This is a genomic window from Burkholderia sp. ABCPW 14, assembly GCF_001523835.1.
Classification (GTDB): domain Bacteria; phylum Pseudomonadota; class Gammaproteobacteria; order Burkholderiales; family Burkholderiaceae; genus Burkholderia; species Burkholderia mayonis.
The window spans coordinates 1-94,410 of record NZ_LOVS01000117.1 but is presented as its reverse complement, the minus strand read 5'-3'; the positions used below and the strand labels follow the sequence as shown (position 1 = coordinate 94,410).

Annotated in this window: 74 protein-coding genes and 3 pseudogenes; 29 read left to right on the top strand and 48 right to left on the bottom strand. The window is 67.6% G+C overall.

Annotated features, from left to right (window positions below; translation table 11 throughout):
• Window positions 1–247: transposase (locus WS62_RS18895; RefSeq protein ID WP_197422866.1), on the top strand; the 247-nt coding region annotated here is incomplete at its 5' end.
• A gap of 145 nt (window positions 248–392) precedes the next feature.
• Here the strand turns inward: WS62_RS18895 and WS62_RS18890 are convergent.
• From WS62_RS18890 to WS62_RS18845, 10 genes are all read right to left on the bottom strand, one after another.
• Complete coding sequence (locus WS62_RS18890) at window positions 393–1,331, bottom strand: helix-turn-helix domain-containing protein (RefSeq protein ID WP_066573832.1); 939 nt, start codon at window positions 1,329–1,331, stop codon at window positions 393–395.
• Window positions 1,332–1,418: 87 nt separating this feature from the next.
• Complete coding sequence (locus WS62_RS18885) at window positions 1,419–2,039, bottom strand: DUF3156 family protein (protein WP_066573822.1); 621 nt, start codon at window positions 2,037–2,039, stop codon at window positions 1,419–1,421.
• Window positions 2,036–3,526, bottom strand: a complete 1,491-nt coding sequence (locus WS62_RS18880) for an APC family permease (protein WP_066573811.1) — start codon at window positions 3,524–3,526, stop codon at window positions 2,036–2,038. The genes WS62_RS18885 and WS62_RS18880 overlap by 4 nt, the downstream gene beginning before the upstream one ends.
• A gap of 135 nt (window positions 3,527–3,661) precedes the next feature.
• Window positions 3,662–5,008 carry an aspartate aminotransferase family protein gene (locus WS62_RS18875; protein ID WP_066573809.1) on the bottom strand — a complete coding sequence of 449 codons (1,347 nt, stop codon included), beginning with the start codon at window positions 5,006–5,008 and terminating at the stop codon, window positions 3,662–3,664.
• A gap of 35 nt (window positions 5,009–5,043) precedes the next feature.
• Window positions 5,044–6,546 carry an aldehyde dehydrogenase family protein gene (locus tag WS62_RS18870; protein WP_066573804.1) on the bottom strand — a complete coding sequence of 501 codons (1,503 nt, stop codon included), beginning with the start codon at window positions 6,544–6,546 and terminating at the stop codon, window positions 5,044–5,046.
• Window positions 6,547–6,687: 141 nt separating this feature from the next.
• Window positions 6,688–7,506 carry a response regulator transcription factor gene (locus WS62_RS18865; protein WP_197422868.1) on the bottom strand — a complete coding sequence of 273 codons (819 nt, stop codon included), beginning with the start codon at window positions 7,504–7,506 and terminating at the stop codon, window positions 6,688–6,690.
• 399 nt (window positions 7,507–7,905) lie between these two features.
• Window positions 7,906–8,739, bottom strand: a complete 834-nt coding sequence (locus WS62_RS18860; RefSeq protein WP_066573801.1) for an SDR family oxidoreductase — start codon at window positions 8,737–8,739, stop codon at window positions 7,906–7,908.
• A complete protein-coding gene (locus WS62_RS18855; RefSeq protein ID WP_066573798.1) occupies window positions 8,736–9,623 on the bottom strand; it encodes a molybdenum cofactor biosynthesis F family protein in 888 nt (295 codons plus the stop codon). Before WS62_RS18855 ends, WS62_RS18860 begins: the two co-directional genes overlap by 4 nt.
• A gap of 265 nt (window positions 9,624–9,888) precedes the next feature.
• The gene (locus WS62_RS18850; protein WP_066573858.1) at window positions 9,889–10,836 is read right to left on the bottom strand and encodes an aldo/keto reductase; all 948 of its coding nucleotides are present in this window, start codon (window positions 10,834–10,836) and stop codon (window positions 9,889–9,891) included.
• A 385-nt stretch (window positions 10,837–11,221) separates the two neighbouring features.
• Complete coding sequence (locus WS62_RS18845) at window positions 11,222–11,899, bottom strand: DsbA family protein (RefSeq protein ID WP_066573795.1); 678 nt, start codon at window positions 11,897–11,899, stop codon at window positions 11,222–11,224.
• Between the two features lie 103 nt (window positions 11,900–12,002).
• Between WS62_RS18845 and WS62_RS18840 the strand changes: the two genes are divergently transcribed.
• Window positions 12,003–12,902, top strand: a complete 900-nt coding sequence (locus WS62_RS18840; protein WP_066573792.1) for a LysR family transcriptional regulator — start codon at window positions 12,003–12,005, stop codon at window positions 12,900–12,902.
• 178 nt (window positions 12,903–13,080) lie between these two features.
• Here the strand turns inward: WS62_RS18840 and fliD are convergent, their stop codons facing one another.
• The 4 genes and pseudogenes from fliD to WS62_RS18820 all read right to left on the bottom strand — a co-directional run bounded on the left by fliD (window position 13,081) and on the right by WS62_RS18820 (window position 18,287).
• Window positions 13,081–14,622 carry a flagellar filament capping protein FliD gene (gene fliD, locus WS62_RS18835; RefSeq protein WP_066573790.1) on the bottom strand — a complete coding sequence of 514 codons (1,542 nt, stop codon included), beginning with the start codon at window positions 14,620–14,622 and terminating at the stop codon, window positions 13,081–13,083.
• Window positions 14,623–14,874: 252 nt separating this feature from the next.
• A pseudogene (locus WS62_RS18830) lies at window positions 14,875–16,119 on the bottom strand (Zn-dependent hydrolase).
• On the bottom strand, window positions 16,109–16,978 hold the full coding sequence (locus tag WS62_RS34145; protein WP_082721081.1) for an L-2-amino-thiazoline-4-carboxylic acid hydrolase: 870 nt from the start codon (window positions 16,976–16,978) through the stop codon (window positions 16,109–16,111). Before WS62_RS34145 ends, WS62_RS18830 begins: the two are co-directional and overlap by 11 nt.
• A gap of 22 nt (window positions 16,979–17,000) precedes the next feature.
• On the bottom strand, window positions 17,001–18,287 hold the full coding sequence (locus WS62_RS18820) for a branched-chain amino acid ABC transporter substrate-binding protein (protein WP_066573788.1): 1,287 nt from the start codon (window positions 18,285–18,287) through the stop codon (window positions 17,001–17,003).
• 200 nt (window positions 18,288–18,487) lie between these two features.
• Here WS62_RS18820 and WS62_RS18815 point away from each other — a divergent pair, with 200 nt between their 5' ends.
• Together WS62_RS18815 and WS62_RS38285 are read left to right on the top strand one after the other, a co-directional pair.
• Window positions 18,488–19,396 (top strand): LysR substrate-binding domain-containing protein, encoded by a 909-nt coding sequence (locus WS62_RS18815; RefSeq protein WP_066573779.1) that lies wholly within the window; start codon window positions 18,488–18,490, stop codon window positions 19,394–19,396.
• A 317-nt stretch (window positions 19,397–19,713) separates the two neighbouring features.
• Complete coding sequence (locus WS62_RS38285) at window positions 19,714–19,848, top strand: HHHH-motif protein (protein WP_231748345.1); 135 nt, start codon at window positions 19,714–19,716, stop codon at window positions 19,846–19,848.
• A gap of 109 nt (window positions 19,849–19,957) precedes the next feature.
• On the opposite strand, the gene WS62_RS18810 is transcribed toward WS62_RS38285, so the two are convergent.
• The 4 genes and pseudogenes from WS62_RS18810 to WS62_RS36630 form a co-directional block, all read right to left on the bottom strand.
• Window positions 19,958–22,225 carry a helicase C-terminal domain-containing protein gene (locus WS62_RS18810; protein ID WP_066573777.1) on the bottom strand — a complete coding sequence of 756 codons (2,268 nt, stop codon included), beginning with the start codon at window positions 22,223–22,225 and terminating at the stop codon, window positions 19,958–19,960.
• Window positions 22,222–23,931 (bottom strand): VRR-NUC domain-containing protein, encoded by a 1,710-nt coding sequence (locus tag WS62_RS18805; protein WP_066573770.1) that lies wholly within the window; start codon window positions 23,929–23,931, stop codon window positions 22,222–22,224. The genes WS62_RS18810 and WS62_RS18805 overlap by 4 nt, the downstream gene beginning before the upstream one ends.
• A 555-nt stretch (window positions 23,932–24,486) precedes the next feature.
• A pseudogene (locus tag WS62_RS38280) lies at window positions 24,487–24,811 on the bottom strand (hypothetical protein).
• Window positions 24,808–25,050: a hypothetical protein gene (locus tag WS62_RS36630; RefSeq protein ID WP_156441044.1), complete on the bottom strand. Its 243-nt coding sequence runs from the start codon at window positions 25,048–25,050 to the stop codon at window positions 24,808–24,810. Before WS62_RS36630 ends, WS62_RS38280 begins: the two are co-directional and overlap by 4 nt.
• A 53-nt stretch (window positions 25,051–25,103) precedes the next feature.
• Here WS62_RS36630 and rbsK point away from each other — a divergent pair, with 53 nt between their 5' ends.
• Window positions 25,104–26,084 carry a ribokinase gene (gene rbsK, locus WS62_RS18795; RefSeq protein WP_066573768.1) on the top strand — a complete coding sequence of 327 codons (981 nt, stop codon included), beginning with the start codon at window positions 25,104–25,106 and terminating at the stop codon, window positions 26,082–26,084.
• Here rbsK and WS62_RS18790 read toward each other — a convergent pair.
• Window positions 26,074–27,045 carry a nucleoside hydrolase gene (locus tag WS62_RS18790; RefSeq protein ID WP_066573849.1) on the bottom strand — a complete coding sequence of 324 codons (972 nt, stop codon included), beginning with the start codon at window positions 27,043–27,045 and terminating at the stop codon, window positions 26,074–26,076. The genes rbsK and WS62_RS18790 overlap by 11 nt on opposite strands.
• Window positions 27,046–27,378: 333 nt before the next feature.
• Between WS62_RS18790 and WS62_RS36625 the strand changes: the two genes are divergently transcribed.
• Complete coding sequence (locus WS62_RS36625; RefSeq protein ID WP_066573766.1) at window positions 27,379–27,690, top strand: hypothetical protein; 312 nt, start codon at window positions 27,379–27,381, stop codon at window positions 27,688–27,690.
• Window positions 27,691–27,702: 12 nt separating this feature from the next.
• Here WS62_RS36625 and WS62_RS18780 read toward each other — a convergent pair whose 3' ends face one another.
• Together WS62_RS18780 and WS62_RS18775 are read right to left on the bottom strand one after the other, a co-directional pair.
• Window positions 27,703–29,049, bottom strand: coding sequence for an LLM class flavin-dependent oxidoreductase (locus WS62_RS18780; RefSeq protein ID WP_066573761.1), 1,347 nt, complete (start codon window positions 29,047–29,049; stop codon window positions 27,703–27,705).
• 108 nt (window positions 29,050–29,157) lie between these two features.
• Window positions 29,158–29,502: a DUF3088 domain-containing protein gene (locus tag WS62_RS18775; protein WP_066573759.1), complete on the bottom strand. Its 345-nt coding sequence runs from the start codon at window positions 29,500–29,502 to the stop codon at window positions 29,158–29,160.
• A gap of 483 nt (window positions 29,503–29,985) precedes the next feature.
• Here WS62_RS18775 and WS62_RS18770 point away from each other — a divergent pair, with 483 nt between their 5' ends.
• The 3 genes from WS62_RS18770 to WS62_RS18760 all read left to right on the top strand — a co-directional run bounded on the left by WS62_RS18770 (window position 29,986) and on the right by WS62_RS18760 (window position 33,113).
• Window positions 29,986–30,870, top strand: coding sequence for a metal-dependent hydrolase (locus tag WS62_RS18770; RefSeq protein ID WP_066573756.1), 885 nt, complete (start codon window positions 29,986–29,988; stop codon window positions 30,868–30,870).
• A 120-nt stretch (window positions 30,871–30,990) separates the two neighbouring features.
• A complete protein-coding gene (locus tag WS62_RS18765; RefSeq protein WP_066573846.1) occupies window positions 30,991–31,488 on the top strand; it encodes a DUF6632 domain-containing protein in 498 nt (165 codons plus the stop codon).
• Between the two features lie 311 nt (window positions 31,489–31,799).
• Window positions 31,800–33,113, top strand: coding sequence for an acyl-CoA dehydrogenase family protein (locus WS62_RS18760; RefSeq protein WP_066573753.1), 1,314 nt, complete (start codon window positions 31,800–31,802; stop codon window positions 33,111–33,113).
• Between the two features lie 369 nt (window positions 33,114–33,482).
• On the opposite strand, the gene WS62_RS18755 is transcribed toward WS62_RS18760, so the two are convergent.
• Window positions 33,483–33,773 (bottom strand): H-NS histone family protein, encoded by a 291-nt coding sequence (locus tag WS62_RS18755; RefSeq protein WP_197422865.1) that lies wholly within the window; start codon window positions 33,771–33,773, stop codon window positions 33,483–33,485.
• A gap of 149 nt (window positions 33,774–33,922) precedes the next feature.
• Between WS62_RS18755 and WS62_RS18750 the strand changes: the two genes are divergently transcribed.
• The gene (locus tag WS62_RS18750; RefSeq protein WP_066483931.1) at window positions 33,923–34,165 is read left to right on the top strand and encodes a helix-turn-helix domain-containing protein; all 243 of its coding nucleotides are present in this window, start codon (window positions 33,923–33,925) and stop codon (window positions 34,163–34,165) included.
• A gap of 502 nt (window positions 34,166–34,667) precedes the next feature.
• Here the strand turns inward: WS62_RS18750 and WS62_RS18740 are convergent.
• The 7 genes from WS62_RS18740 to WS62_RS18705 all read right to left on the bottom strand — a co-directional run bounded on the left by WS62_RS18740 (window position 34,668) and on the right by WS62_RS18705 (window position 42,979).
• On the bottom strand, window positions 34,668–36,053 hold the full coding sequence (locus WS62_RS18740; RefSeq protein ID WP_066573739.1) for an amino acid permease: 1,386 nt from the start codon (window positions 36,051–36,053) through the stop codon (window positions 34,668–34,670).
• A gap of 903 nt (window positions 36,054–36,956) precedes the next feature.
• Entirely contained in the window at window positions 36,957–37,817 is an 861-nt protein-coding gene (locus WS62_RS18730) for a CmcJ/NvfI family oxidoreductase (protein WP_066573735.1), read from the bottom strand.
• A gap of 15 nt (window positions 37,818–37,832) precedes the next feature.
• Window positions 37,833–38,594 (bottom strand): SDR family NAD(P)-dependent oxidoreductase, encoded by a 762-nt coding sequence (locus WS62_RS18725; RefSeq protein ID WP_066573727.1) that lies wholly within the window; start codon window positions 38,592–38,594, stop codon window positions 37,833–37,835.
• A gap of 336 nt (window positions 38,595–38,930) precedes the next feature.
• On the bottom strand, window positions 38,931–39,281 hold the full coding sequence (locus WS62_RS36620) for a hypothetical protein (protein WP_156441042.1): 351 nt from the start codon (window positions 39,279–39,281) through the stop codon (window positions 38,931–38,933).
• Window positions 39,282–39,341: 60 nt separating this feature from the next.
• On the bottom strand, window positions 39,342–40,550 hold the full coding sequence (locus tag WS62_RS18715) for an MFS transporter (RefSeq protein ID WP_066573720.1): 1,209 nt from the start codon (window positions 40,548–40,550) through the stop codon (window positions 39,342–39,344).
• 113 nt (window positions 40,551–40,663) lie between these two features.
• A complete protein-coding gene (locus tag WS62_RS18710) occupies window positions 40,664–41,686 on the bottom strand; it encodes a VTT domain-containing protein (RefSeq protein ID WP_066573839.1) in 1,023 nt (340 codons plus the stop codon).
• 252 nt (window positions 41,687–41,938) lie between these two features.
• Window positions 41,939–42,979 (bottom strand): zinc-dependent alcohol dehydrogenase family protein, encoded by a 1,041-nt coding sequence (locus tag WS62_RS18705; RefSeq protein WP_066573719.1) that lies wholly within the window; start codon window positions 42,977–42,979, stop codon window positions 41,939–41,941.
• Window positions 42,980–43,230: 251 nt separating this feature from the next.
• Here WS62_RS18705 and WS62_RS18700 point away from each other — a divergent pair, with 251 nt between their 5' ends.
• From WS62_RS18700 to WS62_RS18690, 3 genes are all read left to right on the top strand, one after another.
• The gene (locus WS62_RS18700; RefSeq protein WP_066573717.1) at window positions 43,231–44,070 is read left to right on the top strand and encodes a universal stress protein; all 840 of its coding nucleotides are present in this window, start codon (window positions 43,231–43,233) and stop codon (window positions 44,068–44,070) included.
• A 168-nt stretch (window positions 44,071–44,238) separates the two neighbouring features.
• Complete coding sequence (locus WS62_RS18695) at window positions 44,239–44,733, top strand: universal stress protein (protein WP_066573715.1); 495 nt, start codon at window positions 44,239–44,241, stop codon at window positions 44,731–44,733.
• Window positions 44,733–45,569, top strand: coding sequence for a universal stress protein (locus WS62_RS18690; protein ID WP_066573712.1), 837 nt, complete (start codon window positions 44,733–44,735; stop codon window positions 45,567–45,569). Before WS62_RS18695 ends, WS62_RS18690 begins: the two co-directional genes overlap by 1 nt.
• Before the next feature lie 265 nt (window positions 45,570–45,834).
• Here the strand turns inward: WS62_RS18690 and WS62_RS18685 are convergent, their stop codons facing one another.
• Entirely contained in the window at window positions 45,835–46,293 is a 459-nt protein-coding gene (locus WS62_RS18685) for a universal stress protein (protein ID WP_066573709.1), read from the bottom strand.
• 581 nt (window positions 46,294–46,874) lie between these two features.
• Here WS62_RS18685 and WS62_RS18680 point away from each other — a divergent pair.
• Window positions 46,875–47,522 (top strand): response regulator, encoded by a 648-nt coding sequence (locus WS62_RS18680; protein ID WP_066483942.1) that lies wholly within the window; start codon window positions 46,875–46,877, stop codon window positions 47,520–47,522.
• A 73-nt stretch (window positions 47,523–47,595) separates the two neighbouring features.
• Here the strand turns inward: WS62_RS18680 and WS62_RS18675 are convergent, their stop codons facing one another.
• Entirely contained in the window at window positions 47,596–47,832 is a 237-nt protein-coding gene (locus WS62_RS18675; protein ID WP_066573706.1) for a UDP-glucose 4-epimerase, read from the bottom strand.
• Between the two features lie 60 nt (window positions 47,833–47,892).
• Complete coding sequence (locus tag WS62_RS18670) at window positions 47,893–48,183, bottom strand: DUF1488 domain-containing protein (protein WP_066483943.1); 291 nt, start codon at window positions 48,181–48,183, stop codon at window positions 47,893–47,895.
• 222 nt (window positions 48,184–48,405) lie between these two features.
• Between WS62_RS18670 and WS62_RS18665 the strand changes: the two genes are divergently transcribed.
• Entirely contained in the window at window positions 48,406–48,870 is a 465-nt protein-coding gene (locus tag WS62_RS18665; RefSeq protein WP_066573703.1) for a hypothetical protein, read from the top strand.
• Between the two features lie 182 nt (window positions 48,871–49,052).
• Here WS62_RS18665 and WS62_RS18660 read toward each other — a convergent pair whose 3' ends face one another.
• Window positions 49,053–49,241, bottom strand: coding sequence for a DUF2964 family protein (locus WS62_RS18660; protein WP_066573700.1), 189 nt, complete (start codon window positions 49,239–49,241; stop codon window positions 49,053–49,055).
• 351 nt (window positions 49,242–49,592) lie between these two features.
• On the opposite strand from WS62_RS18660, the gene WS62_RS18650 reads away from it, so the two are divergent.
• From WS62_RS18650 to WS62_RS18640, 3 genes are all read left to right on the top strand, one after another.
• A complete protein-coding gene (locus WS62_RS18650) occupies window positions 49,593–50,342 on the top strand; it encodes a helix-turn-helix domain-containing protein (RefSeq protein ID WP_066573697.1) in 750 nt (249 codons plus the stop codon).
• Window positions 50,343–51,054: 712 nt separating this feature from the next.
• Window positions 51,055–52,221 (top strand): FAD-dependent monooxygenase, encoded by a 1,167-nt coding sequence (locus tag WS62_RS18645; protein ID WP_066573690.1) that lies wholly within the window; start codon window positions 51,055–51,057, stop codon window positions 52,219–52,221.
• A gap of 486 nt (window positions 52,222–52,707) precedes the next feature.
• Complete coding sequence (locus WS62_RS18640; protein ID WP_066573837.1) at window positions 52,708–53,031, top strand: DUF4148 domain-containing protein; 324 nt, start codon at window positions 52,708–52,710, stop codon at window positions 53,029–53,031.
• A 271-nt stretch (window positions 53,032–53,302) separates the two neighbouring features.
• On the opposite strand, the gene WS62_RS18635 is transcribed toward WS62_RS18640, so the two are convergent.
• Both WS62_RS18635 and WS62_RS38830 read right to left on the bottom strand, forming a co-directional pair.
• Window positions 53,303–55,237 (bottom strand): collagenase, encoded by a 1,935-nt coding sequence (locus WS62_RS18635; RefSeq protein ID WP_066573688.1) that lies wholly within the window; start codon window positions 55,235–55,237, stop codon window positions 53,303–53,305.
• 399 nt (window positions 55,238–55,636) lie between these two features.
• The gene (locus tag WS62_RS38830) at window positions 55,637–56,191 is read right to left on the bottom strand and encodes an acetyltransferase (RefSeq protein WP_082721078.1); all 555 of its coding nucleotides are present in this window, start codon (window positions 56,189–56,191) and stop codon (window positions 55,637–55,639) included.
• 567 nt (window positions 56,192–56,758) lie between these two features.
• Here WS62_RS38830 and WS62_RS18620 point away from each other — a divergent pair.
• On the top strand, window positions 56,759–62,869 hold the full coding sequence (locus WS62_RS18620; protein WP_066573683.1) for an MG2 domain-containing protein: 6,111 nt from the start codon (window positions 56,759–56,761) through the stop codon (window positions 62,867–62,869).
• Window positions 62,870–62,876: 7 nt separating this feature from the next.
• Window positions 62,877–65,228: a penicillin-binding protein 1C gene (pbpC, locus tag WS62_RS18615; protein ID WP_231748343.1), complete on the top strand. Its 2,352-nt coding sequence runs from the start codon at window positions 62,877–62,879 to the stop codon at window positions 65,226–65,228.
• A 226-nt stretch (window positions 65,229–65,454) separates the two neighbouring features.
• Here the strand turns inward: pbpC and WS62_RS18610 are convergent, their stop codons facing one another.
• The 11 genes from WS62_RS18610 to WS62_RS18560 form a co-directional block, all read right to left on the bottom strand.
• Entirely contained in the window at window positions 65,455–65,841 is a 387-nt protein-coding gene (locus WS62_RS18610) for a PAAR-like domain-containing protein (protein WP_066573680.1), read from the bottom strand.
• Window positions 65,842–65,853: 12 nt separating this feature from the next.
• Window positions 65,854–66,513 (bottom strand): DUF3540 domain-containing protein, encoded by a 660-nt coding sequence (locus WS62_RS18605; RefSeq protein WP_066573678.1) that lies wholly within the window; start codon window positions 66,511–66,513, stop codon window positions 65,854–65,856.
• Between the two features lie 180 nt (window positions 66,514–66,693).
• Complete coding sequence (locus WS62_RS18600; RefSeq protein ID WP_066573675.1) at window positions 66,694–67,776, bottom strand: pentapeptide repeat-containing protein; 1,083 nt, start codon at window positions 67,774–67,776, stop codon at window positions 66,694–66,696.
• On the bottom strand, window positions 67,773–70,250 hold the full coding sequence (locus WS62_RS18595; protein WP_066573673.1) for a DUF2169 domain-containing protein: 2,478 nt from the start codon (window positions 70,248–70,250) through the stop codon (window positions 67,773–67,775). Before WS62_RS18595 ends, WS62_RS18600 begins: the two co-directional genes overlap by 4 nt.
• A gap of 30 nt (window positions 70,251–70,280) precedes the next feature.
• A complete protein-coding gene (locus WS62_RS18590; protein WP_066573664.1) occupies window positions 70,281–72,602 on the bottom strand; it encodes a type VI secretion system Vgr family protein in 2,322 nt (773 codons plus the stop codon).
• Window positions 72,603–72,673: 71 nt separating this feature from the next.
• Window positions 72,674–73,717 carry an ImpA family type VI secretion system protein gene (locus WS62_RS18585; RefSeq protein WP_442855091.1) on the bottom strand — a complete coding sequence of 348 codons (1,044 nt, stop codon included), beginning with the start codon at window positions 73,715–73,717 and terminating at the stop codon, window positions 72,674–72,676.
• Window positions 73,718–73,792: 75 nt separating this feature from the next.
• Entirely contained in the window at window positions 73,793–74,872 is a 1,080-nt protein-coding gene (gene tssG / locus WS62_RS18580) for a type VI secretion system baseplate subunit TssG (RefSeq protein ID WP_066573652.1), read from the bottom strand.
• On the bottom strand, window positions 74,872–76,761 hold the full coding sequence (tssF, locus tag WS62_RS18575) for a type VI secretion system baseplate subunit TssF (protein WP_066573649.1): 1,890 nt from the start codon (window positions 76,759–76,761) through the stop codon (window positions 74,872–74,874). Before tssF ends, tssG begins: the two co-directional genes overlap by 1 nt.
• Before the next feature lie 28 nt (window positions 76,762–76,789).
• Window positions 76,790–77,365 (bottom strand): type VI secretion system baseplate subunit TssE, encoded by a 576-nt coding sequence (gene tssE, locus WS62_RS18570; RefSeq protein WP_066573835.1) that lies wholly within the window; start codon window positions 77,363–77,365, stop codon window positions 76,790–76,792.
• Window positions 77,358–78,284, bottom strand: coding sequence for a type VI secretion system accessory protein TagJ (locus WS62_RS18565; protein ID WP_066573646.1), 927 nt, complete (start codon window positions 78,282–78,284; stop codon window positions 77,358–77,360). The genes tssE and WS62_RS18565 overlap by 8 nt, the downstream gene beginning before the upstream one ends.
• A complete protein-coding gene (locus tag WS62_RS18560) occupies window positions 78,281–78,991 on the bottom strand; it encodes a TagK domain-containing protein (protein ID WP_066573644.1) in 711 nt (236 codons plus the stop codon). The genes WS62_RS18565 and WS62_RS18560 overlap by 4 nt, the downstream gene beginning before the upstream one ends.
• Before the next feature lie 520 nt (window positions 78,992–79,511).
• On the opposite strand from WS62_RS18560, the gene tssH reads away from it, so the two are divergent.
• From tssH to tssM, 8 genes are all read left to right on the top strand, one after another.
• Window positions 79,512–82,250, top strand: a complete 2,739-nt coding sequence (tssH, locus tag WS62_RS18555; RefSeq protein ID WP_066573642.1) for a type VI secretion system ATPase TssH — start codon at window positions 79,512–79,514, stop codon at window positions 82,248–82,250.
• A gap of 35 nt (window positions 82,251–82,285) precedes the next feature.
• Complete coding sequence (tssB, locus tag WS62_RS18550; protein ID WP_066573639.1) at window positions 82,286–82,840, top strand: type VI secretion system contractile sheath small subunit; 555 nt, start codon at window positions 82,286–82,288, stop codon at window positions 82,838–82,840.
• A 33-nt stretch (window positions 82,841–82,873) separates the two neighbouring features.
• A complete protein-coding gene (gene tssC / locus WS62_RS18545) occupies window positions 82,874–84,367 on the top strand; it encodes a type VI secretion system contractile sheath large subunit (protein WP_066573637.1) in 1,494 nt (497 codons plus the stop codon).
• 103 nt (window positions 84,368–84,470) lie between these two features.
• Window positions 84,471–84,956 carry an Hcp family type VI secretion system effector gene (locus tag WS62_RS18540; RefSeq protein ID WP_066483964.1) on the top strand — a complete coding sequence of 162 codons (486 nt, stop codon included), beginning with the start codon at window positions 84,471–84,473 and terminating at the stop codon, window positions 84,954–84,956.
• Between the two features lie 89 nt (window positions 84,957–85,045).
• Window positions 85,046–85,549, top strand: coding sequence for a type VI secretion system lipoprotein TssJ (tssJ, locus tag WS62_RS18535; RefSeq protein WP_066573635.1), 504 nt, complete (start codon window positions 85,046–85,048; stop codon window positions 85,547–85,549).
• A 21-nt stretch (window positions 85,550–85,570) separates the two neighbouring features.
• Complete coding sequence (gene tssK / locus WS62_RS18530; protein ID WP_066573633.1) at window positions 85,571–86,917, top strand: type VI secretion system baseplate subunit TssK; 1,347 nt, start codon at window positions 85,571–85,573, stop codon at window positions 86,915–86,917.
• A gap of 87 nt (window positions 86,918–87,004) precedes the next feature.
• On the top strand, window positions 87,005–88,270 hold the full coding sequence (tssL, locus tag WS62_RS18525) for a type VI secretion system protein TssL, long form (RefSeq protein ID WP_066573629.1): 1,266 nt from the start codon (window positions 87,005–87,007) through the stop codon (window positions 88,268–88,270).
• Window positions 88,271–88,299: 29 nt separating this feature from the next.
• The gene (gene tssM / locus WS62_RS18520) at window positions 88,300–92,451 is read left to right on the top strand and encodes a type VI secretion system membrane subunit TssM (protein WP_066573627.1); all 4,152 of its coding nucleotides are present in this window, start codon (window positions 88,300–88,302) and stop codon (window positions 92,449–92,451) included.
• Window positions 92,452–92,508: 57 nt separating this feature from the next.
• Here the strand turns inward: tssM and WS62_RS18515 are convergent.
• Both WS62_RS18515 and WS62_RS18510 read right to left on the bottom strand, forming a co-directional pair.
• A pseudogene (locus tag WS62_RS18515) lies at window positions 92,509–92,787 on the bottom strand (hypothetical protein); the annotation flags it as partial.
• 242 nt (window positions 92,788–93,029) lie between these two features.
• Complete coding sequence (locus WS62_RS18510) at window positions 93,030–93,854, bottom strand: aldo/keto reductase (RefSeq protein ID WP_082721077.1); 825 nt, start codon at window positions 93,852–93,854, stop codon at window positions 93,030–93,032.
• Window positions 93,855–93,928: 74 nt separating this feature from the next.
• Between WS62_RS18510 and WS62_RS18505 the strand changes: the two genes are divergently transcribed.
• Window positions 93,929–94,410, top strand: a 482-nt coding sequence (locus tag WS62_RS18505) for a helix-turn-helix domain-containing protein (RefSeq protein ID WP_197422864.1), incomplete at its 3' end; no start/stop codon positions are given.

Below are 94,410 nucleotides of genomic sequence, written 5' to 3'. Positions count from 1 at the left end.
AAAGGCTTGGGGGCAATGGATCGAGCAAGCCCGGCAAAGCGGGATTGCCGCGCTGCAACTGTTTGCCCAGCGCTTGCAGGGTTACTGGCACGGCATCCTGGCCCGCTGCCGCCATCCGCTCAATACCAGCGTCGTCGAAGGCATCAACAACACCATCAAGGTCATCAAGCGTCGCGCTTACGGGGAACGCGACGAGGAATATTTCTTCCTCAAAATCCGCGCCGCGTTCCCCGGAATTCCTCGATGAACCAAATCTTCGCCCTGTATCCCAAATTGGCAAATGCGTCAGCGACGCACGGAACAGGCATGGAACGGCGAATACGCATATCGCCGCTTCGCGCGCATGAAGCACGCGGTGCATGTGATGCGCGCGGCGCGCGCGATGCGGATGCTCAGGACAAGCGCCGCGTCTGCGACGGCAGTTCGCCGAACAGATCGCGATACTCGCGCGCGAAATAGCCGAGATGCGTGAAGCCCCACCGCGCCGCGGCCTCGCCGACGCACAGCGCGTCGGCGGACGTCGTGCGCAGCAGGCGGCGCACCGCGTTCAGGCGGATCGTGCGCAAGTACGTGACGGGCGTCACGTCGGCGACACGCTGGAAGCTCGTCTGCAGCGTGCGTCGGCTACAGCGCAGCGCGCGGCACAGCTCGAGCACCGTCACGGGCTCTTCGGGCCGCGCCCAAAGATAGCGCTCGCAGCGCCTGACGATGTCGCTGTACGTCGCATGCGTGATGTCGCGCCGTGCTTCGCCCACCGCGCCCGCGAGCGCGTCGAGGAACACGCCGAGCATCGCGTCGCGGAACATCTTGCGGGTCGCGCCGTATTCGAGCCACGCCGGGTTTTGCTGCGCATCGTCGATATACGACGACAGGCGCGCGCCGAGCGCCGCGCCCTGCTCGTCCGCCAGGCGGATCACGTGCCGCGGCGAGCGGCTCTCGCGCGTCCCGAACTCGGCTTCGCACAGCTCGTCGATCATGTCCGGCGCGGCGCTGATGCCGACGAGCCGCATCCCCTCGGGCGTATGGAATTCGAAATCCTCGCCGGGACGCAGCGCGAGGAGCGCGTAGCCGTCGACGTGCTGCCGCTGGAACGTCCCCGAGAGCGGCGCGAGCACCGGCACCGCGAGCGACGTGCGTCCCTCCGGCGACATGCCCGTCTGCGCGACGCGGCGGTTCGTCGTTTCGCGGAAGAAGTGGAAATCGTCGTACAAAACCTGCGTGACCGTGCCCTTGAAGCGGCCGGGCGTCATCTGCCGGTAGACCTGGCGCCAGCCGGCGATGGCGAGTCCGTGATCGTGGACGTCTTCGAGCGAACGCGACTGGAACAACATGGATGCCTCCAGAGAATTCCGATGCGGCGTGACGAACCGTGCCTGCATGCGCCTGCGCGGCGTGCCCGTCCGCCCGGCGGGCCGGCATCAATCGCCCGGCATGCGCGCAAGCGCGGCTTCGAAGCCCGCGAACGCCGCACGCAGCGCATCGCGCTGCGCGCCGGCGAGACGCACGTAGCGCCGGAACGACGGCATCCGGCCGACCACTTCGCTGCCGCCGAACGGCACGATGCGCAGCATCCAGCGCGGGCCGTCCGCGACGATCTCACAGTATGTCAGATCGAGCGCCGCGAGCGGCGCGCCGAGCGCGGGTGTCGCCAGCAGCGTCGCGACGTGCGCGGCGAAATGCGCGTCGGCGCCGCACGCGACCGTCGCCTCGACCGGCCCGCGACGCACCCAGCCGCTCGTGGCGATCGACGCCGAGCCGTTCGCATCGGGTCCGGCAAGCGTCCGCTCCAACTGCACACTGACCGTATGCAGCAGAAATTGCCGGTCGACGCGCTCGGCCGCGCGCAGCGCGATGCCGTCGCTCAACATCATTCGCGCGGCGTCGCCGTCGTCCGGCATCGCGAGTGCCGCATCCAGATCCGCGGCCACGCGCACGAGCGTCGCGCCGCGCCGATAACCGGGCGCCGGGCCCGGCGCGAGCCAGCGCCGCCATCCGGCCGCGGACGCGACGCCGGCGATCGCCGTCGTCCGCCCGCTCATCGGACGTACTCGTTGCGCAACACTTCCTCGACGGGCACCGGCTTGAACGGATGCTTGCGCTGCACGACGAGCGTCCAGAACAACGCATAGAGCGCGGTGAGCCCGAGCATCGTGCCGAACGGCACGTAGATGTCGCGGCTGGTCATCCCCGGCGGCGCGATGTACCAGATCGCGAGCACGATGCCGACGCTCGACACGATCTGCGGCAGCGGAAACCACGGCGACCGGTACGGCCGCGGCAGGTCCGGGCGGCGAATCCGCAGCATCACGACCGACAGCGTGACGAGCAGATACGCGGTGCCCCATGCGCAGGTCGCGGCGAGCACGAGGTGCATGATACTGTCGAGATCGCCGTGGATGATCCACGCGTGCGCGATCGGCACGGCGGCCGCCGCGACGATGCCGACGACGGGCGTCCTGAAGCGCGGATGCAGGTAGGCGAAGCACTTCGGCAGCGCGCCGTCGACCGCCATCCCGTACAGGATGCGCGGCAGGCCCGCCATCAGCGTGTTGATCGTCGCCGCGCCGGCGAACAGGAACGCGACGCCGAACCACATGCGTCCGAACGGGCCGAGCACCTGCAGCGCGAATGCGGGAATCGCGCCCGGCGTGTCGAGCAGATGCGTGAGGCCGTCCGGCGTCACCGCGACGTTCGGCACCTGGCGCTTGATCGCCGCGCCGTAGAGGAACATGCAGATTGCGACGCCGGCGAGCCCGAGCGCCATCGCGCGCGGAATCGTCTTGCCGGGCGTCTTCATCTCGGGCGCGAGCGGCGTGACGAACTCGCAGCCGACGAACATGAACATCGCCATCCCGACGAGCGAGAGCACGGCCGGCACGGACGCGCCGACCTCCGAGCGCCCGAACCAGCCGTCGAGATGAACGGCGGGCGCGGCCGCGAGCCCGAGCACGCCGAAGATCATCAGCGACAGCCACATGCCGATCGTCAGCACGATCTCGAGCCTGCTGAACACCTTGATGCCGATGATGTTGGTGATCGCGAACGTCGTGACGAGGCCGACGCCGACGAGCCACGCGCTGTTGTGCCGCTCGAACGCGGCGTTCAGCGACTCGAAGTTGACGAGCGCCATGATGCCGCTCAGGATCGTTTCCGCCGTGCCGGCGAACACGTGGACGAGGAAGTACGCGGAAATCGTGCCGGTGATCGCCCAGAAACGGCCGAGCCCGCACGACAGGTAGTCGTAGACCGAGCCGGCCGTCGGCAGCATCGCCGCCGCTTCGGAGAACGTCGTCGCCTGCGCCTGCATCATCACGAACGCGATGATCATCGCGACCGCGAACGCCCAGCCGCCCATCCCGAAACCGGACGTCGCGGTCAGGATCACCGGGCTCGCCATGATGAGACCGACGGCGCTCGCGAGCGCCGTCGGGAAACCCACCGCGCCCGCCGCCAGCGCGGGCTTCCCGCCCGGCCCGCCGGACGCCGCCCGGGCCTCCGCATTCGAATAACCTGACAAATCCGACATCCTCGTCTCCTGATTGATGCGTCGATATCGAGAAAATACGGAGGCCAAAATTCTCACATGTAGCGCAAATTGGCAAAACGGCCGGGGCCGCGCGATCGCGGCCCCGGCCGTCAGGCGTCCGTAATCGGCGCGCGATCAGCCGCCGGCGAACGGCGTCTTCTCGAAGCCGGCCTCGAGGCCCGCGACGATCCTGTCGATCTGCTCGCGCTGGATCACGAGCGGCGGCGACAGGATGATCTTCGTGCCGACCGGCCGCACGAGCACGCCATTCTCGCGCGCGACCTCGGCGACCGCATTCGCGTAGCCCGACATCGGATCGATCGGCGTGCGCGTCGCCTTGTCGGCGACGAGGTCGAGCGCGACCATCAACCCCTTGCCGCGCACCTCGCCGACCGCATCGAAGCGCTCGACGAACGGCCGCAGCGCTTCGAGCAGATGCGCGCCCTGCTTCGCGGCGTTCGCGGGCAAGTCCTCGCGCCGCACGATGTCGAGGCTCGCGAGCGCCGCCGCGCATGCGAGCGGGTGTCCCGAGTACGTGTAGCCGTGCATGATCGCGCCGCTGAAATCCGCGTTCGCCGCGAACGCCTCCTCGATCCGTGCATTCACCGCGGTCGCGCCGAGCGGCACGTAGCCGGACGAGATGCCCTTCGCGAGACACATGATGTCGGGCTTCACGCCCCAGCCGCGGCTGCCGAACAGGCTGCCGCTGCGCCCGAAGCCCGTCACGACTTCGTCGGCGATCAGCAGCACGCCGTAGCGGTCGCAGATTTCGCGCACGAGCGGCCAGTAGTTCGCAGGCGGCACGATCACGCCGCCCGCGCCCTGGATCGGCTCGGCGATGAACGCGGCGACCGTGTCCGGGCTCTGGAACAGGATCTCGCGCTCGAGCAGCTCCGCGCAAATGCGGCCGAGCGCTTCGGGGTCCTGCGTGAACGGATTGCGATAGATCCACGGCGTCTCGACGTGGAAGCATCCGGGCAGATTCGGTTCGTAATTGCGCCGGAACACCGTGTTGCCGTTCACCGACGCGCTGCCGAAATGCGTGCCGTGATAGCCCTGCTTCAGCGAAATGAACTTCGTGCGGTCCGCCTGCCCGCGCACCTTCCAGTACTGGCGCGCAATCTTGAGCGCGGTCTCGACCGAATCCGAGCCGCCCGAGCTGTACAGCACGCGGCGCATCCCTTCGGGCTCCATCATGTCGATCAGCAGCTTCGACAGCTCCTCGGCGCGCGGATGCGTGACGCCGTCGAACAGCTGGAAGTACTCGAGCTCGTCGAGCTGGCGCACGATCGCCTGCTTGACCTCGGCGCGGTTGTGGCCGACGTTGACGTTCCACAGGCCCGCGACGCCGTCGACGAGCTGGCGCCCGCGCTCGTCGTACACGTAGCAGCCCTCCCCGCGCACGATGCGGATCGGCTCGCGGCGCTTCATGTCGTTCGGGTGCAGCATCGGATGCCAGAAACGGGAATCGTTGTAGCTCATTGCATTGCTCCAAAAAAAACGAACAGCCCGCGCGTTCAGTGCGCGATGCAGACGGATTTGGTTTCGGTGAAGCCTTCGATCGCGTATTGGCCGAACTCGCGGCCGATGCCCGATTGCTTGTAGCCGCCGAACGGCATCGACGGATCGAGCGGAACGTGGCAATTGACCCAGACCGTGCCCGCCTCGATCTGCGGCACGAGATCCATCACGGCCTTCAGATCGTTGCTCCACAGGCTCGCGGCCAACCCGTACGGCGACGCGTTCGCGAGCCGCACCGCTTCGGCCGGATCGTCGAACGGCAGCACGACGACGACCGGGCCGAACACCTCGTCGCGAACGATCGCGCTGTCGTGCGTCGCGTCGGCGATCACGGCCGGGCGCACGAAGTAGCCGGGCAGGTCGTTGGCCGGCATGCCGCCCGCAAGGAACGTGAGGCCGTCGCGGCGCGCCCGCTCGACGTGCTCGACGACCTTGTCGCGATGGTGCGCGGACACGAGCGGGTTGATCTGCGCGGCCGGATCGAGGCCCGGACCGAGCCGCATCGACGCGGCGACGCCGGCCAGGCCGTCCGCGAGCCGGCGGAATTTGCTGCGGTGCACGTAGATGCGCGACGCGGCCGCGCACACCTGCCCCTGATTGAAGAACGCGCCCGCCGCGACGCCTTCGAGCGCTTGCGCGACGTCGACGTCCTCGAGCATCACGACCGGATTCTTGCCGCCCAGCTCGAGCGAGAAGCGTGTCATGTTCTGCACGGCGGCCGCACCGACGAGCTTGCCCGTCGCGGTCGAGCCGGTGAACGAGATCTTGCGGATCGACGGATGGCTCGCGAGCGCGGCGCCGCATTCGCGCCCGCCCGTCACGACATTGAACACGCCCGCCGGCACGCCGGCTTCGAGCGCGAGCTCGGCGAGCCTCAACGCCGTGAGCGGCGTCTCGGGCGACGGCTTCAGCACGACCGTGCAACCCGCCGCAAGCGCCGGCACGAGCTTCCAGACCGCGATCATCAGCGGAAAATTCCACGGCACGATTGCGGCGACAACGCCGACCGGCTCCTTGCGCGTGTACGCGGTATAGCGTGCGCCGGGCGGAAATGGAATCGACACGTCGAGCGTCTGCCCGGTGATCTTCGTCGCCCAGCCCGCCATGTAGCGAACGTACTCGATCGTCGCGCCGACCTCGACGCCGCGCGACACGAGGATCGACTTGCCCTGGTTCAGCGTCTCGAGCTGCGCGAGCGCCTCCGCATTCGCTTCGAGCACGTCGGCGAGCTTCAGCAGGATGCGCTCGCGATCGGCGGGCCGCAGCCCGCTCCACGCGCGCGTGTCGAACGCGCGCTTCGCGCTCGCGACGGCGGCGTCGACGTCGTGCGCATCGGCGTCGGGCACGCGCGCGAGCCGCTCGCCCGTCGCCGGATCGAACACGTCGAGCCGGCGCGGCGAATGAGCGGCGCGCATCGCGCCGTCAATGAAGATTCCGAATTCGCGCTCGGTGAATGCGCGCACCGTGTCGGTCACGGTGACGATGTCCGTCTGTGTCATGGGCGTCTCGCGATGGTGGTTTGACGTCCGCGCGAAACGACGGCGCGGACGGTTGCGCACCACTGTAGCGACGCCGTTTCGCGGCCGGTTAGCGCAAATTGGCAGGTTGAAGGGAGGTGATGCGGGGGCAAACAGACGAAATCATGCGCGGTCCACGCCATCGAACCGCCCGCACCGGTCGCCCGCCGGGTCAAAAAACAGCGCGCCGACGAGTTCGGTCCGGTTCGACACGCCGAGCTTGCGGAACATCCGCAGCAGGTGCGTCTTGACGGTCGGCTGGCCGAGGGAAAGATCGCGCGCGATCTCCTTGTTCGACCGTCCGTCGCGCACGAGCCGCGCGATCTGCTCCTCGCGATGCGTGAGCCGCGCGTCGCAAGCAATCCGGCGAATCCCCCGCACCGTGCGCAACGGCGGCAGCAGCGCGACCTCGACGACCGGCTGGACTGCGCGCAGCGCGGCGAACTCGTCCGCCGAGTAGCGGCCGTCGCCCGCCAGACGCAGCAGCGAGAATGCGGCGATCGCCGCGCCGCCGTCGCGCAGCAGCACTTCGACGACGTCGGCGACGCCGTGCCGCCGCAGGAAGCCCGTCCAGTACGACGACGCGGCGCGGCGCTCGTCCGGCAATTGCGAGGCGAGCGTGACGACCGCACCCGGCTGCGCCGCGCAACGCGACGGATGCAGCGGATCGAGCGGCCGGTAGCGGCTGACATACGCGCGATGCATCGCGACCTCCATCCCGAACAGTTCGAAATCGACGGGCTCGCCGCTCGCGTCGATCCGGTAGAACACCGTTGCCGTCGGGCGCGCGAGCGCCTGCAGCGAAGCCACGCAGGTTCGCAGCGCGCGCGCGTACGACGCGGCGTCGGCGTCGGCATCGGGTCTGGCGGGGTCGTGCATCATGGCGGCGGGCACCTCGATCGCGGGCGGGCGGCTTCGGCAGCATAATTGCGCCGCCGCCATCGCAATGAGCACGAATCGGCAAATCGTGCGGGTGTCCACTCAGACGAACGGTCGATACCGGGACATGCGTCCAGCCCCTACACTCGTTCTGCAATCACTGCCATCGACGCAAGGAGGATCTCGCATGGGAACCGCTTCGCCGCGCACCGTCGTCGTGACGGGCGCCGGAACCGGGATCGGCGCCGCGTGCGTCGCGCGTTGCGCCGCGCAAGGCGCGCCATATCGCGCTGATCGGCCGTCGGCAGGCGCCGCTCGGCGCGGTCGCCGCGCACACCGGCGGCCTTGCGCTCGCTGGCGGTGCCGTGAGCGCGGGCGGCTGGGCCTGGCACGTCGAACGGATTCACCCGCACTTCGGCCCGATCGGCGCACCGATCGCCTGCGCAGGCGGCCGCGGCCGCGCTACGCGAGTGTCGCACCGGCCTCCGGCAGCGTCGCGCCGCCGTCGACGACGATCGTCTGCCCGGTGACATAACCCGCCGCATCCGATGCGAGGAACAGCATCGCGGCCGCGATATCCTCCGGCTCGCCGAGACGGCCGAGCGGCACGCCGCGTGCGATCCGCTCGCTGTGCGCCGCATCGCCGAGATTGCCTGCGGCCGGCGTGCGGATCATCCCCGGCTCGACGCCGTTGACGGTCACGTTCCGGCGAGCGAGCTCGAGCGCCGCCGCACGGATGAAGCCGTTCACGCCGGCCTTCGACGCTGCGTAATGCGCGAGCCCCGGATACGCGACGCGCGGCCCCGTCACCGACGACGTCGCGAGCACCCGCCCCTGCCCCGCGCGCTCGAACGCGGGCAGCGCCGCCTGCGTGAGCCAGAACAGCGCGGACAGGTTGACGGCGAGCGTGCGTTCGAGCACGTCGGGGGCGATCGCGTCGAACGGCGTCAGCGGAAAATACGCGGCGTTGTGGACGACGACATCGAGCCGGCCGCTGTCCGCCTCGAACTGCGCGACGAGCCCGAACAGCTCGTCGCGCCGCGCGGCGTCGACCCGGTACGCGCGCACGGTCTGCCCGTCGTCGAGCCCGCGCGCGGCGAGCCGCGCGGCAAGCGCGGCCGCCGCGTCGCCCTGCAAGTCGGCGATCGCGACGGTCGCGCCGGCAGCGGCGAACGCATCGGCAATCGCCGCGCCGATCCCCTGCGCGCCGCCCGTGACGAGCACGGTGCGGCCGCGAAAATCGGCGACGAGCCGCCCGCGCGGCAGCACCGCGCGCTTCGAGTCGGCGCCGCTCATCGTGCGAGCGGATGCACGGTTTCGTTCAGCACTTGCGCATGGGCGCCAATCGGGAAATTCGACAGCGCGCCGAAGTCGCCTTCGCGATAGCCGAATATCTTGCCGTCCGTCTTGCACCGGTCGAGATCGATCAGCACGACGCCGAGCGTCGGCACGATCTTCTCGCGCCAGACGAACAGATACAGCGCGTCGGCGAGCTTGAAGTAATGGCAGCGGTCGACGTCCGCGAGCCCGCGCTCGACGCCTTCGAGGCAATGCCATGCGTAGAACGCGTCGTTCAGATAAATGTGCTCGTAGCACTCGGTCGGGCTATAGCGGTACATCGTCCGCTTGCCGATCAGCTCGCGCGTCGGTGCGTGCAGCGGGCCGGGCGCAGCCGCGCCTACGATCGCGCCGTGGCGGAACGTCGCCTCGACGCCCGTCAGCGGCAGGCCGCGCGCGACGCGCGAAAACGCGTCGACGCGCACGTCGTCCTCGGTCGGCAGCACGCCTTCGATCGATGTCCAGACGCCTCGCGTCAGATCGAGCACGATGCTGACCGACGTCGCGCGCCGGGTCGGATCGATGTAGTCGACGAAGCAGATGCCGTCGCGCAGTTGCGTCGCGCGGTACGCGGCCTCGCCGCTTGCATCGCTTGCATCGCTTGCATCGCTTGCATCGCTTGCATCGCTTGCATCGCCGCCACCCGCGCCGCGCGCCGCGCGGCGCTCACGCCAGCGCAACGTCGATCGATCGGCGAACGTGTATTCGAGCGTCGCGCCGTCCGCCGCGGCGAGCGCAAACGTGCGCCCGGCGAGATCGTCGACGGGTTCGAGGATGTGACTTTCGGGTGCGAAGCCTTCGGCCAGCGCACCGACTTGAATGAACAACGGATCTGCTTCCATGCATTCCTCCGATTGAGCGCCGCGCCGTCAGGCGCGGTCGCGAAACAGGAGGTCATGGTGCCCGCGTGCCCGGCCGTGCGGTATCAACCGAAAGGATGAACGGGGTTGGCGGCGGAGGCTCGTGCGCGGCAAACGTTCCGCGGGCTCGGCACGAACGAGCCGTGAAAAGCGGCACGCGACGGCGCGGCAGCCGAACGAAAGCGCGCCCGGGCCACCGCGATCGCGCGTCGCGTTCGGCCCGCATCGGATCGACGACGTCGCCCGCTTACGGCGCGCTCGCGTCGTCGAGCTGCTCGATGTCCTCCGCGTCGAGCGGCAGCCGAATCGCCGCTCCGAGCGCGCTCAATTGCGCGAGCGACGTCGCGCTCGCGATCGGCGCGGTGACGCTCGGCCGCGCGATCTGCCACGCGAGCGCAACCGACGTCGGCGTCGAGTCGTGCTTCGCCGCGACCGCATCGAGCGCCGCGAGAATCCGCAAGCCGCGCGGATTCAGATATTGCTCGACGCGCCCGCCGCGCGCGCTCTTCTTCAGGTCCGCCTCGGACCGGTACTTGCCCGACAGAAAGCCGCTCGCGAGCGCGTAATAGGTGACGACGCCGAGCTTCAGCTCGGTCACGACCGGCTCGAGATCGCGCTCGTACTCGGCGCGATCGTACAGGTTGTATTCGGGCTGGATCACCTGATACGCAGGCAGGCCGGTGCGGCGGCTCAGCTCGGCCGCCTCGCGCAACCGGGCGCCGCCGTAGTTCGACGCGCCGATGATCCGAACCTTGCCCTGCTCGATCAGCGTCTGGTACGCGCCGAGCGTCTCTTCGAGCGGCGCGGTGTCGGCGAGGTCGCGGTGCGAGAAATAGAGATCGATGTGGTCGGTCTGCAGACGCCGCAGCGAATCCTCGGCGGCCTTCAGGATGTTCTCGCGCGACAGGCCCGCACGCGCTTCGAGCAGCCCGACCTTCGTCGCGATCACGACCTGGTCGCGCTTGCCCGAGCGCTTGAGCCACTTGCCGATGATCGTCTCCGATTCGCCGCCGTGGTTACCGGGCACCCAGGCCGAATAGGCGTCGGCGGTGTCGATGAAGTTGATGCCGGTGTCGGCGAGCGCGTCGAGCAGCGAGAACGACGTGTTCTCGTCGGCGGTCCAGCCGAACACGTTGCCGCCGAATACGAGCGGTGAAACCTGAATCGTCGAAATGCCGAGTGAGCGTAGTGCCATCTTTTCTCTCCGATCGATGATGATGATCCGGCCAACGCATGCGGCACGCGTCGCGTGGCGCGACAAGCCGGGATTCCACGGTCGATGCTAACGCGCGGCCGGCGCGGTTCAAACCGATTAAACCTCATTTCCAAAGACCGTGCGCTGACAGGGATCGGCGGCGCGAGCCGCTCGACAGGAGCGCCGTCGCCATCAGCGGGCAAGCCGCCGTCCGTCGGTGGAAAGACAAGAATGGCGAAGAGAAAGACGTTCCGACGCGAATCGACTCAAATCGACTCAAATCGACTCAAATCGGCTCGAATCGGCTCGAATCGGCTCGAATCGGCTCGAATCGGCTCGAATCGACGCGCAACATCACGCCGAATCGCCACGCCCTCCGTCGGCGTTACGCAGCCTCGCGCAGCACCCGCTCGACCGACGCCACCGCCGCCGGCGCGCCGCCATACAGGCTCGCGCCGTGCAGCACGTAGCCGCGCTCGCCAACCGTCAGCAGCAGTTGCGGCACGCCCGACGCGCCGAGCCGCCGCATCGCCCGCTGCGAGCCGTCGATGCGTGCGGCCGCGGCGCTCGCGAGCGCCGCGTCGCCATCGATCCGGCGCGCGAGTTCGTCCGCGTCGATCGCCACGCCGGCCTTCGCGGCGACGTCCGCCGCGACGCGCGCGAGCACGTCCGCGCGCGCGGTGTCGAGGCCGTCGACATAACGCGCGAGCTGGATTGCTTCGAGAAGCGGCCGCTCGAGCCGCGCATCGACGCCGCGCAGCGCAGTCAGCACGCGGTTCGCGGGCCCCGAATCGAAGCGCACGCCGCCGCGCAGCAGCACCTGCTCGCGATACGCGTGCGTGAAGCGCTGCCCCGTCGCCTGCTCGATGCGCTGATCGTTGCGCCACGCGTACTCGCCCCATTCGGGCGTCAGATCGCGTGCGCCCTCATCGGCGAACAGGCCCGACGGCATCAGCTCGAGCACGCCCGGATAAGCGCCGTCGAGCCCGGCGAGCGCCGGCGCGCTCGCATAGCACCAGCCGCAAAGCGGATCGAAAAAGTACTGAAGTTGGAAGCGGTTCATGTGCGGAAACTCGTTCGTGAAGAAAGTGAAGCAAGTCTATTCGATATCCATTCGATCAAATACAATGGCCCAATCGACAATTTGTTGCATTAACTGAGCGAATATGGATCGAATCACCGCGATGCAGGTGTTCGTCGAGACAGCCGAGCGCGGCAGCGTGTCGGCAGCCGCGCAGCATCTGGACATGTCGCGCGCGATGGCCTCGCGCTACGTCGCGTTCATCGAGCAATGGTCGGGCGCGCGGCTGCTGCACCGGACCACCCGGCGCGTGACGCTGACCGCGGCCGGCGCGCAGATGCTGCCGCTTTGCCGCGACATGCTCGGGCTCGCCGATCACGTCGCCACGGTCGTCGCCGATCCGGGCGACGCGCCGCGCGGCGCGCTGCGGATCACCGCGAGCGCGATCTTCGCGCAGACGCACGTGACCGACGCGGTCCTCGACTATCTGGCCCGCTATCCGGCCGTATCGGTGGATCTGCTCGTCACGGACCGCACCGCCGATCTCGTCGACGAGCGAATCGATCTTGCGATCCGCATCACGAACGAAGTCGATCCGAGCCTGATCGCGCGCCGGCTCGGCACGTGCCGCTCGGTGCTGTGCGCGTCGCCCGGCCATCTGGCCGAGCACGGCGCGCCGAAGCGGCCGCACGACCTCGCGCGGCACAACTGCCTGACGTATGCGTATTTCGGGCAGAGCCTGTGGCACCTGACGCGCGACGGCGAACCGGTGACGGTACCGGTGCAAGGCAATCTGAGCGCGAACGACGCGCTCGTGCTGCTGCGCGCAGCGATCGCGGGCGGTGGCGTCGCGCTGCTGCCGACGTTCGCGGCGGCCGAACCGATCCGCGCGGGCGCGCTCGTGCGCGTGCTGGCCGACTGCACGGCGCCCGATCTCGGCATCTACGCGGTCTACGCGTCGCGCAAGCAGATGCCGCTCGCGATGCGCACGATGATCGATTTCTTTGCCGAGCGTTTCGGCGACACGCCCGCGTGGGATGCCTAGCCGCGCGACGTCGCTCAAGGACGACGAAGCGGCGGCAAAACGGCAACGAAAAACGGCGGCGGCACGCGCATTGCCGCCACGCATGCCGCCGCCGTGGGGCGAAGCTGCCGCTCGCGCGATGCGAACCGCCGCGTGAGCGAAGACGCGACGCGCGTCGCCCGTCGCGTTCCTGTTCGCGCTACTTGTTGTTCGCGAGCGCGCCGGAGCTGTTCGCGCCGCCGAACAATTGCGTCAGATAGTTGGTGTTCTGCTGCATCCGCGCCATCAGTGCGTCGAGCGCGGTGAACTGCGCCTTGTATTGCGCGGTCAGCTGCGACGTATAAGTCTCGAGCCGCGCCTGCCGCTGCGTGATGCTCTTCATGTCGCGGTCGATCGCATCCGAGCGGATGTCGAACGTGCCGCCCTTGCGCAGGTGAACGTCGACAGTCTTCGTGATCTGCGCGCCGATGCCGTTCGTCTTGTTGAACAGCGCCTCGACCGCCTGCGGATCGTTCTGCAGCGCCTCGTTCAGCTTCTTCTTGTCGACGACGAGCGAGCCCTCCGGCAACTTGTCGCCGGGACGCACGAACGTGATGCCGAGCGCCGCGAGCGACGCGCGCTTGTTGTCGCCGTGCGGCACGCCGCCGCCGACGATGTGCGCGAGCGAGTTGCGAATGCCGTTGAGCATCGAATCGCCGATCATCGGGCCGCCCTGCTGTCCCGGCTTCGCCGTCTTGTCGAACGACGTGAGCTGCGCCATCGTCCCGATCATCGAGTTGTACAGATCCACGAAGTTCGTCACCGCGCTCGCCTGGCCGTCGATGTCACGGGCGATCGTCAGCGTCTGCGGCGCGCCGATCGCTTCTTCGGTCACGTTGATCGTCACGCCGGCGATCACGCCCGTGATCTTATTGTCCGCGCTGCGCGCGGTGATCACGCCGCCCACCGTGACGATCGCATCCTGCGCGAAATCGCTCTGCTTCCACGCATCGCCCGCCGACGCGATCGTCGACTTGCCGCCCTTGTCGTCGGCCGTCGACTTGACCGCGAGGCCCGACAGGCCGGCGTCGTCCTTCACGTTCGATACGCTCACGTCGATCACGTTCGCGCTGCCCGACGCGGTCGAGCGCAGCACGAGATGCGCGCCGTCGGTGCCCGTCACGACCGTCGCGGTCACGCCGGGATTGTTCTTCGCCGAGTTGATCGCGGCCGCGATGCCGGCCGGGGTGTTGTTCGCGGCGTCGATGTCGACCGACGTCGAGCGGTCGCCGACCTTGAGCGTCAGCGTGCCGGAGCCGAGCTTCTGCTTCGGATCGAAGCCGGCCGACACGAGCGTCTGCGAGCGCGCGACCTGCTTGACTTCGACCTGATAGGTGCCGGCGACGGTGCCCTTGTCGGTCGTCGCGGTGAGCCCCTTGCCGCTCGCCTTCGACGTGAATTTCTGCGCGAGCGTGCCGTCGGACAGCGACTCGACGCCCGTCTGCAGATTGCTGAGCGCCAGCTTCAACGCACCGAGCGCCGAGATCTGCGTGTTGTTCCAGGACACCTGGCCCTTGATCTCCGCGGCCTGGCCAGCCGTCTTCGCATTGACGAGCGCCGTAACGAGCCCGTTCACGTCCATCGTCGACTTGCCCGTGGAACCGTTGATGAGCGACTGCGCGGCGTCCTGCACTTGCGCCCAAGCGTCGCTTTGCGAGTTTGCCGCGAGAAGCGAATTAGCCCCCGTTTGAGTGATCGCCATCGAATTACCCCCGTTCTGTGTGGTTGGTTTATTTCATGGTTATTCGTAATATGAAAGCATATCGCAATTATTGGAATCTGATTGTGAAGATTGTTGTAAGTCTTGATTCAACCCGGACGACCATCGGAGCCCGCCGCGCGAAAGCCGGCGCATCCGGCCACGGCCGCCGCCGCCGGCACGCATGTCGGCGGCGGCGCCGGGCACGGCGCATCCGAAATCCGGGATCGATCGGCGCGGCGCGTGGCCTGCCGCCTAGGTGTCGAGCGCGCTCGCGAGCACCGCGTGCAGCAGCACGTTCGCACCCGCCTCCGCCCATTCCGGCGTGATCGCTTCCGCCTCGTTGTGGCTCAAGCCGTCGACGCACGGCACGAAGATCATCCCCGTCGGCGCGATCCGCGCGAGATGGCATGCGTCATGTCCCGCGCCCGACACGATGTCCGCATGCGGCAGGCCGAGCGCGGCCGCCGCGTCGCGCACCGCCGCCACGCACGCGGGCGCGAACGGCACCGGCGCGTAGTCGGCGATCTGCTCGATCCGCCCGGACAGCCCGGCCGACTCGGCAATTCGCGCGAGCTCCGCGCGCAGCGCCGCGTCCATGTCGGCGAGCGTCGCGGCATCCGGATGCCGGCACTCGATCGTGAAGAAGCACGCGCCCGGCACCGTGTTGCGCGAGTTCGGACGCGCTTCGATCATCCCGACCGTCGCGCGGCCGTGCGGCGCATGGCGGCGGCCGAGCGCGTCGACGAAGCCGATCATCCGCGCGGCGCCGACGAGCGCGTCGCGCCGCAGCGCCATCGGCGTCGTGCCCGCGTGCGCGTCGACGCCCGTGAGCGTCGCCTCGTACCAGCGCTGCCCCTGCCCGGCCGTCACGACGCCGATCGTATGGCCGCTGCGCTCGAGAATCGCGCCCTGCTCGATGTGCAGTTCGTACGCCGCATGCACCGGCGGGCCGCCGACGGGCGCGTCGCCCGCGTAGCCGATTTGCGCGAGCGCATCGCCGAGCGTCACGCCGGCCGCATCCGCGCGCGACAGCCCGAAATCGAGCGGATAGACGCCCGCGAACACGCCGGACGCGATCATCGGCGGCGCGAAGCGCGAGCCTTCCTCGTTGGTCCAGACGACGACGTCGATCGGCCGTCCCGTCTCGACGCCCGCGTCGTTCAGTGCGCGCACGACCTCGAGCCCGCCGAGCACGCCGTAAATGCCGTCGTAGCGGCCTCCCGTCGGCTGCGTATCCGCGTGCTAGCCCGTCAGCACGGGCGCCGCGTGCGGATCGCGGCCGGCGCGGCGCGCGAAGATGTTGCCGATCCGGTCGACGCGGACCGTGCAGCCCGCCGCCCGCGCCCATTCGACGAACAGGTCGCGCGCGCGCCGGTCTTCGTCGGTCAGCGCGAGGCGGCGCACGCCGCCTTTCGGCGTCGCGCCGATGCTCGCCATCCGCCCGAGCGACATCCACAGGCGCGCGCCATCGACGCGCAGCGCTTCATCACGCGGCATCGCTCGCCTCCGGTTTCGTGCGCGAATCGGCAGGCTCCGCCGCATCGAATGCGCTGTCGCGCGCATGCACCTGCCGCGGCGCGGCGCACGCCCCGCCGTCCGCTTGCGATTTCCCCGCTTCGTCCTGCGCGCCGCGATGCGGACGCACCTCGCGCGCCCCGCTCCGGGCGTCTTCACATGCAGGGGCCCGTTGCGGCGCACTCGCTTCTCCGCCGTGCGCACGCGCCTCCGGCCGCGCGGCGCAAGCGTCGCCGTGCAGGCCGGGCTCCCATGGACCAGCCGGCGTCCCGCGCTGCGCACCGGCGGTCTGCCGCGCGCCGCTCGCCTCTTCGCGCGCCCCGTCTTCCGGCGACTCCATCAGCCGATAGCGGAAATCGCAGTGCGTGCCGCCCTGCATCAGCGTGCGCGTGCGCGTCAGCGCGATGCGCGGGTCATAGCCCTCGATGAACACGCTGTCGCGTGCGCAGCTCAGCAGATGCCCGATCTCGCCCAGGCCCATCTCGCGATACATCTGCGCATACGCGCAGCGGCGCACGTCGTAGTCGTAATGCGCGTCGTCCGCGCGATGCACGTCGACGTCGAGCGCATCGTCCTTCTCCCACAGCGCCTGCAGCGCGACGAACGACGCGATGCTCGTGCCGCCCGGCTCCTTCGCGGCGAACGCGCGTCCCGCGTCGCGCGCGGCGCCGCGCACAGCCTCCGCGATCACCGCCTGCGCGCGCTCGACGCCGAACTCGCGCTTCATGATCTCGTAGATCGGCTTGATGATCTCCGCCTCGATGCGCCGCCGCGCGAGGATGCCGAGCGGCCCGCCGTCCGCCGCGCCGACCTCGGCCGGATGAATGGGAATGATCGTCATCAGCGTGTCTCCTGGTTCGTTGTCATTTCGATGCGGTCGATGCGGTCGATGCGGTCGATGCATTCGACGTCTGCGACGTACGCGACGCGACTCGGGTGCCGGTTGCAGCGCCGCCGCCGAGCACGTCGACCGCGGTCCATTTGCCGCCGCCCGCGCGATAGATCGTGAACGCCGGGTCTTGCAGATTGCCTTCGGCGTCGAACGCGATCGCGCCCGTCACGCCTTGCCGTTTCAGCGCATGCAGCACCGCCGGCAGACGCGCCGTGTCCGTCGAATTCGCGCGCTCGGCGGCGGCGATCAACGTCGCCGCGGCGTCGTATGCGAACGGCGCGTGCAGCTCGATCGGCGCGCGATAGCGCGCACGATAGCGGGCGTCGAACGCCGCGCCGCCCGGCATCCCGGCAAGCGGCAGTCCCGGCTCGAGCGCCGTCACGCCGTCGCCGTCAGGCCCCGCGAGCGACAGGAACGTCTGCGTGACGAAACCGCCCGCGCCGACGAGCGTCGCGCCCAGCTTCAATTGGCGCATCCGTCGCGCGAGCGGCGCGGCCTGCGCGTCCAGCCCGCCGAAGAACACGACGTCCGCGCGCTTCGCCTTGACGGCCGTCAGCACCGCGCTGAAATCGGTCGTCTTGTCATTTACGTACTGACGATCGACGATCGCGCCGCCGTTCGCCTCGACGCCTTTTACGAATTGATCGGCGAGACCCGCGCCGAACGCGGTACGGTCGTCGATCACCGCGATCCGCTTCGCGTGCAGCGCCTTCACGACATACGCGCCCGCGTGCGCACCGCCCGCATCGTCGTGGCCCATGATCCGGAACGCGGTTGCGTAGCCCTGCCGCGTGTACTGATGTCCGGTCGACGCCGGCGCGATCTGCGCGATGCCGGCGTCGCGATAGATCCGCGACGCGGGCACGCTGCAGCCGGTATTCCAATGACCGACCACGCCGATCACGCGCTGCTCGACGAGCTGCTGCGCGACCGTCACGGCGGTGCGCGGATCGGACTGGTCGTCGACGGCGACGAGCTTGTAGACGACCGGCTTGCCGCCCAGCGCCGGATGACGGCTGTTCGCGTCGTCGAGCGCGAGCTGCGCGCCGTTCTGCAGATCCTTGCCGATCCGCGCGGACGGGCCGGTCAGCGGCGCGGCGAGGCCGATCAGCACGGTTCGCGGCGTGGACTGCGCGGACTGCGCGGATTGAGCGAATGCGCCGGTTCGAGCGGGCGTCTGCGCTTGTGCAGCGGACGCGGCGAACACGGCGGCGACCGACAGTGCGGCGCCGAGCGACAGCGTGGCAGGGAATTTCATCTGAGAGCGGAACCTGAGGATCGAGGGAGGAAATGAAAGCGTGCGCCAAACATGAAAAATACTAAATAATTGTGCTCAATTGCCGCAAATATTCAATTGTTCGATACTTATGCCAATACTGCACCCAGGTTCCAGTGCATTGTATTCAAGTCAATTTTTTTCATTTCCGCAACGAAAGACGTTTCGATAAAATTCGATTCATGAAAAATATCGAACGATTGACCAACGATCCGCCATTGCGCGCGGTGCGCGCGTTCGAAGCGTTCGCGCGCGTGGGCTCCGTCACGGCGGCCGCGGCCGAGCTCGACATCACGCCGTCCGCGGTCAGCCACCAGTTGCAGTTGCTGGAGACCTTCGTGCAAACACCGCTCACGGTCCGCGAAGGCCGCACGCTCGCGCTCACCGACGAAGGGCGCGATTACTACCGGTCGATCAGCGCGGCGTTCTCAGTGCTGCGCAGCGCGACGGGGTTCGTTCGCGACCGCTCGTCGCTGCGGCAGATCACGATCAGCCTGATTCCGCTGTTCGGCATCGGCTGGTTCATTCCGCGCCTGCACGCGTTCCTCGCGGACAACCAGGATGTCGACGTGACGGTGCTGTACGCGCACCATCGCAACTACCTGAGCGACGCGTCGGATCTGTCGATTCGCTTCGGCGTCGGCGATTGGCGCGGCTATCGCTGCGAGCGGCTGCTGTCGGGCGCAGTCGTTCCCGCGTGCAGTCCGGCGTTCGCGCGCCGCCACGGGCCGTTCAAGCGGCCCGCCGATCTCGCGGCCGTGCCGCTCGTGCACGACGAGGATCGCAATACCTGGGTCAACTGGTTTCAGGGCGCGGGCGTGAAACACGTCACGCACGCGGTCGGGCCGCTTTTCGAGGACGGCCAACTGGCGCTCGCCGCGACGCGCGCGGGGCTCGGCGCGGCGCTGCTGCGCGCGCCGCTGATCGAGCGGGAACTGATGAACGGCGATCTCGTCAAGCTGTTCGATCACGCGCTCGACGACGGGCGCGACTACTACCTGTGCAGCCGCGCGGACGCCGATTTGCCGGACGGCGCGCAGCGGCTCGCCGATTGGCTGAGGAAGACGATGGGGGCGCGCCGATTGGCGTGAGCGGTGAAATTGAAGCGAGCGATGTACGCGCCGCCGGCATCGGAAAAGGGAGCGGATCGCAACGCCGCTCGATGTCGGCGAGACGCCATTGACCGGCGCGGCCGCCGATCGGACTCACCCAACCGTTCGGTTCGCAAGACGACCACGGTGCGCCACTTTATTTCCGCCGATTACCGCTCGCGTGATCCGTCGTCGGCCGTGGCAACTCATTACATGTGAAATAGCGCACGTTCGCATGATGGCCTCCAGCGGTCGCGCGGCACTGCGTTCGCGACCGCTCCGCCACCCCCTCATTCGCCCGGGAAAAGGACCGAAACATGAAGAACCCGCTGATGTCGGCGTTCGCCGCCGCCGTTGCCCTCGCGGCGCTCGTGCCGTCGGCCGAAGCGCATCCGCATCGCGCATGCCATTTCGATCATCATCACCACCGCGTGTGCCATTGGGTCCGCTGATCGCCCCATACAGGCCGGCCGGCGCCTGATGTCGCCGGCGCCGGCACCCCATCGGACGAAGGTCGGAGCCTTCCGGCCGCGCGCGCCGCACTCGCGGCTCCGCAGTCCGTCAGCTCAGCCGCCACCACCGCGGCAACAGCCGCCGCACCTCGCCGCGCCGGAACCGGTCGTCGATCAGATGCACGACGCCTTCGTCGTGCTCGGTGCGGATCACCCGCCCCGCCGCCTGCACGACCTTGCGCAATCCCGGAAACAGGTAGACATAGTCGTAGCCGCGGCCGAAGCGCGCGTCCATCGCGCGACGCATCTCCTCGTTGACGTCGTTGACCTGCGGCAACCCGAGCGTCGCGACGAACGCGCCGATCAGCCGGTCGCCCGCGAGGTCGACGCCCTCCGAGAACGCGCCGCCCAGCACCGCGAAACCGATGCCCCGCCCGTTCGGCTCGAAGCGCGCGAGAAACGCATCGCGCGCGGCCTCGTCCATGCCGGGCGCCTGCTCCCAGACGGGCAGCTCGGGATGGCGCTCGCGCAGCCGCGCGACGACCTGCTGCAAGTACTCGAAACTGCTAAGAAACCCCAGGTAGTTGCCCGGCCGCGCCGCGTACTGCGCGGCGATCAGCTCGACGATCGGCTCGAGCGAGCGCTCGCGGTCGCGCCAGCGCGTCGACACGTGCGCGGCAACCTTCACCGTCAGTTGCTCCGCACGGAACGGCCCTTCGACGTCGAGCGCGCCCGTGTCGTCCGGCAGGCCGAGCGTGTCGCGGTAGAAATCGAACGGGCTCAGCGTGCCCGAGAACATCACGGTCGCACGCGCGGCGTCGTGGCGCGGCGCGAGGAAATCGGCCGGGATCACGTTGCGCACGCAAAGGACCGACGCCTGCTTGCCGCGGCGCGGCGCGATCGCTCGCACGAGCGTCGCATCGAAGATCGAATGCGTGTCGAACTGCTCGGCGAGCGCGACGAAGTGGATCGCATCGAAGCAGAAGCGCAGCACGGCGGCGTCGAGCACGAGCGGCGCTTCCGCCGCGAGCTCCGAAAACCGGCCGATCAGGTTCTGCGCGGCCGACAGCACGCGCGGCGGCACGTCCGCGTGCACCGTGTACGCGGTCTCCTGCTCGCGATTGAGCGCATTCCATTCGCGGTTCAATCGCTCGAGCGCCTTCGCGAGCGGCGCGGGCGCGAGCTTGCGGACCCCGGCGAGCTCGCGCTGATCGAGCGCCGCGCTGTACATCCCGCGTGCGCGGTCGAGCAGGTTGTGCGCCTCGTCGACGAGCACGCCGACGCGCCACTGGTTCTGCTGCGCGAGGCCGTGCAGCAGCGCGCGGCCGTCGTAGTAGTAGTTGTAGTCGCCGACGACGACGTCGCACCAGCGTGCGAGCTCCTGCGCGAGATAGTACGGGCACACGTCGTGCGCGAGCGCCGCGGCGCGCACCGTCGCGCGATCGAGCCGGCCGTGTTCGAGCGCGGCGGCGCGCGCGGCCGCGAGCCGGTCGTAGAAGCCGCGCGCGAGCGGACACGATTCGCCGTGACATGCGGCGTCCGGATGCTCGCACGCGTTGTCGCGCGCGACGAGTTCGAGCACGCGCAGCGGCAGCGCGCCGCCCGCCGCCGCGCGCAGCGCATCGGCCGCGTCGAGCGCGAGCGCGCGGCCGGGCGTCTTCGCGGTCAGGAAGAACAGCCGGTCGAGATGATCCTCCGCGCACGCCTTCAACAGCGGAAACAGCGTGCCGAGCGTCTTGCCGATGCCGGTCGGCGCCTGCGCGAGCAGCGCGCGGCCGTCGCGCGCGGCGCGATAGGCGGCGACGGCGAGCTCGCGCTGCCCGCTCCGAAACTGCGCATGCGGAAACGCGAGCGCGCGCAGCGCCGCATTGCGCGCGGTGCGATGCGCGTCCTCGCGCGCCGCCCAGTCGACGAAGCGCTCGCACTGCTCGACGAAGCATGCCTCGAGCGTCGCGGCCGTGTGCGTTTCGGTCAGCACCGTCTCGCGCAACGTTCCCACGTCGAAATAAACGAGCGCGACCGTCAGTTCCGCAAGCCCGCGCGATTCGCGCAGCAGATGCCCGTACACCCGCGCCTGCGCCCAATGCAGCGCGCGCTGGTTCGCCGGCATCTTGCCGAGATCGCCGCGATGCGTCTTGATCTCTTCGAGACGGTTCAGCACCGGATCGTAGCCGTCCGCGCGGCCGCGCACCGTCAGGCCGCGATGCTCGCCCGCGAGCGCGATCTCCTTCTCGTAGCCGGCGCCGCGCCGCGACGCGACCGTCGCGTGCCCGGCCATCCCTTCGAGCGCGCTCGGCGCGGGCGTGAAGCGCAGATCGAGATCGCCTTCGCGCGCGGTGAACTCGCACATCGCGCGCACCGCGACGACATAGCTCACGCGAGCGCCTCCTCGTCGTGCGGCGCGTGCGCGTTGCCGGCCCAGCGCACGTCGAGCACGCGCACCGGCATCCGGTGCCGCACGCAGTAGTCGAGCCAGCGGATCTGGTTGTCCTGCAACCGGTCGCCCGGGCCTTTCACTTCGATCAGTTCGTAGCGGCGCGCATCGGGCCAGAAGCGCACGAGGTCCGGCAGTCCCGAGCGGTTGCCGCGCACGTCGTCGAGCAGCCGCTCGAACCACAGCCGCAAATGCTCGGCGGGCAGGCATGCGAGCGCATGCTCGAGCAGCGCATCGTCGAGCGCGCCCCAGAACACGAACGGCGACTGCACGCCCATCTTCTGCGCGTAGTGGCGGCGGATCGTGTCGCGGTATTGCGGACCGTCGAGTTGCGCGAGGCACGCGTCGAACTGCGCGGCGCGGCGTGCGCGAAAGTCGGGCGCATGCAGATCGGCCGGGCCGCGCTGGAACGGGTGGAAGAACGCGCCCGGCACCGCGGCGAACACGGGCTCCCAGCACAGGAGCCCGAACAGCGAGTTGATCAGCGTGTTCTCGGCGTAGAAGACGGGCGCATCCGCGCGGCTCAGGTGATCGCGCGCGACGTATTCGACCGGATACGGCGCGCCCGGATGCGCGAGCTCGATGCAGTCGCGCGGAATCGCCTGCGCACTCGCCGCACTCGCCGCACTCGCCGCGCGCGTCGCCGACAAGCCGATGCGCCGCCGCAGCCGCGGCAGCATCCGTGCGATCTGCTGCGCCTCCGCTTCGTTTTCGGGCGCGCGCGTCGCTTCGTCGGCGAGCGCGAGCGCCGCGTCGAAGCGCTCGCCGCGTTCAAGCACGCGCACGCGCCGCTGCCGGCTGCCGGGCCATGCGCTCGATTCGTATGCGGCGAGCGCGCCGTCCCAATCCGCGCGGCGCTCGCATGCCTGCCCGATCGCGAACGACAGCTTCGCGCGCCGCATCGCGAGCCACGCGTTCCCGCAGTCGATCGCGGCCGCGACCGCGACGAGGGGCGCGAGCGGCGTCTCTTCCGGCCAGCGTTCGAGCTGCTCGCGGCACGCGTGCAATTGCAGATAAGCGTCGACGTCGCCGCGCCGCTGGAACGCGCGCGACGACGGCGCGAACGCGACCGTCTCGTACTGAAGCAGCCCGAGATCGGCGAGCACGAACTCCGACCAGTCCTGATGCAGATTGCCGAAGAACATCAGCCGCAGCCGGTTGCAGAGCCTATCGACCGTCACGCGCAGCACGCGGTCGTCGATCGACGGCAGCCACTGCGCCCAGGTTCGCTCGCCGTCGTGGGCCGCGCGCAACGCGTCGAGCCAGTCGGCCTTGCGGATCGCGCCGCTCGCGGGCGTGTCGGCAAACGCGTCGCGAAGCTCGGGCTTCGTCGCGAGCGCGAACAGTTCGTCGAGCGCGAGCGCCGGCTCCGGATCGATCCAGCCGAGTTCGACGAGCGGCGCCGCGGCCGCGAGCGAGCAGCCGATCTCGTCGTAGACGAGCTTGCTCGCGCGGAAGATCGGCCCCTTGCGCATCAGCATCCGCACGAGCAGCGCGCGCGACACGCGCGGCAGGCGGTAGAACGCAGCGACGAACGCGTGCTCGTCGGCGTCGAGCACGTCGTCGTAGCGCTCGACGAGCCACGCGAGCGCTCGCTCGAAATTCGACAGGTAATAGAACGCGGGAGGAGACGACGGATCGGGCGGCACGGGATTCGGCGATTACGAGCAGTCGATGGTGCATCCCCAATTACGGGGGCTGTGAACCGTGACCAGTTGAGTCATCCGCGCATGATAGCGCACGGCCGGCCGGTGGCTTTGCGACAGTGGCCGGCACCGTTCGCGCGTGGCGTGAACGGTCGTGGCGGCGCTCATGTGTGGTGGGTGGCGCGCTTCGTGGTCCGACGCCGGTCGCACCACGATTGCAGTGGCCGCGGCCCGCGTGTTCGCGCGCCGCGTGCGCCGTCCGGCATGCGTCGGAATTCTGCGCGACGACGCCCGACAATCGCGACGCTCACGCGCAATCACGGCAAACTGTATTTCGGCTTCCGTGTCGCGCGGGCGCTGGCGTGATCGCCTTCCTTCCAGCGGCAAGCCGCATGCATTCGTCCGGCAAAACAATCGCGGCGAACATGTCGCAGCGCGTGCGCATATCGGCTGTCGCCATCCACGCTCGTCGGCTTCGCGCCGTGAACGCCACGCGGCTCCGGATTGGCGATAATCCACCGCCAACGCGCCGCCGCAGAACCCCCTGCGCGGCGACGCTCAAAAGCCCGTGCTGCACCCGATGGAATTACCCGCCTCGCTCGCGCACGTGACGCCGGGCACAGGCTTTTCGACCACGATTTCCGGGCCGCCGCTTCGCTTCGAACGATGGCAGCGCGCCCTTCGCATCGCCGAACACCGACGTCACGGGCGACCCGTAGCTCGACGCATCGGCAGCCGATCGATTGATCTCTTTCGCGGCGAACGTGTGCGGCGATACGTCGGCCACATCGAACGGGTTCTGTCCGCCGGCCCGGCTCGCCGTCGCCGGGACAACGATCAGCGATACGAAAGACCATTTGAGTACCAGAAACAACTTATTCATTCACTGACAACGACATCGGCAACAAAGCGCGCCACTATACCAGCCGATTCGCCGGATTCCGCGATTGTCCCCGCCTTCGCTGCGCCCACGTAAAAATGTCGGATGCCAAAACGTCTTTCAAGTCGCGCACGAACGAACAGGCGATCGATCGCGGCTGCCCGCATCGATTGCGCCGCACCCGCAAAAACGATTGAGTGCGCGCCGCCGATGTGATTCCATTCGGAGGCGAGTCCCGACACGCGCTCGCACGACAATCACGATAATCATGACAACCATTCCGAGGACACCACAGATGGAGACGATCGCCGTAATCGGCAGCAACATGGTCGATCTCGTGACCTACGTCACGCGGATGCCGGCCGACGGAGAAACGCTCGAAGCGCCGAACTTCGAGATCGGCTGCGGCGGCAAGGGCGCAAACCAGGCGGTCGCCGCGTCGAAGCTCGGCGCACGTGTCGTGATGGTGTCGAAGGTCGGCGACGATCTGTTCGCCGACAACACATTGCGCAACTTCGAGCGCGTCGGCATCGATACCGAGCACGTGCGCCGCGTGTCCGGCGTATCGAGCGGCGTCGCGCCGATTTTCGTGAGCCCCGATTCGCGCAACCGGATCCTGATCGTCAAGGGCGCGAACCTGCATCTGAGGCCGGCCGACATCGACGCGGCGGCCGCGAAGATCGAGGCGAGTCGCCTCGTCGTGCTGCAACTCGAGATCGACATCGATACGGTCAACTATGCAATCGATTTCGCCGCCGCGCGCGGCATCCCGGTGCTGCTGAATCCCGCGCCCGGCGTCTCCGGCCTCGACTTCGCGCGGCTCGCCAAGCTCGAATTCCTCGTGCCGAACGAGACCGAGCTCTCGCTCGTGTCGGGCATGTCGACCGACACGCTCGATGCGGTCACGCGCGCGGCGGGCTCGCTCGTCAAGCGCGGGTTGAAGAACGTGCTCGTCACGCTCGGCGACAAAGGCTCGCTGCTCGTGTCGCGCGCGGGAATCGTGCGCGTGCCGGCCGTCGCGGTCGATGCGCGCGACACGACGGGCGCGGGCGACGCGTACATCGGCTGCTTCGCGCGCCACTACGTCGCGACGGGCAACGTGCCCGCCGCGATGCGGCTCGCATCCGCGTATGCCGCGCATTCGGTGACGGGCTTCGGCACGCAGAAATCGTACGCGGACGCGGCGACGTTCGAGCGCTTCCTGCAGGCAGTCGGCTTCGACGCCGCATCAAGCACGATATCATCCGCGAGCCGCAAGCCGCCCGTCAGCCGATGAGCGTCTTTCGATAAAGCGCGAGCATCGCGTCCGCATCGACGCCGACGCACACGTCGCGCGGCGGCCGTCCGTCCCAGTCCGGCGCGGGCACGGTAATCGTCGCCGGCTTCTGGATCGTCTCGCCGGCCGCGATGCCGCCCGTCAGCACGCGCACCGGGCCCGTGCGCGTCTTGTACAGCTGCGGCGCGACCACGTACGCGACCGCCGACGAATCGTGCACGTAGATGCCCGCGAGCCCCGCGCTCGCGCGATGGAACGCCTCGTAATGGCGCGACACGTCCCACACGAAGCGGCCGACGTCGCCCGCGTCGTCGCGCAGCGCGGTGAGGTACTCGGTCGTCATGATCGTGTTCTGCGTGACGTCGAGCCCGACGATCGCGAGCGGCCACGGCGCCGACATCACGATGTCCGCCGCGTCCGGATCGCCGAAGATGTTCGCCTCGGCGGCGGGCGACACGTTGCCGAGCACGCCCGCGGTGCCGAACGCGCCGCCCATGATGACGACCTGCTTGACCAGCGTCGCGACCTCGGGGTCCTCGGCGAGCACGTGGGCGAGATTCGTCAGCGGACCGACCGCGAGCAGCGTGACTTCGTGCGGATGTGCGCGCACCGTGTCGATGATGAAGCGATGCGCGGCCCGCGCATCGAGATTCGGCGCGTGCGCGACGTCGACGGACAGGCTGAGGCCCGTGTTGCCGAGGCCGTCGTCGCCGTGGATGCCGCCGAGCGGCTCGGGCGCCGGCCGCCGCAGCGGCGCCGCCGCGCCGCGTGCAACGGGCACGCCGGGTGCGAAGCGGCCCGCGAGATAGAGCGCGTTGCGGGTCGTCGTGTCGATCATCGCGTTGCCGAACACGCTCGTCACGCCGAGCAGCTCGATGTCCGGATGAAGCACCTGGAACACGAGCGCCATCGAATCGTCGACGCCCGGGTCCGTGTCATAGATGATCTTGTGCAGGCTCATGGGTATCCCGTGGTGGGCGCGGCGCGAAGCCGCCGCGCGATGGCTCGGAAGCGTCGAATGATACCCGTGCCGCCGTTTCGCTGCGCGCCGGCTTTGCGTCGCGTGAAGCGTCGTGCGCACTCGCGCCGCGATTCGCATGATCACCGCTGCGATGCATCGATCGTTCCCGCCGCTGCAACGGCGATGGCCGCCGCCCGCCGCGCTGCCCGAGCGCGCCGATCTCGCCGTGCTAGCGGTGCGGCCCGATCTGTCGATCCCGTGGTTCGAGGACGATGGACGCCCGCCCGTCATCGTGATCACGATCGCGACTATGAGAGTCCGGCGATTCTCGACATGCTGCTACGAATCGACGTCGAATGCACGCTGTCGACGCCCGTCCGGTCGTTCGGGCTCCTGAGCGCGATGGCGCTCGCATGCCGGCGGCGCCGGCGCGAAGACGAACATCGCCGGCGGATCGCGCGACTCGAGCAGCGAGTGGGATCGCAGCGCGCGCTCGACGACGCGAAGATACCGCCGATACGAACGATCAGCGAAAAGAAAGCGTATCGACAGATCAAGCGACAGGCGACGAAAAAGCGCATCGCCGCGCATCGGCTCGCCGAGCGGACCGGGCACGCGCATGCGCCGCCGAAGCGGCCCGACTGAGCGGATCGCGGCTCACGCGCGCTCGCGTCCGCCCGAACTCCCCGGCCGCACGAGGCCGAGATGATCGCGCAGCGTCGTCCCTTCGTATTCGGTCCGGAAGATTCCGCGCCGCTGCAGGATCGGCACGACGCCGTCGACGAAATCCTGCAGGCCGCCCGGCAGCACGTCCGGCATCAGGTTGAAGCCGTCGGCCGCGCCGGCTTCGAACCAATGCGCGATGTCGTCGGCGATCTGCTCGGGCGTGCCGACGATCACCCGATGTCCCGCGCCGCCCGCCATTGCGCGCATCAGCTCGCGCACCGTGTAGCGGTGCCGCCGCGCGCTCGCGAGCGTCGCCTGGAAGAACGTGTGATTGCCGTTGCCGCCGTCGGGCAGCGCGAGATCGTCGGGCAGCGGCGCGTCGGGCGCGAGCCGCTCGACCGGCACGCCGAGCGTACCCGCAAGCCGGTTCAGGCTGTAGCGCAGCGGGATCAGGTCGACGAGCGCGTCGCGGCGGCGCAGCGCGTCGGCTTCGGTCGCGCCGACGATCGTCGTGAGACCCGGCAGCACCTTGATGTCGCCGCGGCCCAACGTGGCCGCCGCGGCCTTCAGCTCGCGTGCATAGCCGAGCGCCTCGTCGAACGATTGCGAGGCGGAGAACACCGCCTCCGCGTGCCGCGCGGCGAACGCGCGCCCGTCGGCCGAGCCGCCCGCCTGCACGAGCACCGGATGCCCTTGCGGCGGACGCGGCAGGTTCAGCGGCCCGTGCACGCGAAAATGCGCGCCGCGATGCGCGATCGGCCGCACCTTGCGCGTGTCGACGAAGCGGCCGTTCGCCTTGTCGCCGATGAGCGCGTCGTCGTCCCAGCTGTCCCACAGCGCCTTCACGATGTCGACGAACTCCGCCGCGCGCGCATAGCGCTGCGCATGACCGGGCACCGCGTCCAGGCCGAAATTGCGCGCGGAGCCGGGATCGGCCGTCGTCACGACATTCCAGCCGGCGCGTCCGTCGCTCGCGTGATCGAGCGACGCGAAGCGGCGTGCGAGATTGAACGGCTCGTTGTAGCTCGTCGACGCCGTGCCGATGAGGCCGATATGCGTCGTCGCGGCGGCGATCGTCGCGAGCAGAATCGTCGGTTCGAGCGCGGTGATCGGACGAAAGTCGACCTGATCGACGATCGACGCGTTGTCCGCGAGAAACACCGCGTCGAACTTCGCCGCCTCGGCGATCCGCGCGACGCGCACGTAATGCCTGACGTCGACGAACGCGCGCGGATCGGCTTCGTCGACCCGCCACGCGGACGGCACGAAGCCCGAATGCAGGATGTTGACGTTCAGATGCAATCGCCGGCGCGACGGCCGTTTCAGGACGTGGGTCATCGATGATCGTGGAAAGCGGCGCGGAAACGGCGAACTGGCGACAGCGTGCGTCGATGCGCGCTTCGACTCACACTGCGCGGCCGCGCCGCTCTCGTGCCGCGTCGCCGCTCAATGCAGCTTCGGAAAGCCGTGCCGCTCGGCGAGCAGTTCGAGGATGCGGCGCGAATCAGTGACGAAACGCTTGTCGCCGAGCGTCAGCGCATCGCCGGGCGGCGGCGCATCGTCGCCGAAGACGAGCACGGGCAGCCCCTGGTGGTCGACGTCGAGCGCGGCGATCGCCGCTTCGCGCGGCCGCGCGAACGGCAGCCGTCGAATGTCGAGACGCGCCTGCTTCGGCGGATCGCTCGCGAGCAAGCCTTCGATCGGCACGCTGCCGGGGCAGACGAAACGCTCGCCCGGGTGTTGGGGATCAGTGAACCCGGGTTCCAGCAGGAGCAGCAGATCTCGGCTCATCGGCGGTCGGCCTCGCTTGCGAGGCGTGTCGTTTGGAATGCCGACGATTCTGGGCCGATCGGATGCGCGCCGCCACGAATTTATCCGCAGATCGATATGCGCGGCGGCGTTAAGCGGGCGGCAACGACGTGATCGACGCGTCATGGCAAGCCACGCCACGCGGCGCGCCTCGACACGCCGCTGCATTGCACAACACATCGGGCGCGCGCCGGCCCCGAAGCTCCGGCTTCGGGTTTCCCCGCGTGATCGACGCCCTCGTCGACGGAATCGCTCCGTTCTGAGCCGTCCAATCAATACAGTAAACACTGATTCAGTTGACAACGATCAAATCGCGGCGTAGCGTTCATTGCATAACGATCGTTATTACAAAGAGCCGCCGGGATTCCGTGCACGGAACCAGGACGGCTCGACCTTCCGTGTCCGCCCGCGATGCGCCAATTCGATGCGGACGCACCATCGATTCGCAAGATATGGAGAGACCCGATGACCGCTATTGTCCGCCGCGACGTCCGCTTCGCCCTTCCGCCCGATCGCATCGGCGATTGGCACGTGAACGGCGTGGTCAACACGCATTACTTCAACGCGCTGTCGCTGATGTTCCCGGCAGGCGAGCGCTTTTTCATCGATTCGGTCCGCCACTATCGGGATCGCATTCAGGATCCCGAATTACTGAAGCAGGTCCAGGGTTTCATTGGGCAGGAGGCGATGCACAGCCGCGAACACGTCGAGTTCAACGACGTCGGCGAAGCCGCCGGCTATCCGGCCCACCGGCTCGACCGAGGCTTCTGGAAATTCACGGGCCTGATGCAGAAGGTGTTGCCGCCGCCGCTTCGGCTTGCGCAGACGATCGCGTTCGAGCACTACACGGCGATCATGACCGACATGCTGCTCAGCAATTTCGAGCATTTCCACGACTCGGCCGATGCATACGCGAACATGTGGCTCTGGCATTCGATGGAAGAAACCGAGCACAAGGCAGTCGCGTTCGACGTGTGGAACGCGGTGATGAAGCCGGGGCCGACGCGCTATCTGATGCGCGTCGGGTCGATGGTGCTGACGAGCGCCGTGTTCTGGGGAACGAACTTCTATTTCCACATCGCACTCGTGAACGCGCACCGGCGCATGCACGGCAAGGTCACCGGCAAGTGGGCGTTCATGAGATTCTTCGCGAAGGGCCTAGTGAAATTGGTGCCGCGAACGCTCGCCTACTTCAAGCCCGGCTTCCATCCGTGGGATCACGACAATCGAAAGCACTTCGCGACGCTCGACCGGCTGCTTGCGAACATCGACGCGAGCAATGCGCGATATGCGGCCAATGCGGCGCCGCGGCGCATTCCGCTGCATCCGATGACGGTCCAAGCGAGCTGAGCGCAGCGCGATCGCCGACACGCGATGCGTTGGCGATCGCTGCGCCGTCCGCGAGCACGAGCGCGGCGGCCTCGCGTCGAATCGCTCGGCTCGTCCAATCTCACGCAAACGGTGTATTTCATGTCTTCGAATTCGATACAGCGGCGCGACTGGCCGCAAGCCTCGCCGTGGCTATCGCTGATCACGCGCCTGCTCGGCGTGTCGTTCCTGCTGTTCTTCGGCACGGCGATCGTCACGATCCTGCTCGGCATCGACCATCAGGTCGCGGGCGATCCCGTCGGCCTTCTGATATTGCGCCTCGTGCGGTGGGGCGGCGTGCACGGTGGCGGTGAGCACTACGAATTGATGATCTCGGCGATCTACGTCGTGTGGGGCGTCTTCCTGTGGGAGGCCGCCAACGATCCGTTCGAGCACAAGCTGTTTCTCGACTTCACGGTCGTCGCGAATGTCGCTCATTTCGGCCTGATGTTCGTGCAGGGTCTGATGATGCCGGGCGAGCACATCCATCTGGTGGGCGACGTCGCGCTCGGCTGGGTCGCGCTCGCGCTGTTTGCCGCGACGTGGATTCCGGCCCGAAGCAAGGCGGCAAGGCTGTGGATCTCGAATTCCGGACGCTAGCCGAGCGTCTCGCGCATACGCACGAACGGGTGCCGGGCCCGCCGCCGCGCGCGATTTCCGATCGCGCATGACGGCGGCGGGCCCGACGTTGCGCGATGCTGCGTTGCGTGATGCGCGTCGCAACGAGACGAGATGAGACAAGACGATCGTCGAACACGTTCGCCGCGCATCGACCGCCGACGGCAAGCAAACTTCGCCGTCGCGCGAACCCACGCAGCCGCATAAGAATCGCACGAATCGTTCGTTGTCCGGGCGGGCCCGCGCCGTTTAACGTTGTCTCTTTTCGCGCCCATGCCCCGCCAGGATCTCCAATGGCCTTCTCCACGCCCGATTTCACGCTGCGGCGAGCCGCGACGCCCGCCGCCCCGCCGCGCGCCGATGCACACGAACGCGCCATCGCCGATGCCGCGCTCCTGTTCGACGACGATCCGCTGATCCGCCGCCTCGCGCCGGTATTCGATCGCATCGCGCAAGGCGCGGCCGCGCGCGACCAGCATCGCGACCTGCCGTACGAGCCCGTCGCGTGGCTGCGCGACGCCGGCTTCACGAAGCTGCGCGTGCCGCGGCTCGCGGGCGGCGACGGCATCGATCTCGCGCAGTTCTTCGCGCTGATCGCGCGGCTCGGCGAAGCCGATTCGAACCTGCCGCAGATCCTGCGCGTGCACGGCGGCTTCGTCGAGATGCTGCACGAGAGCGCCGACGACGCGCTGCGCGATCGCTGGTTCGCGCGCATCGCTCAAGGGACGATCGTCGGTGGTGCGACGGCCGAGCGAACCGCCGTCACGAGCAATACCGTGCGGCTGTCGCGCGAGAACGGCAAGCTGTATCTCGACGGCGAGAAGTACTACACGACGGGCACGCTGTATGCGGACTGGGTCGACGTGACCGCGAACGACGGCGACGCCGATCTGCGCGTGCTCGTGCCGGCCGATACGCACGGCGTCGAGCGGATCGACGATTGGGACGGCTTCGGCCAGCGCTTGACGGGCAGCGGAACGACGCGCTTCACGCGCGTCGAGGTGGAGCCTGAGAACATCTATCGCCGCTTCGACGCATCGCAGCCGCGCAGCAACAGCCTGCTGACCGCGTACTTCCAGACGCTGCATCTCGCGAACCTCGCGGGCATCTCGCGCGCGGTGCTGCGCGACGCGGTCGAGTTCACGCGCGACCGCACGCGCACGTTCGGCGTGCCGGGCGCATCGAGCCCGCGTCACGATCCGCTCGTACAGCGCGTGATCGGGCGGCTCGCGAGCCTCGCCTACTCGACGCAGAGCATCGTCGCGGCGATCGCGCGGACGCTCGACGCGATATCCGCCGCGCGCGCGGCCGGCGACGCGACCGACGATGCTTACGTGCGCGTCGACATCCAGGCGTTCCAGGCGCAGCAGATCGTCCTTGCGCAGACGCTCGAGGCCGCGACGCTGCTGTTCGAAGTGGGCGGCGCATCGGCGACGAGCGAGACGCGCCGCTTCGACCGCCACTGGCGCAACGCGCGCGTGCTCGCGTCACATAATCCGGCGATCGTCCGCGAAGCGGTGATCGGCAACTACTATCTGAACGGCGTCGGGCACAACGAGCGCTTCGGCGAGCGCGCCGGGACCGCGCGGGCGGACGCCGCGCGTTGACCATCGCGTCGTCGCGCGAGCGCGGTGGCGCGGTGTGGCGCGGTGTGGCGTGGCGCGGTGTGGTGCGACGTGGCGTGGCATCGGCATCGGCATCGGCATCGGATCGATGCTTCGGATGCCTCGAATTGCATGAACATTGAATGTCGCCGATGCCGACGGCAACCGCCACGCATCCCATCGTGTCGATCGAAACCGAACGGGATACACAAGCACAAGCGCGCACGGGCTGCATGCGCGAACGCGCTAACGTCATTCGCGAATACCTCATTCGCAAACGCGCGAACGCACAAACGCACACGGCGCTCCACCCGATGGCGCGCCGCGACCAGACGCACATGAAGCGCATCACGTGCGATCGCAGTCAGTGCGCTATTCGATCAGGAATCGCTCGCGATCTTGCCCCGCGATCCATGCAGGTGCGCGGCCGCGCCCCGTCCAGGTCGCGCCCGTTTCCGGATCGCGATAGCGCGGCTTCGGCAGCGCGTCGGCTTTCTTCGGACGTCCGAGACGCGGCGGGAACAGGTCTTTCTGCGTGAGACCGTACTTGACGATCTTTCTGCGAAGCTCGACGAGCACGTCGGGCAGTTCGACCGCGCGCGCGGTCTTTGCCTGCTGCTTCAAAACATCCAATTGGGCAAGCAATTCCTTGTATGTTGCCATTACCATTTCCCCGTAGATTCCACTGCCTCTTTTCGACCGACAATCGAAAACCGCGTTGTTGTGTTGAATAGTGTCGAAGTCGGTTTTCGGCTATCATAGCCCAATTAGGCCAAGGTGGACTATTTCGATTCAGCAGGGAGCATTCGCCCATGCTCCCTTCCATTCATCACCCTCGTTATGTCATTCTGCGCACGCATTTGCGGGCGCTGAGAAGAGCGGCAGGCCTCACCCAGACTCAATTGGCTGAGCGTCTGAGCATCGACCAGTCCTATCTCTCCAAGATCGAACGAGGAGAACGCTATGTCGATATTCTCTTTTATCTCGACTGGTGTCGTCATTGCGGCGTCGAGCCCAACCAGGCCGTATCGGAATTAATCGATGCGGGCGTCTGAAAGACGAGTGCTGCTTCATCCCGTCATTTGAAACGATTTGAATCGCGAGTAGCGCCTGTCGCCTCGCTTGTCGGTGCGTTCGTTCGCATGCCTTCTTTCATGTCGCGCATCGCGCGTACGGATTTCGTGCGATATGCGATGCGCGGGTTCGCCGCATTTCGCCGCATGCGTGGCGTATGGCACGTGCAGTGCGAATCGCTTTACGGACGTTTTCCGCAGCGCGCTCGAATCGATCGCATGGGCCAACGCGACACGTCGCGCCGCGATCACGCCTGCAACTCCCGCACGCAATCGAAAGCCGCATCGCGCGCCGACATCGAGCACGCCCGCAGCGCCGCAGCGCGCTTTTCCGTTGCAAATCGAACGATGAAACAGCCGTCGAGCGCACGAATGCATCCGTCGCGCAGCGACGCGATAGCACGCCCGCCAACGCAATCGACAACGGGCGCGCGGACGCGTGCCCGTTGTCGCGCGATCGCCCTCGTCCGCCGGTACGCTACGCTCACCTGTCTGTCGGCGACGTCAGCTGCGCGCGCCGCCCCGCCTGATACACGTAGTAGTACACGGTCAGCGCGGCGATCCACATCGGCCCGATGACGAGCGCGACGCGCGTGTCGGGCGAAAACGCCATCAGCACGACGACGAAGGCGAGAAACGCGAGCGCGACGAACGACGACACCGGATGGAACGGCACGCGCAGCGGCAGCCGCGCAAGACGCTCGGCCGACACGCGGCGGCGAAAACGCAATTGCGCGATCAGGATCACGCACCAGGTCCAGATCGCGCCGAACGTCGATACCGATGTGAGCCACACGAACACCTTCTGAGGCGCGAAGTAGTTGAGCACGACGCCAACGAACAGCAGCGCCGCCGAGATCAGCACGCCGTACACCGGCACGCCGCGCCGGTTCACCGACGCGAGCCGCTCGGGCGCCTGCCCCTGCTCGGCGAGATTGAACAGCATCCGCGCGGTGCTGAAGATCCCGCTGTTGCACGACGACAGCGCCGCCGTCAGCACGACGAAGTTGATGATGCCGGCGGCGGCCGGAATGCCGAGCCGCGAGAACGTCATCACGAACGGGCTGCCTTGCGTGCCGATCTGGTTCCATGGGTAGATCGACATGATCACGAACAGCGCGCCGACATAAAAGATCATGACGCGCCAGAACACCGAGTTCACGGCCTTCGCAAGCGACTTCTCGGGATTGCGCGCTTCGCCCGCCGTGAGCCCGAGCATCTCGACGCCGAGATACGCGAACATCACGATCGGCAGCGCGTCGACGACGCCCGAGAAGCCGTTCGGCATGAAGCCGCCGTGCGCCCACAGATTCGAGATGCCGGTCGCCACGCCGCCGTTGCCGACGCCCGCGACGATCATCAGTCCGCCGAGCGCGATCATCAGCACGATCGTCACGATCTTGATCAGCGCAAACCAGAATTCGAACTCGCCGTACAGCTTGACCGCGATGAAGTTCACGGCGCCCATCACGATCAGCGCGGCGAACGTCCAGATCCAGTTCGGCACGTCGGGAAACCACATGTGCATGTAGACGCCGACCGCGGTGATTTCCGCCATGCACGTGACGATCCACATGAACCAGTAGGTCCAGCCCGTCAGATACCCGGCGAGCGGCCCGATGTAGTCTTGCGCGTAGCGGCTGAACGCGCCCGCGACCGGATTGTCGATCGCCATTTCGCCGAGCGCGCGCATGATGAGGAAGATCGCGATGCCGCCGAGGATGTAGGTCAGCAGGATCGCCGGGCCCGCGGAGCGAATCGCGGTGGCGGAGCCGAGAAAGAGGCCGACGCCGATCGTCGCGCCGAGCGCCATCAGGTTGATGTGCCGCTCCTCCAGGCCGCGGTGCAGCCGTTCGTCTTGTGAAGTCACCCATGTCTCCTGTCGGCGCGCGGGTGTGCGCCGCTGTGATGTCGTGTCGAGGGAAGACCGTAGCGTGTTGCGCGCGGCGTGCGACGTCACGGCCTAAAGCGTGCGGCCTCGGCCACGTGCTCCGCCGCTGCCGACCGCTTCGCGAAGACGGCGCGACGCCCGGCGGCGAATCGGATCACCGCGCCCGATCGAAAGCGAATCGCGATCGAACCGCTTCGTTCCGCCAATCGCAACGCCGCGGCGCAGCGGCCGGATTCGTCCGGGTGTCGCGACGCATCGCGCAACGCGCGTCCGATCGTGCCGACGCGCGCGCATCGTCGCCGCCCGACAGGCATGAACAAGCGCGTGTGCCGCGGGCGCGCATCCGTTTCGCGTTGCTTGGGAAGTCGACGACGATCGAGCGAGCCTCGCAACATGCATCGGCGCTCGGATCGGCATTGCACGCTCGGTCGAAATGCAGCGGCAATTATATGAAGAATACGGCGCTCGTCGCCAGCCGTTTCTGTCGCGTGCGAGCGGCAATGTGGCGGCGCGAACGCTGGGCCGCCCATGCCGCCGCGGGTGAAACCGGTGCCGCCGCAAGCGGCGAACGCATGCGACGGGCCGAGGCGCGGCGAGCCCTGCCTGGGTCCGCCGCAACACGCGTTGCCGCATCGCGCCGCGCGCATCGTCGGCGCCCGATGCGAACCAAACCCGTCCCGGTCGATCTACCGAGGCTCTACTCTATTCGCTGCTTGTCGTCGCTGCTTGTCGTCGCTGCTTGTCGTCGCTGCTTGTCGTCGCTGCTTGTCGTCGCTGCTTGTCGTCGCTGCTTGTCGTCGCTGCTTGTCGTTGCTGCTTGTCGTTGCTGCTTGTCGTCGCCGCTTGTGGTCACCGCTTGCCGTCATCGCCTACCTTCGCCGCTCACCCAGCCGCCGGCCAGAACACGAGCGCACGCACCTCGATGCTCCGGCGCGGCGCGGCAGTCGCGCGCATCGTCGGATCGTCGAACGCGGTGTGCGCGGTGAGGCGAGCGCGGCCGTCGTCGAGCGAATCGTAGATCTTCAGCAGCAGCGTCTCGTCGGTGCGCAGGCGCGGGAAGTAAAACCAGCGGTGCGCGGGATTCGCGACGACCGAATAGGTCTCGCCGACCTTGTCGCGATAAACGAGGTCGCTCGGCACCAGATCGTCGGGCGCGATCGGGCGCGCATCGCACAACGCGAGCGGCAGCCGTTCGACGACGTCGAGCGGACGCCAGAGATTGACGATCGCGAAGCGCTGCCGCAGGCGCGCTTCGGCCTCGTCGGCGGGCAGATGGTCGCGCACGCGGCGCGGCGCCGACACGAACGTCTGGTCGTTGTGCACGCGCCGCACCGGCTCGCGCAACGCCGACATCGCGCGCGAGCCGTGCTCGCTGTCGCGCAGCGTGTGATCGAAGATGACGACCTTCTCGGCGCCCGTCGCCGCGCGCAGCAGCGCGTCGACTTCCGCGTAGTAGATCGCGCGGATCACCGCGTCGTCAGCAAAATCCGCGAGCGCGGTGCGATGCGCGACGAGCTCGAAGCCGCTCACATCGAGCCCGAGCGCGCCCGCCGCCGCCAGCGGCCGCGCGTCGCGAATCTTCACGCGACGCGACTCCAGTTCGCCCGTCGCCCACGGCGTGCCGGGCGGCGGCTCGAACATGTACGACACCGGGCGCGCGACGCCCTTCGCCAGGTAGTTGACTGCTGCCTCGATCTCGCCGCCTTCCTGCACAGGCGGCCGCGCTTCGATGACCGTGCTCATCGCGACTACTCCTCGTCAGAACGCTTCCTTGTACGGACGCAGATCGAGTTCCTGCGTCCACGCGCTGCGGTGCTGCACGTGCAGTTGCCAGTAACTCTCGGCGATCGCGTCGGGCGACAGCAGCCCGTCCGCGCCCGCTTGCGCGGCCCGCTCGGGCGCCGCGCTGCGCAGGCGCTCGCCGTCGATGCCGCCGTCGATCACCGCGTGCGCGACGTGAATGCCGCGCGGCCCGAACTCGCGCGCGAGCGTCTGCGCGAGCGAACGCAGGCCGGCCTTCGCCGATGCGAACGCGGCAAACGGCGGGCGGCCGCGCAGCGACGCCGTCGCGCCCGTGAAGAGCAGGCTGCGGGGCGCGTCGTCGCCTGCGTCGAGCAGTTGCGCGAGCGCCGCCTTTGCGAACAGGAAGCCGCCGATCACGTTCGTGCGCCACGCGTGCTCGAATTGCGCGGCGCTCAGCTCGAGCGTCGGCGCGCGCACCGCGTTGCCTGCGTTGAACACCGCGGTGCGCAGCGTGCCGAGCGTGCGTACTTCGACGGCGAGGCGCTCGACATCGGCTTCGCTCGCGATGTCGCCGCTCGCGACGTGCGCGATGCCGCCTTGCGCGCGAATCTCGTCGGCGACCGCTGCGACGCGCTCGTGCGTGCGCCCCGTCAACACGACCGCGAAGCCGCTGCGCGCGAAGCGCCGGCCAACGGCCGCGCCGAGCCCGGCGCTCGCGCCGACGCCCGCGATCCATGCGAGCGGAGTGGAAGAAGATGACTCTGTATCGATCGTCATATCGGCGAACCCTATATCGTCTGTCGCGCGCGGAAAACAAAGAAAACGAGATTTGTTTATCCGGAAGGATGCGAACGCGCTCGTTGAAGGAGCGTTGAGCATAGAGCGTTTTCAAAACCCTGTAGGCCGCGCAGTCTTGCATGCGGGAAACGGGGCGAGCGAGTGGCGGCGAGCGGTCCGCGAGACGTTCGAGCGAGCGTTCGCGGCGTGTGTCGAACGATGTGCGGCGGAGCAGCGTCGCAGGCGATCGTCGTGCGCGGACGATCGCATCGCCGTTGAACGAATCGATGATATTTCGATGGCGATGCACGAAGCGATGCGTTGAGACAGGCGCGATCACGCGGTCGTTTCCAGCGGGAATTCGAGATCGAGATCGGTGCCGAGACAGCCGTCATCGCATGAATCGCGGAAGGCAAATGGCGCGAACATGCGCATCCGAACGAGCCGGCGTTGAGACGCCCGTCGCGACCGCCGACCGCCGACCGCCGACCGCCGACCGTCAATCGTCGCTCGCGGCATCGTCACGATGGTCGTCGAAACACCGAACACAATCCGAGCGACGCTGCCCCCACGGACGCGCCACGATGCATCGGCGCTTTTCGAGCGCCCTGCGCGGCCAGTCGCGACGACGGCCTCGAAAAACAGCGGAGGACAGTCAAGTCGGTCGAACACCGCACGAACGCTCACGCTTCGCGCTCGCCCGAGGACCGGCGCGAGCACATGCCGCCGCCCGTCAGCCGCCCGCCATCACGCCGCCTGCCCCGCCCCTCGCCGAACGAAGCCGCACATCGCGAGCGCCGCGGCGGCGAGCGCGGCACCGGTGAAGAACGTCGTCGGCGCGCCGTGGCGCTCCCATAGCCAGCCGGCAAGCGCGCTCGCCGCCAGCATCGCGATCCCGCCCGCGAGATTGAACACGCCGAACGCGGTGCCGCGCAGGTCCGGCGGCGCGGTTTGCGCGACGAGCGCCGCCAGCATCCCCTGCGTGAAGCCCATGTGCAGCCCCCACACGGCAACGCCCGCGAAGAGCGTCGTCACCGACGCGCGCGCGCCGAGCAACAGATCGGCCGCGATCAGGAGCAGCATGCCGGCCGCGAGCGGCGCGCGCGCGCCGAACCGGTCGGACACGATGCCGACCGGATACGCGGACGCCGCGTACGCGACGCTCATCACGACCATGACGGCCGGAATCCACGCAAGGTCGAGACCCGCCTGCTGCGCGCGCAGCACGAGGAACGCCTCGCTGAAGCGCGCGAGCGTGAACGCGGTGCCGATCAGCACGACGAACCAATAGCGCCCCGAAAACCCGCGCAGCGCGCGCCAGCGCAGCGGCGAGCGAAACGTGCGCGCGGCGGCGGGCGCGTGCGCCGGCTCGTCGACGCCGATCAGGATCAGCGCGACCGCCAGGAAGGCCGGCACCACCGCGAACCACAGCACGATTCGGATGTGATCGGCGAACGCGAGCATCAGCGCGATCGCGAGCAGCGGGCCCGCGAACGCGCCGACCGTATCCATCGACTGGCGCAGCCCGAAGCACGCGCCGCGAATCTCGGGCGGCGCGATGTCGGCGACGAGCGCATCGCGCGGCGCGCCGCGGATGCCCTTGCCGACGCGGTCGAGCAGCCGTGCGGCGGCGACTGTCGACGGCCCGCCCGCGAGCGGAAACAGCGGCTTCGTCAGCGCGGCGAGCCCGTAGCCGAGCAGGAGCAGCGCCTTGCGCCGGCCGAGCCAGTCGCTCAGCGCGCCGGAGAATATCTTGACGATCATCGCAGTCGCCTCGGCCGCGCCTTCGAGCACGCCGAGCGCCGCGACGCTCATCCCCATCGTCGTGACGAGATAGATCGGCAGCAGCGCATGGATCAGCTCGGACGACAAGTCCATGCACAGGCTGACGAAGCCGAGCGCCCAGACGGTGCGCGGAATCGGCGGACGGACGGAAGAGACGGGACGCGCGGGCATGGGCGGGTTCGTGACCGGTCGGGATGGGTTTCGTGCGAAACGTCGAAGCAACAGCGCGGCACGGCAGCGCGGCGGCTTCGGCTCGGCGAGCCGCCGCCGCGATCGGCGCGCGGCTAGTCCGTCAAACCGGCGCGCACCGGATAGCCGCCGCCGTCATCCGGCTCGACGGGCGGCGCGACGTAGCGTGCGGCGTCGAAGTCGGCGGGCAGCGGCTCGACCGGATAGCCGAGCTTTTCCCACGCATCGAGGCCGCCCTTCAGCGCGAGCGCGTGGCGGATGCGCTTGCGCTGCAACTGGCTGACGATGCGCTTCGCGGTCGCCTCGTTCGGGCATACGCAGTAGACGACGATCGGCCGCGTCATCAGGTCGGGATGCAGCGGATCGGGCGAATCGAGATCGAGCGGATAGGCGCCCGCGATCCGGTACGCCTCGTTGTCGCGCACCGCGCGCGGCCGCGCGTCGAAAACGACGGGCGGCGCAGCCGATTTCAGCATTACATCGAGCTGCTGCGGGCTGATGCGGATTTTCGCGAGCCAGCGGCGAAAGCGGACGCGCATCACCCAGCGGTACAGCACGAACGTGACGAAGATCGCCGCGAACGCGTCGAACAGCGTGCCGCCGCTCGCGCTCACCCACTGCATCAGCCGCACGATCTCGTCGTGCAGCGCCGCGCCGCCGAAGAGCCACACGCTCGCCCACAGCGACGCGCCGGCGACGTCCCACAGCAGGAACACCCAGACGGCGACAGCCGTCGTGCCGAGCAGCGGCGCGGAGACGAGCCCGAGGCCCGGCAGGAATTTCGCGAGCACGAGGAGCGGCGCGCCGTGCTTCTCGAACACCTTGTGCGCGACGCGCAGCGTCGTGTCGAGCGACAGCGAGAAGCGCACGAGCGCATTGAGGAGCCGCCGGCCGCGCGCGCGGCCGGCGAAGAACCACATCGAATCGGCGAGCACAGTCGCGGCGACCGCCGCACCGAGCATGCCCGCATAGGACGCCTGGCCCATCGCCGCCATCGTGCCGCCGACGATCAGCATCGGCACGGCCGGAATGGGCATGCCGAGCTGCGTGACGAGCACGCTGGCGAACACGGCCCACGGAGCGAGCGACGCGGGAATAGCCTGGGGAAAATGCCACACGGACGCACCTCGAACGCGACGATTGCCGAGCCGGGTGGCGTCGGCGCCCGCGGACCGCCGCGGCGCCGGCCGCGGCGCGTGCGCGGCGTAGATCGGCAACCCGCATTCTAAACGCGTTTCGTGACCCGTTCGTGCAAGCGAGCGAGCGCGTCCGCCCGGCTTCGAGAAACCGGGCGGAATCGCGCACGACAGCGAACGACGACGAACGGCGGCAGGTGCGTGCGGCTCACGCGGCCCGCGCCGTTCGCGCGCCTACTCGGACACTTCGATGATGACCTTCAGCGCGCGCGTGTTCGCCGCGTGGCCGAAGGTTTCGTACGCCTGTCCGATGTCGGCGAGCCGAAAACGGTGCGTGATCAGTTGCGTCGGATCGAGCCTTCCCGCGCCGACGGTCTTCAGCAGCATCGGCGTGCTCGACGTGTCGACGAGCCGCGTCGTGATCGTGATGTTGCGGTCCCACAGTGTCTCGAGATGCAGATCCGCCTTCACGCCGTGCACGCCGACGTTCGCGATCACGCCGCCCGGCGCGATGATCTGCTGGCACAGCTCGAACGACGCGGGAATGCCGACCGCCTCGATCGCGCAATCGACGCCGGCGCCCGTCAGCGCCTTCACCTCGGCGACCGCGTCGAGCTGGCCGTTGTCGACGCACGCGGTCGCGCCGAAGCGCTTCGCGACCGCGAGCCGGTTCGAGTCCGGATCGATCATCACGATCTGCGCGGGCGAATAGAACTGCGCGGTCAACAGCGCGGCGAGCCCGATCGGCCCCGCGCCGACGATCGCGACCGTGCAGCCCGGCTGCACCTTGCCGTTCAGCACGCCGCACTCGAAGCCCGTCGGCAGGATGTCGGACAGCATCACGAGCGCCTCCTCGTCCGCGCCCGGCGGAATCCGGTGCAGGCTCGTCTGCGCGTGCGGAATCCGCACGTATTCGGCCTGCGTGCCGTCGATCCGGTTGCCGAGGATCCAGCCGCCCGTCGCGCAGTGCGAATACATCCCGCGCCGGCAATATTCGCACTGGCCGCACGACGAGATGCACGAGATCAGCACGCGATCGCCCTCCTTCAGCGTGCTCACCGCGGCGCCCACGCGATGCACGACGCCGACGCCCTCGTGGCCGAGAATGCGCCCCGGCTCGCAGCTCGGCACGTCGCCTTTCAGGATGTGCAGGTCGGTGCCGCAGATCGTCGTGCGCGTGACGCGCACGATGACGTCCGTCGGCGCCGCCAATTCCGGCATCGGGCGCTCGTCCAGCGATTTGCTGCCGGGCCCGTGATACACCAGCGCTTTCATGTCGTCCCTCCGCTCGCGGGGCGTGGGATGCCCCTCGCGCCCCACTCTAGGCGCTTGCCGCGCGCGCCGGTTGACGCGAATCAAGCGCCGCGGCCCATCCGCGTGCGGCGCCCGCGCGCAGCGTCCGCCCGCGGGCGGACGGACGGCCGGACAGGCTTTGATCTGAGTCAAGCGCCCCGCCCGCGCCCTTCATAGACTGGGGGCATACGCATAGACGGCGCACCGGGCGCCGGAACCAAGGAGAACGAGCGATGAGCTACAAGAGCATCCTGGTCCATCTCGACACGAGCGACCGCGCGCGCGCGCGGCTCGAAACCGCGCTGACGCTCGCGCGCCAGTTCGGCGCCCACCTGACGGCGATCTTCGCGATCTACACGCCCGAGCCGACGTCGTTCTACGTGATGGCGGGCACCGCCGACTACTTCTCCGATCAGGAGAAGCGGCGCGGCGAGAAGCGCGCGGCGCTCGAGCGCCTGTTCCACGCGGAGCTGACGCGCGCCAACGTGCAGGGCCAGTGGATCGTCGCCGATGCGCGCGCGAACGAATCGGTGCCGCACTACGCGCGCTACGCGGACCTCGTGATCGCCGGCCAGACCAATCCGGACGACCCCGAAACCTACGTCGACGACAGCTTCCCCGACACGCTCGTGCTGTCGGCGGGCCGCCCGGTGCTGCTGCTGCCGTACGCGGGCATGCCGTCCGCGCTCGGCACGCGCGTGCTCGTCGCGTGGGACGGCAGCCGCGAGGCGACGCGGGCCGTCCACGACGCGGCGCCGTTCCTCGCACTCGCGACGAAAACGACGATCGTCACCGTAAACGGCGCCGCGCAGGAGCCGCCCGGCGGGCGGATTCCGGGCGCCGACATCGCGCTCACGCTCGCGCGCCATCACGCGAACATCGACGTGTGCGACCTGGAGCGCTCGCGCGACTCGTCGATCGGCGACGTGCTGCTGTCGCACGCGTACGAATCCGGCACCGACCTGCTCGTGATGGGCGCATACGGACACTCGCGCTGGAAGGAGCTGATCCTCGGCGGCGTGACGCGCACGATCTTCGCATCGATGACGGTGCCGGTGCTGATGTCGCACTGAGCCGCGCAACGCGGCGCGCCTCCGCAGCCGCCCGAAGAGGCGCGCGGACGGCAAGCCGCGCGGGCGCGCAGGCCGCCGCTCGCGGCCCTGCGCGCCTGATCCGGGTCAGGCGGGCGGCGCGATGCGCGGCCGACGATGACCGAACGAAAGGGGTGTTGGGAGACAAACATGTATTCGATCATTCTTGTCGCGCTCGACGGCAGCGAGACCGCGTCGCACGCGCTCGACGCGGCGCTGCAGCTCGCCGTCGACACGGGCGCGCGGCTCGTGCCCGTCTACGTCGTCGACATGCCGGTGTTCGCATTCGACACGCCGGGCTATGACCCGTCGATCCTCATCGATGCGTTTCGCGAGGAGGGCCGGCGCGTGCTCGACGACGCGCAGAGCCGGATGACGCGGCGCGGCGTCGCCGGCGCGCCGCGGCTCATCGAAGTCGAGCCGCCGGGCGAGGACATCGCCGAGCGCCTCGAGCGCGCGGCCCGCGAGATCGGCGCGAGCCTGATCGTGATGGGCACGCACGGCCGGCGCGGCGTGCGCCGGCTGATGCTCGGCAGCGTCGCCGAGCGGCTGCTGCGCCGTGCCCGCTGCCCAGTGATGATGATCCCGGCCGGCAGCGTGCCGGCCGACGACGCGAACGCCACTCATCCGACGGAGACTGCGTGATGAAATTCAAGACTCTGCTCGTCCATGTCGACGACAGCCGCCAGAGCGACGCGCGCACCGAGTTCGCGCTCGACCTCGCGCGGCGCTGGGACGCACATGTGATCGGCCTGTACGTCGTGTGCCAGGATCTGCTGCGGCCGCTCTTTCGCAGCGACGAAAGCCTGCGTCTCGCGGCGAACGAGGCGCAGCACACCGCACGGCGCGACGAAGCGCAGGCGCGCTTCACGGCCGCGGGCAAACGCACGGGCGTCAACTTCGAATGGCGCGCGCCGGCCGGCCCGCCCACCGACGTCGCGACGCTGCATGCGCGCCACGCGGATCTCGTCGTGCTCGGCCAGCCCGATCCGGGCGACGACACGGCGTACATCGAACAGCATTTCGTCGACGACGTCGTGATGAGCTGCGGCGTTCCGGCGATCGTGCTGCCGTTCACGGGCGCGATACGCACGTTCGGCGAGAACGTGCTGGTCGCGTGGGACGGCGGCCGCGAGGCTGCGCGAGCGGTCACGGACGCGCTGCCGATTCTCAGGCGCGCGCGCTTCGTGACGGTGGAAAGCGTCCTGCGGCGCCGCAAGACGGGCGCCGATCTCGCGCCTGCCGGCATCGACGTCGCCGCGTACCTCGGCAGGCACGGCATCCAGGCGTCGTTCTCGACGTCGGCGCATGTGCCTGGCGTCGAAACGGGCGCGGCGCTGCTGAACCGCGCAGCCGACCTGCACGCGGACCTGCTCGTACTCGGCGCGTACGGCCACACGCGCACGCACGAGCGCGTGCTCGGCGGCGTCACCCGGACGATGCTCGAATCGATGACGGTGCCGGTGCTGCTATCGCACTGAGCGGCGCAGCGTCCGCGAGCCGGTGCCGGAACGGATAGCGAGGCGCCGGATCGGCGCAACCGTCCGCCGACACGGCCCGGGCCAATATGCGCGAAGGGCGCCCGCTTCCGGGCGCCTTTCGTTTTTTACATCTCGTTCGAGTCGTACGGCTCGTGCTGCTTTCGCAGCGCCTTCAGCCGACGATGCCGACGACCGACGCCGTTTCGCCGCGCCGGCAAGCCCGCGCTCGATGTTGCGGCGCAACAACCGGGCGCGGCGATCCGCGTCACTGCGCGGACTCGTCGTAGCGGCGCAGCAGCACCGGCCGATCCGCGATCCGCAGCAGCGATTCCGCGATGCTGCCGAGCAGTAGCCGGCGAATGCCATGGCGTCCGCTCGTGCCCATCACGATCAGGTCGGCGTCGCATTCGGCGGCCGTGCGCATCAGCACCACCGCGACGTCCTCGCCATACGAATCGATCGCGCGCACCGTGCCTTCGACGTGATGCTGCGCGAGCCGCGCCTTCGCGTCGGCGAGCACGCGGGTCGCGACCTCGCTCGCCGAGCCGTCTTCCTCCTGCGGCTCGATGTACGCGGCATTGACGTCGACGAGTTGCGGCTTGTGCTCGACGACGCAGACGGCCGTCACCGTTGCGCCGAACGTCTCGGCGATCTTGATCGCTTCGTCCAGCGCGACGCCGGCGCTGCGGCTGCCGTCGAGCGCCGCGAAGATTCGTTTGTACATGGTCGACACCTCCGGGAGAACACCATTCGATCGCGTGCGAGCACGCCCTGCCGAGAGTCTCGCGCGACGCGCACGGCCCGCCGTTGACGAGGATCAAGTGTGCGCTCGGGGTGCGCGCACGGCCTACACAACGCGCGTCGAACATGCGGCGCCGCTTCGTTCGCCATGCCGCCTGCGCAGTCCCATTAGCCAAAAACAGTCAAATCGAGCACAATTCATCTCAATATTCATGATAAGAGGCCGCGGCCCACTTGCGAGGGCGTCCGTGCGTTCGGGACGCCGCATCGCAGCCGGCCTCGATCTGGGAGTAGAACCTTGACGACCGCTCGTGCGACGGTACGAAACGGACACATGCACGCCGCGCCCTGCGCCGGTTCCCCGTGGCGGGCCCGCGCCGCAGCGTTCGTGGCTGCCGGCGCATTCGCGGCCGCCCGGGCCGGCCGACCCGGACGCGGCTGCGCGGCACCCGTCCGCCCGTGCGGTTCGCAGCCGTGCGACCGCCCGACGCCGTCCGCCGGCGAACGCGCGGCGCACCGTTCGACCTCCCCGACGCAATCGATTCGACAGGAATATTTCCACCCATGATCAAGGTTTTGATTGCCGACGACCACGCGCTCGTGCGCGACGGTTTGCGCCACATCCTGCGGAATGCATCCGGCTTCGAGGTCGCGGGCGAAGCGTTCGACAGCGCGACGACCATCTCGCTCATCCGCTCGACGCCCGCGCAGGTGCTCGTGCTCGATCTGTCGATGCCGGGACGCAACGGTGTCGAGCTCATCAAGCAGATCAAGGACGAGAAGCCCGCGCTGCGGATCCTCGTGCTGACGATGCACGCGGAGCAGCAGTACGCGGTGCGCGCGTTCCGGGCGGGGGCGTCCGGCTATCTGACGAAGGAAAGTGCGAGCTCGGAGCTCGTCGGCGCGGTGACGAAGGTCGCGTCAGGCGGCGTGTACGTGAGCCTCGCGATGGCCGAGCGCTTCGCGCAAAGCCTGAACGAGCCGGCCGAGACGCTGCCGCACCATCGGCTCTCCGACCGCGAGTTTGACGTGTTCCGCCGGATCGCGTCCGGACAGACGCTCACGCAGATCGCCGACGAACTGTGCGTCAGCGCGAAGACGGTCAGCACGTACAAGACGCGGATTCTCGAGAAGATGCAGATGCCGCACGAAGCCGCGCTCGTGCGCTACGCGTTGCGGCACAAGCTGATCGACGACCCGGACGAGGATTGACGGCCGCGTGCGGGCCCGCACGCGGCGGCGATGCGCGGTGCGCCGGCGCGCGCCCCGCGCGCCCCGCGCGCCCTTACAGGTTGAACGCCTTCGACATCTTCAGCTCGATCCAGGTCATGCCGGCGCGCAGCCCCTCGAGCATCGCGTCGCGCTCGGTCGGAAACGTCCTGCTGTGCCGGAACGCGTGCTTGAACGCGCCGCCCGGCGCGCCGTGCATCACCTTGATATCGCACGCGTAACCACCCTGCACCGGCGACGTCGTCACTTCGACCGTCCATTCGCCTTCCTGAATGTTGCCTGACAACGTCATGTCGCTCTCCTGCCGAATTGGCCGCCACGGCGCAACGCGAAGCCGCGCGGCGCACGGGCGCTACTCGTAAAGGAATCGAAAGAACCCGCTGTGCAGCAAGACCGGCTTGCCGCCGATCTCGGTGAGCATCCGGTGCGCGGCATGCTCGATCTTGCCGCGGTGCAGGTCGAACGCCGTGAGCAGATCGTCTTCCTTCAGCGATGCCGCGCCGAAATGATCCTCGAGCGCCTCGGCCGTGATCGCGCATTGCACGTACTCGCCGTCGACGAGCGCGGGGAACGCGACGACGAGATCGCGCGCACAATATTCGGGCGGCGGATCTTGAGGAAACGAAATCTTCGTGACGGGCATGACAGCCTCCTGTAGCCGCTGCCGGGACGGGCAGCGAATCCATCGATGCTTCAGCATAGAACCGCGCCGCCGCACGCGCTTGACCCACGTCAACCGGCCGCGCTCGGCGCACGGTTGATCTGCGTCAACGCGCCGGGCGGCGGCGGAACGATGATCGTCGCATCGCGCGCCCCGCCACAACCGGTGCGCCGCCCCCGCGAGCGTCGAACGAAGAGGCGAGCCATGACACTGAAAGCGAATCTCGAAGGCGTCCGCGACACCTATCACCTGTGCTTCGTGCGCAGTCCGTGGGCCTACTTCACGTGCCTGCCGCTCGACCGCCAATGCGGCGACCGCTGGAGCGAGGCGCCTTACGAGCTGTACGCGGGGCCGCCGTACGGGGACAGTCCGGACCAGCTCCTGCGCGTCGCGTTCGACGGCCCGCTGCTGCCGCCCGAGGCCGGGCGCAGCGCCGTCACCTGCAGCGTCGTCGACATCAACGAAGGGCTCGCGCCGTGGCTGCGGACCGAAAGCTACTTCGGCGGCGAGCCGCTGTCGATCGCCGCGGGCGCGACGCTCGGCACGTTCGTCGAAACGCTCGAGAAAGCGGGCGGCACGGTGTTCATCCCGCTCGGCTGGGGAGAATTGCCGCGCGCGGACAAGCGCGCGCATTCGGCGGTCGCGTCGAGCGGATCGATGAGCGGGTGAATCCGGGAATCGGAATGGGCCGGCGATGGACAACCGGATGCCGTCCCGACCGCGCCGGGCCGCGCCGGGCCAGCCGTTCGATGACCAGCCAGCCCCACGCGCATGCGTCGCGCCGACGGCATGATTGCGTGCGCTTCCAGGCGGATGAATCGTCCGATGCGGAGACTCGCGTCGCGACGCGGTCAGCGCTCGTCCTTCGGCGTCGGATTCAGCAGCACGACGAACGCGGCGATGCCGAGCGACAGCGCCACCACGCCATACAGAAATTCGGCATTGCTGTCGAACAGCAGGCCGCGAACGGCTTCCATCATCCCCGCGAGCGATATGAATACGGCGATGGCCGCGAGAATGACCCGATATTTGCGCACCATGACGGTCTCCTGGCTTCGTGTGTGCGGCCGCCCGATTGCGCGGCCCGCGCGCCGGCGTCGTCACGCGCGATCGACGCTCGTGCTTCCCGTCCAGCCTGCCTGGATGATCGCCCGTCGCGCGGCGGCGGCCTTGACGTGAGTCAAGCGCCGTCCGTCGGCGTGAACGCGCCCGGCGCGGCGTCGGCGACGCGCTTAGACATACGCCTCCACACGCGCAAAAAGCCAAAAGCGTCGCTGTACAATGCACGGGCATCATCGCCGCGCCGCGCCCGCGCAACGGGCACGGCCGACGCAACCGCCGGCGCGCCGCGCGCTTGCGTCGAACGGCAACCGTAGCCTCGTGGGAGATTCATGGATTCGGACATCATGCACATCGGCGGACGCATCCGCCGCCTGCGCCGCGAGCTGAACAAAACGCTGCTCGAGGTCGCCACCGAGGCAAACCTGTCGGTCGGATTCCTGTCGCAAGTCGAACGCAACCTGACCGGCATTTCGATTTCTTCGCTCGTCAATGTCGCGAGAGCGCTGCGCGCGCCGCTCAGCGCGCTCATCGACCAGCCCCGTCAGGATCAGCCGGATTCGCATCAAGGCAGCCGCGAATCGTATTCGATCCGCCCGACGCAGCAGCGCTACGAGCGCCTGTCGACCACCTTCACGGGCAGCCAGCTCAACGCGGTCAAGGTGTCGATGATGGAAGGCTATTGCTCCGAATGGGTCGCGCATGCCGGCGACGAATTCGTGTTCGTCCTGTCGGGGCGCGTCCGCTACACAGTCGGCAAGCAGGACTTTGCGCTCGGCCCCGGCGATTCGCTGCACTTCAATGCGCACGAGCGGCACCGCGTCGTGAACGTCGGCAACGCGCCCGTCGAGCTGATCGCGGTCGGCACGCTGCCGCTCTTCGGCGACGGACAGCCGGCGTTCCCGTCGCTGCCGGGCGAGCAGAAGCCGCTACGCACGCGCACGGCGCGCAAGACGGCCGCGCCGCTGCCCGCGGAAGAGCCTTCGGCGCAGAAGACGGAACGGCCGAAGCGTGCGCCCGCCGCACGCGCGATCGCGGCGAGCGGCGCCCCACGGCGCGGCGCGAAAAAGACCGCGCGCTGAGTTGCGCGGAAGCGAAGCCGGCGGGCTTGTCCGCACGGCTTTCGCTGCGTCGGATGTTCGCTCGGACGATGCGAAGGCGCCCGACATCGCGTCGCGCCCGCGCGCACGTTCGCGCCCGCGGCTCGTGCGCGACGCGATGTCGCTGGGCATTGCGTCGCGATCTGCTTGCGATCGACGGCGAGCGCGCCGTCGTCGTGCGGCGCATTCGATGTGTCCATCGCGATTTGCGGCGTCAGTTTATTTGGCGATCGAATCGACACATTTACCCCGCCATTGACGAAATAGATCTTTTAACTTTTTCTAAAAATAAAATAAATCGATCGCCCTTCATCAGTCCATCCCGCACATCGATTCCCATTTCTCTCCGCCACAATTATTTGCATATTTTTTGCATCTTTAATACGATTGCGGTCGCGCTCAGCGAGCGGTCCGCACGATCGGTTCGCGTCGTTGCATATGCGCGCCGGCCGGCCGTGGAAGGCTGTCTTCCCTTCCAAGCTCACGCAAATTCCATGACGAATCACCCCCAAAAAACCGGCAGGATTGCGACACGCTGAAATTTTCCTATTCAATCACCCACGAATACGAAATCGAAGAGACTGAAGCGGCACACGAATCTTGTTCATAGGCCTGCGCCACGATTTTCCTGATCGAATCCGTCCGGGGTCGAGAAAATCGTCAACGGCGATCATTGGAATAAAACGAACCCACCATGAAAAGCAAGCACGTCGATGTACTGATCAATGGCAGCGGTATCGCAGGTGTCGCGCTCGCGTACCTGCTTGGAAGACGCGGTTACGGCGTCACGGTCGTCGAGCGACTGGCGCGGAATCGGGCACAAAACGGCGCCGATTTGCTGAAGCCTTCCGGCATCGACATCATTCGCAGGATGGATCTGCTCGACGACGTCTTCGCTGCCGGCGGGCTCGAGCGCGATGCGATGAAGCTGTTCCACGACAAGGAACCGATCGCGTCGCTGGACTATCGGGTTTCCAGCACGGCCGGCTTTTTCATTCTGATTCCTTGCGAGCAGTTGCGTCGCTTGCTGCTCGGCAAGCTCGACGGCCTGCCCAATGTGGATTTGCGCTTCGAGACGTCCATCGAGCAGGTCGAGCAAGACGCTGGCGGTGCGGTGACGTCGCTCGTATTGAGCGACGGCGAGACCGTCTCGCCCAAGGTGCTCGTCGGCGCTGACGGAGCGCGCTCGACGATTCGCACCGACATCCTGCGCATGCACGCCGAGCGCATTCCGTATACGACGCCGATGGCATTCGGCACGATTCCGCTGACCGACAGCGTTCGGGAATGCAACAGGCTATACGTCGATTCGAACCAGGGACTCGCCTACTTCTACCCGATCGGTAACGAAGCGACGCGTCTCGTCGTCAGCTTTCCCGCGGACGACATGCAAGGCTATCTTGCCGATGCGACGCGTGCGAAGCTGGTGGCGCGTCTGAGCGAATTCGTCAGTCACGAGAGCGCCGATGCGATGGCGACGATAGGCGCGGGCACGGAATTTCCGTTGATACCGCTTGGCCGGATGAATCTGAGCCGCTATCACAAGCAGAATGTCGTGCTGCTCGGCGATGCGGCTCACAGCATCCACCCGATTACCGGCCAAGGGATGAACCTCGCGATCGAGGATGCCGGCGAGCTCGGCCTTTGCCTCGACCGGCATTTGAGCGGACAGGTCGCGCTCGCCGAAGCGCTGGGCTCGTTCGAGCGTGTGCGGCACCCCGTCAACGAGGCCGTGATTTCCTACGGCCACTCGCTGGCGACGACCTATCACGATCGCTCTGCACTCCTCGCCAACTTCCGATCCCCATTGCAGACGAGCGGGCGAGACTCGTCCCTGCTGGGAACCGCTCGCGAAGCGTGACCCGGAGAACGGTCTTATGTTCTGCGCAATCGCATCGTTCCGTCATGGGGAGCAGGCAGACAACGGCTCCGACGATACGGCACGATTGGCGCGAAGCCATGCCGCATGAACGTCCAGCGATAAAGCTGCAACAAGTTGTATCGACGATTCGTCCGGATTGGGCCCGGGGAACGGGAAATCGCCCCATTTCCGGCGCTCCCCGCGCCCAGCCGGATGAACATCGCGATGAACGCCGCAGCCGGCATTGCGCGTCGGACAGCGCCACGACCGGGCTGATCGCCGAATCGCACGCAAAATGCGAGTGTCCGTGCTCACGGCCGCCGCCAGTCGCGGCCCTCTTCATCCTTCGATGACGCCCCGTATCGCAACACATCCGGCAACATCCCCTACAGCGCCGTTAACCCTGTCTTAAGACAGATTCGTCAAGCTGTAATCGCCGACCGCGAGCACACTCGCCTGCGGCGGGGACAAATGGAGGTACGCATCATGAAGTCCGCTCTGAAAACGGTAGCGCTTGCACTCGCGCTCGCCGTTCCGGCCCTGTCGTTTGCGCAACCGTCGTCCAATGGGCCGCTGACGCGTGCGCAAGTGCGCGACGAACTGACCCAGCTCGAAAAAGCCGGCTATCAGCCGTCGAAGAACCAGTACCCGGCGAACATCCAGGCGACCGAGGCCCGCATCGCCTCGGCGAACGGCGGCGCCGACACGTCGAGCTCCGGCTACGGCGGCACCGCTGCCGGCGCGATGCAATCCGGTCAGCGCGTCTCGCCGACGTCGGGTGGCTGGGACGCGCCGTACCATCATCACTGATCGAAGCGCGCATCGGCGAGACCGATCGCGCACGCCGCCCTGCATTGATAGCGATCGATCGACGTGCGAAGAGCGGCGACGCGCGCCACACCCGACGCGCGTCGCACGAATTCGGCCCCGGCGGCATGCGCTCTGTCCATCGCCTGCCGCCCGTACGATTCACTGATGATCCGCAGCGCGAGACGACAGCGGAGAGCGAACGGTCGCAAGACGCCAAGTCCGCGTCGCTTGCCTCGCCGTCGCCCCGCGCCCGCAAACGTTTGACCGCGCGTCAGTTCTTCGCCGGCAGCGGCGGCTCGCCCGCTGTCGTCGCGTTGCGCGCCCAATCGACAAACTCGCTGTCGTAGCGGCGGCCGATGTACGCGACGTAGTTCTCGTAGCCGTCGTAGTCGCCGGTGCGAAAGCGCGACACGATCGTGTCGACGTCGGCGCGATGGCGCTCGAACATGAAGCGCGTCGCCATGTAGCCCCACCGGTACGCACGCGCGACATAGTCGCTCGACGCGTAGCGCGTCCCGAGCACGTCCGAGAACTGGTACTTGCCCGTGCGCGCGGCGTCGATCGATTCCTGGTTGTCGTTCTTTCTCGACAGGTACTCGGCGACGCCTTCGATCCACCAGACGGTCGGCTTCGCGGTGCTCGCCGTGAAATCGCCCGCCATGTCGTAGCGGCCGTCGAGGTAGTGCGTGAACTCGTGCTCGAGATTCCAGACCTTGAACTCCGGCCGCAGCCACGAGGCTTCGTGCGCGATGAAGCGCGCCTGATTGCCGGGCGCCGACGGATCGCCTTCGAGATACATGCCGCCGTTGTCGGTGCTGATTCCGTAGATCACCGAAGCATACTTTCGATAGTTCTCGTAGTCGTCGAACACGACGAGTTCGATCGTATCGTTGCGATCGCCCGCGACCGGCTTGCGCCCGGTCTTCATCATCCGGTGGAAATAGTCGTCCTGCTGCGCAACCGCCGCGCACACCGACTGAAGCTGAGGCGCCGTCATGTCCTGCGCGAGAATGCGCACGCTCGCGTTGCATGCGTGACGGTGCGTGAGCACCGCGTCGGTCAGCCGCTTCTTGTAGTCGCACGTGCCGTAGTCCGCGCAGTTGCCCGAATCGCCGTAGTCGACCGCTTCCGCCGCCGCGAGCCACAGGTCGCTGCCCGCGCCCGTCATGCTCGTCGACGCGAGCATGTCCTGGATCATCTTCTTCACGCGCGGCTTGTGCGCCGGATAGCGGAGAAAGCGATACGTTTCGCGCGCCGCATCCGTCAGTTGATAGGCGGCGCTCGTGTTCGACAGGCTCGCGCGGTTCGCGGTGACGAAGCGATCGAGCGTCTCCGGCAGCGTCGCGTCGCTGCCGAGCATCTGCTGCGCGGCGCTGCGCTGATGCGCGTAGAAGAACACGGTCAGCAGGCCGGTGAAGGCGCCCGCCGCGCTCGGCTGCCGCAGCGGCGCAGCGGCTTGCGGATTCGCCGCGCTTGCGGTGTAGCGCGCGACGCGGTCCTTCAGTGTCGGCAGGTAGTACGCCTCGTCGTGCATGTTCGTGATGAGCTTCATCAGCTCGCTCGCGGTGCTCGGCGCGCGCGGATTCTCACGATAAAGCGCGTCACCCTCGACGCTCCGCTGGATATACGGGCGCAGCCGCTCGGCGAGTTCCGGAAACGGATTGGCGAGACCCGATGCATCATATTGATAATAAGCGGAACGCAAATAAATCAGCAAATTGACAAAAATCAAATTGCTCGCATCATAGCGAGATGCCTCCTGCGTGAAACGACTCGCGACGGCATACACGTTTTCCGCACTGAAAATCTGTGTGGCCAGCGATTTATCGACCGAAAACAGGCCGTAATGGCATTCGTAATCGGGAAGATTCGCGATGTAATCGGCAAGCGCCGCGCCGTGATATTGGGTCATCACCGACATGTCGCGGCAATCGGCGCCCGGCGCACTGCGCTTGCTGCGCTTTGCCGGCTGCTTCTGCCGAGACGGCTCGACGAGCGTCGCGCGATCCTGCTTGCTGAGCGGCAGATTGTATTCGGCCTGCTCGGGCGACAGCGGCAGGTTCTGCGGCAAACGCGGCATGCGCGCCTGCTTTTCCTGCGACGGCTGCGTATTGGCCCACGCCGTGCCGACCCAACCCGTGCATACCGACATCGCGACGACGGCGGACCAGCGACGGGTCTTGCGAGACACCTCCGTTATTAGCATTTGACTTGCCTTCGGTTATTTTGGATCGCAAAAGATATAACACCAAGTATTAACAAGTCAATTTAACAGACGAATATTCGATATGTTTTATATTATTGAATTATTCCATCTTTAAATTCGGTTTACGCAATAAAGCGCGCCGAGTGACAATGCGTCCGCGGCCGGTTTTGCGCGACCTTTGCGTGCGCGCTTCGCGAAGGGCCGGCGAACGCGCGATCGGATCGCGGCAAGACGAGCGGAATCCGAATGCAATCGCAGGGAAACGGCACCGCACGCGATCGAGATCGTGCGCGATGCGCTCGGCCGACGGCTCGCGTCACGCCGCGCGTCGACGGACGCGCGGCCAGCGGCGCACGCGATGCGCGTCTTCGGCGGCCGGCCACGCCGCGCGCTTCGCCCTCAGCCGAGATCGGCGACCAGCGCGTGATATTCGCGCTCGCCGGACACGAAGCGGTGAACCGGCCGATATCCGAGCTTCGCGACCGCATTGGCTGATCGCTCGTTATCGACGGCAATGAAACTGATTGCGTTTTTGAAGCGAGTTTTGGCGGAAGCGATCGCGAAACCGATCATCTTTTCGAGAATTCCATTTCCGCGCGCCACCCGACTCAAGCACATCGGGCCGAATAGACATACGGTATCGGATAATTCTTCCAGCGTATATTCGCCGCTCTTTTCGAACGATGCGACGAGCGCATCGATGATCGCATTGCCACGCCACGGATCGAGGCGGGAAATGCAGAAGAAGCCGGCGAACTCCGACTGTTCGTAGGCGACGACAATGCCGATGTCCGACGCGATCGCGTCGACCGTCTTCTCGGGAATTTCCGCGGAAAGGAAGCCGTTCTTGCGCTCCGTCTCGGTGAGATTGGCGATCTGATTCGCGTTCTGCAATGACAGGATGTTCGGATAATCCCCGGAATGGGCCATTCTGACTACGGTCGATTCAGCCATGTCTGTTTGTTCTTTTAAATGAAAGATGGCGATTCTATAGAGAATTACACTTCGAAAGCTAGAATGTTCATACGAATCTAGAAACGCCGGTCTATCTATTTCGCCGCTGCAATTCGAAGAAAATCGCATCGAAATGGCGCCTGGATATTGATTCATCCATCTTTTATCGAAACGGGCCGGCCCTCGATCGATGTCATCGCCAGCCGCAACCTCGCTCGCGACGTCGCGCGAATCGATCCGCCCCGCCCGCCTCGTCGAACGCGATGCCGTCGCGCATCGCGATTCGGCATCCGCGCGCGATCGCGCCAGCGCGACGGACCGATCCCCGAACGCCTCATGCACCACGCACTGCCCTGCTTGCATCGGCTGCGGGACGACTTCTTCAGCGTATCGTCCATCGACTGCGTCAGCGAGCCTCTCGCCCGTCCCGTCGATCGTCCCGCGCGCTCGATCATGCGAGCCTTCCCGCAGCCCCGAGCCGTTCACCGCCGGCCATTTCCGCTCGTGCCGGTCGGTTAGAATCGCGTGCAATCAAACCGATGGCTTCCCTCCGAGGGCAATCGAGCGATGAAGCACGACGACAAGCACGACACACTGAACCGAACGGCCGCCCGGCTGCTGTGGCGCATCGGCGCGGTCGCGACGCTCGGCGCCGTCGCCGCGCTGTCGCTGCAGGCCGATGCGGCGCGCACGACGAGCGTGTCGCCGCAAGGCACCGTCGCCGAAGTGCGGCAGGCCGTCGTCAAGTTCGACGAAGCGATGGTCGCGTTCGGCTCGGCGTCCGTGCCCGATCCGGCGCGCGTCGCCTGTACCGATTCCGCGGCCGGCCGCGGCCAGGGACACTGGCTCGACGACAAGACGTGGGTCTACGACTTCGAGAGCGACCTGCCGCCCGGCGTGCGCTGCACGGTCTCGCTCAACGACGCACTTCGCTCGGCCGCCGGCCACGCCGCGACCGGCCCGCGCCGCTTCGCGTTCGAGACGGGCGGACCGTTCCCCGTGTCCGTGCGGCCGGGCTCGCGCGAGATCGAGGAACGGCAGGTCTTCGTCGTCAAGCTGAATGGCCCCGCCGACGAACGCTCGGCGCTCGCGAACATCTGGTGCGAGGCGGCCGGCATCGGCAACCGCATTCCCGTCACGCTCGCCGAAGCATCGACGCGCGCCGCGCTGCTCGATCATTTCCGCTGGAAAAAGGACGCCGCGCGCGTGCTGACGCTGTCGTGCGCGCAGGCGCTGCCCGCGAGCGCGAAGATGCAGCTCGTCTACGGCAAGGGCGTCGCGAGCCCGAGCGGCATCGCGAACGACACCGAGCGCCGCTTCGACTACACCGTTCGCGCGCCGTTCGCCGCGAGCTTCGCGTGCGAACGCGAGAACGCGAAGGCGCCGTGCACGCCGCTGCGCCCGCTGACCCTGTCGTTCAACGCGCCGATCGCGCGTCAGTCCGCCGAAAAGATCCGGCTGCGCGGCCCGGACGTCGCAATCGAGCCGTTCTTCAAGCCCGACGACCGGTCGGAGGAAGTCACGAACGTCCAGTTCGCCGCGCCGCTGCCCGCGCAGGCCGCGTTGACGCTCGCGCTGCCGTCCGGCCTGCGCGACGTCACCGGGCGCACGCTGTCCAACGCCGACCTGTTCCCGCTCGCGACGCGCACCGCGCCGATGCCGCCGCTCGCGAAATTCTCGTCGGGCACGTTCGGCATCGTCGAGCGCTTCGCCGAACCGGGTGCGCCCGCGCTCGTGCCCGTCACGCTGCGCAACGTCGAAGCCGATCTGCACGTCGCGGGCCTCCATGCGGGCGGCGCGCAGTTCGCGAACCTGAAGGTCGAGAACGACGCGGCGATCCGCGCGTGGATGCGGCTCGTCGATCGCTTCGACGGCCGCGCGATGACCGTCGAAGCGATCGACAAGCTTCGCCCCGGCCTGCTCGCGCGCGATCAGCATCCCGTCTACGTGCCGCTCGCGGCGGGCGAGCGGCCGCCGAAGCCGCAGCATCGGCAAATCGATATCCGCTCGCTGTCGCTGCTCGCGGGCGAGCCCGGCGTTCAGACGCTGACGCTGCCGAAGGCCGACCCGAAGGCACTGCGTCCGTTCGAGGTCGTCGGCGTGCCGCTCGACAAGCCCGGCTTCTACGTGCTCGAGCTCGCGTCGCCGGCGCTCGGCCGCTCGCTGCTCGCGAAGCCGTCGAAGATGTACGTGCGCACCGCCGTGCTCGTCACCAATCTCGGCGTGCACCTGAAGCAGGGGCGCGAGAACAGCGTCGTGTGGGTGACGACGCTCGACAAGGGCAAGCCCGTGCCGAACGCGCAGGTGCGCGTGTCCGACTGCAACGGCGACGCGATCGCCGCCGGCAGGACCGACGCGCGGGGGCTGCTCGCGATCGACACGCCGTTCGAGCCGAAGCGCGAATGCGACTATTCGAAGGGCGACGGCGACTACTTCGTGTCGGCCCGCGTCGACGATCCGAAGACCGGCCCCGACATGGCGTTCGTGCGTTCGAGCTGGAATCGCGGCATCGAGTCGTGGCGCTTCAATGTGCCGACCGACACGAGCCGCACGCCGACCGTGCGCGCGCACACCGTCTTCGACCGCACGCTGGTGCGCGCGGGCGAGACGGTATCGATGAAGCATTTCGTGCGCGAGGAGACGCTGCGGGGCCTCGCATTCCCCGCGCACGACCCGGCGCGCGCGACGATCCGCCATCTCGGCAGCGGCCAGACGTATCGCGTGCCGCTCGCGTGGGCCGCCGATCACAGCGCGGACACGCGCTTCACACTGCCCGCCGCCGCGAAGCTCGGCGAATACAGCGTCGAGCTCGAAGACGGCGACGAGGACGCGCCGAGCGCCAGCTACTACGGCGGCAGCTTCCGCGTCGAGGCGTTCCGGCTGCCCGTCTTCAAAGGCTCGATCGGCGCGCGCGACGCGAAGACGAGCCCGCTCGTCGGCGTGAAGGAAGCGCCGCTCGCCGTGCAGATCGACTACGTGTCGGGCGGCGGCGCGTCGAACCTGCCGGTGCAGGTATCGGCGCTGCTGCAAAGCGCCGCGCCGCCGTTCACCGAGCAGTACGCCGATTTCAGCTTCACGCCGTACCGTCCCGAGACCGACGGCGGCATGGCCGACGACGACATGCAGGACGACGGCGACGCGTCGCGCGGCAGCGATCCCGACGCGACGAAGCTGATCGCCGACAAGATCCCGCTGACGCTCGATCGCACGGGCTCGGGCTCGCTGACGCTGAAGGGCCTGCCCGCTGTCGACGCGCCGAAGCGCATCGCGCTCGAAGCGACGTTCGCCGATCCGAACGGCGAGGTCCAGACCATTCGCGGCGACGCGATGCTGTGGCCGGCCGCGGTCGTCGCGGGCATCAAGGCGGGCCACTGGGTATCGGTCGGCCAGCGCGTGCCGGTGCAGGCGCTCGTCGTCGATCTGCAGGGCAAGCCGCGTGCGTCGGCGTCGGTCGAGATCAAGGGTGTCGCGCGCGTGACGACGTCGTCGCGCAAGCGGATGGTCGGCGGCTTTTACGCGTACGACAACAAGCACGATACGCACGACCTCGGCGTGCTGTGCTCCGGCAAGACCGACGCGCAAGGCCGCCTGTCGTGCGACGCGACGCTCGCGCAGGCCGGCAACGTGCAGTTGATCGCCGTCGCGAAGGATGGCGGCGGCCGCACGTCGAATGCATCGACGTCCGTGTGGGTCACGCGCGACGACGAACTCTGGTTCGGCGGCGACAACACCGACCGGATCGACGTCATTCCGGAAAAGACCGCCTATGAGCCGGGCGAAACGGCCCGCTTCCAGGTGCGGATGCCGTTCCGTTACGCGACCGCGCTTGTCGCCGTCGAGCGCGGCGGCGTGATGGAGACGCGCGTCGTCGAGCTGAACGGCAAGAATCCGGCCGTCGATCTCAAGGTCGGCGACACGTGGGGGCCGAACGTCTACGTGTCGGTGCTCGCGCTGCGCGGCCGGCTGCGCGAGGTGCCGTGGTACTCGTTCTTCACGTGGGGCTGGAAGGCGCCGCTCGAATGGGTGCGCGCGTTCTGGCGCGAAGGACGCCGCTACGAAGCGCCGACCGCGCTCGTCGACCTGTCGAAGCCGGCGTTCCGCTACGGTCTCGGCGAGATCAAGGTCGGCACGGGCGCGCACAAGCTCGGCGTCGCGGTGACGACCGACGCGGCCCGCTACCCGGTGCGCGGCCACGCGCACGTGCGCGTGAAGGTCACGCAGCCGGACGGACGGCCCGCCCCGGCCGGCACGCAGATCGCGCTCGCCGCGGTCGACGAGGCGCTGCTCGAACTGATGCCGAACCGGAGCTGGGATCTGCTCGACGCGATGCTGCAGCGTCGCGCCTACGGCGTCGAGACCGCGACCGCGCAAATGGAGATCGTCGGCCGCCGCCACTTCGGCCGCAAGGCGGTGCCGGCGGGCGGCGGCGGCGGAATGGCGCCGACGCGCGAGCTGTTCGACACGCTGCTGCTGTGGAACCCGCGCGTCGCGCTCGACGCGAACGGCAGCGCGACCGTCGACGTGCCGCTCAACGATGCGCTGACGCGCTTTCGGATCGTCGCGATCGCGGCGACGGGCGCCGACCGCTTCGGCACCGGCAGCGCGACGATCCGCAGCGCGCAGGACCTGCAACTGATCTCCGGCCTGCCGCCGCTCGTCCGCGAAGGCGATGCGTTCCGCGCGCAGGTCACGGTGCGCAATGCGACGGATCGCAAGATGGACGTCGTCGTGACGCCGCGCGTGCCGGGCGTCGACGTCGCGCCGCAGACCGTCTCGCTCGCGCCCGATGCCGCGCGGGAAATCGCGTGGACCGTCACCGTGCCGGAGCAGGCGATCGACGCGGCGGGAGCGTTGAGCTGGCGCATCGAAGCGGCCGAGCAAGGCGGCAAGCGCGCGGCCGATGCGCTCGCGCTCACGCAGAAGGTCGTGCCCGCGCTGCCCGTGACGGTCCAGCAGGCGACGCTCGCGCAAGTCGACGGCACGCTGACCCTGCCCGTCGCGCCGCCCGCCGGCGCGGCGGCCAACGCGCAGGGCGCGCCGCGCGGCGGCATCGCCGTGTCGCTGCAGTCGAAGCTCGCCGACGGCCTGCCGGGCGTGCGCCGCTGGTTCGAGCGCTATCCGTACCGCTGTCTCGAACAGCAGGCGTCGCGCGCGATCGGCCTGCGCGATCCGGCGCAATGGCAGGCGCTGACCGCGCGGCTGCCGGTCTATCTCGATCGCGACGGACTCGCGAGCTACTTTCCGCCGTCGTCCGACGATGCGCATCAAGGCAGCCCGTCGCTGTCCGCGTACCTGCTCGTCCTCGCCGACGAGGCGGGCCGCCTCGATGCGCGCTTCGCGCTGCCGGAGGACGTGCGCACGCAGCTCGAATCCGGACTCGCGCGCTTCGTCGAAGGCCGGATCGAGCGCGACACATGGGCGCCGCGCCAGGACCGCGACCTGCGCAAGCTCGCGGCGATCGAGGCGCTGTCGCGCTACGGCGCCGCGCAAGGCCGGATGCTCGGCTCGATCGAGATCGCGCCGAATCAGTGGCCGACGTCGGCCGTCATCGACTATCACGCGATCCTCTCGCGCGTGAAGGACATCCCGCAACGCGACGAGAAGCGCGCGCAGGCCGCGCAGATCCTGCGTGCGCGGCTCACGTACCAGGGCACGCAGCTCGCGTTCTCGACCGCGCGCGACGACGATCTGTGGTGGCTGATGACGAGCAACGAGACCAACGCCGCGCGGCTCGCGCTCGCGTTCGCGGGCGACGCGGGCTGGCAGGACGAGATGCCGCGCGTGACGGCCGGCCTGCTCGCGCTGCAACGCAACGGCGCATGGCAGACGACGACCGCGAACGCGCTCGGCCTGCTTGCGGTCGAGCGCTTCTCGCGCGCCTACGAGCGCGCGCCCGTGGCCGGCACGACGAAGGTGACGCTCGGCGCCGACACGCGCTCGATCGCGTGGTCACAGCCGGCAGCCGCGGCGGGCGCGGCAACGGCTGCCCCGGCAACGGCCGTCGCGGCGTCAACCGCCGCGGTATCGACCGCGGCAGCATCGACGGCCGCGATATCGACCGCCGCAGCATCGGCGACCGCCGCGACGCGGTCCGCCGCCGCACGCAGCGTGATGCTGCCGTGGCCGCGCGCCGCACGCGCGCCGGGCACGCTCTCCGTCGTGCAGGAAGGCAGCGGCCGCCCATGGGCGACGATCGAGAGCCTCGCCGCGGTGCCGCTGCGCGCGCCGTTCGCCGCCGGCTACCGGATCGCGAAGACCGTCACGCCGGTGTCGCCCGCGGTCAAGGGCGTGCTCACGCGCGGCGACGTGCTGCGCGTGCGCATCGACGTCGACGCGCAAAGCGACATGACGTGGGTCGTCGTCAACGATCCGATCCCGTCCGGCGCGACGATCCTCGGCTCCGGCCTCGGCCGCGATTCCGAAGCCGCGACGCAAGGCGAGAAGTCGCCCGACGGCGCATGGCCCGCGTTCGTCGAGCGCGACTTCGACGGCTATCGCGCGTACTACGACTACCTGCCGAAGGGCAAATTCACGGTTGAGTTCACGGTGCGCCTGAACAGCGTCGGCACGTTCGGGCTGCCGCCGACGCGCGTCGAGGCGCTGTACGCGCCGTCGGTGTACGGGCTGTGGCCGAATCCGCCGGTCACGGTCAAGCCGGCCGATGCGGGCAAGCCGTGAGCGGGCGATGAACGGGTTCGCATCGCCCCCCGCAGCGCCATCCACGTCGCGCCCCGCGCCGCGACCGCGCGTGCCGCCCGCCGCGCGCCGCGCGCTCGTCGCGGTAATCCTCGCGGTGATCCTCGCGGCGCCGCTCGTCGCGCACGCGCTGCCGAGCTACGACGACGTGCGGCGCGACTGGCGCGGCTCCGACTGGGTGCTGCTCGCGCGCGACGGCACGCCGCTCGCGCGCACGCGCGTCGACCTCGCTGAGCGGCGCGGCGACTGGATCGCGCTCGCCGACGTATCGCCCGCGTTTCGCGAAGCGATCGTCGTGTCCGAGGACAAGCGCTTCTACGCGCATAGCGGCGTCGACTGGCGCGGCATCGCGGGCGCCGCGTGGGGCAACCTGTGGAACGGGCGCACCCGCGGCGCGTCGACGGTGACGATGCAGCTCGCCGGCCTCCTGAGCAACGCGCCGCGCCGCTCGGGCCAGCGCTCGCTGCCGCAGAAGGCCGTGCAGGCGATGAACGCGCTGCGGCTCGAACGCGGTTGGCGCAAGGACCAGATCCTCGAGGCGTACCTGAACCTCGTGCCGTTCCGCGGCGAGACGGTCGGGCTCGACGCGATGTCGCATGCGCTCTTCGGCAAGGCGCCGTCCGGGCTCGACATCCGCGAGTCGGCGGTCGCCGCCGCGCTCGTGCGCGCGCCCAACGCATCCGCCGCGAAGGTCGCCGAGCGCGCATGCCGGATCCTGCGCGACATGCGCGCCGCGCAGCCGTGCGCACCGCTCGACGGATACGTGCGGTTCGTGACCTCGGGCCCGTCGAACGCCGTGTGCGACGATGGCGACGCGCTCGCGCCGCATTTCGCGCGGCGCGTCGCCGCCGAAGTCAAGCCGCGCGCGGGCGCGCGCGTCCGCTCGACGCTCGACGCGCCGCTGCAGCGTTTCGCGCGCGACACGCTCACGCGCGCGCTGGCCGAGCTCGACGCGCCCGCCCATCGACGCAACGTGCAGGACGGCGCGGTCGTCGTGATCGACAACGCAAGCGGCGAGATTCGCGCGTGGGTCGGCTCATCCGGCGCGCTGTCGAGCGCGCGCGATGTCGACGCGGTGCTCGCGCCGCGCCAGGCCGGCTCGACGCTCAAGCCGTTCCTCTATGCGCAGGCGATCGACGAGAAGCGGCTGACCGCCGCGTCGCTGCTCGACGACGCGCCGATCGACCTCGCCACCGGCGGCGGCCTGTACATTCCGCAGAACTACGACAAGCACTTCAAGGGCTGGGTCAGCGTGCGCACCGCGCTCGGCGGCTCGCTCAACGTGCCGGCCGTGCGCACGCTCGTGCTCGTGACGCCGCACCGCTTCGCCCGCACGCTCACCGCGCTCGGGCTGCCGCTCGCCGAGGAAGGCGATTACTACGGCTTCAGCCTCGCGCTCGGCAGCGCCGACGTCACGCTGCTGTCGCTCGCCAATGCGTATCGCGCGCTCGCGAACGGCGGCGTCGCGCGCGCGACCGTCGACGTGCCTGCGGCGGCCGTTCCCACGGCGGCCGTTTCCGCGGCGGCCTTCTCCAAGTCGACCGTATCCACGGCGGCGGCTTCCAAGCCGGCCGCGCCGCCCGCCCGCGCCGCGTCCGGCACGCGCGTGTTCAGCGAGGCGGCGAGCTACATCGTCACGGACATCCTCGCCGACAACAACGCGCGCGTGCGCACGTTCGGCTTCGACAGCCCGCTCGCGACACGCTTCTTCTCGGCCGTCAAGACCGGCACCAGCAAGGACATGCGCGACAACTGGGCTGTCGGCTACACGTCGCGCTACACGGTCGGCGTGTGGGTCGGCAACGCGGACGGCTCGCCGATGTGGGACGTGTCGGGCGTGACGGGCGCGGCGCCCGTATGGGCCGCGGTCGTCGGCTACCTGCACCGCGATCTCGCGGGCCGCGCGCCGCATCCGCCCGCGGGCGTCGAGCAGCGGCGCATCGCGTTCGACCGCGACGTCGAGCCCGCGCGCAGCGAGTGGTTTCTCGCCGGCACCGCGCTCGATACGGTGCGGCTCGCCGCGCCCGTGACGCCCGGCAAGGACGGGCCGCGCACGCCGCTCACGATCGGCGCGCCGACCGACGGAACAATCTTCGCGATCGACCCGGACATTCCGCCGAAGCATCAGCGCATCTGGTTCGAGCGCGCCGCGGGACGCGCGGCGCGGTTCTCGTGGCGGCTCGACGGCAACGTGATCGGACACGGCGACCGGGTGGCGTGGATGCCGTGGCCGGGACCGCACCGGCTCGAGCTCGTCGACGCGCGCGGCAACGTCGCGGATGCGATCGGCTTCGAGGTGCGCGGCGCGTTTGCGAAGACGGCCGCGAATCCGCGGCAGTGACCGCGTTGCCGGCGCGTCGTTTGCGCGTCACGTGCCGGAGGATGGGCGCTGACGATCGCGCCTGCTCGAGCAGCCAGCCGGGCGAGCTGCATTGGCGGACGCCGTTGCCGGCATTTTGCTGCGCCGGATCAGTCGCGCCGTTTGTCGACGCGACCGCAACCACCGCTTCGGCTGCGTCCTCGGAAAGACGGGAGGCGCGTGACGCCACGCCGCCCATCGATCCTCGTCAGCTCAGAATCAGCACGTGCGTCTGACTGGGCGAGCTGCCCGAGCCAACCGTATTGCCCGTATTTTGCTGCGTCGGGTCAGTCATGCGGGTAGTCGGCATGCCGGCAACCAGCGCCTTGGTTGACCCCTGGGGGTTACGGGAGACGCCTGACACGGTTCCCGACGCTACCCCGCCCATCGCGCCCCCTCCGTCGCCACTCGATGCCGGGATGATCGTCGCGACATTGTGAATGGGGCCAGCGCCCACGTAGACGTTGGAGACATTCGGTATGGCGCCTGCACGCTCGGCCCGATTGGGATAGGAGACAGGCGCACCCACCGGCGGGGTATGGTTGACGCTCGTGGCCGTGTTGTAGCCGTCCGCGCTCGAATTCACCCAATTCATGATCGATTCCCCCTAACCGAGATGGATTTGTCCGGCATCGATCTTCGTCAGCTTCTCGGCCGTGAGCAACGCATGCTTCGCGTGCAGACGCATGCTCCCGGTCGCGGCGTGATCGATATGCGAGGCCCGCAGATGCTCGACGGTTTCCACGGCACGGAAGCTGCTTCGGCAGGATTGCGCGACGTGGTCCATCACCATCTCCAGTATCTTGCCAATCAGTCGAACCTTCCCGAGCCGGCCATGGAGTTCCGCACTCGTCAGCGTCGTTCTATCGGAGCACAACGACGCCTCCTGCGCCGACATCGCGAGTCGCTCCGCCTTTATCGACACATGCTCGCGACTCGTCAGGCAGAGGGCGTCGCCGCTCTTCAAATGAACGCTTTGCGTCGATTCCAGCACGAGGTCGCCGTGGACGCGAATGTGCACGCCATCCGCGTCCGGGCGCGCCAGGATCGAGGTCACGTAGATGCATCGGCTGTCCGCTCGGGAAATGGCGACGCGGTCGCCGGTTCGAGGTTCGACCAGACAGCTGAAGGCGCGCCGGCAACGCATCTTCGCGCCTTCGCATGCCACGAGGAACACGCCGTCGGGCAGTACGCCGACCACGGTGGCCGCTTTCTCGAGCGTATCGGGCGACAGATTCGCGTGTAATTCCGCTGTCATTGAATTCATCTTCTTTCCTTCAATTCTGGATGACTGAATAAAGATGGACCGGCACGAGACGTTCCGACGCATCCGTTAAGGCGTTAATCCGTTAAGCGGCGAACCCGAAAGCGGCGACATGGAAACCTTCGAGTCGGGCAAAGCAACCGAGCAGGCCATCGCCGGCTCGACGCCACGTCCGTCCGGCACTCAATGGTGGTCGTGCGGGTCGCGTTCGTCCCTTTGCCGCGACCACGCTTGCGCATCCGACAATTCCGGATCGCAATCCATCGCTCCCGGATGGTCGCGCCACGCCATGTCAGGCGCCGTCGCACCATGAAACGCGGTCCGGGCAAAGCCGGCTCCGTCAAATACGGCTTCGGTCAGATCTGCGTAGGAAAAATCGGAACCTTCCAGACTCGTCCGTGAAAAACGCGAGCCATTGCATCGCGCGTGTTGAAGCATGGCGCGCTCCAGCGTTGAGCCGGTGAAGTCGACATTCCGGATGTCAGCCTGAACCCATATGCTGTTCCGCAACGCGGCCTCGCGGCAAACGGCGTCCCGCACGTCGGCCTCGAAGAAAATGGCGTACGGCGCGTCGATTTCGTCCAGTCGCGCCCCCGACAGGTTTGCTGCCTGGAAATTGCAGTACGCCAGGCTTGCCGCCGTGAAGTCGACGTTGGCGAGATCCGCGCGGGCGAACTGACAGCGATGCATCCGTTGACCGCGCAAACGCTGGCCGGCAAGACTGGATTCGGCAAAGACGGCGGCGTTGAACGTCGCGTCGACAAAAATCGTCTGTTTCAGATCGAGCTGGTAGAAGACCGTCTTGCCGACGATGGCCCCGGTGAAATCGGCACGATCCAACCGCGTCTCGCAGAACAACGAGGATTCGATACGCGCGTCATGAAACCTGCAATCGCTGAGGTCGCTCGTCATGCAGTTGAAGCCATTCGCGTGCGCGCCGCAAAAATCCGCGCCGGCGGCATGAGTCGAACGCATCGTGCATCCCTGAAGATTGCTTCCCGACAGGCAGACATCGTCAAGACGGCATTTTTCGAATATGCAATTCGATAAATCCGCGTGCTGCATGTCGCTCCCGCGAAACAGGCATTCGTTGAAAACGGCCTCAACGAATTGCACGCGCTTCATGCACACGTCGATAAATTGAACGTGCTCGAACACGCCCCCGGAGAAATCGTGCCCGCCCAGGTTTTCCGAATCGATCACGACGTCCCTGACCGCGAGACCACGGCCGATCGTCTCGCGCACCTGTTCCGCGTTCGCTCTCATGTGCGCGCCTCCGCCAGCGGGAACCGCATCGCCTTGTTGAGATAAGCCTCTTCCCATCGAGTATCGGCGTCGGCCAGAATTTGCGAGAGGTTGGCGCGGAACAGATTGGCCCGGCGCAAATCGGCACCGTCCAGTGTCGCGCCACGCAGACCGGCCGCGATGAGATCGGCGCTGCGGAGATCGGCCCCGGTGAAATCGGCACGAACAAAGTCGCTCCCGTCCACCTTCGCGCCACGGAAATTGGCGGCCCGCAGGGCGGCGTCGGTAAAATCGCAACTGCCGATGCGCGCGCCGCTGAAATCGGCCTCTCCCAGATTCGTTTCGCGAAAATTGACTTCTCTCAGGATCGCGAACGAAAAATCGGCGCGCCTCATGTCGCAGTGCTGGATAAAACATGCCTTGACCACGTTCGCGCGGTCGAAACGAAGCTGCCCTTGCGCCTGCGCCTCGAGAATCCCGAATCCCTCGATGCTGGCCGCCGAAAACCGCACGTTGACGAGCGCGCAGTTCATCAGCAGCATCTTGCGGATCGTCGCGCCCGAGAAGTCCACGTCCTCGAAGGATTGATCGATGAAGATCAGGCTGTGCAGCGTGGCCTGAATGAAATCGATGGCGCGGAATCGGCAGTCATCGAATCGCGTGTTCGCCAGGATGCCGCCATTAAAGCGGCAGTGTCGCAGGCTCACGCGCTCGAATATGCAATCGCTCAAGTTGGCGCCGGAGAAATCCGTCTGTTCGCAATCCGCCAGAGAGAGGTTCGCTCCCGTCAAATCCGCGTTGCTGAAGGTCGTCCGCCTCAGGCTGGCACGCACCAGCACTGTGCGGCTCAATACCGCGCCCGACAGATCGACGCCGCTCAGATCGGCGTTTTCGAACAGCGCGCCGGCGAGCCGCGCGCCGCGCAGATTCATCCCGGAAAGATCCGCGCCGGTCAGGTCGACACCGTCCAGCGATCGTCCTGCCGCGACGGCCGCGTTGACGAATTCGCGGCGTGACTTCGAGGCGGCCTCGTCCAGCCGCGCCGGCGCGTCTTGATGTTGCGCCGATTGCAAGTAGAGCTGACGAAGATCCTTGTCCGCATCGCGCGGCGTTTGCGGCGTGCCCGGCGAATCTGTCGAAGCCGGGCTCCCCCGTGCAACGTCGCCTTCAAGGGGAGCCGTACTGGCCGGTGGACCACGCCGCCCCGCCGCCGAAAATGCTTCGTCAGACGAAAGATCCTGCCGCATTTCCTCCAGGCCCGCGCGCTTCTCGTCGGCCAGCGCTTCGTGGCGCTCGACGAACTCGACGAGTTGATCCAGACGGGGCGCCTCCGCCTCGCCGGCGTTCGGAAATACGCTCAACTGATCTCGCAGCAGCCGTTGTCTCGCGCTTTGCGAAACCGCGCCGGACATTGCTGGAAGTTCGGACGACACATAGCTTTCGGGCAAAAGATCCCGGTCGCGCAGCGCATATAACGCCGCCTTCTCGTGTCGCGTGCGCCACTCGATCACCTGGCGATACCACTCGACCGGCCTCGGCTGCCAGCTCGAATCCGCACCGAACAGCAACGCGTGGACGTCGCTTGCGTCGAACTGCCGGATGGTCGCGACGCCGTGATAGATCATCACCACACGCTCGCGATGCGGAATGAACCATGCGGTCGTCAGTCGCATCGGAATTTCTTCCGGCGTATCGCTACCGTTACGGATGACGAACGATCTGGCGCGCAACGCCGGCAGGCGTCCGCTCAGCCATGCATGTTCGGGATGCAGGTGCATCAATTCGTAGGTCGCGCCGTCCGGAAATTCGGACAGCGCGGCCAATTGCTGATCCGCCGGCGCAATGTTGAAATAGCGCGGATCGAGCGTGCGCGGGAAACCCGGACAATCTTCCTCCAGCCATTGGCGATCGAGTTCGCCGTACAGGCCGGCGCGCTGTGGCCACTGCGCGTCGATCGGGCAGAAGCCCGCCGGCATGGGACGTTCGTCCGGGAAGCGCATCGGGCTGTGCAAGTATTCGATATTGGGCAGATAGCGCACGGCATCCCGCGACGGCTCCGCCCCCCGGCCTCGGGGATTGTCCGCGCAACCCGCGCCGCCGTATGCGAATGGCCAGTCGAGCGCCAGTCGCCCGAAAGGCCGCGGCGCGGTGGCGCGCATGCCGTCCCATTGCCGGTCGCCGGATACCCGCAGCCGTTTTTCGATGCCGGCGATATGGATGCCGACCTCGCATGTTCCGCCGCCCGGTTCTTCGGCATATTTTCCGTACGCATATCCGGAGACGAGAAATTCCGGACACGCCTTCGGCAACGCCAGGTCCAGCGTATAGCCGCCCAGTTCGTCGCCGGCCAGTTCCCAGAGTTCCGAGTCCGTCAGCAGTTGCGGATCGTCGCCCAGCGTCGCGGCCATGAGCGCGGCGACGCCGAGATGCTCTTCTCCATGCATGCGATAGAGGCGGGTCAGCGGACTCATTCTGAAGGGTTTGATGATCTTCATTCGGCGCTCTGATGCTGGAAGCGGCTTCGCTCAAAAAGTTATTTTGATTCCAGTGATGATTTCCACGTCCTGCGTTTTTTTGCTGGCCGCGATCCCCGTGCTGCTGACGCTCAGTCCAGTCGTCGCGATACTCGCGCCAGTCGTCGCAACACTCAGTCCTTTCGTGTCGACATTCGACCCGGTGAGACCGGTGCTGAATCCGCTGAGAGTCGTATTCGTACCGAACAACGAGACGTTGTTCGGTGTTTGCGTCACTTTCGTTCCATTGACTTGCGTACTGGCGTTTCCGCTGGTGACCGTCACGGTGTGCCCGACGTTCACGCCTGTCGAGTCTCCGAACACCACGGCCGTGGACGCGCCTTGCACCGCACTCACCGATGCGGTTGCGGACGGGCTGGTGAGCACGGCCACGATGTCCTGCAGCGCCTTCGTCACGTTCGCGGCAAGCGCCTGAATCGCGCCGGCGGGTTGCATCTGACGCTGTCGTTTCAGTTGTTGATAGGGTTGCTGTTGCTGCTGCTGTTGCTGCTGCTGTTGCTGCTGCTGTTGCTGCCGCTGCTGTTGCTGGGCCGCCGGCTGTTGCGCCGGAGAAGCGGGACGTGGCGCGCCGCCCAGTCGCAGCACCTCGATCAGTCGATCCAGCGGCGACCGGGTGGACGGCACCGGCGGCAAATCCAGCCCCACCAGCGTCAGGTGCTTGCGCCCGACGGCAATCGTCGAGTCCCGCTCCACCGACACGTCGTAATTGCGCTGCGCATGCAGCTTGACCTGCTCCTCACCGGCCTTGTCCTCGAAGCGCAGCATGCTGGCGTTCTCGCCGCCGCCGGCCGGCGTGCGACTCAACATCCCGCTTTGCGTCGCATTGTCCGGCAGCGCCCACGGCGGCATGTGCAACGCGTTGTACACTTGCCCGGTCACGATGGGCCGGTCCGGATCGCCGTTCTCGAAATCGACGATCACTTCCGAACCCACCCGCGGAATGTTGATGCCCCCGTAGCTGTTCCCCGCCCATGCATACGACACCCGTACCCAGCACGACGCATTGTGATCGCGAACGGGTGAGCGGTCCCAATGAAACTTCAGCTTGACCCGACCGTACTGATCGGTCCAGATTTCCTGCCCGGGCGGACCGGTCACGACCGCCGTCTGCGGCCCGCGCGTGCGCGGCCTGCGCACCGTGCGCGGTGGCCGGAACACCGTGGTGGCGGGCTGCACGGCAAACGACGTGCTGATCCGGTATTCGCCCTGGCCCGCCGCCCCCTGCGTTTCCGTGGCCGTGAACGACGCGCCGAGCACGAGGTACTCCCGGTTCGCGCCGGCGTGCGGATGGCCCTCCAGCGTAAACGTCGTGCCGCACACGACGTCGCGCACATTGCCGCCGCCCGACGCGCGCTCGCCTTGCGCGCGCACTTCCTCCATCCGCACCCGGGCAAAGTGCTCGCCGAGCGCCGGGTCCGTGTAGTCGCCCGGCCATTCGTATCGTTCGAGTCCGTTGTGCGCCGTGTCTTGCGGCAGCGCGTTCTCGACGCCGAGGCGCGCCTTCGGCTGCTCGAAATCGAAATCGCTCGTGGTCCAGCGGCCGGGCCGGATGCGCTCCGCCGTATTGAACGCGTCGATATATTCCATATCGATCTTGTGTCCGGGCGGGTAGTACCGCAGCGTGCGATACGCGGCGCTCTCCACCGGCTTGTGCGCGCCCAGATGATCCACGAGCACCATCCGGTGCACCTTGTTCGAGTGCTCGAAGAACCAGTAGATGCCATGCTCCTGCATCAGCCGCTGGATGAATGCGAAATCCGTCTCCCCGTACTGCACCTGGTAGGCCATCTTCGGATACCGGCCGCTCAGCCGCTTGTCGTACGAGTACGAGTATGCGTTCAGCACTTCGTCGACGATCTCTTCCACGGTCCTGTTCTGGAAAATCCGATAGTCCGAGCGCTGGTCGACCAGATAGATCCACGGCTGCATCGTGAGCCGGTATCGGCACTGCCGGTTCAACTGGCCTTCGAAGCTCGCGCCGGTCACGATGCCGCTGATCTCGCGCTTGCCTTCGCCGATATTGGCCGCGCCGGACAGCCCCGGCATGCCGGGCACGAACGCGCCCATTCCCTCGAGCTGGACGGTCACGGTCAGCTCCTTGCCGATCATCGCCTTCAGGTCGAGGTTCGCGGCCTGTTCGTCCGGCAGCGTCAGGTCCGGCGGCGTCAAGCAGTCCAGCGTGTACGCGTAGATCTCCGATAACGTCTCATTGCCGTGGACGGCACTCAGTTGAAGCGCTGGCTCGCCGACGGGCGACACCGGCAATGCGGGGCCGCTCACCATGACGGTACGGGCGGCGGGAAAATTCGGCATGACTGAACTCCTCCGGAAACGCTATCGATCGGTGAATCGCCTTGTCCTGCGTCCGTCGCGCGCATGCGCGATCAGGACTCGTCGCCGCCCCACTGCGCAAGCAGCTCGACCGGGATCGCCTGCACCACTTGCGCATAACGTTTTCCCACGAAATACTCGGCACGCCTGAGCAGCACCGGAATCGGGCTGCTCGGCTCATGCTGCTCGAACCACTCGCGCGCCTGCCGGATCAACTCGCGTGCGGCGTGACGATCGGCCGGCATCGCGATCGCACCGTGTCCGATCGAGCCGGCAACCCGTGCCGCAGCGCCTCCGCCAAGCGCCGGCGGCGATTCGTCCGCTTGCGTGCGCCCCTCCTTGCGCGTCGACAGCGCGGCGGCGGGGGCGGCGGCGGCGGGCGCGGCCGCCGGGACCGCGCCGCCCGAGCGCACGCTCCGACCCGCGACATGCCGAAGCAGCGCTGCGAGCGCCGACAAGTCGGGCGCATATTCGCCGAGATGCTCGCGACTCCATGCGTCGATCGCGCCGACGCTCGCGAGCGCTTCGTCGAAGCCCGCGAGGATGGCCGGCTGCTGCGCTTGCAGTTCGTCGAGCTGGCGCACGACCGACTCCGGCGCAAGCGCGTCGCCCGGGCGCGGCTGCGCAAACGCACGCTCCACGTCGCGCACCTGCAGGCGAATCGCGGTCGACCGGGTCAATGCGATCTCCCGCACGTCCGCCAGCAGGCCGTCGGCGTCGGTCAGCGCCTGCAGCGCATTCTTCCGGATCTCCAGCGCCGCATCGCGGTCCGCGTCGACGTCGGGCTGCGGGTGAATCGCGTCCGGAAACGCGGCGAGCCATGCGGCAAGCAGGCCGGCGCCTTCCGCGAGTCCCGTCGCACCGGCGAGCCGGGTGCGGCACCGGGTGAACAGAACCGCGAGACGCATGTCCTTGCTGCGCATCATCAGCCGCCGGCAGTCGCGATCGACGTCGCTCCAGTTCACGGGCTCCGGCGATCCGACGAAGTCGCCATACTGGGCTTCCGCCCGCGGAGCGGCCTTCGCCGACAGCACGACGAATTCGGGATCGTATTCAAGATCCGCCCCGCACGGAGCGGCCGGATCGACTGGCGCCATCCAGTCGTGAGTCTTGGGCGTCCGGGCGGACGCAGGCTTGCCGGCATGTTTCTTGTTGTCGCTCATCGGCTCTCCTCATACGCCAGGTGACCGGGCGGATCGGTCGGCATCACGAACGAATCGGTCCGCATACCGCTCGGGTTCGAAACGCATGCCCGTGACGGGCTCCCCCGAAGGCGAGCGGCCCAGCCACCCCGACCAGCCGAGCTGTTGCGGCCCGCCCATCACCGCCGGCGGCGCACCGTTCGGTTTGATGCGCAGCTCCAGCTCCCATTCGAACTCGTAGCCGACAAATGCCCTCACCCATTCGACGAGCCGCGGCAAGTCTTCGCCCTGGGGCGTGAAGCGCAGGTAGGCGTCGATATCGAGCGGCCCGACGACGATGCGGAATTTGTGCTGCCGGTCCGGCACCAGTTCGCCGAGCATCGCACCTTCGGCCATGATCGACGAAGCGCCCGGCTTGCCGAGATAGCTGTGCTCGAGCGGGTCCACCTGAATCCAGTGAAACACGTTTTCCTCGATCGTCACCGGCACGCCGAAGTACCGCGCGAGCGTCATCCGCAGGCCATCCGGGTTGCGGGCCTCGCGCACCAGATGCGGCGACGCCGACAGACGCGCATGCGCGGGCAGCGGACGGCGGCCGATCTCGCCGGTGTCCTGACCGGTGAGACTCGCGATATAGAAGGAAAACCGTTCGTCGCCCGGCCTGTCGAGACCCGCGGCCGCCTGCGCCGACGCCCATGCGCGGTACAGCAGCGTCAGATAGCGATGATGGAAAATGTCGAGGAAATGGCCGAGCGTCGCGTCGCGCCGACTCTCCTCGCGATCGCGCGCGATCTCCGTCACATGGATGGGCAGCGGCCCGTTCGGCCCCAGCATGCCCAGACCGAACAGGCGCACCTTGACCCGCCCGCCCGCCTCGCCGACGCTCGCGATTTCGCGTGGCGCGAAGGCGAGGCTCGGCTGCTGTCCGAGTCGAAACGGCTCCGCCTGCGGGCGCCTGGCAGTGCCGACCGGATCGATGCGGGGGTCCGCGCCGATGCGCCGCAAGAGCGTCAGAAAACTGTAGCGCCACGGTTCGGCCCGCAGGCGCTCGAGCAACTGCGACGAAAGCGCCGTATCGCGCACGACGGTCTCGAGCATGACGTGCGCCATCAGGCTCCCCCCCGCGCGCCCATGCGCACCGGCCAGCGCGCGATGCGGCCGCGCTGTATCGAATGCAGCTCGGTCTGCGTGAAGACGTTGATCGATACATGCCGCGCCAGGTAGTGTTCGAGCACCACGCCGAACAGGTACGGGCTCACCCCGGAAAACCCCGGCTCGTCGACGGTCAGCGAGCATTCGACACCGCGCCCGAAGACGAGCGGGCCCGCACCCGGCAGCTTGCGCGTCACCGGCCGCGTCTTCACGCCGACGAGACTTTCGATCTGCCGCCGGTTGTCGGCCTCGTCGCCCGTCAGGAACAGCCGCAGCAGATCGCGCAATCCCTGGCCGCCGGCACGGTGATCGAGCTCGTCGAGCGGCAGGTAATTGAAGTTCAACTGGCGAATCAGCCGCCAGGCCATCTCGCGCTCCGCATACGGCGCCTTCGGCACGCTCGGTGCGCGGATCAGTCCGACGCTTTCGAGCGGCGCGGATTCGGCCACCATCAGGTCGCGCACGCCGTCGCGCGGCACGAGGCTCGGCAGATCGCGGTTCGTCACCAGCGCATCGACCGACAGGTAGCGAATGTCCTCGCCATAGGGCGCCTCGTTCTGGTCGACGATCGACACGAACATCTCCGTGCCGACATAGGGCGTACGCGTGCCGTAGCGGCGCGCCGATTCCGACACGAGCCTGCGCTCGCGCCGTGTCGAGAAATATCGGCCATGATTGTGCTCGTCGTTGTTCAGCGTCTGATAAAGCGGCCGGAACTCGAGTTCGGCGGAGGTGGCCGCGACCTGCCCGTACATCGCCTCCACCGAAAACACCTCGTAGTCGAGCGGCGCCAGGCGAGCCGGCACCAGACGGAATTCCGTCTGCCCCGACGACAGTTCGATCCGGTCCGTGTGGCGCGGAAACAGGTTGATCACCGGCGTGCAGAACAGCGCGAAGCGCGATGCATCGACGACGTTCGCGAGCCGCTCCGTCGACTGGTCGAGCAGCACGACGATCTCGACCTCCCGGCCGGTCACGCGGCGCAATCCGGCCTCGAGTCCGGTCAAAGCGAAGAAGTAGAACCGCCCTGGACACGCGAAGTATTCATGCAGCAGGTTGTGCCCGTGGAACTTCGACCATGTGAGCGGCAGCAGGCTCTGGTCGGCGCCGAGCCCTTCGTGGACGACCGCATTGACCGTGACGGCCGAGAGCGGCTGGCCGGGCGTGGCGAATTCACCGGGCGCCCCCGTGATCGTCGCGACGCCGGCGGCGTGCAGCAGTTCGAAGAGATGCGAGGCGACCTGGTCGTCGCCCGCCAGATACAGCGGCAAGCGGTCGAGCCCCTTCAGATCGGCCATGCAGGCGTTGCCGGTCGTGCGCAGCCGCAGGCGCAGCGCGCCGCGCACCTGCGTGCTGGCCGGCACATAGCGGTCGAGCGCGGGGATGTCGGGCGGAATGCCCGTCAGCCGCGCCTCGGCGATCTCCAGCGGATACAGCGTCACATCCTGGCCGCTGCGGAACTGGCAGGCGGTCTTCTCGCCGGCCGGCACGCGCGCGGTGAAGGCGGTGCCGCGCGCGATGCGGAACCCGTCCGCGAGATTGCCTTCCGTGCGGCTCGGATAAAGGCGCGCGACCGCCATCGACGGCGTGGGCGCCACGTAGTTCGGATACAGCACTTCCAGCAGCCGGCCCGTGAAGCGCGGGAACTCCGCGTCGAGCTTGATCTGCATGCGCGCGGCCATGAAGCAGAACGACTCGATCAGCCGTTCGACGTACGGGTCGGCCACTTCGCCCGCCTGCATGCCGAGGCGCCGCGCGATCTTCGGGTGTGCCTGCGCGAACTCGGCGGCAAGCTCGCGCATGTAGATCAGTTCCTGGTTGTAGTAGTCGAGCAGTCGCGGGTCCACTGTGCATTCCCGTTTGCCGGCCCGCGCGTCAGCTCGCGCGCATGCCGGTGATGTTCACCTGGCTCGTTTCCAGATCGAGCGAGCTCTGGACCATGAATTCGAGCGGATAGGGGTCCATGCGGATCATCCCTCGCACCTCGAACGACAGCACGTTGGCGCGTTCACCGGCCTCGGTGTCCTTCGATGGCGCGACGACGAGCGTTTCCGCGATCAGTCTCGGCTCGAAGTCGCGAATCACCCGACGGATGATCCGCTCGATCTCGGCCCACTTGCGTGAGGCCATGAACGCGCCGGCGAGCGGCGGCATGCCGAAGTTGACGGTCGACGCCGCCGCCTCCGGATATCGTTCCCGGTCGATGTGCTCCTCGATGCTCATCGTGTTGAGCAGAAACGCAAGGTCCCGCTGGACGATGCCGCGCATCTGCATGCGCGTGACTGCGTATTCGCCGGGCGCCTCCGTCTGGCGCTGGGGCGCATCGTCGCGCAGGCGGTCGAGCAGCGTGGGCAGCAGATGCGTGTTCGCGCGGCGCGGCGTCGCCATGCCGTCGTCGTCCGTGCGCCTGTCGCTGCGCTTGTCCGCCACCGGCACGCCCTTCTTATTCATGCCCATCGGTGTCCCCCTCGCGTGCCGGTTCATGCGTTGCCTGGCCGATTGCGTCGGTCGCGAGCGCTCCCTCGCCGAACTCGCAGGTGTCCAGTTCGAACAGGCCGAAGTCGCCCGCGCTCGTCGACCAGGTCTTCCGGCCAAGCGCGATCACGCCGGTACGGCCGACCTCGCGCCATACCGTCCTGCGGCCCAGGCGCAGCGCGTCGATTTCCTGGCGCGCGCTTGGCCCGACGCCCGTTCGCCCGCCTTCCGAACTCGGATAGCGCGCCGGCATGAAACCCCGCATCAGGCTGCCGTCGACGAGCTTCAGCGCGCAGGGCGCCCATACGAGATCGAGCAGCTTGGCCGGACGCGCGACGTGCCACGCGGAAATGTCCGAAAACGGCAGCCAGCGATAATGCCCGGCGGTCACGATCTCGCAAACCGGTCCGAACCGCGAATCGCTATCGGCGATCCAGTCGAACAGCGCGTGCGGGATGCGCGCCGCGACGAGTGGCGCCTGATCGAGTGCACGCTCCCGCACGCGGTCGGCCTCGTCGAGCCTGCCGATCGACGCGAGGCGCAGCGCCTCCAGCAAATCGCCGGCCCACTGCGGCGCGTCGAACACGAATCCGGGCCGCGCCTGTCCGGCCACCACGCTGGCGCGCCAGCGCTCGGCGCGAATCAGATCGCGGTACGCCTGGGCTGCCTGCGCCTCCTGTGCAACGAGCCGCGCATGGACCTGCAACTGCTGAACCGCGCGCTCCCATTGCCCCGTCGCGCAAAGCAGCTGAAAGAGCGACCAGCGGTGTTCCGCGACCGCAGGCTGCGCCCGGACTGTCGTCTCCATGCTCGCCAGCCTCGCCTCGAGCGGCGGATCGCGCGACGGACCGGCCCCGGCAGCGGAGAACGAATCGGAGGGAATCGGCATCGTCATGACGCGTCGTGGCTCGACGTCGAGCCCGACGCCGACAGCGGACTATCGATGGCGAGCGTCTGGTGTTCCCGCCGGGCAAGCGCGGGCGGCAGGCTACCCGGCCGGCGCGCCATCGCTGCGTGATATTCGGCCGGCGCAAAAAGCCGCAGGACCTCCGGAATCGGCTCCATCGCGGCCGGGTCGGGCGTATCGCCCGGCCTGAGCAAGCCGAAGACGTCGTCGAAGACGGACGAGCCGGACACGAGTGCGTCGATCGAGTCCGCCTCCTCGGCTGCCTCACTCCCCTTGCGCCGGTCGCCCGGCTGATCGGGCGGCGGCCTGCGCACGATCGCCATTTGGGCCGGCCAGTCACTCGCGAGCGACGCCTGCGGATCTTCAAGCGCTCCGCAGTACTGCTCGTACAGCGAATGCATCAGATCCCGCGCCTGGATCGGACTGCCGGACGCCATCGCACCATCCGTTGCGTGTTCACCCTGCCGGCGAGCGAACGTTTCCGCCGAGATCGCCGTGCCGATGAGGCCGAACACCGCGTTGCCGTCGCGCATCGCGTCACGCATGCCCGCTTCCGGCGAGCCGGTCAGCAGCGTTTCCATGACCGGCGCGTCCGCGTCGCAGGCAGCCGCGGGCGAAGCGTCGGCGCGCCGCGGCGTCGCTTCGGCATACTTCATATCCGGCTTGCTGCGGCGAAACAGTTTGAAAGTGCGCATAGGGAACCCGATTAATTGCAAGGCTTAACTAAAAAAAGCGGCGCTGGCATCCATTTTCTCTGAGCCATCCGTCGAAACGGATTTAATACGTCAACCGATTTTCGCAAACCAGATATGCCGCACGCAAGCCTTCGGCCAATTAATCAATTCCATCTCAAAAAAACAATGGCCGCAGTTCCGTTTTCACCACGAGCCACGCACTGTCCGACGCAAGCGTAAAAGCAGTGTGCGCCGGGACGATCGCCGCTGTCCATAACCAATCGGATCGAGTTTGCAATTTTTAACATTTTCCATTCGTCTTCCATAATGAGCTACCGTTTCGCTTCTCAAAACTGGTTACCGATTTATGGTAGTTGACGGACGATCGACCCCACAAAAATAATTCGATCAAGGTCAGTCGATTCAATGCAATCAAACAATTTTCACATAACGCATACAAAACATTTAGATAACATGCGAAACGACTTGCACCCTTCTGCAATAAAAAAATGACAAGGCAAGCAAAGGAAAGGATCTGTCCATGACGATTTCGCGTCAGGCGCTGTTTGGCAAGCTCGGGGGCACACTCTTCAGGGGAATCGAGTCGGCTACGGCTTTTTGCAAGCTGCGCGGCAACCCGTATGTCGAGCTGGTCCACTGGTTGCACCCGTTGCTGCAGCAGGCCGACTCGGACCTCCATCGCATCGTCAGGTGCGCCGGAATCGATCGCGACACACTGGATCGCGACATGGCGCGCGCACTCGCCGCGCTACCCGTCGGCGCGAGTTCGATCAGCGATTTTTCGCATCACATCGAATCGGCGATCGAGCGCGCATGGGTGCTGGCGACGCTGCGCTTCGACGACCGCCGCATCCGCGGCGCGTGGCTCGTGGCAGCGCTCGTGCATACGCCGGACCTGCGCCGCGTGCTGCTGTCCATTTCTCCGGCGTTCGGCAGGATTGCTCCGGACGGAATCGATGACGCGCTGCCCGCGTGGATCGACGGTTCCCCGGAAGCCGCCGACGCGCCCTACGACAACAGCGATTTCTCCGCCGCTACGCCCGGCAAGGTATCCAATCCGATGCCTCCGGCATCGAAGGGCTCGCCCCTCGAGCAGTACTGCACGGACCTGACCGCCCGCGCGCGCGACGGCGGCATCGACCCTGTCGTCGGCCGGGAGCAGGAAATCCGCACGATGATCGACGTCCTGCTGCGGCGCCGTCAGAACAATCCCCTGCTCACGGGCGAAGCGGGCGTAGGCAAGACAGCCGTCGTGGAAGGCCTGGCGCGGGCGATCGCAACCGGCGACGTGCCGCCGAAGCTCGCCGAGGTACGGCTGATGAGCCTCGATGTCGGCGCACTGCTCGCCGGCGCGAGCATGAAGGGCGAATTCGAGGCGCGCCTAAAAGGCGTGCTCGAAGCCGCCGCGAAATCCGCCGCGCCGGTCATCCTGTTCGTCGACGAGGTCCACACGCTGATCGGCGCCGGCGGCCAGGCCGGCACCGCAGACGCGGCGAACCTGCTCAAACCCGCGCTCGCGCGCGGCACGATCCGCACGATCGGCGCGACCACGTGGTCCGAGTACAAACGGCACATCGAGAAGGACCCCGCGCTGACCCGCCGGTTTCAGGTGCTGCAAGTGCCGGAGCCGGAGGAGCCGGCGGCGGTCCATATGGTGCGCGGCCTCGCGCAGATGTTCTCGCGGCATCACGGTGTCGCGGTGCGCGACGAAGCGATCCGCGCCGCGGTGAAGCTCTCGCATCGCTATATCCCGTCGCGCCAGTTGCCGGACAAGGCGATCAGCCTGCTCGACACCGCCTGCGCGCGCGTGGCGCTCTCGCAGCATGCCGCGCCGCGCGAACTGCAGGACGTCCGCCAGCGTCTGCAAGCGGCGCGCACCGAACTCGATCTGCTCCGGCAGGAGGCGCGCATCGGCCTCGCGGCCGACCAGTCCGTCGCGGCCGCCCGCGAGCGCATCGCGGCGCTATCGGCCGAGGAAGCGGCCGTCGACGCGCGCTGGAAAGCGCAAGTCGACGCGGCGCAGGCGTTGCTCGCCGCGCGCGAAGCGGCGCTGGCCGGCGATCCGGAGCCGGCGACAGAAACGCCGGACGCCACGTCCCCCCCGGCATTGCGCGAACTCGAGCGTGTGCTCGCCGCGTCGCAAGGCGACACGCCGCTCGTGTTCCCGGAAGTCAACGAGGCGATCGTCGCGGAAATCGTCGCCGACTGGACCGGCATTCCGGTCGGCCGGATGGTGACCGACGAAGTCACCGCCGTGCGAACGCTGCCCGCCACCCTCGAAGCACGCGTGATCGGCCAGCCCGATGCGCTGCGCCAGATCGGCGAGCGCGTGCAGACCGCGCGCGCGGGCCTGATCGATCCGAAAAAACCGCTCGGCGTGTTTCTGCTGGCAGGGCCGTCGGGCGTGGGCAAGACCGAAACCGCGCTCGCCCTTGCCGAAGCGCTGTACGGCGGCGAACAGAACCTGATCACGATCAACATGAGCGAGTATCAGGAGGCCCACACCGTATCCGGCCTGAAAGGCGCGCCGCCCGGCTACGTCGGCTATGGCGAGGGCGGCGTGCTGACCGAGGCGGTGCGGCGCCGCCCCTACTCGGTCGTGCTGCTCGACGAGATCGAGAAAGGGCATCGCGACGTGCACGAAATGTTCTTCCAGGTGTTCGACAAGGGCTACATGGAAGACGGCGACGGCCGCTACATCGATTTCCGCAACACGACGATCCTGCTCACGAGCAACGTCGGCTCGGAACTGAGCGCGAGCCTGTGCGCCGACGCGTCGCTCACGCCGGACGCCGCCGGCCTTCGCGACGCACTCATGCCCGAACTGCTGAAGGTCTTTCCCGCCGCGTTTCTGGGGCGCGTCACCGTCGTGCCGTACCGACCGCTCGAACAAGGCGCGCTCTCGCGCATCGTGCGCCTGCATCTGGATCGCGTCGTCACGCGCATGGCCGACAACCATCGGATCGCCCTTGCGTATGACGACGCGGTCGTCGACTACATCGTCGGGCGGTGCCTCGTGCAGGAAACCGGCGCCCGGCTGCTGATCGGCTTCATCGAGCAGCACGTGCTGCCGCGCCTCTGCGCGCTATGGCTCGACGCGTTCGGATCGAAAGAAGCGCTTGCGCGCATCGACGTCGGCGTGGCGGACCCGGCCGCGCCGGCGCTGGAGGCACTCGCCTTCCGCCCCGGTTACGCGGAGCGCGCCACATCCCCGGCCACGTCCCCGGCGGCGCCGCTTTTCGTCGAGCAGGCGAACTAACCCTGCTATCCCTTCCCTCGTCCATGGAGTCACGCATGTCCGCATCCAGCAGCTCTCAAAAATTCATCGCGCGCAATCGCGCGCCACGCGTGCAGATCGAGTACGACGTCGAAGTCTACGGCTCGGAAAAGAAGGTCGAACTGCCGTTCGTCATGGGCGTGCTCGCCGATCTGTCCGGCAAGCCGGTGACGCCGCTGCCGGCCGTGGCCGACCGGCGCTTTCTCGATATCGACATCGACAACTTCGACGAGCGCATGAAGGCCATCAAGCCACGCGCCGCGTTTGCCGTCCAGAACACGCTGACGGACGACGGGCAACTGATGGTCGACATGACCTTCGAGAGCATCGAGGACTTCTCGCCGGCCGCGATCGCGCGCAAGGTCGAACCGCTGCGGCAACTGCTCGAGGCGCGCACGCAGCTCGCGAACCTGCAGACCTACATGGACGGCAAGTCGGGCGCCGAAGCGCTCGTGAACCAGTTGCTGCAGGACCAGGCGCTGCTCCAGTCGCTCGCGTCCGCACCGAAACCCCAGCTCACGAGCGAACCGGACACCGGGGATGCCGCGGGTCGCGAGGACGACGCAATCTGATCGGTCGAACAGGCTAACCCCGAGGAACGAATCATGAAAAAACCGCAAACGCAGACGCCCGTCGCCGAAGTGCAACCGGCATCGGACTTCGCGCGCCTACTCACGCACGAGTTCAAGCCGAAGACCGAACAGGCCCGCGAAGCCGTCGAGTACGCAGTCCGCACGCTCGCCGAACAGGCGCTGCAGCAGTCCGCGAAGATCAGCGACGACGCCTACAAGAGCATCGCCGCCATCATCGCGCAGATCGATCACAAGCTCTCCGAGCAGATCAATCTGATCCTCCATCACGAGGATTTTCAGAAGATCGAATCGGCGTGGCGCGGATTGCACCACATGGTGTCGAACACCGAAACCGACGAGCGCCTGAAGATCCGCTTCATGGACATCTCGAAGGAAGAGCTGCGCCGCACGATGCGGCGCTACAAGGGCCTGGCGTGGGACCAGAGCCCGCTCTTCAAGCAGATCTACGAAGAGGAATACGGCCAGCTCGGCGGCGAGCCGTACGGCTGCCTGATGGCCGACTACTACTTCGACCATACGCCGCCGGACGTCGACCTGCTCGGCTCGATCGCGAAGGTGGCCGCGTCCGCGCACACGCCGTTCGTTTCCGGCGCGTCGCCGTCGGTGCTGCAGATGGAATCGTGGCAGGAACTCGCGAACCCGCGCGATCTCACGAAAATCTTCACGCAGAACCTCGAATACGCGTCCTGGAATTCGCTGCGCAACACGGACGATGCACGCTACATCGGCCTCGCGATGCCGCGCTTCCTGTCGCGCCTGCCATACGGCGTGCAGACCAATCCGGTCGACGAGTTCGATTTCGAGGAAGACACGAACGGCGCCGATCACCGCCGCTACGCGTGGACGAACGCCGCCTATGCGATGGGCGTGAACATCAACCGGTCGTTCAGGCAGTACGGCTGGTGCTCGCTGATTCGCGGCGTCGAGTCCGGCGGCACGGTCGAGAACCTGCCGTGCCACACGTTCCCGACCGACGACGGCGGCGTCGACATGAAATGCCCGACCGAGATCGCGATTTCCGACCGTCGCGAGGCCGAGCTCTCGAAGAACGGCTTCATCCCGCTCGTTCACCGCAAGAACACCGGCCACGCGACCTTCATCGGCGCGCAGTCGCTGCACAAGCCGGCCGAATACGACGATTCCGACGCAACCGCCAACGCCAACCTGTCGGCGCGCCTGCCCTATCTCTTCGCGTGCTCGCGCTTCGCGCACTACCTGAAGTGCATCGTGCGCGACAAGGTCGGCGCGTTCAAGGAGCGTGAGGACATGCAGCGCTGGCTGAACGAATGGATCATGAACTACGTCGATGCGGACCCGGCGAACTCGTCGCAGGACACGAAGGCCCGCCGACCGCTCGCGGCCGCCGAGGTGGTCGTCGAGGAGGCGGAAGGCAACCCCGGCTACTACAAGGCGAAATTCTTCCTGCGGCCGCACTTCCAGCTCGAAGGCCTGACCGTGTCGCTGCGGCTGGTTGCGAAGCTGCCGTCGATCAAGGAAGCCGCCTGAACCACTGCAGGCCGGCGTCCCCGACTGGCCGGAATCGCGGCTTTACCGCGCGCGGCGCCCCGCGAGACCGGCTGTTTTGTCATCCACATGAGAGAGCAACGACATGGCTCAGGATATTTTTTTGAAGATCGACGGCATCAACGGCGAATCGCTCGACGACAGTCACAAGGACGAAATCGAAGTCCTGAACTGGGACTGGGAAATCGAGCAGGCCTCCACGATGCACACCGGCAGCGGCGGCGGCGCCGGCAAGGCGAGCGTCAAGGACCTCACGTTCGAACACGCGATCGACCGCGCCAGCCCGAATCTGATGAAGTACGCGCTGACCGGCAAGCACGTCGACCAGGCCGTGCTCGTCATGCGCAAGGCCGGCGGCAATCCGCTCGAGTACCTGAAGCTCACGATGAGCGACGTGATCGTCACGCGGGTGCGGCCGTCCGGCAGCAGGACCGATGCGGAGCGCAGCCGCGAAACGGTATCGCTGTCGTTCGCGAAGGTCAAGCAGGAGTATGTGGTGCAGAACGCGCAGGGCGGCAGCGGCGGCGCCGTCACGACCAGCTTCGACATCAAGGGCAACAAGGAAGCTTGAGCGGCGGGGTCGCGAGCCCGGCGAACGTCGACGACGCCCGCCGGGCAGCGCCCGCCTTCGATCGAATCCCTCCTGCACCGTGCACCTGAATGCGCCCGCCCACTTCCGTTACCGTCGTCGCGTTCGCGCTGATGTTCGCCGCGTGTGCGAACGGCCCCCCCAAGCCGAAGGAACCGATCCGTCTCGACCTGATCGTGAACGCCGCGCCTACCGTCAATCCGGACGATCGAAACCGAGCGGCGCCGATCGTCGTCAGCATCTATGAACTGAAGACCGACGGCGCATTCGACGCCGCCGACTTCTTCACGCTGCAGGACCAGGAGAAGACCGTGCTTGCCGACGATCTCGTGACGCGCGAGCGGTTCCTGCTTCGCCCGGGCGAGCGCCGGACGATCCGGCGCAACGCCGATCCGGCGACGACCGCGCTCGGCATCGTCGCGGCCTACCGCGATTTGCCGAATGCGGTCTGGCGCGCGGTCTACCGGCTGCCGCCCGCGCCGGATGCGGCCTGGTACCGCTTCTCGCCGCCGAAGCTGAAACTGACCATCGATCTGGACACCCATGCGATCAAGGTCACCGAAACCGGAAAATGACATGAACGGCGGAATGAAACCATGAGCTGGCATAACAAGGTCGTCTGGAGCGAGGGACTGTTCATGCGCCCGCAACTGTTCCAGCAGCAGGAGCGCTACCTCGAACACTATGCGCACAAGCGCGCGGCGCCGCTCTCACCGTTTTTCTTCGGTTTCAGCCACTTCAGCCTCGATACCGAGGCGCCGGCGCTCGGCAAGATAGTCGTCAAATCGGCCAGCGGCGTATTCGCCGACGGCACGCCGTTCGACGCGCCGGGCAGCACGCCCCCGCCCGCGCCGCTCACGATCCGGCCCGAGCATCTGGACCAGTTGATCTATCTCGCGGTGCCGATCCGCGTGCCGAACGGAGAGGAAACCGCGTTCGACGATGCCGCCGAGTCGCTCGCCCGCTACGCCGTGTTCGATACCGACCTGCGCGACACGAACTCGATCGGGCAAGGGCCGAAGACCGTTCAGCTATCGAACCTGCGGCTGCGGCTGGTTCCGGAGAAGGAGCTGACGGACGCGTGGATCGGCCTTGCGCTGACGCGCGTGAAGACGATCCGCGCCGACGCCAGCATCGAACTCGACGACACGCTGATTCCGCCCGTGGCCGGCTACGGCGCGAGCGATACGCTCGCGAGCTGGCTCGCGAAGATCCATGACCTCACGCACCTGCGCGCGAACGCACTCGCCGAACGCCTGACGGGCGCGGACGGCAAGGCCGGCTCGACGGCCGAAGTGTCCGACTACCTGCTGCTGCAAACGCTCAACCGCTACGAGCCGCTTCTGCAGCATCTGCAGCGGGTGCCGACCACCTCGCCCGCCGAGCTGTATGCGCTGCTCGTCTGCATGGCGGGCGAGCTGTCGACCTATGTGCGAACCGGCACGCGCCGGCCGCTCGACACGCATCCGCCGTATCAGCACGTCGCGCCGCACCTGTGCCTGAAGCCCGTCGTCGACGACGCACATCGGCTGCTCAACGCCGTGCTCGTGCGCAGCGCGCAGAGCATCGTGCTCATCGATCAGGGACACGGGATGCTCAATGCCGTGGTCGACCCGGCCGACATGCAGGGCTTCACCGCGGTCGTACTCGCGGTGCACGCGCAGATGCCGCCCGACATCCTGCAGCAGCAGTTTGCCGCGCAGGCGAAGGTGGGGCCGTCCGAGCGCCTCCCGGACCTGGTGCGCAGCCATCTGTCCGGCATCGCGCTGCAGGCGCTGCCGGTGCCGCCGCGGCAGATTCCGTTCAACGCGGGCTACGTCTATTACGAACTCACGCGAACCGGACCGTTGTGGGAAGAAGTCGCGCGTCATGGCGGGCTCGCGCTGCACGTCGCGGGCGAATTTCCGTCGCTGAAGCTGGAGCTGTGGGGCATTCGGGGATAGCGGCATGTGCGGGGCGCGACCGGACAGCGTGCGCCGGTCGCCTAGATGAATGAAACGAACCGGGGAATACCAGTGACCTCAGAAGCCGTGCATCGTCCGGATAGGGCCGCACCGGAACCGATCGATCTCGCCGCGATGCCGTTTGCGCAGCGCGGCGGCACCGCGAGCCCCCCGGCTGCGGAGTCGCCCGCTGCCCGCCTCGCCGCGATCAAGGCCGCGCCGAACCCGCTGCTGGAAGCGGCCCGGCCTCTGCTGCGGGCGTTGGCCGACATGCCCGACCAGCTCGATCGCGAAGGCATCCAGCCGTTGCGCCTGCTGCTGGAACAGGAAGTGCGCCTGTTTCAGCGGCTCTGCGATCAGGCGAACATCCGCCGCGATCACATGCTCGGCGCGCGCTACTGCCTTTGCACGGCGCTCGACGAAGCGGCCATGCAAACCTCGTGGGCCAGGTCGGGCGAAAGCAACCTCGGCACCTGGATCAGCGAAGGGCTCGCCACCTCGTTTCACGAGGACCGGCAGGGCGGCGACAAGGTCTATCTGCTGATCGGACGACTCATGAGCTCGCCGCAGGAACACCTCGATCTGCTCGAAGTCGTGTACCGGCTCCTGAGCCTCGGCTTCGAAGGCCGCTACCGGTACGAAGCCGACGGCCAGCGCAAGCACGAGACCGTCCGCCAGCGGCTCCACAACGAGATCGCGTCTCGACGCGGCCCGGTATCCGTCGCCCTTTCGCCGCATTGGCAGTCCGACGCCAGGGGCGGGCGCGTCTCGTTCTACGACTTCCCCGTCTGGATCACGGTCGTCGTGCTGTCGCTGATCCTGCTCGGCCTGTTCGGCTATTTCAAATACGTGCTCTCGACCCGCAGCGCCGACGTGCAACAGCGGATCGCCGACATCGGCCGCATGACGCCGCCCGCTGCTCCGCCCGCGCTGCGTCTCAAGGCATTGCTCGGGAACGAGATTGCCGCGGGTACGGTCAGCGTCGACGAAGACAGCGGCCACGGCTCGGTGACCTTTCGCGGCGATGCGATGTTCTCGCCGGGCGCGGCAGCCGTGAATTCGGCGATGGGACCGCTGATCGCGAAGATCGCGGGCGAGATCGTCAAGGTGCCGGGCAAGGTGACGGTGACGGGCTATACCGACAACGTGCCGATCAAAAGCCGTCAGTTCGCATCGAACGAGGCGCTGTCCGAGGAGCGCGCGACTCAGGTCATGCAGATGCTCCAGAGCGCCGGCGTGCCGGCGAGCCGCCTGGAGTCGATCGGCAAGGGCGACTCGGGTCCGATCGGCGACAACGGAACCGTGCAAGGCCGCGCGCTGAACCGCCGCGTCGAAATCACGGTTGCGTACTAACTCCCCGCCGGATCATTCGGAACCTCGACATGAACAAGTTCCTGTCCTTTCTGGTGTCGCGCCAGTGCCTCTCCTTCGTCGCGCTGCTGCTCGTCGCGCTGCTGATCTGGTTCGTCGGCCCGTTTGTCGCGTTCGGGGGCCTCAAGCCGCTCGCGGGCGCCGGCATGCGAATCCTCGTGATCGCGCTGCTGCTGGCCGGCGTGCTGCTGTGGCTCGCGGACTGGTCGACCAGCGTCGTGTTCGTGGCGCTGCTGTGCCTGCTGATCTGGCATGCATCGCCGCTTCTTGCGTTCGGACACGCAACGCCCTTCGTACCGGAATCTGCGCGGGTGATTGCGATCGCGGTCGTCCTCACGGCATTTCTGATCCACCTGGCGTTCCGGCTCTTGCAGAAGATGCGCACGGACGCGGACTTTCTCAAGAACCTGATCGAGTTCGGCAGCAAGAAGCACGCGTCGCCCGCAGCCGGCCAACTGGCCAAGGTCAATGCGGCGGTCGCCGGCGCGCTCGCGCGGCTGAAGGCGATGCGCACCGGCGCCCGCGGACTCGGGCGCCTCTTCCAGGGCAAGCGCTACCTGTACGAACTGCCGTGGTTCATCACGCTCGGTTCAGGGGCATCGGGCAAGACGAGCGCGCTGCTCAACGCCGGGCTGTCGTTCCCGCTGGCCGCGCAGATGCAACGGGCGACGGCCAGGCTGGCGAACCAGGGCGGGTCCGTGGATTGGTGGCTGACCAACGACGCGGTCCTGATCGACACGGCGGGCCATTACACGCGTCACGGCACCTCGCGGCATGTGTTGCCGCAACCGCCCGCCCCGGCTTCGTCCGGGCATCCGGAGGGAGCCGAATCCGCGGGCAAGCCCCACGCCCGCCGTTCGGACGAACCGGCAACCGGTGAAGGCCGCGCTGCCGCCGCGACCTCGGCAAGCACGGCAAGTGCCGACTTCCCGCCTGGCGAGCAAGGCACGTGGCGGCAGATCGTCGACCAGGCGGAGTGGCTCGGTTTTCTGCGCATGCTGCGCAAGCACCGTCCTCGCGCGCCGATCAACGGCGCGCTGCTCACCGTCGACGTGGCCGAACTGATGAGCGACGACGAGAACGCGCGCAATGCTGAAGCCGCCGCATTGCGCGCACGGCTCGCCGATCTGCGCACGGAGCTGGGCATTCGCTTTCCCGTCTATCTGCTGATCACGAAGATGGACCGGTTGCCGGGCTTCAGCGAATACTTCAGCTCGCTGACGACGGAAGGCCGTGCCCAGACCTGGGGTTTCACGCTCCCGTACGGCAAGGAAACCATTGCATACGAGGGTATCCACGCTCGCTGCACCGAGGAACTGGGCGCGCTGGCCGCGAGGCTCGCCGCCGGCGTCAATGCGCGGCTGCTGGAGGAACACGAAACGCTCAGACGCCGCCGGCTCGCCGCCTTTGCCGAAGAGTTCCTTGTCCTGACACGCGCGCTCGGCGAACTGATCAACCGCGTGTTCCTCGATTCCCGCTATGACGACACGCAGCGCCACTCGACGCTGCGCGGCGTGTATTTCACGAGCGCCGCCCAAACCGGCAGTGAGATCGCGGCGGAACCGCGCACCGTGATGCAGCGTCTCGCGGCCGCCATCGGATGCGTGCCGGCCACGGCCGCGCTCGCGCCGCGGCACGAAGGCGGCCAGAGCTTCTTCCTCCACGATCTGTTGACGAAGATCGTGTTCCCGGACGCGCATCTGGTGCACCCCAATCTGCGGTGGGAATACCGCTCCCGCACGCTATGTCTCATCGGCCACGCGCTCGCGCTGCTGCTGTTCGGGTGGCTCGCAATCGGCCTGCGCGTCAGCATGGGCAACAACGGCGATTATCTCGACGCGATCGGGCACAAGACGGCGGCGCTCGCATCCCGGGTCAGCCAGCTATACAAGGCGCCCAAGCCCGAGGCCGTGCCTGATGCGCTGACCGAAGCGCGCCACCTCCCCGCGTACCCGGGTCTCGACCTGTCGGACCCGGACGGCGCCTGGCGCTTCGGCCTGTACACACCGCCCGACATCGTCGCCGAAAGCCATCGCACCTACGATGCGCTGGAGGACAACCTGCTGCTGCCGCAGATCGTGAAGCGCATCGAAGCGGTCCTCGCTCAGGCAATCGCCAGCCGGGACCCGAAGACCGCCTACGATGCGCTGCGCGTCTACTTGATGCTGTACGACAAGGCAAAGTTCGACGCCGCCCAGGTCGAAGCATGGGTGCTCGACGACTGGGCCAAGACCGACAGCGCGGCGGTGTTCGGCGGTCGCGCATCGATGATCGCCCACGTCGAGCAGCTCTTCTCCGGCGAGCGCGCCGTGCAGTCCCCGCTGATCCGAAACGACGGGCTGATCCGGCAGGCGCGTGCGTTTCTCGACGGCAGCAACGCGACCCAGCGGCTCTACGAGCGCGCGAAGGCGGCGATGCAGAAAGAAGCGCCGGACGAGTTCACGCTGCTCAAGGCCGTCGGCCCGCAGGCCGGGACGGTCTTCGCACGCGCGAGCGACGCGCCGCTCTCGCGCGGCGTGCCGGGTCTCTTCACGTTCGACGGCTATCGGCGCGTGTTCGACAAGCGTCTGCCCGAGTTTGTGCAGATCGCGCGCGACGACGACGCGTGGGTCATGGGCCGCGCCTATCTGGGCGAGGCTCAAAAAAAAACGGCTGCAATCGGGCGTGCGGCGGCGGATATCGACGATCCGCTGACTGAAGCCATCCGCCGGCAATACCTGATGGAATACGCGCAGCAATGGGATGCCTTTCTCGGCGACATCCGCACGGTGACCGGCACGAGTCTCGCATTCAACCTGCTGGTCCTGCGAAGCTTCGCCGCGCCGGATTCGCCGCTCGCACGGCTCGCGCGCGCGGCGGTCCACGAAACGACGCTCACGCAGCCCATCGCCTCGGCGGACCGTTCCGTCCTGCAAAAGGCAACCGACTCGCTGAGCCAGACAGCGGACAAGGCGCCCGGCATTCACGCCGAGGAGCGCGTCGAGCGCGAACTGGTCGACAGTCGTTTCGCCGGCTTGCGCGAAATGGCGACGGGCAGCGCGGAGGCGCGGACGGAAACACAACCCTCCGCCGCGCAGGCGATCAAGACCGGCCTCGACGGCGTGGCGAACCTGCTGAACGACTATTACACCGCACTGACCGTGGCGGACGACGCCCTTTCCAACAACAGCATGCCGCCCGCAAGCGACGCCGCGGCGAAACTGAAGATGGCCGCGAACACGATGCCGGCGCCCTTTCGTGCGGTGCTGCTCGAGCTCTCGGCACAGGGCTCGCGAGAGGTGAACCGGGGGATCGGCCAACTGCTGTCGCGGCAGATGGAGGCGATGGTCGGCGACATCTGCCGGCTCACGATCGAGGGCAACTATCCGTTTGCGGCCGACAGCAAGCGCGACGTCCGCATCGACGATTTCACGCGCGTGTTCGCGCGGGGCGGCGTCATCGACGATTTCTTCACGAAGACGCTCGCGCCGTTCGTCGATACGTCGACGAGGCCGTGGCGCTACAAGACGCTGCCCGGCGCGACCGAACCGGTGCAGGGCCCCGATCTCGAGCCGTTCCAGCATGCCAAGGCGATCCGCGAGATCTTTTTCGGCGATCCGGGCGAGAAGCAGCTCGCCTGGAAGGCCGACATCCGGACGCCCGAGCTGGACCCGACGATCACGAGCCTGATGATCGATGTCGACGGACAGACGACGCTCTATCAGCACGGTCCCGTTGCCCCATTCACGGTGAGCTGGCCGGGACCGCGCGGCGGTGTCCATGTGGAGATCACGGCGAGCCCGCGCATCCGGCCCGACACGTCGACGGTCTCGACGGACGGCCCATGGGCGCTGCTGCGCCTGTTGCAGAAGGGGCATCTGATCGACACGGCGACGCCCGGGCGCTCGCGCGTCGCACTGGACTTCGACGGCCGCAAGGCCGTGCTCGACATCGCGAGTGCCGGCAGCATCGCCAATCCGCTGACCAGCAACGTGCTGAAGACTTTCCAGTGCCCCGTTTCGATGCCGACGTTCAGCCTGGCGGACACCGGGCCGCCACCGGGATTGCCGCCAGCGAGCCCGCGCGCGCCGCCCGCCACGGAAACCGTGCATCGCCAATACCGATCGGGGGAGCCGGTTCGCCAGCGCGTCGCTCACCAAGTCGGTGTCCGAGAGAACAAGTGATCACGGCGGATTCGATCGATGCAATACGCGCGGAAGGCGCCGATGCGCACGGGCTTGCACCGGATTGTTGATCTCGAGCACGATGCCGGCGGCGAGCTGGCGGTTCAGCTCGGACAGCTCCACATGGCTCGCGGTCAGCTCGGCGAGCGCTTCGGTCAGCCGCTTCTCCCGATTGCGCAGCACATCCTGCGCGATGCCGATGTCCGTCACGTCGACGATCGTCACGCCGAACGCGCCGACCTCGTCGTTCCCGCCGTCGAGCAGGATGAAGCTGCGGCTTTGCTGCATCGCGTCGATCACGCCGGTGATCGGCCGCGAATGATCAAAGCGGAACAAGCGTCATCGAAGCGAGAAGCGTGAATCGAACGGTGTTGTGGAAAACGCGAGCGCTGTTCGCCGCCGCCGGCGATACTCGGCGGCAGGCCAAGCGCATTGACGGATCGGTCGTCCAAACGGCCACGCCCCACCAGTTCCTTCGCGATCGATCCTGGCGTCGCGCGCCGATGTTTCCTTCGTACGCGCGGAGCGGAAGGACTTGCGACAAGACGAGCGCCGCGCGAACCCGCACGCCACGCTCACTATTGCGCGACGTCGAGGCTGTTCTGCGTCGTGCCGTCCAGCATGGCGATCTCGTCGTCGGACAGTTCGAGCGCGAGCGCAGCGAGCGCGTCGGATACATGGTGCGGCTTCGACAAGCCGACGATCGGCGCAGTCACGCCCGGACGCCGCAGCACCCACGCGAGCGCGATCTGCGCAGGCGGCACGCCGCGTGCGCCTGCCAGCCGTTCGACCGCCGCGACGGCCGCCGCCACGTCGCTTCGCCCGCCGTACCAGTCGACCATCTGCCGATCGGTGTCCGCGCGCAGCGTGCCGGTTCGGCGCGACCCCGCCAGCAACCCTCGGCCGAGCGGCGACCACGGCGTATACGCGACGCCCTCGCCGATGCACATCGGCAACATTTCATATTCGTCGCCGCGGCAAATGAGATTGTATTGACTCTGCATCGAGACGAACGGAGCCAACCCGTGATGCCGCTGATACGCGAGCATCTTCATCAGTTGCCATGCATGCATCGACGACGCGCCGAGATAGCGCGCCTTGCCGCTGCGCACGATCGCGTCGAGCGCATCCAGCGTTTCTTCCATCGGCGTTTCCGGATCGAAGCGATGAATCACGAAGAGATCGACGTGGTCGGTACCGAGACGCTTGAGCGATGCATCGATGCCTGCAAACAGATGCTTGCGCGACAGTCCCCGCGCGTTGGGCGCGTCGCTTGTCGGAAAGAATGCCTTTGTCGCGATCACGACGTCGTTTCGCACCGCGAAGTCGCATAGCGCACGGCCGAGGATGCGCTCGCTTTCGCCGCGCGAATAAATGTCGGCGGTATCAAAAAAAAGGTTCATCGCAGTAAACCGTGGAGGGTTTGATGGCGATTGCGTAACCTGACGCCTGATTCTATAGAGGTCAGGAGGAAGAATTGCACGATCGCAAGGCACTTCAGGCACTGGGCGGCTGGACCGGCTATCGGTTGGAGCGGGTGGAATGGCCGGAAGGAGGCGGCGGTACGCTGTCGCTGTATCTGAAGCCGGTCAGCAAGGTCATGCACTGCGAACAGTGCGGAGCGCGCTGCCAGCAAATCCACGAGACGACGGTTCGGCGAGTGCGCGATCTGCCGCTGTTCGAGTACCGAGTCGTGCTGCATGTCCGCCGCCGTCGGGTCTGGTGCGAACACTGCGGCGGCCCGCGACTGGAGAAGCTGGCGTGGCTGGGCCGCTACCAGCGGGTGACGGAGCGGTTCGCCAAGGCCTGCGAGAAGCTGCTGCAAGCGGCCAGCGTGCAGGCAGTCGCAGCCTTCTACGATCTGGGATGGCACACGGTCAAATCGATCGACAAGATGCGCTTGCGAGCGCGTGTGGCCGAGCCGGACTGGTCGACGATCCGCTATCTGGCAATGGACGA

Bases quoted from the DNA above. Each gene is read 5' to 3' on its own strand.
- WS62_RS38285 (WP_231748345.1), top strand. From the start codon at position 19,714: ATGAAGAACCCGCTGATGTCGGCGTTCGCCGCCGCCGTTGCCCTCGCG.
- WS62_RS18875 (WP_066573809.1), bottom strand. From the start codon at position 5,008: ATGAGCTACAACGATTCCCGTTTCTGGCATCCGATGCTGCACCCGAAC.
- tssJ (WP_066573635.1), top strand. From the start codon at position 85,046: ATGCGCCCGCCCACTTCCGTTACCGTCGTCGCGTTCGCGCTGATGTTC.
- WS62_RS34145 (WP_082721081.1), bottom strand. From the start codon at position 16,978: ATGACGATCATTCCCATTCATCCGGCCGAGGTCGGCGCGGCGGACGGC.
- WS62_RS18790 (WP_066573849.1), bottom strand. From the start codon at position 27,045: ATGAGCCTGCACAAGATCATCTATGACACGGACCCGGGCGTCGACGAT.
- rbsK (WP_066573768.1), top strand. From the start codon at position 25,104: ATGGAGACGATCGCCGTAATCGGCAGCAACATGGTCGATCTCGTGACC.
- WS62_RS18510 (WP_082721077.1), bottom strand. From the start codon at position 93,854: ATGAACCTTTTTTTTGATACCGCCGACATTTATTCGCGCGGCGAAAGC.
- WS62_RS18870 (WP_066573804.1), bottom strand. From the start codon at position 6,546: ATGACACAGACGGACATCGTCACCGTGACCGACACGGTGCGCGCATTC.
- WS62_RS18865 (WP_197422868.1), bottom strand. From the start codon at position 7,506: ATGGCGGCGGCGCAATTATGCTGCCGAAGCCGCCCGCCCGCGATCGAG.
- WS62_RS18610 (WP_066573680.1), bottom strand. From the start codon at position 65,841: ATGAATTGGGTGAATTCGAGCGCGGACGGCTACAACACGGCCACGAGC.
- WS62_RS18760 (WP_066573753.1), top strand. From the start codon at position 31,800: ATGGCCTTCTCCACGCCCGATTTCACGCTGCGGCGAGCCGCGACGCCC.
- tssK (WP_066573633.1), top strand. From the start codon at position 85,571: ATGAGCTGGCATAACAAGGTCGTCTGGAGCGAGGGACTGTTCATGCGC.
- WS62_RS38830 (WP_082721078.1), bottom strand. From the start codon at position 56,191: ATGGCTGAATCGACCGTAGTCAGAATGGCCCATTCCGGGGATTATCCG.
- WS62_RS18705 (WP_066573719.1), bottom strand. From the start codon at position 42,979: ATGAAAGCGCTGGTGTATCACGGGCCCGGCAGCAAATCGCTGGACGAG.
- WS62_RS18620 (WP_066573683.1), top strand. From the start codon at position 56,759: ATGAAGCACGACGACAAGCACGACACACTGAACCGAACGGCCGCCCGG.
- WS62_RS18820 (WP_066573788.1), bottom strand. From the start codon at position 18,287: ATGAAATTCCCTGCCACGCTGTCGCTCGGCGCCGCACTGTCGGTCGCC.
- WS62_RS18815 (WP_066573779.1), top strand. From the start codon at position 18,488: ATGAAAAATATCGAACGATTGACCAACGATCCGCCATTGCGCGCGGTG.
- WS62_RS18675 (WP_066573706.1), bottom strand. From the start codon at position 47,832: ATGACGTTGTCAGGCAACATTCAGGAAGGCGAATGGACGGTCGAAGTG.
- tssB (WP_066573639.1), top strand. From the start codon at position 82,286: ATGTCCGCATCCAGCAGCTCTCAAAAATTCATCGCGCGCAATCGCGCG.
- WS62_RS18725 (WP_066573727.1), bottom strand. From the start codon at position 38,594: ATGACGATCGATACAGAGTCATCTTCTTCCACTCCGCTCGCATGGATC.
- WS62_RS18880 (WP_066573811.1), bottom strand. From the start codon at position 3,526: ATGTCGGATTTGTCAGGTTATTCGAATGCGGAGGCCCGGGCGGCGTCC.
- WS62_RS18600 (WP_066573675.1), bottom strand. From the start codon at position 67,776: ATGAGAGCGAACGCGGAACAGGTGCGCGAGACGATCGGCCGTGGTCTC.
- WS62_RS18560 (WP_066573644.1), bottom strand. From the start codon at position 78,991: ATGCGCACTTTCAAACTGTTTCGCCGCAGCAAGCCGGATATGAAGTAT.
- WS62_RS18730 (WP_066573735.1), bottom strand. From the start codon at position 37,817: ATGAGCACGGTCATCGAAGCGCGGCCGCCTGTGCAGGAAGGCGGCGAG.
- WS62_RS18845 (WP_066573795.1), bottom strand. From the start codon at position 11,899: ATGAACCGCTTCCAACTTCAGTACTTTTTCGATCCGCTTTGCGGCTGG.
- WS62_RS18585 (WP_442855091.1), bottom strand. From the start codon at position 73,717: ATGGCGCCAGTCGATCCGGCCGCTCCGTGCGGGGCGGATCTTGAATAC.
- WS62_RS18885 (WP_066573822.1), bottom strand. From the start codon at position 2,039: ATGAGCGGGCGGACGACGGCGATCGCCGGCGTCGCGTCCGCGGCCGGA.
- WS62_RS18665 (WP_066573703.1), top strand. From the start codon at position 48,406: ATGACACTGAAAGCGAATCTCGAAGGCGTCCGCGACACCTATCACCTG.
- WS62_RS18700 (WP_066573717.1), top strand. From the start codon at position 43,231: ATGAGCTACAAGAGCATCCTGGTCCATCTCGACACGAGCGACCGCGCG.
- tssM (WP_066573627.1), top strand. From the start codon at position 88,300: ATGAACAAGTTCCTGTCCTTTCTGGTGTCGCGCCAGTGCCTCTCCTTC.
- WS62_RS18850 (WP_066573858.1), bottom strand. From the start codon at position 10,836: ATGGCACTACGCTCACTCGGCATTTCGACGATTCAGGTTTCACCGCTC.
- WS62_RS18855 (WP_066573798.1), bottom strand. From the start codon at position 9,623: ATGGAAGCAGATCCGTTGTTCATTCAAGTCGGTGCGCTGGCCGAAGGC.
- WS62_RS18750 (WP_066483931.1), top strand. From the start codon at position 33,923: ATGCTCCCTTCCATTCATCACCCTCGTTATGTCATTCTGCGCACGCAT.
- WS62_RS18565 (WP_066573646.1), bottom strand. From the start codon at position 78,284: ATGACGATGCCGATTCCCTCCGATTCGTTCTCCGCTGCCGGGGCCGGT.
- WS62_RS18540 (WP_066483964.1), top strand. From the start codon at position 84,471: ATGGCTCAGGATATTTTTTTGAAGATCGACGGCATCAACGGCGAATCG.
- WS62_RS36625 (WP_066573766.1), top strand. From the start codon at position 27,379: ATGCTGCTACGAATCGACGTCGAATGCACGCTGTCGACGCCCGTCCGG.
- WS62_RS18860 (WP_066573801.1), bottom strand. From the start codon at position 8,739: ATGAGCGGCGCCGACTCGAAGCGCGCGGTGCTGCCGCGCGGGCGGCTC.
- WS62_RS18635 (WP_066573688.1), bottom strand. From the start codon at position 55,237: ATGCTAATAACGGAGGTGTCTCGCAAGACCCGTCGCTGGTCCGCCGTC.
- WS62_RS18840 (WP_066573792.1), top strand. From the start codon at position 12,003: ATGGATCGAATCACCGCGATGCAGGTGTTCGTCGAGACAGCCGAGCGC.
- WS62_RS18765 (WP_066573846.1), top strand. From the start codon at position 30,991: ATGTCTTCGAATTCGATACAGCGGCGCGACTGGCCGCAAGCCTCGCCG.
- WS62_RS18640 (WP_066573837.1), top strand. From the start codon at position 52,708: ATGAAGTCCGCTCTGAAAACGGTAGCGCTTGCACTCGCGCTCGCCGTT.
- WS62_RS18660 (WP_066573700.1), bottom strand. From the start codon at position 49,241: ATGGTGCGCAAATATCGGGTCATTCTCGCGGCCATCGCCGTATTCATA.
- WS62_RS18690 (WP_066573712.1), top strand. From the start codon at position 44,733: ATGAAATTCAAGACTCTGCTCGTCCATGTCGACGACAGCCGCCAGAGC.
- WS62_RS18715 (WP_066573720.1), bottom strand. From the start codon at position 40,550: ATGCCCGCGCGTCCCGTCTCTTCCGTCCGTCCGCCGATTCCGCGCACC.
- tssG (WP_066573652.1), bottom strand. From the start codon at position 74,872: ATGGCGCACGTCATGCTCGAGACCGTCGTGCGCGATACGGCGCTTTCG.
- WS62_RS18650 (WP_066573697.1), top strand. From the start codon at position 49,593: ATGGATTCGGACATCATGCACATCGGCGGACGCATCCGCCGCCTGCGC.
- pbpC (WP_231748343.1), top strand. From the start codon at position 62,877: ATGAACGGGTTCGCATCGCCCCCCGCAGCGCCATCCACGTCGCGCCCC.
- WS62_RS18680 (WP_066483942.1), top strand. From the start codon at position 46,875: ATGATCAAGGTTTTGATTGCCGACGACCACGCGCTCGTGCGCGACGGT.
- WS62_RS18595 (WP_066573673.1), bottom strand. From the start codon at position 70,250: ATGAAGATCATCAAACCCTTCAGAATGAGTCCGCTGACCCGCCTCTAT.
- WS62_RS18770 (WP_066573756.1), top strand. From the start codon at position 29,986: ATGACCGCTATTGTCCGCCGCGACGTCCGCTTCGCCCTTCCGCCCGAT.
- WS62_RS18695 (WP_066573715.1), top strand. From the start codon at position 44,239: ATGTATTCGATCATTCTTGTCGCGCTCGACGGCAGCGAGACCGCGTCG.
- WS62_RS18605 (WP_066573678.1), bottom strand. From the start codon at position 66,513: ATGAATTCAATGACAGCGGAATTACACGCGAATCTGTCGCCCGATACG.
- fliD (WP_066573790.1), bottom strand. From the start codon at position 14,622: ATGGCGATCACTCAAACGGGGGCTAATTCGCTTCTCGCGGCAAACTCG.
- tssE (WP_066573835.1), bottom strand. From the start codon at position 77,365: ATGAATAAGAAGGGCGTGCCGGTGGCGGACAAGCGCAGCGACAGGCGC.
- tssH (WP_066573642.1), top strand. From the start codon at position 79,512: ATGACGATTTCGCGTCAGGCGCTGTTTGGCAAGCTCGGGGGCACACTC.
- WS62_RS18685 (WP_066573709.1), bottom strand. From the start codon at position 46,293: ATGTACAAACGAATCTTCGCGGCGCTCGACGGCAGCCGCAGCGCCGGC.
- WS62_RS18645 (WP_066573690.1), top strand. From the start codon at position 51,055: ATGAAAAGCAAGCACGTCGATGTACTGATCAATGGCAGCGGTATCGCA.
- WS62_RS18890 (WP_066573832.1), bottom strand. From the start codon at position 1,331: ATGTTGTTCCAGTCGCGTTCGCTCGAAGACGTCCACGATCACGGACTC.
- WS62_RS18670 (WP_066483943.1), bottom strand. From the start codon at position 48,183: ATGCCCGTCACGAAGATTTCGTTTCCTCAAGATCCGCCGCCCGAATAT.
- WS62_RS18775 (WP_066573759.1), bottom strand. From the start codon at position 29,502: ATGAGCCGAGATCTGCTGCTCCTGCTGGAACCCGGGTTCACTGATCCC.
- WS62_RS18755 (WP_197422865.1), bottom strand. From the start codon at position 33,773: ATGGCAACATACAAGGAATTGCTTGCCCAATTGGATGTTTTGAAGCAG.
- WS62_RS18590 (WP_066573664.1), bottom strand. From the start codon at position 72,602: ATGCCGAATTTTCCCGCCGCCCGTACCGTCATGGTGAGCGGCCCCGCA.
- tssC (WP_066573637.1), top strand. From the start codon at position 82,874: ATGAAAAAACCGCAAACGCAGACGCCCGTCGCCGAAGTGCAACCGGCA.
- WS62_RS18780 (WP_066573761.1), bottom strand. From the start codon at position 29,049: ATGACCCACGTCCTGAAACGGCCGTCGCGCCGGCGATTGCATCTGAAC.